The sequence below is a fragment of the Bauldia litoralis genome, from assembly GCF_900104485.1.
Classification (GTDB): domain Bacteria; phylum Pseudomonadota; class Alphaproteobacteria; order Rhizobiales; family Kaistiaceae; genus Bauldia; species Bauldia litoralis.
Map to the genome: position 1 here is coordinate 223,800 of NZ_FMXQ01000007.1, position 107,937 is coordinate 331,736.

At 65.7% G+C, this 107,937-nt stretch carries 107 protein-coding genes, 1 tRNA gene and 1 pseudogene (1 of these 109 cut by a window edge); 62 read left to right on the top strand and 47 right to left on the bottom strand.

The genetic code is table 11. From position 1 onward, the window contains the following. From BLT60_RS17295 to BLT60_RS17320, 6 genes are all read left to right on the top strand, one after another. Positions 1 to 390, top strand: partial view of a vWA domain-containing protein gene (locus BLT60_RS17295; protein WP_090878270.1) — the end only. Its footprint begins 801 nt before the window's first position; 390 of the gene's 1,191 nt are visible here — the last part of the coding sequence; its start codon lies beyond the left edge, outside the window; the stop codon is at positions 388 to 390. A 67-nt stretch (positions 391 to 457) separates the two neighbouring features. Further along, positions 458 to 796 carry an XdhC family protein gene (locus BLT60_RS17300; protein ID WP_280138933.1) on the top strand — a complete coding sequence of 113 codons (339 nt, stop codon included), beginning with the start codon at positions 458 to 460 and terminating at the stop codon, positions 794 to 796. A 10-nt stretch (positions 797 to 806) separates the two neighbouring features. Next, positions 807 to 1,514: an XdhC family protein gene (locus tag BLT60_RS17305; protein ID WP_090878273.1), complete on the top strand. Its 708-nt coding sequence runs from the start codon at positions 807 to 809 to the stop codon at positions 1,512 to 1,514. Continuing rightward, positions 1,511 to 3,127 (top strand): NTP transferase domain-containing protein, encoded by a 1,617-nt coding sequence (locus BLT60_RS17310; protein WP_090878275.1) that lies wholly within the window; start codon positions 1,511 to 1,513, stop codon positions 3,125 to 3,127. Before BLT60_RS17305 ends, BLT60_RS17310 begins: the two co-directional genes overlap by 4 nt. A 151-nt stretch (positions 3,128 to 3,278) precedes the next feature. Next, on the top strand, positions 3,279 to 3,548 hold the full coding sequence (locus BLT60_RS17315) for an usg protein (RefSeq protein ID WP_090878277.1): 270 nt from the start codon (positions 3,279 to 3,281) through the stop codon (positions 3,546 to 3,548). Positions 3,549 to 3,612: 64 nt separating this feature from the next. Beyond that, positions 3,613 to 3,984: a cyclophilin-like fold protein gene (locus tag BLT60_RS17320; protein ID WP_090878279.1), complete on the top strand. Its 372-nt coding sequence runs from the start codon at positions 3,613 to 3,615 to the stop codon at positions 3,982 to 3,984. Positions 3,985 to 3,990: 6 nt separating this feature from the next. Here BLT60_RS17320 and BLT60_RS17325 read toward each other — a convergent pair whose 3' ends face one another. Then, entirely contained in the window at positions 3,991 to 4,752 is a 762-nt protein-coding gene (locus tag BLT60_RS17325; RefSeq protein ID WP_090878281.1) for a proteasome-type protease, read from the bottom strand. 188 nt (positions 4,753 to 4,940) lie between these two features. On the opposite strand from BLT60_RS17325, the gene BLT60_RS17330 reads away from it, so the two are divergent. Continuing rightward, positions 4,941 to 5,447 (top strand): GNAT family N-acetyltransferase, encoded by a 507-nt coding sequence (locus tag BLT60_RS17330; RefSeq protein ID WP_090878283.1) that lies wholly within the window; start codon positions 4,941 to 4,943, stop codon positions 5,445 to 5,447. A 206-nt stretch (positions 5,448 to 5,653) separates the two neighbouring features. On the opposite strand, the gene BLT60_RS17335 is transcribed toward BLT60_RS17330, so the two are convergent. Continuing rightward, the gene (locus BLT60_RS17335; RefSeq protein ID WP_425285027.1) at positions 5,654 to 7,093 is read right to left on the bottom strand and encodes a DUF1254 domain-containing protein; all 1,440 of its coding nucleotides are present in this window, start codon (positions 7,091 to 7,093) and stop codon (positions 5,654 to 5,656) included. Positions 7,094 to 7,298: 205 nt separating this feature from the next. Between BLT60_RS17335 and BLT60_RS17340 the strand changes: the two genes are divergently transcribed. After that, on the top strand, positions 7,299 to 7,490 hold the full coding sequence (locus BLT60_RS17340) for a TetR/AcrR family transcriptional regulator (protein ID WP_280138934.1): 192 nt from the start codon (positions 7,299 to 7,301) through the stop codon (positions 7,488 to 7,490). 13 nt (positions 7,491 to 7,503) lie between these two features. On the opposite strand, the gene BLT60_RS17345 is transcribed toward BLT60_RS17340, so the two are convergent. Beyond that, on the bottom strand, positions 7,504 to 8,445 hold the full coding sequence (locus tag BLT60_RS17345; protein WP_090878287.1) for an SDR family oxidoreductase: 942 nt from the start codon (positions 8,443 to 8,445) through the stop codon (positions 7,504 to 7,506). Positions 8,446 to 8,522: 77 nt separating this feature from the next. Between BLT60_RS17345 and BLT60_RS17350 the strand changes: the two genes are divergently transcribed. The 3 genes from BLT60_RS17350 to BLT60_RS17355 all read left to right on the top strand — a co-directional run bounded on the left by BLT60_RS17350 (position 8,523) and on the right by BLT60_RS17355 (position 10,995). Continuing rightward, the gene (locus BLT60_RS17350; protein WP_090878471.1) at positions 8,523 to 9,083 is read left to right on the top strand and encodes a TetR/AcrR family transcriptional regulator; all 561 of its coding nucleotides are present in this window, start codon (positions 8,523 to 8,525) and stop codon (positions 9,081 to 9,083) included. A gap of 267 nt (positions 9,084 to 9,350) precedes the next feature. Further along, a complete protein-coding gene (locus BLT60_RS24420; protein ID WP_175478500.1) occupies positions 9,351 to 9,500 on the top strand; it encodes a hypothetical protein in 150 nt (49 codons plus the stop codon). 124 nt (positions 9,501 to 9,624) lie between these two features. Further along, entirely contained in the window at positions 9,625 to 10,995 is a 1,371-nt protein-coding gene (locus BLT60_RS17355; protein ID WP_244521317.1) for a DUF1254 domain-containing protein, read from the top strand. Positions 10,996 to 11,092: 97 nt separating this feature from the next. Here BLT60_RS17355 and BLT60_RS17360 read toward each other — a convergent pair whose 3' ends face one another. From BLT60_RS17360 to sfsA, 8 genes are all read right to left on the bottom strand, one after another. Further along, positions 11,093 to 11,914, bottom strand: coding sequence for a transglutaminase family protein (locus tag BLT60_RS17360; RefSeq protein WP_090878291.1), 822 nt, complete (start codon positions 11,912 to 11,914; stop codon positions 11,093 to 11,095). 11 nt (positions 11,915 to 11,925) lie between these two features. After that, positions 11,926 to 12,870 (bottom strand): alpha-E domain-containing protein, encoded by a 945-nt coding sequence (locus BLT60_RS17365; RefSeq protein WP_090878293.1) that lies wholly within the window; start codon positions 12,868 to 12,870, stop codon positions 11,926 to 11,928. Between the two features lie 19 nt (positions 12,871 to 12,889). After that, positions 12,890 to 14,308 carry a circularly permuted type 2 ATP-grasp protein gene (locus BLT60_RS17370; RefSeq protein ID WP_090878295.1) on the bottom strand — a complete coding sequence of 473 codons (1,419 nt, stop codon included), beginning with the start codon at positions 14,306 to 14,308 and terminating at the stop codon, positions 12,890 to 12,892. Positions 14,309 to 14,599: 291 nt separating this feature from the next. Continuing rightward, on the bottom strand, positions 14,600 to 16,462 hold the full coding sequence (locus BLT60_RS17375) for a glycoside hydrolase family 15 protein (protein ID WP_244521310.1): 1,863 nt from the start codon (positions 16,460 to 16,462) through the stop codon (positions 14,600 to 14,602). Continuing rightward, positions 16,452 to 17,234, bottom strand: a complete 783-nt coding sequence (locus BLT60_RS17380; protein ID WP_090878296.1) for a glucose 1-dehydrogenase — start codon at positions 17,232 to 17,234, stop codon at positions 16,452 to 16,454. The genes BLT60_RS17375 and BLT60_RS17380 overlap by 11 nt, the downstream gene beginning before the upstream one ends. A gap of 124 nt (positions 17,235 to 17,358) precedes the next feature. After that, entirely contained in the window at positions 17,359 to 18,060 is a 702-nt protein-coding gene (gene radC / locus BLT60_RS17385) for a RadC family protein (RefSeq protein WP_090878297.1), read from the bottom strand. After that, complete coding sequence (gene map, locus BLT60_RS17390; protein WP_090878474.1) at positions 18,057 to 18,884, bottom strand: type I methionyl aminopeptidase; 828 nt, start codon at positions 18,882 to 18,884, stop codon at positions 18,057 to 18,059. The genes radC and map overlap by 4 nt, the downstream gene beginning before the upstream one ends. A 78-nt stretch (positions 18,885 to 18,962) precedes the next feature. Beyond that, positions 18,963 to 19,670 (bottom strand): DNA/RNA nuclease SfsA, encoded by a 708-nt coding sequence (sfsA, locus tag BLT60_RS17395; protein ID WP_090878299.1) that lies wholly within the window; start codon positions 19,668 to 19,670, stop codon positions 18,963 to 18,965. An 82-nt stretch (positions 19,671 to 19,752) separates the two neighbouring features. Between sfsA and BLT60_RS17400 the strand changes: the two genes are divergently transcribed. The 6 genes from BLT60_RS17400 (at position 19,753) to BLT60_RS17425 (ending at position 24,262) form a co-directional block, all read left to right on the top strand. Further along, positions 19,753 to 20,517 carry a competence/damage-inducible protein A gene (locus BLT60_RS17400; RefSeq protein ID WP_090878301.1) on the top strand — a complete coding sequence of 255 codons (765 nt, stop codon included), beginning with the start codon at positions 19,753 to 19,755 and terminating at the stop codon, positions 20,515 to 20,517. 90 nt (positions 20,518 to 20,607) lie between these two features. Beyond that, the gene (gene gpt, locus BLT60_RS17405) at positions 20,608 to 21,114 is read left to right on the top strand and encodes a xanthine phosphoribosyltransferase (RefSeq protein WP_090878476.1); all 507 of its coding nucleotides are present in this window, start codon (positions 20,608 to 20,610) and stop codon (positions 21,112 to 21,114) included. Positions 21,115 to 21,129: 15 nt separating this feature from the next. Then, positions 21,130 to 21,555 (top strand): GlcG/HbpS family heme-binding protein, encoded by a 426-nt coding sequence (locus BLT60_RS17410; RefSeq protein WP_090878302.1) that lies wholly within the window; start codon positions 21,130 to 21,132, stop codon positions 21,553 to 21,555. 88 nt (positions 21,556 to 21,643) lie between these two features. Continuing rightward, on the top strand, positions 21,644 to 22,147 hold the full coding sequence (locus BLT60_RS17415; RefSeq protein ID WP_244521311.1) for an MgtC/SapB family protein: 504 nt from the start codon (positions 21,644 to 21,646) through the stop codon (positions 22,145 to 22,147). A gap of 81 nt (positions 22,148 to 22,228) precedes the next feature. Beyond that, the gene (locus BLT60_RS17420) at positions 22,229 to 23,353 is read left to right on the top strand and encodes an iron-containing alcohol dehydrogenase (RefSeq protein WP_090878304.1); all 1,125 of its coding nucleotides are present in this window, start codon (positions 22,229 to 22,231) and stop codon (positions 23,351 to 23,353) included. Positions 23,354 to 23,410: 57 nt separating this feature from the next. Continuing rightward, positions 23,411 to 24,262 (top strand): SDR family NAD(P)-dependent oxidoreductase, encoded by an 852-nt coding sequence (locus BLT60_RS17425; protein WP_090878306.1) that lies wholly within the window; start codon positions 23,411 to 23,413, stop codon positions 24,260 to 24,262. Positions 24,263 to 24,275: 13 nt separating this feature from the next. Here the strand turns inward: BLT60_RS17425 and BLT60_RS17430 are convergent, their stop codons facing one another. The 3 genes from BLT60_RS17430 to BLT60_RS17440 all read right to left on the bottom strand — a co-directional run bounded on the left by BLT60_RS17430 (position 24,276) and on the right by BLT60_RS17440 (position 26,382). Continuing rightward, positions 24,276 to 24,518, bottom strand: coding sequence for a hypothetical protein (locus tag BLT60_RS17430; protein ID WP_090878308.1), 243 nt, complete (start codon positions 24,516 to 24,518; stop codon positions 24,276 to 24,278). 108 nt (positions 24,519 to 24,626) lie between these two features. Further along, complete coding sequence (locus BLT60_RS17435; RefSeq protein WP_090878310.1) at positions 24,627 to 25,577, bottom strand: homocysteine S-methyltransferase family protein; 951 nt, start codon at positions 25,575 to 25,577, stop codon at positions 24,627 to 24,629. 166 nt (positions 25,578 to 25,743) lie between these two features. Continuing rightward, a complete protein-coding gene (locus tag BLT60_RS17440; protein ID WP_090878312.1) occupies positions 25,744 to 26,382 on the bottom strand; it encodes a PadR family transcriptional regulator in 639 nt (212 codons plus the stop codon). A gap of 173 nt (positions 26,383 to 26,555) precedes the next feature. Here BLT60_RS17440 and BLT60_RS17445 point away from each other — a divergent pair. From BLT60_RS17445 to BLT60_RS17460, 4 genes are all read left to right on the top strand, one after another. Further along, a tRNA-Leu gene (locus BLT60_RS17445) sits at positions 26,556 to 26,642 on the top strand. 135 nt (positions 26,643 to 26,777) lie between these two features. Beyond that, a complete protein-coding gene (locus tag BLT60_RS17450) occupies positions 26,778 to 27,587 on the top strand; it encodes an amidohydrolase family protein (protein WP_090878315.1) in 810 nt (269 codons plus the stop codon). Then, a complete protein-coding gene (locus tag BLT60_RS17455) occupies positions 27,584 to 27,973 on the top strand; it encodes a FixH family protein (RefSeq protein WP_090878317.1) in 390 nt (129 codons plus the stop codon). Before BLT60_RS17450 ends, BLT60_RS17455 begins: the two co-directional genes overlap by 4 nt. A gap of 41 nt (positions 27,974 to 28,014) precedes the next feature. Beyond that, the gene (locus BLT60_RS17460) at positions 28,015 to 29,112 is read left to right on the top strand and encodes a cytochrome-c peroxidase (RefSeq protein WP_090878319.1); all 1,098 of its coding nucleotides are present in this window, start codon (positions 28,015 to 28,017) and stop codon (positions 29,110 to 29,112) included. A 135-nt stretch (positions 29,113 to 29,247) separates the two neighbouring features. Here BLT60_RS17460 and BLT60_RS17465 read toward each other — a convergent pair whose 3' ends face one another. From BLT60_RS17465 to BLT60_RS24105, 6 genes are all read right to left on the bottom strand, one after another. Continuing rightward, positions 29,248 to 29,799: a L,D-transpeptidase gene (locus tag BLT60_RS17465; RefSeq protein ID WP_090878321.1), complete on the bottom strand. Its 552-nt coding sequence runs from the start codon at positions 29,797 to 29,799 to the stop codon at positions 29,248 to 29,250. A gap of 57 nt (positions 29,800 to 29,856) precedes the next feature. After that, a complete protein-coding gene (locus BLT60_RS17470) occupies positions 29,857 to 30,192 on the bottom strand; it encodes a hypothetical protein (RefSeq protein ID WP_139167876.1) in 336 nt (111 codons plus the stop codon). Positions 30,193 to 30,283: 91 nt separating this feature from the next. Next, positions 30,284 to 31,519: a multicopper oxidase family protein gene (locus BLT60_RS17475; RefSeq protein WP_244521312.1), complete on the bottom strand. Its 1,236-nt coding sequence runs from the start codon at positions 31,517 to 31,519 to the stop codon at positions 30,284 to 30,286. Between the two features lie 246 nt (positions 31,520 to 31,765). Next, complete coding sequence (locus tag BLT60_RS17480; RefSeq protein ID WP_090878327.1) at positions 31,766 to 32,653, bottom strand: c-type cytochrome; 888 nt, start codon at positions 32,651 to 32,653, stop codon at positions 31,766 to 31,768. Beyond that, positions 32,653 to 33,300, bottom strand: coding sequence for a c-type cytochrome (locus tag BLT60_RS17485; protein WP_090878329.1), 648 nt, complete (start codon positions 33,298 to 33,300; stop codon positions 32,653 to 32,655). Before BLT60_RS17485 ends, BLT60_RS17480 begins: the two co-directional genes overlap by 1 nt. A 36-nt stretch (positions 33,301 to 33,336) precedes the next feature. Further along, positions 33,337 to 33,672 carry a hypothetical protein gene (locus tag BLT60_RS24105; protein WP_139167877.1) on the bottom strand — a complete coding sequence of 112 codons (336 nt, stop codon included), beginning with the start codon at positions 33,670 to 33,672 and terminating at the stop codon, positions 33,337 to 33,339. Positions 33,673 to 33,899: 227 nt separating this feature from the next. On the opposite strand from BLT60_RS24105, the gene BLT60_RS17490 reads away from it, so the two are divergent. After that, on the top strand, positions 33,900 to 34,736 hold the full coding sequence (locus BLT60_RS17490; protein ID WP_244521313.1) for a DUF305 domain-containing protein: 837 nt from the start codon (positions 33,900 to 33,902) through the stop codon (positions 34,734 to 34,736). A gap of 108 nt (positions 34,737 to 34,844) precedes the next feature. Here BLT60_RS17490 and BLT60_RS17495 read toward each other — a convergent pair whose 3' ends face one another. The 5 genes from BLT60_RS17495 to BLT60_RS17515 form a co-directional block, all read right to left on the bottom strand. After that, complete coding sequence (locus BLT60_RS17495) at positions 34,845 to 35,129, bottom strand: copper-binding protein (RefSeq protein ID WP_090878332.1); 285 nt, start codon at positions 35,127 to 35,129, stop codon at positions 34,845 to 34,847. Positions 35,130 to 35,172: 43 nt separating this feature from the next. Beyond that, the gene (locus BLT60_RS17500; RefSeq protein WP_090878334.1) at positions 35,173 to 35,664 is read right to left on the bottom strand and encodes a cupredoxin domain-containing protein; all 492 of its coding nucleotides are present in this window, start codon (positions 35,662 to 35,664) and stop codon (positions 35,173 to 35,175) included. A gap of 52 nt (positions 35,665 to 35,716) precedes the next feature. Then, positions 35,717 to 37,078, bottom strand: a complete 1,362-nt coding sequence (locus BLT60_RS17505; protein ID WP_090878480.1) for a multicopper oxidase family protein — start codon at positions 37,076 to 37,078, stop codon at positions 35,717 to 35,719. Between the two features lie 13 nt (positions 37,079 to 37,091). After that, a complete protein-coding gene (locus BLT60_RS17510; protein ID WP_425285029.1) occupies positions 37,092 to 38,564 on the bottom strand; it encodes a TolC family protein in 1,473 nt (490 codons plus the stop codon). A gap of 322 nt (positions 38,565 to 38,886) precedes the next feature. Beyond that, on the bottom strand, positions 38,887 to 39,333 hold the full coding sequence (locus BLT60_RS17515) for a hypothetical protein (protein WP_139167878.1): 447 nt from the start codon (positions 39,331 to 39,333) through the stop codon (positions 38,887 to 38,889). 230 nt (positions 39,334 to 39,563) lie between these two features. Between BLT60_RS17515 and BLT60_RS17520 the strand changes: the two genes are divergently transcribed. From BLT60_RS17520 to BLT60_RS17535, 4 genes are read left to right on the top strand one after another with little or no spacing between them, the layout of a single operon-like run. Next, the gene (locus BLT60_RS17520) at positions 39,564 to 40,430 is read left to right on the top strand and encodes an FAD binding domain-containing protein (RefSeq protein ID WP_090878338.1); all 867 of its coding nucleotides are present in this window, start codon (positions 39,564 to 39,566) and stop codon (positions 40,428 to 40,430) included. Then, positions 40,427 to 42,745 (top strand): xanthine dehydrogenase family protein molybdopterin-binding subunit, encoded by a 2,319-nt coding sequence (locus BLT60_RS17525; RefSeq protein ID WP_090878340.1) that lies wholly within the window; start codon positions 40,427 to 40,429, stop codon positions 42,743 to 42,745. The genes BLT60_RS17520 and BLT60_RS17525 overlap by 4 nt, the downstream gene beginning before the upstream one ends. 1 nt (position 42,746) lies before the next feature. Continuing rightward, a complete protein-coding gene (locus BLT60_RS17530) occupies positions 42,747 to 43,238 on the top strand; it encodes a (2Fe-2S)-binding protein (RefSeq protein WP_090878341.1) in 492 nt (163 codons plus the stop codon). Beyond that, positions 43,235 to 45,502, top strand: coding sequence for a xanthine dehydrogenase family protein molybdopterin-binding subunit (locus tag BLT60_RS17535; protein ID WP_090878343.1), 2,268 nt, complete (start codon positions 43,235 to 43,237; stop codon positions 45,500 to 45,502). The genes BLT60_RS17530 and BLT60_RS17535 overlap by 4 nt, the downstream gene beginning before the upstream one ends. 13 nt (positions 45,503 to 45,515) lie before the next feature. Here BLT60_RS17535 and BLT60_RS17540 read toward each other — a convergent pair whose 3' ends face one another. After that, entirely contained in the window at positions 45,516 to 46,118 is a 603-nt protein-coding gene (locus tag BLT60_RS17540; RefSeq protein ID WP_280138935.1) for a cupin domain-containing protein, read from the bottom strand. A gap of 106 nt (positions 46,119 to 46,224) precedes the next feature. Between BLT60_RS17540 and BLT60_RS17545 the strand changes: the two genes are divergently transcribed. From BLT60_RS17545 to BLT60_RS17640, 20 genes are all read left to right on the top strand, one after another. Next, positions 46,225 to 46,647 carry a hypothetical protein gene (locus tag BLT60_RS17545; RefSeq protein WP_175478502.1) on the top strand — a complete coding sequence of 141 codons (423 nt, stop codon included), beginning with the start codon at positions 46,225 to 46,227 and terminating at the stop codon, positions 46,645 to 46,647. Beyond that, positions 46,644 to 47,066 carry a cupin domain-containing protein gene (locus tag BLT60_RS17550; protein ID WP_090878349.1) on the top strand — a complete coding sequence of 141 codons (423 nt, stop codon included), beginning with the start codon at positions 46,644 to 46,646 and terminating at the stop codon, positions 47,064 to 47,066. Before BLT60_RS17545 ends, BLT60_RS17550 begins: the two co-directional genes overlap by 4 nt. Beyond that, on the top strand, positions 47,063 to 47,917 hold the full coding sequence (locus BLT60_RS17555; protein WP_090878350.1) for a nitrilase-related carbon-nitrogen hydrolase: 855 nt from the start codon (positions 47,063 to 47,065) through the stop codon (positions 47,915 to 47,917). The genes BLT60_RS17550 and BLT60_RS17555 overlap by 4 nt, the downstream gene beginning before the upstream one ends. 39 nt (positions 47,918 to 47,956) lie before the next feature. After that, positions 47,957 to 48,556 (top strand): SRPBCC family protein, encoded by a 600-nt coding sequence (locus BLT60_RS17560; protein WP_090878352.1) that lies wholly within the window; start codon positions 47,957 to 47,959, stop codon positions 48,554 to 48,556. Between the two features lie 173 nt (positions 48,557 to 48,729). Then, positions 48,730 to 49,599 (top strand): branched-chain amino acid ABC transporter permease, encoded by an 870-nt coding sequence (locus tag BLT60_RS17565; protein ID WP_175478503.1) that lies wholly within the window; start codon positions 48,730 to 48,732, stop codon positions 49,597 to 49,599. Positions 49,600 to 49,611: 12 nt separating this feature from the next. Continuing rightward, entirely contained in the window at positions 49,612 to 50,577 is a 966-nt protein-coding gene (locus BLT60_RS17570) for a branched-chain amino acid ABC transporter permease (protein ID WP_090878356.1), read from the top strand. Further along, positions 50,570 to 51,343, top strand: a complete 774-nt coding sequence (locus tag BLT60_RS17575) for an ABC transporter ATP-binding protein (protein ID WP_090878358.1) — start codon at positions 50,570 to 50,572, stop codon at positions 51,341 to 51,343. The genes BLT60_RS17570 and BLT60_RS17575 overlap by 8 nt, the downstream gene beginning before the upstream one ends. Positions 51,344 to 51,372: 29 nt before the next feature. Continuing rightward, complete coding sequence (locus BLT60_RS17580) at positions 51,373 to 52,632, top strand: ABC transporter substrate-binding protein (RefSeq protein ID WP_175478504.1); 1,260 nt, start codon at positions 51,373 to 51,375, stop codon at positions 52,630 to 52,632. Between the two features lie 56 nt (positions 52,633 to 52,688). After that, positions 52,689 to 53,402: an ABC transporter ATP-binding protein gene (locus BLT60_RS17585; RefSeq protein ID WP_090878361.1), complete on the top strand. Its 714-nt coding sequence runs from the start codon at positions 52,689 to 52,691 to the stop codon at positions 53,400 to 53,402. 48 nt (positions 53,403 to 53,450) lie between these two features. Further along, entirely contained in the window at positions 53,451 to 54,443 is a 993-nt protein-coding gene (locus BLT60_RS17590; protein WP_090878363.1) for an aromatic ring-hydroxylating oxygenase subunit alpha, read from the top strand. A gap of 16 nt (positions 54,444 to 54,459) precedes the next feature. After that, a complete protein-coding gene (locus BLT60_RS17595; protein WP_090878365.1) occupies positions 54,460 to 55,416 on the top strand; it encodes a PDR/VanB family oxidoreductase in 957 nt (318 codons plus the stop codon). A gap of 93 nt (positions 55,417 to 55,509) precedes the next feature. Further along, positions 55,510 to 56,358: a cyclase family protein gene (locus BLT60_RS17600; RefSeq protein ID WP_175478505.1), complete on the top strand. Its 849-nt coding sequence runs from the start codon at positions 55,510 to 55,512 to the stop codon at positions 56,356 to 56,358. An 89-nt stretch (positions 56,359 to 56,447) separates the two neighbouring features. Continuing rightward, positions 56,448 to 56,984 (top strand): carboxymuconolactone decarboxylase family protein, encoded by a 537-nt coding sequence (locus tag BLT60_RS17605; protein ID WP_090878369.1) that lies wholly within the window; start codon positions 56,448 to 56,450, stop codon positions 56,982 to 56,984. A gap of 54 nt (positions 56,985 to 57,038) precedes the next feature. Beyond that, the gene (locus BLT60_RS17610; protein WP_090878371.1) at positions 57,039 to 58,229 is read left to right on the top strand and encodes an oxidoreductase; all 1,191 of its coding nucleotides are present in this window, start codon (positions 57,039 to 57,041) and stop codon (positions 58,227 to 58,229) included. A 120-nt stretch (positions 58,230 to 58,349) separates the two neighbouring features. Further along, positions 58,350 to 59,429, top strand: coding sequence for a BMP family ABC transporter substrate-binding protein (locus tag BLT60_RS17615; protein WP_175478506.1), 1,080 nt, complete (start codon positions 58,350 to 58,352; stop codon positions 59,427 to 59,429). Beyond that, complete coding sequence (locus BLT60_RS17620) at positions 59,426 to 60,931, top strand: ABC transporter ATP-binding protein (RefSeq protein WP_090878375.1); 1,506 nt, start codon at positions 59,426 to 59,428, stop codon at positions 60,929 to 60,931. The genes BLT60_RS17615 and BLT60_RS17620 overlap by 4 nt, the downstream gene beginning before the upstream one ends. Then, positions 60,928 to 62,013, top strand: coding sequence for an ABC transporter permease (locus BLT60_RS17625; protein ID WP_090878377.1), 1,086 nt, complete (start codon positions 60,928 to 60,930; stop codon positions 62,011 to 62,013). The genes BLT60_RS17620 and BLT60_RS17625 overlap by 4 nt, the downstream gene beginning before the upstream one ends. Further along, a complete protein-coding gene (locus tag BLT60_RS17630; RefSeq protein ID WP_090878379.1) occupies positions 62,010 to 62,936 on the top strand; it encodes an ABC transporter permease in 927 nt (308 codons plus the stop codon). Before BLT60_RS17625 ends, BLT60_RS17630 begins: the two co-directional genes overlap by 4 nt. A gap of 16 nt (positions 62,937 to 62,952) precedes the next feature. Further along, entirely contained in the window at positions 62,953 to 63,636 is a 684-nt protein-coding gene (locus BLT60_RS17635; protein WP_090878381.1) for a cysteine hydrolase family protein, read from the top strand. Between the two features lie 173 nt (positions 63,637 to 63,809). Further along, a complete protein-coding gene (locus BLT60_RS17640) occupies positions 63,810 to 65,387 on the top strand; it encodes an alkaline phosphatase D family protein (RefSeq protein ID WP_090878383.1) in 1,578 nt (525 codons plus the stop codon). A 67-nt stretch (positions 65,388 to 65,454) separates the two neighbouring features. On the opposite strand, the gene BLT60_RS17645 is transcribed toward BLT60_RS17640, so the two are convergent. Further along, positions 65,455 to 66,801: a DUF2235 domain-containing protein gene (locus BLT60_RS17645; RefSeq protein ID WP_175478507.1), complete on the bottom strand. Its 1,347-nt coding sequence runs from the start codon at positions 66,799 to 66,801 to the stop codon at positions 65,455 to 65,457. Here BLT60_RS17645 and BLT60_RS17650 point away from each other — a divergent pair. After that, entirely contained in the window at positions 66,769 to 68,883 is a 2,115-nt protein-coding gene (locus BLT60_RS17650) for a molybdopterin-containing oxidoreductase family protein (RefSeq protein ID WP_090878387.1), read from the top strand. The two genes, BLT60_RS17645 and BLT60_RS17650, sit on opposite strands and share 33 nt — an antisense overlap. 2 nt (positions 68,884 to 68,885) lie before the next feature. On the opposite strand, the gene purN is transcribed toward BLT60_RS17650, so the two are convergent. Both purN and purM read right to left on the bottom strand, forming a co-directional pair. After that, a complete protein-coding gene (gene purN / locus BLT60_RS17655) occupies positions 68,886 to 69,539 on the bottom strand; it encodes a phosphoribosylglycinamide formyltransferase (RefSeq protein WP_090878388.1) in 654 nt (217 codons plus the stop codon). Further along, a complete protein-coding gene (purM, locus tag BLT60_RS17660; protein WP_090878390.1) occupies positions 69,539 to 70,618 on the bottom strand; it encodes a phosphoribosylformylglycinamidine cyclo-ligase in 1,080 nt (359 codons plus the stop codon). Before purM ends, purN begins: the two co-directional genes overlap by 1 nt. 182 nt (positions 70,619 to 70,800) lie before the next feature. Between purM and BLT60_RS17665 the strand changes: the two genes are divergently transcribed. The 5 genes from BLT60_RS17665 to ppx all read left to right on the top strand — a co-directional run bounded on the left by BLT60_RS17665 (position 70,801) and on the right by ppx (position 76,977). Beyond that, positions 70,801 to 71,382 carry a CDP-alcohol phosphatidyltransferase family protein gene (locus tag BLT60_RS17665; protein ID WP_090878392.1) on the top strand — a complete coding sequence of 194 codons (582 nt, stop codon included), beginning with the start codon at positions 70,801 to 70,803 and terminating at the stop codon, positions 71,380 to 71,382. Beyond that, positions 71,379 to 72,464 (top strand): AI-2E family transporter, encoded by a 1,086-nt coding sequence (locus tag BLT60_RS17670; protein WP_090878394.1) that lies wholly within the window; start codon positions 71,379 to 71,381, stop codon positions 72,462 to 72,464. The genes BLT60_RS17665 and BLT60_RS17670 overlap by 4 nt, the downstream gene beginning before the upstream one ends. Continuing rightward, entirely contained in the window at positions 72,461 to 73,180 is a 720-nt protein-coding gene (locus BLT60_RS17675; RefSeq protein WP_090878396.1) for a P-loop NTPase family protein, read from the top strand. The genes BLT60_RS17670 and BLT60_RS17675 overlap by 4 nt, the downstream gene beginning before the upstream one ends. A gap of 79 nt (positions 73,181 to 73,259) precedes the next feature. After that, positions 73,260 to 75,464, top strand: coding sequence for an RNA degradosome polyphosphate kinase (locus tag BLT60_RS17680; RefSeq protein WP_090878484.1), 2,205 nt, complete (start codon positions 73,260 to 73,262; stop codon positions 75,462 to 75,464). A 52-nt stretch (positions 75,465 to 75,516) separates the two neighbouring features. After that, positions 75,517 to 76,977 (top strand): exopolyphosphatase, encoded by a 1,461-nt coding sequence (gene ppx, locus BLT60_RS17685; RefSeq protein WP_090878398.1) that lies wholly within the window; start codon positions 75,517 to 75,519, stop codon positions 76,975 to 76,977. 38 nt (positions 76,978 to 77,015) lie between these two features. On the opposite strand, the gene BLT60_RS17690 is transcribed toward ppx, so the two are convergent. From BLT60_RS17690 to BLT60_RS17720, 7 genes are all read right to left on the bottom strand, one after another. Then, positions 77,016 to 78,044 (bottom strand): ABC transporter permease, encoded by a 1,029-nt coding sequence (locus BLT60_RS17690; RefSeq protein ID WP_090878400.1) that lies wholly within the window; start codon positions 78,042 to 78,044, stop codon positions 77,016 to 77,018. A gap of 11 nt (positions 78,045 to 78,055) precedes the next feature. Then, positions 78,056 to 79,558, bottom strand: a complete 1,503-nt coding sequence (locus BLT60_RS17695; RefSeq protein ID WP_090878402.1) for a sugar ABC transporter ATP-binding protein — start codon at positions 79,556 to 79,558, stop codon at positions 78,056 to 78,058. A gap of 9 nt (positions 79,559 to 79,567) precedes the next feature. Beyond that, complete coding sequence (locus BLT60_RS17700) at positions 79,568 to 80,593, bottom strand: sugar ABC transporter substrate-binding protein (RefSeq protein WP_090878404.1); 1,026 nt, start codon at positions 80,591 to 80,593, stop codon at positions 79,568 to 79,570. 152 nt (positions 80,594 to 80,745) lie between these two features. Then, positions 80,746 to 81,741 (bottom strand): TIGR00341 family protein, encoded by a 996-nt coding sequence (locus BLT60_RS17705; protein WP_090878406.1) that lies wholly within the window; start codon positions 81,739 to 81,741, stop codon positions 80,746 to 80,748. Between the two features lie 15 nt (positions 81,742 to 81,756). Next, positions 81,757 to 82,932: a ribonuclease D gene (rnd, locus tag BLT60_RS17710; protein WP_090878408.1), complete on the bottom strand. Its 1,176-nt coding sequence runs from the start codon at positions 82,930 to 82,932 to the stop codon at positions 81,757 to 81,759. 225 nt (positions 82,933 to 83,157) lie between these two features. Further along, positions 83,158 to 84,411: a calcium-binding protein gene (locus BLT60_RS17715; RefSeq protein ID WP_090878410.1), complete on the bottom strand. Its 1,254-nt coding sequence runs from the start codon at positions 84,409 to 84,411 to the stop codon at positions 83,158 to 83,160. A gap of 59 nt (positions 84,412 to 84,470) precedes the next feature. Continuing rightward, positions 84,471 to 84,974, bottom strand: a complete 504-nt coding sequence (locus tag BLT60_RS17720) for a toxin-activating lysine-acyltransferase (RefSeq protein ID WP_139167879.1) — start codon at positions 84,972 to 84,974, stop codon at positions 84,471 to 84,473. 231 nt (positions 84,975 to 85,205) lie between these two features. Here BLT60_RS17720 and aspS point away from each other — a divergent pair, with 231 nt between their 5' ends. Beyond that, on the top strand, positions 85,206 to 86,996 hold the full coding sequence (aspS, locus tag BLT60_RS17725) for an aspartate--tRNA ligase (RefSeq protein ID WP_090878414.1): 1,791 nt from the start codon (positions 85,206 to 85,208) through the stop codon (positions 86,994 to 86,996). Positions 86,997 to 87,027: 31 nt separating this feature from the next. On the opposite strand, the gene BLT60_RS17730 is transcribed toward aspS, so the two are convergent. From BLT60_RS17730 to BLT60_RS24110, 5 genes are all read right to left on the bottom strand, one after another. Beyond that, entirely contained in the window at positions 87,028 to 89,220 is a 2,193-nt protein-coding gene (locus tag BLT60_RS17730; protein WP_090878416.1) for a hypothetical protein, read from the bottom strand. Positions 89,221 to 89,302: 82 nt separating this feature from the next. Continuing rightward, positions 89,303 to 90,442, bottom strand: coding sequence for a hypothetical protein (locus BLT60_RS17735; protein ID WP_139167880.1), 1,140 nt, complete (start codon positions 90,440 to 90,442; stop codon positions 89,303 to 89,305). Positions 90,443 to 90,733: 291 nt separating this feature from the next. Further along, on the bottom strand, positions 90,734 to 91,183 hold the full coding sequence (locus tag BLT60_RS17740) for a hypothetical protein (RefSeq protein WP_090878420.1): 450 nt from the start codon (positions 91,181 to 91,183) through the stop codon (positions 90,734 to 90,736). 74 nt (positions 91,184 to 91,257) lie between these two features. After that, positions 91,258 to 91,719, bottom strand: coding sequence for an SH3 domain-containing protein (locus BLT60_RS17745; RefSeq protein ID WP_090878422.1), 462 nt, complete (start codon positions 91,717 to 91,719; stop codon positions 91,258 to 91,260). A 143-nt stretch (positions 91,720 to 91,862) separates the two neighbouring features. Further along, a complete protein-coding gene (locus BLT60_RS24110; RefSeq protein ID WP_139167881.1) occupies positions 91,863 to 92,060 on the bottom strand; it encodes a hypothetical protein in 198 nt (65 codons plus the stop codon). 336 nt (positions 92,061 to 92,396) lie between these two features. On the opposite strand from BLT60_RS24110, the gene rpsU reads away from it, so the two are divergent. The 3 genes from rpsU to BLT60_RS17765 all read left to right on the top strand — a co-directional run bounded on the left by rpsU (position 92,397) and on the right by BLT60_RS17765 (position 93,423). After that, complete coding sequence (rpsU, locus tag BLT60_RS17755; protein WP_090878486.1) at positions 92,397 to 92,648, top strand: 30S ribosomal protein S21; 252 nt, start codon at positions 92,397 to 92,399, stop codon at positions 92,646 to 92,648. 166 nt (positions 92,649 to 92,814) lie between these two features. Then, positions 92,815 to 93,093 (top strand): hypothetical protein, encoded by a 279-nt coding sequence (locus BLT60_RS17760; RefSeq protein ID WP_090878424.1) that lies wholly within the window; start codon positions 92,815 to 92,817, stop codon positions 93,091 to 93,093. 72 nt (positions 93,094 to 93,165) lie between these two features. Then, positions 93,166 to 93,423, top strand: a complete 258-nt coding sequence (locus BLT60_RS17765; RefSeq protein ID WP_090878426.1) for a GlsB/YeaQ/YmgE family stress response membrane protein — start codon at positions 93,166 to 93,168, stop codon at positions 93,421 to 93,423. Positions 93,424 to 93,452: 29 nt separating this feature from the next. Here BLT60_RS17765 and BLT60_RS17770 read toward each other — a convergent pair whose 3' ends face one another. Then, positions 93,453 to 93,701 (bottom strand): hypothetical protein, encoded by a 249-nt coding sequence (locus BLT60_RS17770; protein ID WP_090878488.1) that lies wholly within the window; start codon positions 93,699 to 93,701, stop codon positions 93,453 to 93,455. Positions 93,702 to 93,801: 100 nt separating this feature from the next. Here BLT60_RS17770 and BLT60_RS17775 point away from each other — a divergent pair, with 100 nt between their 5' ends. The 3 genes from BLT60_RS17775 (at position 93,802) to BLT60_RS24115 (ending at position 96,019) form a co-directional block, all read left to right on the top strand. Further along, on the top strand, positions 93,802 to 94,107 hold the full coding sequence (locus BLT60_RS17775) for a hypothetical protein (protein WP_090878427.1): 306 nt from the start codon (positions 93,802 to 93,804) through the stop codon (positions 94,105 to 94,107). A 926-nt stretch (positions 94,108 to 95,033) separates the two neighbouring features. Continuing rightward, on the top strand, positions 95,034 to 95,318 hold the full coding sequence (locus tag BLT60_RS17780) for a GIY-YIG nuclease family protein (RefSeq protein WP_090878429.1): 285 nt from the start codon (positions 95,034 to 95,036) through the stop codon (positions 95,316 to 95,318). 494 nt (positions 95,319 to 95,812) lie between these two features. Beyond that, positions 95,813 to 96,019, top strand: coding sequence for a hypothetical protein (locus BLT60_RS24115; RefSeq protein ID WP_139167882.1), 207 nt, complete (start codon positions 95,813 to 95,815; stop codon positions 96,017 to 96,019). Here the strand turns inward: BLT60_RS24115 and BLT60_RS17785 are convergent, their stop codons facing one another. The 3 genes and pseudogenes from BLT60_RS17785 to BLT60_RS17795 form a co-directional block, all read right to left on the bottom strand. After that, positions 96,020 to 99,856: a vitamin B12-dependent ribonucleotide reductase gene (locus BLT60_RS17785; RefSeq protein WP_090878431.1), complete on the bottom strand. Its 3,837-nt coding sequence runs from the start codon at positions 99,854 to 99,856 to the stop codon at positions 96,020 to 96,022. An 820-nt stretch (positions 99,857 to 100,676) separates the two neighbouring features. Beyond that, positions 100,677 to 101,033 (bottom strand): annotated as a pseudogene (locus BLT60_RS25055) (septal ring lytic transglycosylase RlpA family protein); the annotation flags it as partial. A 142-nt stretch (positions 101,034 to 101,175) separates the two neighbouring features. Next, entirely contained in the window at positions 101,176 to 101,880 is a 705-nt protein-coding gene (locus BLT60_RS17795; RefSeq protein ID WP_090878433.1) for a winged helix-turn-helix transcriptional regulator, read from the bottom strand. Between the two features lie 170 nt (positions 101,881 to 102,050). Here BLT60_RS17795 and BLT60_RS17800 point away from each other — a divergent pair, with 170 nt between their 5' ends. Then, positions 102,051 to 102,641, top strand: a complete 591-nt coding sequence (locus BLT60_RS17800) for a carboxymuconolactone decarboxylase family protein (RefSeq protein WP_175478510.1) — start codon at positions 102,051 to 102,053, stop codon at positions 102,639 to 102,641. Positions 102,642 to 102,920: 279 nt separating this feature from the next. After that, complete coding sequence (locus tag BLT60_RS17805) at positions 102,921 to 104,306, top strand: FAD-binding oxidoreductase (protein ID WP_090878437.1); 1,386 nt, start codon at positions 102,921 to 102,923, stop codon at positions 104,304 to 104,306. A 216-nt stretch (positions 104,307 to 104,522) separates the two neighbouring features. Here the strand turns inward: BLT60_RS17805 and BLT60_RS17810 are convergent, their stop codons facing one another. Beyond that, positions 104,523 to 104,942: a secondary thiamine-phosphate synthase enzyme YjbQ gene (locus BLT60_RS17810; RefSeq protein WP_090878439.1), complete on the bottom strand. Its 420-nt coding sequence runs from the start codon at positions 104,940 to 104,942 to the stop codon at positions 104,523 to 104,525. A gap of 3 nt (positions 104,943 to 104,945) precedes the next feature. After that, complete coding sequence (locus tag BLT60_RS17815; RefSeq protein ID WP_090878441.1) at positions 104,946 to 106,022, bottom strand: cupin domain-containing protein; 1,077 nt, start codon at positions 106,020 to 106,022, stop codon at positions 104,946 to 104,948. 542 nt (positions 106,023 to 106,564) lie between these two features. Between BLT60_RS17815 and BLT60_RS17820 the strand changes: the two genes are divergently transcribed. Continuing rightward, positions 106,565 to 107,937, top strand: a 1,373-nt coding sequence (locus BLT60_RS17820; protein WP_483073129.1) for a calcium-binding protein, incomplete at its 3' end; no start/stop codon positions are given.

Here is a 107,937-nt window from a genome sequence, read left to right on the forward strand (position 1 = left end):
GCCGCCTGTTCGGGCACCGTTGCCGACTGGTCGGGCGGCACGCGGATCGCCTCGGCGCTGGAGGACTTCAACCGCCACTGGTCGCGCCGGGTACTGGGGCAGGGAGCGATCGTCCTGCTGGTCACCGACGGGCTGGAGCGCGACGGCATCGACGACCTTGCCCGCGAGATGGACAGGCTTCACCGCTCCTGCCGGCGGCTGATCTGGCTCAATCCGCTGCTCGGTTTCGAGGGCTTCGAGGCCAAAGCCCGCGGTATCCGGGCGATGCTGCCGCATGTCGACGAGTTGCGGTCGGTCCACTCGCTCGAGGCAGTGACCGATATCTGCCGCGCCCTGTCCGGCGACGCATCGGCAGTGATCGATCCGCGCACCTGGCTGCGGGCTGCCTGATCGGCCTTGGCGTTTTACCAAGGGTCGTTATATTCAGATGGAAATATCGCTATCGATGGAGGCTGGATTGGAAGCCGAGACAGGGTCTGAGACGTATCTTGACGTCCTCGCGACCGCCGAAGCCTGGCGCACGGGCGGCAGGGACGTGGCGATCGCGACGGTGATGGAAACCTGGGGCTCGGCGCCGCGCCCGGTCGGCAGCCACCTTGTCGTCGATGCCGACGGCAACTTCGAAGGCTCGGTCTCCGGCGGCTGCGTCGAGGGCGCGGTTGTCGCCGAGGCGGTCGACGTCATCGGCGACGGCAAGGCGCGGATGCTCGAATTCGGCGTCGCCGACGAGACCGCGTGGCGCGTCGGCCTGTCCTGCGGCGGGCGCATCCGGGTCTATGTCGAGAAGCTGGACTAGCGAAGAAACCATGGACCTCGACACGCTGAAACGACTGAACGCCGCCCGGCAGGCGCGTGAAGCCGCGATCCTGATCACCAACACGGCGACCGGCGACGAACGACTGGTGCTTGAAAAGGACGGCTACGACGGCGACCTGCAACAGGACGAGATCGCCGCGCGGTTCCGCTCCGGCAAGTCGGGGATGGTCAAGGTCGAGGAGGGCGGCGACCTCTTCTTCACCGTCAGCGTGCCGCCGCCGCGCCTCGTCGTCATCGGCGCGGTCCATATCAGCCAGGCGCTGGCGCCGATGGCGCGGATCGCCGGTTTCCACGTGACAATCATCGACCCGCGTACCGCCTTCGCCTCCGAGGATCGCTTTCCCGACGTGCCGCTCTTCGCCGAATGGCCGGACGAGGTGCTCCCCCGGATCGGGCTCGACCGCTTCACGGCGCTGGCCGCGCTGACCCACGATCCGAAGATCGACGACGGTGCCATCGCCGCAGCACTGGACGCCGGTTGCTTCTATGTCGGCGCGCTGGGCAGCCGGAAGACCCACGCCAAGCGTGTCGAGCGGCTGGCTGCCGCCGGTGTCGGCGGCGCCGCGCTGGGGGCCATTCACGCTCCGATCGGTGTCGACATAGCCGCCCAGTCGCCGGCGGAGATCGCGGTCGCGGTCCTGGCCCAGGTCATCGCGGCGCTGCGGCGCCGGGGCATGAGCGACGAGGCGGCGGCGTGAAGTTCGGGCCCGTACCGGTCTCCGGGGCGGTCGGGGCGATCCTCGCCCATTCGGTCCGGCACGACGATGGCGTGCTGCGCAAGGGAACCGTCCTGACGGAGGAGGCGATACGGGCACTCGTCGAGTCCGGCATTGCTGATGTCGTCGTTGCGACGTTGGAAGCGACCGATGTTCATGAGAACCCGGCGGCGGAAGCCCTGGCGAAAGCGATTGCCGGCGACGGGCTGCGGGTCGAGCCGCCGTTTACCGGGCGCTCCAACCTCTATGCGGAGACCGCCGGCGTGCTGGTGGTCGATCGCGCGGCAATCGACCGGTTGAACCGCGTCGATCCGGCGATCACCGTCGCGACCCGGGACGCCTACGGCGTCGTCGAACCCGGCCGCATGGTAGCGACTGTCAAGATCATCCCCTTCGCCGTGCCGAAGGCGCGGCTGGACGAGGCCTTGCGCATTGCCTCCGGCGCCGTGCGCGTCGCGCCGTTCCGCCCGTTGAAGGTCGGGCTGGTGGCGACGATGTTGCCGTCGCTCAAGCCGACGGTGATGGACAAGACCCGCCGCCTTCTCGAAGAGCGCCTGACAACGGCCGGCGCAACGCTGATGGACGAGAAGCGTGTCGACCACGAATCCGGCGCGGTCGCGGCGGCGCTCGATGCGCTGGCCGGGGAGGGCGCCGAGCTGATGGTGGTCTTCGGCGCATCGGCGACGGTCGACGAACTCGACGAGGTGCCGGCGGGGATCGTTGCCGCCGGTGGGCGGGTGCTGCATTTCGGGATGCCCGTCGATCCCGGCAACCTGCTGGTGCTTGGCGAGATTGGCGAGCGGCCGGTGATCGGCGCGCCGGGCTGTGCGCGCAGCCCCAAGGAAAACGGTTTCGACTGGATTCTCAATCGCTTGCTGGCCGGGCTGAAGGTGACGCCCGACGACATTACCGGCCTTGGCGTCGGCGGCCTGCTGATGGAGATCGTCTCCCGTCCGCAGCCCCGCGAGGGCGGCGAGGCCCGGCCGGAAACCGAAGGCGCGCCTAGGGTTGCGGCGGTTATTCTTGCTGCGGGGCGGTCGCGGCGGATGGGGGGGCCGAACAAGCTGGTTGCGACAGTCGGCGGACGGCCGCTGGTCCGGATCGCGGCTGAGGCGGCGCTGGCGAGCCGGGCGGAATCGGTGGTGGTCGTGACGGGACACCGGCCGGGCGAGGTCGAGACGGCGCTGGGTGGTCTCGAAACGCGACTGGTCCACAATCCGGACTATGCCGAGGGTCTTTCGACCTCTCTCAAGGCCGGGATCGCAGCACTTCCCGAGGACGTCGACGGGGCGGTGGTGATGCTTGCCGACATGCCCGGCGTCGATGCGCAAACCATTGACCAGCTTATCGAATCCTTCGATCCCGACAGCGGCGCGCTGGTCGTGTTGCCGACCTTCCAGGGCAAGCGCGGCAACCCGGTCCTGTGGTCGAAACGACTGTTCCCGGACCTCCTGACAGTCGAAGGCGACACCGGCGGGAGACACCTGTTGGGCACCCACCGGGACGCCGTGGTCGAGGTCGAGACGGGGCGGGCGGTTGCGGTTGACGTTGATACGCCCGAGGCGCTGGCGGCGGTCGGCGGCAAGCCGGCATAGCTGTCAGCACTCGCTCGGACTGGCTGCTAATCGTCTGATTCGATAAAGCTTTTTCCGGTACGACAATTGCATTTTCCAAAACTGCGGGGGAACCTGTTGGCTGGCGAGACAGTTTGAATCGCCGCCAGGACACCATGGAAGGAGCAATGCGATGGCCGGGGAAGTGCTGAGTCACAGGTGGGACGAGTACGGGATGATCACCGCCCAGATTCTGTATCACATGCCGGACCACCCCTCGGTCCTCCAGACCTTCATCTGGCAGACCTTCGATCTGGCGCCGGAGTTTCCCGAACTGCATCGCTTCCTCGATTTCTGGCAGCGGGAACTCGACGGCCCGCTGCATTCGGTGACGGTGGCGCACAAGAAGCTGGTCCGCGCCGGGCAGTTCGAGCCGGTGACGACGCAGATCACCCTGCATTGATTGAACCCGTCGCAGTTTGCCCCTAAACCGGGAGCGGGGTTTCCGGCTGCCGGGGAGGGGCGACATGCGACGGATGACACTGGATTTCGACGGTCTGCGGATCACGCTCGACCTTCGCGACACGCCGACGGCGGACGCGATCTGGGCGGCGCTGCCGTTCAGCGGTTCAGCGCTGACCTGGGGCGAGGAGGTTTATTTCGGCACCGACGTGTCGGTGCCGCGCGAAGCGGATGCGCGGGCGGTGGTCGAAGCCGGCGAGATCGCCTTCTGGACCGACGGCGACGCCATCGCGATCGGCTACGGGCCGACGCCGGCCAGTCGCGGCGACGAGATCCGGCTGGCCAGTCCCGCAAACATCTTCGCGACCACCGAAGACGACGTCCGGACGCTGGCGCGGGTCAAGGCCGGGACGAGGGTCGAGGCAACGCGGGCCTGAGCAGCGTCAGTCGGACGCGTCGGTTTCCCGCGGGTAGGGCGGTGTCGGCAGCGACAGGTGCGCTTCGCGCAGCGCGGCCGACCAGTGTTCGCGCAAATCGTGGAAATAGGGCTCGGCCTCGTCGATGCGGTAGGTGAGCTCCGGCCTGATCGCGTCGCGCCTGAGGACCAGCAGGTCGATCGGCAGGCCGACCGAAAGGTTGGAGCGGATGGTCGAATCCATCGAGATCAGGCCGATCTTCAGCGCGTCGTAGAGTTCGGTTTCCTCGGTGACCGCGCGATCGAGGATCGGCTTGCCGTATTTGTGCTCGCCGATCTGGAGATAGGGGGTGTCCGCGGTCGCCTCGATGAAGTTGCCGGCCGAATAGACCATGAACAGCCGCAGCCGGCCGCCGCGAACCTGGCCGCCGAGCAGGACGGTGACGTCGAAGGTCCCGGACTGGGCCATTTCCTGGGAAATGCCGTCGACCCGGTGAACCTCGCGGATCGCCCGACCGACCATCTGCGCGGCCTTGAACATGCTCTGCGCCTCGACCAGGGTCTCGGACTCGCCGGTATCGGGGTTGTGGAACCCCTCCGAGAGCAGGGTCAGCACCGACTGGCTGACGGCGAGGTTGCCGGCGGTGGCCAGCGCGAAGACATACTCCTCCGGCTTCTGGAACAGGTGGAGCTTGCGGAAGACCGAGATGTTGTCGACCCCGGCATTGGTGCGCGTGTCGGCGATCATCACCAACCCGTCATGCACCATGATCCCAACGCAATATGTCATCGGCGGTTCAACGCGATTCCCATTCCGGCCGGGAGTCTCATCGGAAGCCGCGCCGCTGGCAACAGGAATCCTTCATCAGGCGTCGGCACAGGCAGATTTGCCGCAAGGGTGGTACCGTCGGGCGGCCTGCGACAAGGGGCGGTGGCAGGCGCGCGGCGGCGTTTCACGCGGCGACCGGGAGTGCTCGAATGACGGAGATGGCCCGCTATCGCTTCAGGGCTGCGACGATGGCCGACCTCGGCCTCCTTGCCGGTTGGCTGAAGGCGCCGCATGTCAGCCGCTGGTGGAACAGCGACGCGCCCTTTGACGAAGAGAAACTGGCCGATTCCCGGGTGTCGCGCTGGATCGTCCTGCTTGGCGAAAGACCCTTTGCCTATATGCAGGATTATGCCGTGCACGGATGGCCACAGCATCATTTCGACTATCTCCCCGCCGGATCCCGGGGGATCGACCAGTATATCGGCGAAGCCGACATGATCGGAAAAGGCCACGGTACGGGGTTTATCGGCCAGCGGATGCGGGACCTGTTCGGACAGGGGATTCCGGCCCTGGCAACCGACCCGCACCCGGAAAACAAGAGGGCGATCGCGGTCTACGAGAGGCTGGGATTCCGGATCGTTGGGCAAGCACAGGAAACGCAATGGGGCACCATCCTGCCGATGGAGATATGGGCGGCGTCCCGGGCGCGTGACTGAGTCCGGGCCCTAGCGAGCTTTCGAGCGTTGACGATCGAACGCCGCCGATCCGCTTTCCCACAGGTCGTCGTCCCGGGGCGACCGCAGCACGAGCTCGGTCGGCGCATCGGCGCCGTCCGAGCCCGAGATCATTAGCAAGCCGGCCCGCTTCGCGCGGGCTGGCGGCGGCGGCGCCAACGTGCGCCGCCACTTCGAGTGGCCAGGTATCACTTCGCCACAACGACTCCCGGCGGCTTCCAGGTGCCCTTGCCGATCGGCAGGATCGACGGCGCTTCGGTCTTCGGCCAGTAGAGGCGCATGACCATGTAGATCGGACCATCGGGCGCCGGCAGCCAGTTGGTTTCCTTGTCCTTGCCGGGCGATTTGCTCTGGACGTAGATCGTCAGGGAACCGTCGGCATTCTTCTTCAATTCGGGCAGCATCGGCGAGTTGATCAGGTAGCGGTTGATCGGATTCTCGATCAGGAGCTGGGTCTTGCCGTCATACATGGTCACCGACCAGAAGGCGTTGACCGGCGGATAGTCGCCCTTGGCGAAGGTCAGCGTGTAGTCGTGCTTGCTGCCATCGAGCAGATTGCCCTCCAAGTCATGCCGACCGAAGGGATAGGCGGCCTCGATCGAGTCGTTGCCGTAGATGCCGGCCACTGCGCCGGCGGCCCGCTTGGTCCAGTCGCCATCGAAGAACCCGCTGTCGCCGAAGAGGCTGCTGATCAGCCAGCCGTTGACCGGCGTCTGTTGAGTGGCAAGGTACTTCTTGATCGCGGCATCGCCATCCTTCATCCCGAGGCCGACCTCGATCCGATGGGCGAGCGGAAGCTCATGGAAATCGAACGGCGCGCCGGGGCCGACGCCGATCTTGGCAAGCTTGGAACGGATGTCCGCCTCATTCGGCTCGGCCGGCGCGAATTGCAGGGCGAAATCGAGGTATTCGAAGAAATTCGCCTTGATCAACTCGCTGTCGGCTTTGGGGAAATCAATCTCGGGCGCAGCCGGAGGCGTCGCGGTGCCGAGATAGGCCGAAAGCGGCTGGACCTTGTAGCCGGCCTGGATCTTTTCGACATTGGGCATGTCGTCGGGGCCGAGCAATTGGGTGCGGTAGCCGGCCAGCGCGAATTGCGTCGAAGAGCGGAACATCTTCTTGATGCCCTTCGGCGCCTCGCCCTGCCAGTCGGGTCCGACCACCATGAAATCGCCGCCGTCATTGCCGGTCGCGCGGGAACCGATGTAGCCGAAATTGTAGGTGTTGCCGTCCTCGATCTGGACCGCGAAGTAGCGGCCCTTCTCAACCGCCGGCACGGAAAGGACGATCGGCTCTGCCCGCAGGTCGAGCCAGGCGAAAGAGTATGGCGTGTCGCTGTTCGGGGTGACGATCGCCGTGTCCTTGTAGGTGAAGACACGGGATTCGTTCTTGATCTCGTTGAACGGCGCCTTGAACTGGCCAGAATCCTTGTCGACCGCGTAGGCGTACATCACCGCGTAGTTCATCACGATCGGCAGGCCGTAGACGAAGCCTTCCTGCGCGATCTGCTTGGCCTCGCGGATATCCGGCCAGTCCTCGGCTTGGGCTGACGGACCAGAGGTCGCGAGAAATAGGAACGACAGGCCAATGAAAAGGGGCCTGGAAAGGTAATCCCTAAACGTAAGCAATGAAAAACTCCGATTCTTAAAATGAGGACAAATTCTGCGAACCGCAAATACTACGACACAACGCAGTCATCAATGAGGCGGTTTTTGGGGGCGGAAGGATTTCGCGCGCCAGGCAATATGTAATGGGAGCACCGGCAACATTAAGGGGCACCTGCAATGGCCGCTTCGGGTGAAGAGCCGTCGTTCCCATCCTGCCGACGCCGCCGTGCGGATGTTCTCCCGCTACGGTGTCCAGCGGACGAGCATGGGGGACCTGGCGAAAGAAGCCGGCGTCGGCCGTCAAACGCTCTACAACGTTTTCAGGAACAAGGATGACGTGCTGGGGGCGCTGATCCGCGCCTACACCGAAGGGCACCATCCTGCCGATGGAGGCATGGGCGGCGTCCCAGGCGCATAACTGAGACCGGGCCCTAGGGAGTCCAGCTCAGCGACGTCTTCTGCTCGGAGACCGTCCAGAGCCTGGCTGCCATGTCCCGGTCGAGGGCGCAGGCATCCAGCGGGCATGCGTCGACGGGGCCGACCGTGTCCGCTCGCCGGGTCGGGCCATAGAGCGTTCCGGACTCGACCTCCTTCTCCGTCGCGCACAGGACCTCGGGCCAGGACCCTTTCTCGGCGGACTGTGCGATGATTGGCGAGATCAGGGACCAGACGATCTTGTTGAAGGTGTTGGCCGTGTCGTTCAGCAGATTGGTGCGCGACGCGCCCGGATGACAGACCTGGACGGTGACGGTCCTGCCCGCCGCTTCGACACGGCGCTGGAGTTCGTAGGCGAACATCATCTGCGCGAGCTTGCTCTGGGCGTAGGAATTCCAGGCTGTGTAGTTCGTGTCGAAGTTGAGGTCGTCGAACTGGATTGTCTTCAGGCCCATCTTGTAGGCGTTGCTGCCGACGACCACGATGCGCCCCTGCGACGCCTCGATCCGGTCGAAGAGCAATCCGGCCAGCAGGAAATGCCCGAGGTGGTTCACGCCGAGCTGGCTTTCGAAGCCATCCACGGTGATCACCTGCCGCGCGACCTGTGCGATGGCGGCGTTGCAGACCAGCGCGTCGATCCGGGGGGCCTTGTCGAGGAGCTCCGCCGCGGCGTCTTGCACCGACGCCAGCACCGCCAGGTCCATGCGCACGAAGGTGACGTCGGCGTCAGCGCCGAACTCTTGCTTCAGGGTGGCGATGGCGGCGTTCGACTTCTCGGCGCTGCGGTTCATCATCACCACGCCTGCGCCCTTGGACAGGAGCACGCGCGTCGCCTCGAACCCCGCGCCACCGTTGGCCCCGGTGATGACATAGGTTCTGCCGGCGAGGGAGCCGAGTCGTTCCGGCGTCCAGCCCTTCGGTCCGAATTTCCTGTTCATTTCATGCTCCTGTCATTGGACATTTCTCGTTCGTTTGTCTAATTGACAATTTCGATCCAAATGTCAATATGTCGAACATGACCAAGACCGAAAAAAACATCCTCGACGCCGCCGTGCGGCTTTTTTCCCGCTACGGCGTCAAGCGGACGAGCATGGGAGACCTGGCGCAGGAGGCCGGCGTCAGCCGTCAAACCCTCTACAACGCCTTCAAGAACAAGGATGACGTGCTGCGCGCACTGATCCGCGCCTACACCGAAGAGGCGTTGGCCGAGATCGAGGCCGGATTCGACGGGGTCCAGGCCCTCGGCGATCAGCTCGACATCGTCTTCGACAAGATGGTTGTCGCCGGATTCGACCTCGTCGCGACGATGCCGAACGCGCAGGATCTCATCGACGGCTTCAACTCGGCTGGCAAGGAGGAGATGGGCGCCTCGGCGGAGAAATTCCGCGTTGTGATCGAGCGCGTGCTGTCACCCCATCAGGCGGCCCTGGCGAAGGCCGGTCTCACGCCTGCGGACCTGTCGGACTTCGTCCAGCGAAGCGCCAAGGCGGCCGGCGGCGCCGCTCGCGACAAGGATCAACTCGTCGCGCATCTGCGGACCCTCAAGCACCTCTGCCTGGCGGCATCCGGCCAATAGGGAGGTGTGGGGAAAAGGTCAGTACAGCTCCTGCCGGGGGCAGGGTCCACCATCGACCGGGCAATGACGGCCGCAACACAAGCCCGGTCGGCGCATGGCGTGATCCCCATAGCGACTCAAAGACACTGGCCTGGGGATCGATATGACAGTAGTAACGGTAACGGGATGCCATCGCGAAGCGATCTGACGGGGCGGCACGCGTGACGACTCGCTTGGCCAGTACCTCAGATCATCGAAGTGGACGAGATCAGAATCAGAAATCCATGCGTGGCAGCCTTCGGGACGCTGGCGATCCTTGAAACTCAGGGCCTGGCGCAGGCCGAACCAGAATTCTCGGCGGATGTTTCGGCCAGGATCACAACGCCTGACAGCACCGACACTCGCATCGGCACACTGAATTTCGAACGCCAGACGTAACTGGCGGTGATCGTCGTCACAAAGAAACCGAGATGTCGTCGGCCTCACAGGCGCGATCATTCCAAAAAAACCGAACAGGACATCTTCAATGACATTGTCAAAACTCAAGCTCGCCGCCGTCGCGATGGCTGCGGTCCTCCTTGCGCCTGCGGCTAACGGCGCAGACGTCACGCCGGAGGAAGCACGGGCGATCGCCAAGGAGGCCTACATCTACGGCTTCCCGATCGTCGACAATTACCGCGTTTCGTACGCCTATTTCGTCGACAAGGCCGATCCAGGCTTCAAGGCGCCCTGGAACCAGATCGCCAACATCGCGCGGGTCTTCACGCCGGCCGATACGGCCGTGCAGACGGCCAACTCGGATACGCCCTATTCGTGGCTGGGCATGGACCTGCGTGCCGAACCGATCGTGCTGACATTGCCGGCGATCGAGAAGGATCGGTACTTCAGCGTTCAATTGATCGACGCCTATACGCAGAACTTCGACTACATGGGCAGCCGGACCACCGGCAACGATGGCGGCGTGTTCGTCGTCGCCGGACCGAACTGGAAGGGCGAGACCCCTGAAGGGGTGACGAAGGTCTTCCACTCCGAAACAGACCTGGGGATCGCGGTCTACCGGACGCAGCTCTTCAACCCGGGCGACATCGACAACGTCAAGAAGATCCAGGCGGGCTACAAGGTCGAGACGCTTTCGTCGTTTCTCGGGCAGCCGGCGCCCGCCGCGCTGCCGGCCATCGATTTCCTCAAGCCGCTGACGCCGGAGGAAGAGAAGAACTCGCCGGCATTCTTCGACATCCTGAATTTCGCCCTGGGCTATGCACCGACCGTCCCGTCCGAAGTCGAACTGATGGAGCGGTTTGCCAAGATCGGCGTAGGCCCCGGCAAGACATTCGATCGGGCGTCGCTGTCGCCCGATATGAAGTCCGCGATCGAGGGGGGCATGGCCGACGCCTGGGCTGAATTCGACACGTTCCAAAAGGACAAGATCGACACAGGCAAAGTGACCTCCGGCGATCTTTTCGGAACCCGCGCCTTCCTCAAGAACAACTATCTGTATCGCATGGCCGGCGCCGTTCTCGGCATCTACGGCAACTCGAAGCTGGAAGCGATCTATCCGGTCCTCGCGTTGGATTCCAAGGGCCAGAAACTTGATGGCGCGAACCGCTATGTGGTGCATTTCCCGGCGGGCCAGCTTCCGCCGGTGAACGCGTTCTGGTCGCTGACGATGTACGAACTCCCGGCCAGTCTGCTGGTCGCCAATCCGATCGATCGGTACCTGCTGAATTCGACGATGCTGTCGCAATTCGTCAAGGATGCCGATGGCGGCGTGACGTTCTACTTCCAGAACGAGTCGCCCGGGAAAGACAAGGAAGCCAACTGGTTGCCAGCGCCCAAGGGTCCCTTCTGGATCATCAACCGGCTTTACTGGCCGAAGGAAGCCGCGCTGGATGGCAAGTGGAAGGCACCGACTGCCGAGCGCGTGACCGACTAACTGAACCGTCCGGCGGCATGGCTCGGAGACCCGAGCCTAATGCCGGGCGGTCGGCCCCCAAAGCGGCCCTTGGCAGACCGGATGCCAACCCCCGCAATCAGCCCGCGCGGGCGGTCTCGTTGACCATTATCTTGACTTCCATGGTCTCGTCGGCGCCGCCGTAGCGGGTGCCGCGGATCGGGGCGGCGCCGAGATAGTCGAGACCGACGGCGACCCGGACATAGGAGTCGGTCGCCGCGATGCCGTTGGCCGGGTCGAAGGCGACCCAGCCGAGGTCGTCGACAAGCACCTCGGCCCAGGCGTGGCCGGCGGCCTGGCCGTCGAGCATCTCGGTGTGGAAGAGGTAGCCGCTGACATAGCGGGCCGGCAGGCCGATGTGTCGGGCGGCGGCGATGAAGATGTGCGAGAAATCCTGGCAGACACCGTGGCCATGCGAGAAGGCGTCGATCGCGGTGGTGCCGGAATCGGTGACATTGACGATGAAGTCGAGGCGGTCGCGGATGCCGTTCATGATCGCATAGAGGATCGGCAGCGTGTCGGGCCCGGCCGCCGCCGAGGCCTGTTCGGCCAGCGCCCGGATGCCGGGGCTGGCGCGGGTCAGCGGCGTGTCGCGGAGATAGACCGGAAGCGGCAGGCGCTCGGCCTGGCCGTGGACGATACCGCTGTTGTCCTGGGTCTCGACGACGCCCTCGGCGACGATGGTCAGGCCGTCGAGCGGGCCTTCGACGGTGAAGGACTGGACGGCATTGCCGAACGGATCGCGCGACGCGTCGAGACGGCAGTCCTGGTCGACGTCGATCCGCCAGTTGACGACGAACTGGCTGTCATGGCCACGCGGCGTCAGCCGTAGAATCTGGATCGCCCGGGTCGCGGGCGTCCCGTAGACATAGGATGTTTCGTGGCGGATCTTGAGACGCATTCGGGACAGACTCAGGTCAGGTATTGCTTGGAGATGGTCTCACCGAGACGGGCATTCTCGTCGATGAACTCGGTCAGGAATTCGTGCAATCCCTTGTTCTGGAAGATCTCGGAAATCTGGGCATTCTGCAGCCGGGTCATCGTCGACCGGGCCTGGCGCTGGGCCGGCCCCTGGCGGCCATAGGCCAGCGACAGGTGATCGAGGAAGGTCGCGAGATTCTCGTAACAGGAGGCGAGCGAGCGCGGCATCTTGGCGTTGAGGACGAGGAGATCGGCGATCAGCCACGGCTTCAGGCTCTCGTGATAGACCCAGCGATAGGCGGTCAGCGCCGAGACCGAACGCAGGATCGACGTCCACTGGAAATAGTCGAGGCCGCCACCGACCTGGGCGTCCTCGGGCAGGAGGACGTGATACTTGACGTCGAGGATGCGGGCGGTGGAATCGGCGCGCTCGAGATAGAAGCCGAGGCGGAGGAACCAGTAGGCGTCGTGGCGCAGCATCGTCCGGTAGGCCGAGCCGTCGAAGCGCAGGCAGGCTTCCTTGACCCGGCTGAGGAAGGTGTTGAGCGTCTGGCGGTCCATCCTGGCGCCGTCGTAGCGCTTGAGTTCCTGCCACGCCTCGTTGATCGCCTCCCACATTTCCGCGGTCAGCGCGGTGCGCACGGCGCGGGCATTGTTGCGGGCGGTGCCGAGGCAGTTCTTGATGCTCGAAAAGTTGTCCGGCGAGAAGGCGAGGTAGTCGATGGCCGGGTCGCGATCGACTTCGTCGTGGTGCTCGGTGTAGCCCGAGAGCACGCCGGCGGCGGCCAGCGCCGGCTCCCATTCGCTGGTTTCGCCGGCGAGCGAGTCGGGCACCGTCGCCAGCCGGTTGGCGGCGTCGATGATCCGCGCCGTGTTGTCGGCGCGCTCGACATAACGGCCGAGCCAGAAGAGCGTGTCGGCGGTGCGGCTCAGCATGAGGGAATGGTCCGTGAGATCATGCGTCGAGCACCCAGGTGTCCTTGGTGCCGCCGCCCTGGCTGGAATTGACCACCAGCGACCCCTCCTTGAGGGCGACGCGGGTGAGGCCGCCCGGGACGATGCGGACCTTGTCGGCGCCGTAGAGGACGAAGGGGCGGAGGTCGACATGGCGCGGGGCGATGCCGGCATCGACCACCGTCGGGCAGGTGGACAGCGCCAGGGTCGGCTGGGCGATGAAGTTGTCGGGATCCGCCTTGATCTTCTCGGCGAAGATGTCCCGGGTCGCCTTGTCGGCGGCCGGGCCGATCAGCATCCCGTAGCCGCCGGAGCCCGCGACCTCCTTGACGACGAGGTCGTGGAGATTGTCGAGGACATGGGCGCAGGCGTCCTTCTCGCGGCAGCGCCAGGTCGGGACATTCTTGAGGATCGGCTCCGCCCCGAGATAGAAGCGGACGATCTCCGGCATGTAGGAATAGACCGCCTTGTCGTCGGCAACGCCGGTGCCGACGGCGTTGGCCAGCGTGATGTTGCCGGCCCGGTAGGCATTCATCAGGCCGGGAACGCCGAGCACCGAGGTCGGCAGGAAGGTGAGGGGATCGAGGAAATCGTCGTCGAGCCGGCGGTAGAGGACGTCGACGCGCTTGAGGCCCTCGGTGGTGCGCATGAAGACGACGTTGTCGCGGACCAGCAGGTCGCTGCCCTCGACAAGGTCGATGCCGAGCTTGTCGGCAAGGAAGGAGTGCTCGTAATAGGCGCTGTTGAGCGGCCCCGGCGTCAACAGGGCGACGGCCGGTTCGCCGGGCGCCGAGTTCGGCGCGACGGAGGTCAGCGTTGCCAGCAATTCCTCGGGATAGGTCTCGACCGGATCGATCCGGTATTCGGCGAAGAGGTCGGGGAAGACCCGCATCATCACTTCGCGATTCTCCAGCATGTAGGAGACGCCGGAGGGCGTGCGGGCGTTGTCCTCGAGGACGTAGAAGTCCTCGGCGTCGGTGCGCACCAGGTCGATGCCGGCGATCTGGACATAGATATCATGGGGCAGCTTGAGCCCCATCATCTCCGGCCGGAAATAGGGATTGCGATAGACCAGGTCCGACGGAATGATCCCCGCCTTGAGGATTTCGCCGGTGCCGTAGATATCGGCGAGGAACATGTTGAGCGCGGTGACGCGTTGTTCGAGGCCGGTGGCGAGCTTGCGCCATTCGGTCTTGGTCAGGACGCGCGGGACGATGTCGAAGGGGATGATCCGCTCTTCGGCCTCCTCGTCGCCATAAACGGCGAAGGTGATGCCGATGCGGCGAAAGAGAAGTTCGGCCTCAAGCCTGCGATGCCCAAGCGACTCCGGCGTTTCGGAGTCGAGCCAGCGTTTGATCAGTTCATAGCCGGGCCGGCTGTTGCCGTCGGCACTGCTCATTTCGTCAAAAGGCGCTGGCATGATCCCTTTACTGTTCATTCGCGGCGCGACCGCCGCTGGCCATGGGGGCATCCTAACCCGAATTGCCGTGCCCCATGCAAGCTGATGCAAAAACAACGCCAGCGCGGCGGCTGTGCGGACAGGCCCGAGGCTGTGAGGGAAGGCGTCCCGCGGACTAGGCTGTATGCGCCAAAGAGTCGGCCAACCATGCCCGAAAATCCGGCACGTCCTGCCAGCGAGAGCCTTAACGCACGGACGTCGGCTCGGGTTCCCGCGACGAAGTGCCGGTCCGGCGATGCTGCCGGCGCCGGGTCACTTGTCGTGGTCGGGAACCTCCTCCTGGCCGGCGCGCTGGGCCGCCGGGTGGCGCGGACTGGCCAGGTTATGGGCGGTATTGATCAGGCCGAGATGGGAGAGCGCCTGCGGGAAATTGCCGACCAGCCGCTTGCGGATCGGATCGTATTCCTCGGCGAGCAGGCCGAGGTGGTTGCGCAGCGACAGGAGCCGCTCGAACAGGTCGACGGCGTCGTCGTGGCGCCCCGTCAGCACATAGGCGTCGGCCAGCCAGAAGCTGCAGGCGAGGAAGGCGCCTTCCTCGCCGCCGACCCCGTCATCGACGTGATCGGTGGCGTAGCGCATGACGAAACCGTCGCTGAGCAGGTCTTCCTCGATCGCCTTGATGGTGCCGGCAATGCGGGGATCGTCGAGCGGCAGGAAGCCGACCTGGGGGAGCAGCAGCAGGCTCGCGTCGAGTGTCTTGCCGCCATAATACTGGGTGAAGGTGTTGCGCTCGGCGTCGAAGCCGTTGGTGCAGACATCGGCATGGATCTCGTCGCGCACCTTCTTCCAGTGATCGAGCGGGGCGCGGATGCCGAACTTCTCGGCGATCTTGATCGCCCGGTCGAAGGCGACCCAGCACATCATCCGCGAATGGGTGAAGGCGCGCGGCGGGCCGCGCATCTCCCAGATGCCGTGATCGGTCGATTGCCAGATCGACTCGAGATATTCGAGCACCAGCGTCTGGAACTCGTAGTGCTTGTCCATCGGGCCGAGGCCGGCCTGGCGGGTGATGTAGAGCGTTTCGGCGATCTCGCCATAGATGTCGAGCTGGACCTGGTCGGCGGCCGCGTTGCCGACGCGGACAGGGGCGCTGTCCTCGTAGCCGGGCAGCCACGGCACCTCCATCTCGGGCAGCCAGCGCTCGCCGGAAATGCCGTACATGATCTGGAGCTGTTTCGGATGGCCGGCGGTGGCGCGGCGGACCCACTGGCGCCATGCCTCGGCCTCGGCGCGGTAACCGGAATTGACCAGCGCATAAAGGGTGAGGGCGGAATCGCGCAGCCAGCAGAAGCGGTAGTCCCAGTTTCGCGAGCCGCCGATCGCCTCGGGCAGCGAAGTCGTCGGCGCGGCGACGATGCCGCCCGTCGGCTGGAAGGTCAGCAGCTTGAGGGTGATCAGCGAGCGCGTCACCGCCTCGTGCCAGCGCGGCCGGCGCGTCGAGAAGGTGCATCGGCCGACCCATTCGCTCCACCAGTTCACCGTCTGCTGGAGGCTCTCATGCCGGTCGGGGACGAAGTGGGGTTGCTTGTGCGAGGGGTGGTAGGAGAGCGTGAAGGGCATGGTCTCGCCCTCGCGCAGTGTGAAATCCGCGAAGGTCTTGAGATTGCGGCCCTCAAGCCTGGCCGGCGTATGAAGCTCGACCGCGTCGGGCCCGGCGACGGCGCTGAGGCCGTAGTCGCGGCGCGTCACCCAGGGCAGCACCTCGCCGTAGTTGAAGCGCAGCACCAACTCCATCGACATGGCGACTTCGCCGTGGTCGCCGCGAACGATACGGACGACGTCGACCTGCTCCTCGTTGTCGGAGAGCGGCATGAAGTCGGTGATGGTGACCGCGCCGGTTTCCGTCTCCAGCCGGGTCTCGAGGACCGCCGTCCCCGGCACGTAGCGCTGGCTCGCCTTGACGACTTTCTCGCGCGGCGAGATCAGCCATCGGCCGTGTTCGGGAGCGCCAAGGATGGCCGCGAAGCAGGCCGGTGAATCGAAGCGCGGCAGGCATAGCCAGTCGATCGATCCGTCGGTGCCGACAAGGGCCGCCGACATCATGTTGCCGATCAGGCCGTAGTCCTCGATCGGCTTCGACAGCGCCTTCGCCGGTTTGGTTTTCTCAGCCACCATGCATGAACTCCGGAAAATCTGTCATTCCGCCATCGACGAAAACGGTGGTCGCCGTGACATAGCCGGCGACGTCGGATGCCAGCACCACCGCCATGCCGGCGATGTCCTCCGGCTTGCCGATGCGGCCGATCGGTATCTTGGTGAGAAGGTCCTTGAGACCGGCCGGGTCCTTCCAGACATTGGCATTGATCGGCGTCGCGATGGCGCCGGGCGCGATGCACAGCACCCGCACGCCATAGGGGCCGGCCTCCTGGGCCAGGGTCTTCGACATCATCGACACGCCGGCCTTGCTGGCGGCGTAGTCGCTGTAGCCGCTCCAGGCGATGACCTCGTGGACGCTGGATATGTTGATGATCACCCCGGCCTTGCGCGCGGTCATGCCCTTCAGCGCCTCGCGAGCGCACAGGAAGGCGCCGCCGAGGTTGATCTCGACCACCTTGCGCCAGGCGTCGACATCGGCCTCCCAGGACAGCGCCCGCTTGCCGTCGATGCCGGCGTTGTTGACCAGCACGTCGAGGCCGCCCCAGGCCTTGTCGACGGTGGCGAACATCGTCTCCACCGCCTGCGGGTCGCTGATATCGGCCTCGACGGCGATCGCTTCGCCGCCGGCCTTGACGATGTCGTCGACGATGGCCTGCGCCGCCTCGGGATGGGTGACGTAGTTGATGGCGACGCGGGCGCCTTCGGCGGCGAAGGCCCGGACGATGGCCTCGCCCAGTCCGGAATTGCCGCCGGTCACCAGGACGCGCTTGCCGCTGAGATCGATCTGCATTCGCCGTTGCCTCTCCGTTCGGTCGGGTGCCCAGGTGGCCGGGCCGGCGGTCGGGTGAATCAGCAGCGGCGACTATAGACGATGATTCCCGCCGGTGCGCGGGCGGGGCGGGCCAAAGCTGCGATCAGAACAGCTTGAGGGAGCGAAAGCTGACATGCTCGTTCTTGCCGACGATGATGTGATCGTGGACGGCGATGCCGAGCGGCTTGGCGATGTCGACCAGCGTCTTGGTCATGCTGATATCGGCGCGCGACGGGGTCGGGTCGCCGGAGGGGTGGTTGTGGACGAGGATGATCGCGGTCGCCGAGAGCTCCAGCGCCCGCTTGACCACCTCGCGCGGGTAGACGGGCGTGTGGTCGACGGTGCCACTCTGCTGGACCTCGTCGGCGATCAGCACGTTGCGCTTGTCGAGGAAGAGGACGCGAAACTGCTCGACCGGCTCGAAGCCCATCGCCGCCCGGCAATGGTCGACGACCGCCGACCATGAGCCGAGCTCGACGCCTTTCCGGACCTTGTCCTTCGCGAAGCGCTGGCTGGCGGCGTAGGTGACCTTGAGGTGGTGGGCGGCGCGTTCGCCGACCCCCTTGACCTCGACCAGCCGGGCCGGTGGCGCCGACAGCACCTCGGTGAAACTGCCGAAGCGGGCGAGAAGGGCCTTGGCGATCGGCTTGGTGTCGACCCGGGGGATCGCCTGGAAGAGGATCAGCTCGAGCAGTTCGTAGTCGCGGAGGCTCTCGCCGCCGATTTCGTTGAAGCGCTCACGCACGCGTTCGCGATGGTCGAGATAGTGGGGAAGGTCCCCGCCTTTCTCGCCAAAGCCGGTCATCTCTCGCTGCGCGGCGGCAACAGTCCCTTGGGCGACGGGGTGAAGATCTCGCAGCCGGTCTCGGTGACGCCGACCGAATGCTCGAACTGGGCCGAGAGCGAGCGATCGCGGGTCACGGCCGTCCAGCCGTCGGAGAGGACCTTCACCTGCGGCCGGCCGAGATTGATCATCGGCTCGACGGTGAAGATCATGCCGGGCTTCAGCGGGATGCCCTCGCCGGGGCTGCCATAGTGGAGGATGTTGGGCGCGTCGTGGAAGAGCTGGCCGAGGCCGTGGCCGCAGAAGTCGCGGACGACCGAGCAGCGCTCGCCCTCGGCATATTCCTGGATCGCGTGGCCGATGTCGCCGGTGGTGCTGCCGGGACGGATCGCCTCGATGCCGCGCATCATCGCCTCGTAGGTAACGTCGACCAGCCGCTCGGCGGCGCGCTTGACGTTGCCGACCATGTACATCCGGCTCGAGTCGCCGTGCCAGCCATCGACGATCAGGGTGACGTCGATGTTGACGATGTCGCCGTCGCGCAGCGGCTTCTCGCCGGGGATGCCGTGGCAGACGACGTGATTGACCGAGATGCAGGACGACTTGGTGTAGCCCTTGTAGCCGAGGGTGGCGGGCAGGGCGCTGTTGTCGACGGCGAACTGGTAGACGAAGTCGTCGATGACCTGGGTGGGGACGCCCGGCTTGACCAGGTCGGTCAGCTCGTCGAGGCATTCGGCGACCAGTCGGCCGGCCCGCCGCATGCCCTCGAAGGCCTCGGCGCCATGCAGCTTGATCGTCCCGTCATTCCTCAGCGGGACCACCGCCGCCTCGACATAGTTCACCATCATCGTCTCACACGCATTCAGCAGGATTTTCCGAGGCTCAGGATATGACGATTCTGGCCGCGCGATACAAGGGCGATGTCAGGAGCGGCCGACAACCGGAAGGAGGCCGTCGACGACGATTTCCTCGGCCGACAGGGCGCAACGGCAGGCCAGCATCTCGACGCCGGCGGCCCGCGCGAGGTCGAAGGCGGCGGCATAGGCAGGGTCCATGTCGCCGGCAATCGCCATGCGGTCGGCGTCGCCGCGCTGGACCATGTAGACCATCACGGCGCGATGGCCGGCGGCGACCGCGTCCGACAATTCGGCCAGGTGCTTGGCGCCGCGCGCCGTCACCGAGTCCGGAAATTCGGCCAGCCCCGTCTGGCGAAGGAAGTGGACATTCTTGACCTCGACATAGGTGTCGGGCCGTCCGGGCCCGGTGAGCAGGATGTCGATCCGCGAGTTGCGGCCGTAGCGCACCTCCCGCTTCATCGTGGCATAGCCGGCGAGGCCCGGGATCGCGCCGGCCAGTATGGCCTCCTCGGCGAGCCGGTTGGGGAGCGCGGTGTTGATGCCGACCAGGCCGGTCTCCGTCTCGATCATCTCCCAGGACAGCGGCAGCTTGCGCTTCAGATTGGTGGAGCGGGAGAGGAGGACGCGGGCGCCCGGCGATGTCAGACCGGCCATCGCGCCGGGATTGGCGCAGTGGACGGTGACGATCTCGCCGCCGGCAAGTTCGACATCGGCGAGGAAGCGCTTGTAGCGGCGGATCAGCCGCGCTTCGATCAGCGGGGAGGGGAAACGCATGGGGCCGCTCCTAGCCGCAGGTTGTCGGGCATGCAAGCCGGGTGTATTGGCTGCCAACCCTCGCGAGCCCAAGGAGACCGCCATGGCGGAACAAGCGGACCAACCCATCGTCACCGCGGCCATTCTGGTGATTGGCGACGAAATCCTCTCCGGGCGGACGAAGGACAAGAATATCGGCTACATTGCCGAATACCTGACCGCGATCGGCATTGATGTCCGCGAGGTCCGGATCGTCTCGGATGTCGAGGACGACATCGTCGCGGCGGTCAACGCGCTGCGCGAGCGCTACACCCATGTCTTCACCACCGGCGGCATCGGGCCGACCCATGACGACATCACCGCCGACTCCGTCGCCAAGGCGCTCGGCGTGCCGATCGACATCGACCCGCGGGCCAAGGCGCTGCTGCTTGAACGGATCCCGGCCGACCAGCTCAACGAGGCGCGGCTGCGCATGGCGCGGATCCCGGAAGGCGCGGCGCTGATCGCCAACAGCGTGTCGAAGGCGCCGGGCTTCTCGATCAAGAATGTCCATGTCATGGCCGGCGTGCCGACGATCATGCAGGCGATGCTCGATGCGCTGGCGCCGACGCTGGCGACCGGCACGAAGATGCTGTCGCGCTCGATCCCCGCCGGGTTGAAGGAGGGCGACGTCGCCGCGCCGCTGGGCCAGTTGCAGAAGGACTTCCCGGACGTGTCGATGGGCAGCTATCCGGGGTTCCAGGAAGGCGTCGGCTTCACCACGACGCTGGTGCTGCGCTCGCGCGACGAGGCCCGGCTCGACCAGGCGACGGCCGCAGTCGAGGCGATGCTAACCGCCGCAAGGGCCGGAACCCGCGTCGACCCCTGATTTTCCTGTGGACCGCCGGCCGGCTGGCTTGGCATGGTTTCCCGGCGGGCCGATGGTCCGCCACCATCAATGAACGAAAAGGGGCGGGGCATGGCCGATCCGAGGGCCGACAAGGCATTTCCGGTTTCATGGGACCAGTTTCACCGCGACGCGCGGGCGCTGGCCTGGAGACTTTCCGACAAGGGGTCGTGGCAGGCGATTGTCTGCGTCACCCGTGGCGGGCTGGTGCCGGCGGCGGTCATCGCCCGTGAACTCGGCATCCGGCTGATCGAGACGGTCTGCGTCGCCTCCTATCACGACTACAAGGAGCAGGGCGGCCTCGAGGTCCTCAAGCCGGTCGGGCAGTCCTTCATCGACCTCGGCGGCGGCGATGGCGCCGGCATCCTGGTGGTCGACGACCTGGTCGATACCGGGGCGACCGCCAAGGTGGTGCGGGCGATGGTGCCGAAGTGCCATTACGCCACCATGTATGCCAAGCCGGCCGGCCAGCCGCTGGTCGACACCTTCATCACCGAGGTCAGCCAGGACACCTGGATCTATTTCCCCTGGGACATGGGCTACAGCTTCCAGCCGCCGATCGCCCAGGGCGAGAAATAACAGAAGAAAGATTTCATGATGGCTCTCTCCCTTTCGACCGCCCAGACCATTGTCGCGGCCGCGCTCGCCCATGCCCGGAAAGCCAACTTCAATCCGCTGAGCATCGTCGTGCTCGACGCGCGGTCGGCGGTGGTCGCCGCGGCCAGCGAGGACGGCACCAGCCTGCGCCGCTTCGAGGTCGCCCAGGGCAAGGCAGCCGGCGCGCTGGCCTTTGGCATCGGCTCGCGAAAGCTGGGCGAGATGGCGGTCGAGCGGCCGCATTTCCTGGCCGGCGCCGCGCATGTGGTCGGGGCGCTGGTGCCGGTCGCCGGCGGCGTGCTGGTCAAGGACAAGGACGGCGCGGTGATCGGCGCCGTCGGCGTGTCGGGCGACGTGTCAGACAACGACGAGGCGGCCGCGACCGCCGGGATCGAGGCGGCCGGACTGACCGCCGAAGGCTGACCCGGGCGGTCGGGCCGGGAACCACGGCCGGGCAAGCGGGTTATCCCGGAATAGCCCGGATTCCTCCGGGCGCGATCCCGGGTGAACCGTGCCGTCCGACCTGTCCTTCCAGTCCCTGCTCGACACCGATCTCGGCATCGGGGTCATGGTCTTCCGGCTGGGGCTGGCCTGCCTGCTCTGCGCCGTCATCGGCCTCGACCGGGAGTGGCGGGCGCGACCGGCCGGGCTGCGCACGCATATCCTCGTCGGGCTTGCGGCGGCGACCTTCTCGGTGATCACGCTTGAACTGATGGGCCGGGCCGAGGGCCCTGGCGACCGCACCGATCCGATCCGCGTCGTCGAGGCGGTGACGGCCGGCGTCGCCTTCCTCGCCGCCGGCACGATCATCCAGGCGCGCGGCGGCGTGCATGGCCTGACGACGGGCGCCGGCCTGTGGCTGGCGGGGGCGATCGGCACGGCGGTCGGCATCGGCGTCTATGCGGTCGCCTTTCTGGCGACGATCCTCGGCTTCGCCGTGCTTTTCCTGCTCCGCCATGTCGAGGAGACCCTGCCGAAGAAGAAAGACGCGGAGCCCGGGCCGGACAAAGTCTGAGAGCGCACCGCCGCGCCGGTTTATCTCCCGGCGGTTTGGCGCTAGGTGTGCTTCCGCATGACCCAAGGGCGGAGGGCGACAGTGGCCATCATCAACTATCTCACCACGATCGAATTCGGCGCCGGCGCACTGACGACGCTGCCGGACCAACTGACCGCGCTCGACATCACCCGTCCGCTGATCGTCAGCGACCGCGGGCTGGAACAGACCGGTCTGGTCGCGAGGATCGCCGCCCTTTGCCCCGACGCGTCGCCGGTCTTCCTCGACGTGCCGACCAACCCGACCGAGGCGGCGGCAAAGGCGGCGCTGGCGGTCTACAAGGACAAAGCCTGCGACGGGCTGGTGGCGGCCGGCGGCGGCTCGCCGATCGACCTTGCCAAGGGCGTCGCGCTGATGGCCACTCACGCCGGCCCGCTGGAGGAGTATGCCGCGATCTATGGCGGCGTGGCGCGGGTCGGGCCGGTGGCGCCGCTGGTCGCGATTCCGACCACCGCCGGCACCGGCTCCGAGGTCGGCCGCGCGGCGCTGATCACCCTCGACGACGGCCGCAAGCTCGGCTTCATCAGCGCCCATCTCATTCCCGCCCGGGCGGTCTGCGACCCGGAACTGACGCTCGGCCTGCCGCCGTGGCTGACCGCCGCGACCGGGCTCGACGGCTTCAGCCACTGCGTCGAGACGCTGCTGTCGCCGCGCTTCAACCCGCCGGCCGAGGCGATCGCCCTCGACGGCGCCGGCCGCATCTGGCGGAACATCGAAAGCGCCGTGTCGAACGGCGGCGACCTCGACGTGCGCACCGAGATGATGATGGGCGCGCTCGAAGGCGGCATGACCTTCCAGAAGGGGCTCGGCGCCATTCACGCGCTGTCGCATGCGCTGGGCGGGCTCAAGGAGCCGAACCTCCATCACGGCACGCTGAACGCCATCCTGCTGCCGCCGGTGATCCGCTTCAACGCGCCCGTCTCCGGCGACAAGCTCGCCCGCCTCAACGCCGCGATCGGCCTGCCCGAGACCGCCGACCTTGCCGCCGAATGCGAGGCGCTGAACGCCCGGATCGGCATTCCGGCCGGGCTGAAGACGCTGGGGCTTGCCGAGGACGTGCTGCCCTGGGTGGTCGTCCGGGCGCTGGCCGATCACAGCCACGCCACCAACCCGCGCGAGGCAAGCGCCGAGGATTACCGCGCGATGCTCGACGAGGTGATGGTCTAGAAGCCCGCACTCGCCAGCCGAACCCGACAAGACAGAAGAGAACGAGGAGAATTTCCCATGGCCAATCATCCCGCCCTCCAGGCCGGCCGCGCCGCCGTCATCACCGGTGGCGCCTCCGGCATCGGGCTGGCCGCGGCCAAGCGGTTCGCCGGCCTCGGCATGAAGATCGCCATCGCCGATCTCGACCCGTCGGCGCTCGACGCGGCGGCCGCCGTGATCGATGAGGCGACGCCCGGTGGCGATGTCCAGGTCATCACCGTGCCGTGCGACGTCAGTCGGATGGAGGAGGTCCAGGCTTTGCGGGAGCGCGCCTACGACGCCTTTGGCGATGTCGCCGTGCTGATGAACAACGCCGGGACAGCGCCGGGTGGCGGCCCGTTCGATCACTATGACCGCTGGCAGCGGGTGATCGGCGTCAACCTGTGGGGCGTGATCAACGGCGTCCATGCCTTCACCCCGGCGATGATCGGCCAGGGCACCGATGCGATGATCGTCAACACCGGCTCGAAGCAGGGGATCACCTGCCCGCCCGGCGACACCGCCTACAACGTCTCCAAGGCGGGGGTGAAGGTGCTGACCGAGGGGCTCCAGCACGAATTGCGCAACACCGAGGGCTGCCGGGTCAGCGCCCATCTGCTGGTGCCGGGCTGGACCCATACGGCGATGACCGCCGGCGGTGCGACCGAGAAGCCGGATGGCGCCTGGTGGCCGGACCAGGTCATCGACCTGCTGCTGGAGGCGTCGGGGAAGGGCGACTTCTACATCATCTGCCCGGACAATGACGTGACCCGGGAGGTCGACGCCAAGCGGATCGTCTGGGCGGCCGGCGACATCGCCGAGAACCGGGTACCGTTGTCGCGCTGGCACCCGGACTACAAGGAAGCCTTCGCCGACTACCTCAAGCGCTGAGGCGCGCTGCCCGTCATTCGCGGCCGCGCGACGCCTTCGGCCGCGGGCGCGGATAGCGCATCGTGCGGCCGACGACGGCGGGTTCGAGGCTGAGCGGCGGGGCAATGCGACGCGTCATGGGTCTATCCGGAAAAGTCGTCGCGCCGTCGGCGAGCAGCGCGTCCACCGTGACGCCGATCATCGGGCGAAGCGAGCCGCCGGCGGCGGCGAGCACCTGCAGGGTGGCGGCGATCGAGCGGAGTCGGGTCCTGTCCATGGCGAGGCTCCCACATGCATCGGGCATCGTGGGTGCAGTTTCGCGCCGCCGGTTTGAACCGCCGCTGAGCCGGGCGTTCATCGACGGTTCACGGGCAAGGGCAGGGCGTCAGGCAACCGCCATGCAGGCGAGGCAGATTTCCCGGACGTGGCGGTGGTCCGTGCCGCAACAGCCGCCCATCACCGTCAATTGCGGCTGCTTGCGCCGGAGCTCGGCGTAGCGTTGGCCTAGGTCCCGGGGATCGCCGTCGTCGAGTTCGGTGGCGTTGTCGAGTTCGGCATGGCTCATCGTCGAGGCGTTGGCGCGCAGGCCCTGGATGCGCTGGATCCAGGTCGCGTCGCCATCGAAGATGTCATCGAAGTGGGTCGGGTGGGCGCAGTTGATCATGTAGTAGGTGGGCGCCGATCCGGTCGCGAGGTCGACGGTCGAGATCGCGTCCTTCAGCGTCTGGCCGGTCGGCAGCCGCCCGTCGGTCTCGACGGTGAAGGAGATGACCACCGGCATGTCGGCCTTCGCCGCGGCGCGGGCGATGCCGATCGCCTCGTTGACGTAGTTCATCGTCACCGCCGTCACCATGTCGGCATCGGCGCGGCGAAAGGCGTGGATCTGGGGCGCGTGGTAGTGCTCGGCCTGTTCGGCGGTCATCGCGTTGTCGGCGACATAGCCATCGCCGCGCGGGCCGACGCAGCCGCTGATCACCATCGGCGTGCGCGGCGTCTCGAAGTCGCGCCGCAACTCCTGCATCAGCGCGATCGCCTCGTGATTCATCGCGACCGTGGCGCGGTCGCTGTAGCCGAGCCTGGCACCCCAGTCGGGACTGGCGCGCCAGGTCGGCGATTCGAGGACGTAGCCGAGGCCGCTGTCGACCGCCATCTCGGCGAAGGGGCGGTAATAGGCCCGCAGCATGTCGCGACCGGCATCGTTCTTCATCAGGTCGAAGGCGGCGAAGTAGGGGAGGTCAATATTTTCCTGGAAGATCAGGAAGGTCTCAAGGCCGCCATCGGTGAGGAAAATCTCGTCGCCTGAGATTTGCGGCAGGTGAGCGCGGTACTTCGCCATTCTCGTCAGTCTCCGTCATGAAAATATCCGCGGGCGGCGTGAGGCCGCGCGGACGCGTTCCGTCCGATATCCCCATTACACAGGCAAAAGCCGGCCGGCTGTGATGACGGTCACAGCCGGCCGGCTTCAGGTCAGGTCACGCATGATGACCGGAAATGCGGACGATTCAGGAGGGCTCGCCGCGGATCGCGGCGGCGGCGTCGCGCAAAATTTCCGCCAGTCGCCGCTGCTCGTCTTCGCCGGCGTCGAGCTTGCCGGCAATCGCCGCCTTCAGCGTTCGCCGCGCCTCGTTGACCTCGGCGATGACGCCGGGAATGTCGGTGTCGCCGCCGCCCTCGCGCTGCTCGTACCAGGCGCGGGCCCTGGCGACCTTCTCGCCGACCGCCGCCATCTCGGCGAGGATGCCGAGGGCGACGTCGCGGTTCTCCTCGAGATGCGCGCGTCCGGCATCGGTGATCGTGTAGACCTTCTTGTTGCCCTCGGCGCTGGCATCGGCATAGCCCGCTTCCTCGAGGTAGGTGAGGGTCGGGTAGATGACGCCGGGGCTCGGGCTGTAGGCACCGTGCGACCGCTCCTCGAGGGCCTTGATGACGTCATAGCCGTGGCGCGGCTGCTCGGCGAGCAGGGCGAGAACCACCAGCCTGAGATCGCCGTCGGCGAACATCTTGCCGCCGCGGAACGGGTCCGGCGGCCCGCGGAAGCGGCCGCCAAAGGGCCCGCCGCGATGGCCGAAGCCGCGCGGACCGTGGCGTCCGGCGCCGTGCCAGACACCGTGGTGGGGGTGGTGAGAGTGACAACCGTGCATTATTCGACCTCCGTTCGTTATATCGAGCGATATAGCTAGGGAAGGCGCCGTCGATCGTCAAGATATATCTTGCGATAGATCGTGGAATGGGATGTGAGAAGCCGCGACCGGGCAAAGGCAAGGCGTTGCCTCCCTTGCCATCCCGGCAGGCTCGGCTTACCCAGAAGCCGGCAGCGGACGTGGCGGAATTGGTAGACGCAAGGGACTTAAAATCCCTCGGAGGCAACTCCATGTGGGTTCGATTCCCACCGTCCGCACCAGTCGGTCGCGCGAGCCGCGCAACCGGCGCGCCCCGGGTCGACCGAGATCCCTTGTTACCTGCCGATCGATCCTTCCGTCGCGGAGCAGGGTGGTGAATAGTGGTGGCAAGCCGAAGGTCGAGATAGGAAGAGCCGATGATCCGCAGCCTTGCCGCAGCAGCCCTGCTCTGCGCCTGCACCGCCGCCGCCGACGCGCAGGACCTGCCCATCTTCGATGCCCACATCCATTACAGCCATGACGCGGTCCTGCAGGTGCCGCCCGACCAGGTGGCGAAGATCCTGCGCGAGGCGGGCATCAAGAAGGCGCTCGTTTCCAGTTCCGACGACGACGGTACCCAGAAGCTCAAGGCCGCGGCGCCCGAAATTGTCGTGCCAGCCCTTCGGCCCTACCGGAAGCGCGGCGAGATCAGCACGTGGATGCATGATCCGACCGTGATCGACTATCTCGAAGACCGCCTGTCGGCCTTCGATTACGAAGCGATCGGCGAGTTCCACGCCTATGGCGACGACATCGGCACCGATGTGATCCAGCGCATGATCGCACTGGCGCGGGAGCGTGACCTGCTGTTGCATCACCATGGCGACCGTGAAGCGCTGGACCTGATCTTCGCAAGCTGGCCGGAAGCCCGGGTGCTCTGGGCGCATTCCGGCTTCGCGCGCCCGGACGAGGTCACCGAGGCGCTTTCGGCCCATCCCGGGCTCTGGTCCGACCTGGCCTATCGTTCCGACATGCTGGGCAGCGACGGGCTCGATCCCGAATGGGCGGCGGCCTTCACCGCATTCCCCGACCGCTTCATGGTGGGAACGGATACCTTCGCGCCGGAGCGCTGGTACTATGTCGCATCCCATGCGGACTATTCGCGGGAATGGCTGGCGCTGCTGCCGCAGGACATCGCGCGCAAGATCGCCTTCGAGAATGCCGAAGCCATGCTGGCGGCCGAATGAGAGTCCTGGCCTTCTTGGCAGGCCTGTCGGCGGCGCCGGCACTGGCCTGCGCTCCCGATCCGGACGCGCTTGCGTTGACGCCCGAGGCGACGGCGTCGCTTGTCGCCTATGCCACACTGGCGCCCGGCCGCTTGTCGCAGCCCTTCGAGATGCAGTTGGTCTTTTGCGGCGAGGATGCCCCGGCGATCCAGCGGGTCGAGGTCTCGGCGATCATGCCCGCCCATCAGCACGGGATGAACTATGAGCCCGTCGTGACGGCCCTGGATGACGGGCGGTTCTCGGTCTCGGGGATGGTGTTCCATATGCCGGGAAGCTGGCAGGTGCAGGTCGCGGCTTTCGGCGATGGCGAGCCGGTATTCTACACCCTGGAGGTCGAGGCCCGGTGATCAGGCGCACTCTTGGTCGTCTGTGTCTGCTGGTTGGCCTCATGCTGGTTTCAGCGGCGCAGGCCGAGGTCCTCCTGAGCGAGGATGAGATCGCCCGGGCGCTCTCCCATGGGCCGTGGCCCCCGGCGTTCGAGCCCGACCCCAGCAACCGTGTCTCCGGGCTGCCCGCGGCCATTGCCCTGGGGGAGGGCCTGTTCTCCGATCCGGTACTGTCACGCGACGGAACGATGGCCTGCGCCAGCTGCCACGACCCCGCCCACGGCTTCGCCGAACCCCGCGCCCGCGCGAATGGCAAGGTGCTTCTGGACCGCAATGCGCTGGCGCTGGTCAACCTGCCGGCACATCGCTGGTTTGGCTGGTCGGGCGACACCGACAATCTCTGGGCGCAAAGCCTGACGCCCATCGTCAACGCCGATGAGATGGACCAGGACGCGGCGGGCCTCAAGCAGGCGCTGGTGACGAGCCGCTGGGCGGATGACTATGCCGCGGTCTTCGGTCCGCCCGCGGGGCAGGACGCGGACGATGTCCTGGTCAATATCGCGAAAGCTCTGGCCGCCTTTCAGGAGACACTGGTCACGGGCCCGACCTCATTCGACAGGTTCCGCGACGCGCTGGAGGCGGGCGACCTGGCTACGGCAGCGCTCTATCCGGAAGCCGCGCAACGCGGTCTGAAGATCTTCCTCGGGCGCGGCAACTGCGCGCTCTGTCATACCGGCCCGGCCTTCACCAATGGAGAATTCCACGACGCAGGCGTGCCCTATTTCATCACCGAGACGCGGGTCGACACGGGACGCCATGGCGGTCTCGAGGCGTTGAAGGCCAGCCCCTACACCCTGGCGGGCCCGTATTCCGACGATCCCGAGCAGCAGGGCGCATGGGCGGTGAGACAGGTTCGACCGTTGCATTCCGACTTCGGCACCTTCCGCGTGCCGGGGCTTCGCGGGGCCGCGCGGACGGCGCCCTACATGCATGACGGAAGCCTTGCCGATCTCCGGGCCGTCGTGCGCCACTACAATACGATCGACATGGAGCGCCTGCACGCGGATGGCGAAGCCATCCTGGCGCCTCTCGGACTGTCGGCCACGGAAGCGGATGACCTGGTGCAGTTCCTGCGCAGCCTGAGCGACGACCAGCCCTGACGGCTGCTCACCGCCGAATCAGCTCTGCGATCTGCATGTGTGCCGGGCGGCCTGTCGCGGCGGGACAGGTCATGCGTGATCGACAGCCGGATCGGGCAAGCACCGTGGGAGGCTGCTTGCCCGATCTGGTGCGACCTAGAGGATGACGACCCTGGCGCCGACCGGGACCCGCTCGTACAGCTGCTCCACATGGGCATTGATCATGCGGATGCACCCGTTGGAAACGGCGCGGCCGATCGAGCTGGGCTGTGTCGTCCCATGGATGCGGTACATCGTGTCGGTCCCGCCACGATAGAGGTAGAGCGCGCGGGAGCCGAGCGGGTTGCCAGGGCCGCCCGGGACGCCATTGGCGTAGCGGGCATACTGTTTCGGCGACCGCTTGATCATCGCCTTGGTCGGCGTCCAAGACGGCCACTTGGCCTTGCGGCCGACCGTTGCGCTACCTTTGAGGCTGAGGCCGGCGCGACCGACACCGACGCCATATCGGGTCGCATATCCGCCGCGCTCGACGAAGTAGAGAAAACGGTTCCGGGGATCGACGACCAGCGTTCCGGGTGCGTAGCCACGGTACTTCACGCGTTGGGGTTGATACTTCGGATCAAGCTTGAAGGTGCTATGGGCAACGGCGGAAGCCGGTGCGACCATCGTCGCGCCCAAGCCAAGAATAAACAGTCTGCGGTCCAGCATCGTGGAATGTCTCCTGTGTCTGATGAGGGCGCCACCCTGGAAAGGCGGCGGTGCGTATCACGACGCAGGAATGGGCGGACGCAGGTCGGGACCGAACGGGATCCGGGACAGTTTCGCGCCCGTGGTCAGCCAACTCACGGACGCCAGCCGGGTGCGCGGGTGGAGCGGTGCCGGATGAGGGGTAACAGCCTCGAACGAGCAACTGCCGGTGCCGCTGCCGCAGCCGACCCGGCTGATCACCACCGGATCGGTCGTGTCGGAGGCCTGATCGTAGACGATATCCGCGCCGGCCGCGGCCTTCTTCAGGGCCGAGAGCGGCGCGTGTCCGCTGAGGGCCAGGGTGAAGACGGCAATGAAGGCGAGTGCGAAAATGCGCCGGATCATGGCTGACACGCTAACATCCCTGCCGTCGCAGGAAAATTAACGCATCCGCACAAAATCGTGACTTCGATCGAGGAAATCCACATGACGCTCTCGCGTCAGCTCAGGTGACTTCGAACCACGTCTTCATTCCGGCGGCCTGGTGCTCCAGCATGTGACAATGGAAGAGCCATTTACCGGGGTTGTCGGCGACAAACGCAATCCTGGTCGTTTGTGTCGGGCCAATCAGGAAGGTGTCTCGCCACGGCCTGTGGTCGATCTCGCTGTCGCTGCGCGCCACGATCCGGAAGTGGTGACCATGGACATGCATCGCGTGCGGGAAGGCGGTGTCGTTGGTCACGTTGAGGATGACCGACGTGCCGCGTTCCACACCAAAGAAGGGCTCTGGCGACAGGCCCGCCACGCCATTGAAGGCCCAAACCTGTCTGGATGCGAACAGCTCTTCGCCTTCCAGGTATCGTCCGTCGACGATCGCGCCTGTCATTCGCCCCATCATTCCGCCGGCCATGTCGAGGTCGAATTCGACGGCATTGGCAAGGTCCGGCTCGGGGAGGAGGTTGGGAAGCAGCGCCGGCGCCTCTGCCTCCTGATCATCCGCCGGCGTGACCACGAACTGGCCGAAAGCGAACGGGTCCCCGGACATTTCGATCAGCGCGAGCGTGCCCGGCGCTCCTGGCGTCACCAGCAGGTCCATCCGTTGGCCGGGCCCAAGCAGGAAGGGATTATAGGCAAGCGCCTCCGGCGCGGCGAGCGGCTGGCCGTCATAGGCGACGACCGTCGCACCCAGCGACTCCAGGTCCAGTTCCAGGATCCGGGCGTTCGCCGCATTGATGAGCCGGACCCGGGAGGTCCTCCCCGCAGCCAGGGGGATGTCCGGACGCGTTGCGCCATTGATCGTCAGCCAGTTGCCGAGACGCCCGCCGTGGGACCAGTCGCCCATATCGCCGAAGCCTTCATCGATCCGGCCGGATGGACTCACCCGCCAGTCATCGAGAACCAGCGTGACGTCCTGCGCCGGGGCGAATGCCGGTTCGGCTTCGTCGACGATAAGGGCGCCGTAGAGACCGCGCTCCACCTGTTCCCAGCTTCGATTGTGGGCGTGATACCAGTAGGTGCCGGCATCGGGTACGGTGAAAACGTAGTCGAAGGTATCTCCTGGCTCCACTGCCGGCTGGGTCAATCCCGCAACTCCGTCCATGCTGTTCTCGATCCGGATACCGTGCCAATGGATCGAGGTCGGCTGGTCCAGTTCGTTGCGAAACCGGACGCGAATGGTGCCGCCCTTCCGCCCCCGGATGATCGGGCCGGGAACGGCGCCATCATATCCCCATATCGGCACCTCCGGGCTTCCTTCGCCTAGCAAGGGAGCCGTGCCCGGACGCGCGGTCAACTCCAGGAAATCACCTGTGCCGGCGAGCGACATGCGGGGGAGGAACGGGCTGGCGGCCACGACACCGGCCGCCTGCATGAATCGTCTTCGTGAAATCAAGTGATGACCTCTTTGGTTTGGCATGACCGCTCTTGATTGGACCCGTGCTGGCCGCGACGCCGATACCGGCGCGCTGCTTGTCCTGCGGCAGGCGTCTCAATCCTCGTCCAGAAGGAAGGTCGCGAGATCTTCCAGGTGCAGGGGCAGGAGGTAGGATGTCCCGTCGCTGACGACTTCCTTCATCGACCCGCCCAGGACATCGCCGTCGGGTGCGATTCCTGTCCGCAACGCTGTGATCAGGGCCTCGCGCGTCCACCCGTTGGCCCGCAGCGTGGCCGCGTCGATCGGCGGCGACGATCCGCCGTCGAGCATTGCCGGATCGCCGGTGTAGGCTCTCTCCAGCATGGGCGCACCGGCCAGGTTGCGGGGCGTGTGACAGGCGCCGCAATGGGCAAGTCCGTCGGCAATGAACCTGCCCCGGTTCCAGGCCGCGCTCCGCGCGGGGTCGGTCTCGACGACCGGCGGGGCGGCGAATACGGCGCGCCAGACCCGTAGCCCCGAGCGCAGGCTGAACGGAAAGCCGACATCGTGGTCTCGCGACGGCGTGGCGTCCGCCGGAACCGTGCGAAGCGCGGCCCATAGGTCGGATACGTCCCGGTCGTTCAACGAGGCATAGAAGGCATAGGGAAATGCCGGGTAGTAGGGTGTGCCTCCCGGCGAGATTCCATGTCGCAATGCCCGCGCAAAATCCTCAAGCGACCAGTCACCGATGCCGGATTGGGCATCCTGCGTGATGTTCGGCGAGTAGAAGGTTCCGAACTTGCTCTCGAGGGCAACGCCGCCGGCGAATGGCGCGCCGCCGCCGGAAGCATCGGTGTGGCAGGCCACGCACCCGGCGACGCGGGCCAGATAGGCGCCGCGTTTCACATTGGGCGCGGTCGCCTCGATCTGGATGGGATCAAGACCAGCGGGCATCGTAATGAAGGCACCCAGCGAAATGGTTGCCAGAACGACTATGGCGAGCGCGGCGAGGGCGATCTTCATCAGTTCGCTTCCCGGAACGCCGCGTGGCAACTGGCGCAGGCATCGGTAATCTCGGCAAACAGGGCCTGGGGCGACGGTCCGATCTCCGCCGGTGCCTCAGTTGCGCGCGTCGATACCCTGGGTTGCGGCTTGAGGCCGAGCAAGGCTCGCTCGTCGAGCGACGCCCACATGTCGCCCGGAGCCTCCGGCCCGGATACGACCGGCGCGGGCACGGGTGGTGACCCGTCCCGGTCGGCAGCCGCGACGAGTTCGGCGGCCAACTGCCTCAGCCTGATGGCGAGCCGCGAGAACTCCGTCCAGTTTGTCCAGATCTCCGGTGTGGCCACCGATGGGGAATCGAGGCTTCCCTCTGGAAAAAGCTGCAGCATGGTCTCCCCGGCGTGACCCTCGATGACTCGGGCGGCCTGCCTGACGACAGCCGGATCAAACGCGCCGCCCGCGAATGACTGGGAGAGCGTTTTGACCGATTGCGCCATGTCCATCATGCCGTTCATCCGGTCACCGACGATGCCCGTCGCACCGCCATGGGCGAACACGCCCCCGACGGCGCCAGCAATTGCGACAACCGCCGCGATCGAAATCGAAGCAAATCTCATTTCGTCTGTCCTGGCCTTCAGAATGTCAGGAACCGGACCATGCGCAGACATGCCGCATGATCCGATAATGCCGTAAATCCGAAAGGGTCAGACGCGGGGAGGGGGATGCCGTGGAGATGGGGCCGTGCCACAGAGCGAGGCATTCGCCAAGTCGCGTGGCGGCAACGACGCATCGCAAGGGTGGTCGATCGCCGTCATGGCGGAAAACAGGATCGCTCCACCGCAATGCAACGGTGAGTCCTCCTGCCCGGACGTGTGGGAATGACGTTCGTCGTCGATCGCATGGGATCCATCCCCGGCGTGGGGATGCGGGTCCGTCGCCTCGACGACCGTGACGGCATCGCCGACCAATGTGTCGGCATGGGCATAGGACGCCAAGCCTGCCAGCAGCGAAATGATGACGATGAGTCGGGCAACCACCATTCTGTCAGCCTAGGTCTCAGACGCGTCCTTATTGTGGCAGATCACTGGCCTGCGGCAATGCCCGAGGACGTCAATGGATGCCGAGCACTGCCGTCGGTCTTTGGTCCGGGCCGCCAGGGACTCTGGAACAATTCGGCCGCCGCCGCGTTGTGTATATACCCTTCGGGGGTATGCGCGATGACGAAACGGAGGCTTATCCACCAATGTCCTATCTTCGATTCGGGGCGATGATCGCCACCTCAACGATCGTCATGTTCATCCTGATGTACTTCAATACCTATGTATTCGAGCATGTATACTTCAGTGAAACCCGCACTTACATGGCGATCGTCATGGGGGCGATCATGGCCGTCATCATGCTCGGTTTCATGTGGGGGATGTACAAGAACACCGCGGCGAACTGGATCATCATGGCCGCTGCGTTTGTCGTATTCGGCGCGGCGCTCTGGCTGGTCCGCAGCCAGGTCACGGTGGGTGACCTCAGCTACATGCGGGCGATGATTCCCCACCATTCCATCGCCATCATGACCTCCAAGCGCGCCGGACTCTCGGACCCTCGCGTCCGCAAGCTCGCCGACGAAATCGTCGCTGCGCAGAACAAGGAAATCGCCGAGATGCGATACCTTATTCACGATATCGAGGCGAACGGAGACGCCGGAGACGCGTGGCCTCTGGGCACTCGGCCGGCTGAGCCGGCAACGTTGGACGAAGCGCTGGCATCGGCCGAGGTTGCGGTGCTCGACCTTGAAGGCCTGACTGACGAAGAGATTTCGGGAACCATCGGTGGTGCGGCGTCCTGTTCATTCGAGCGGGCCGTCCGGAGTCCGCCCGTCCTCGTTGTCGCGAAGGACGGCGCCACCGGTGTCATGAAACTCAGCGGTCGGCTGGTCAGGCTCGTCGGGAGCGAGGAAGCGGACGCGACAGACGCCGCCGTTGCATTCGAGACCGACGGGGCGCGACTTGTCGTGATGCCAACTGCGGACAACGATCAGGCCGACCTGCTGTTTGAACTCGATCGCGGGTTGCGGGTCGGGTATGCGGGCTATTGGCGCTGCGCGGCCTGACCGAACGCCCGTCGGGACCGCCCATCATGGACGACGCCGACCGGTCGATCGCCGGTCGGCGCCAGTCAGTGCCAGGCAGCCGTTGACCGCTGCCGGGCAGGATTTCGATCACTTGATCTCGACGACCGTCAGCTTGCCGTCGACACGATCGGCGACGAACTCGATGGTTTCGCCCTCCGCCAACTGCTCGAGCATCGCGTCATCCGCCGTGCGGAAGACCATGGTCATTGCCGGCATATCAAGGTTCGTCAGTTCCTCATGGATGATGGTCACTTTCTTTGCCGTGACATCGACCTTCTTGACGACGCCTTTCGTGTACTCAGCCGCGAATGCAGCGGGGCTGACGATCGAGGCAAGGGCAGCGGCAAGCGTCAGCTTCGTGAACCAGTTCATTGGTCAGTCCTTTTCAGAATGCCTGATGACAGGCGGGGTTGAGTCAGTTGCGCGCCATCGTCTCGACGACGTTCAAGTCGCCCCTCATCCCGGACTCGTAGTGTCCCGGGATCAGGCAGGCGAATTCGAAATCGCCGTCATTGACGAAGCTCCAGAGGATTTCGCCGCTTGCGCCCGGCGCGAGGCGAATGGCGTTTGGATCGTCGTGTTCCATTTCAGGAAATTTCGCCATCAGGGCCTTGTGCTCCTGATTGCGTTCGCGGTCATCGACAACGAATTCATGGTCGAGTTCCCCGGAATTGATGACGATGAACCGGATGGTTTCGCCACGCTCAACGTCGATGACCGAGGGCTTGAAGATCATCTCCCCATCGTCGGTTTCGGCCATCTTCACCTTGATGGTGCGGGAGATCTCCGAGGCATTTCCGGGTACGCCAACCATCATCTGGTCGTGACCTCCGGCATGGGTGCCTTCGGCGAAAGCGGCCGTCGTAGTGAGAAGTGCCAACGCAGACAGGATCAGTGTTTTGGTCATTCGTCTTTCCTTGATGAGTCCAGATCCGGATTTTTAGGTTCGTTCGTCGGTTTCAGCTCTTCGTGCGCGTCCTCCCCGGCGTGATGGTCGTTCTGGCGTTTTCGGCCCTGGCGAGATCAGGGAGTTCTCCCGTCCATTCGTAGGCCTGCGTCCCGGGAGGGTTCTCGAACCACCCGGGGTCGGAATAGTCGTCCGAGGCCAACCCCTCGCGGACCTTCACGACCGAAAACATGCCGCCCATTTCGATGGCGCCGTAGGGACCCCAGCCCGACATCATCGGTACCGTGTTGTCCGGCAACGGCATCTCCATCTCGCCCATGTCGGCCATGCCCGCCGTGCCCATCGGCATATATTCGGGCTGAAGCCCGCGGATCTTTCGCGTCAGGTCCGATTTGTTGACGCCGATGAAGGTGGGGATGTCATGGCCCATCGCGTTCATCGTGTGGTGCGACTTGTGACAATGGATGGCCCAATCGCCTTCGTACTTCGCGTCGAACTCGTAAGCCCGCATCGCCCCCACCGGAATGTCGATGGAGACCTCCGGCCACCGGGCTTCCGGCCGCACCCAGCCGCCGTCCGTGCAGGTCACCTCGAAATCGTAGCCGTGCATGTGGATGGGGTGGTTGGTCATGGTCAGGTTGCCGACCCGGACCCGGACGCGATCGTGCTTGTTCACCACCAATGGATCGATGTCGGGAAACAGGCGGCTGTTCCAGCACCAGAGATTGAAATCGACCATCGTCATGACCTTCGGCACATATGAGCCGGGGTCGATGTCGAAGGCGTTGAGCATGATCAGGAAGTCGCGATCGACCGGCATGAAGGCCGGGTCCCTGGGGTGGACGATGAACATGCCCATCATCCCCATCGCCATCTGGACCATCTCGTCGGCGTGCGGGTGGTACATGAACGTCCCGCTCTTCACGAGATCGAACTCGTAGACGAAGGTCTTGCCGGGCGGGATGCCTGGATGGGAGAGGCCGACCACACCGTCCATGCCCGAAGGCAGGATCATCCCGTGCCAATGCACCGAGGTGTGTTCCGGAAGCTTGTTGGTGACGAAGATCCGGACGCGGTCGCCCTCGACGGCCTCGATCGTCGGCCCGGTCGACTGGCCATTGTAGCCCCAGAGATAGGCGGTCATGCCCTCTGCCATCTCCCGCTCCACCGGCTCGGCGACGAGATGGAGTTCCTTCACACCATTGTTCATCCTGTGCGGAAGGGTCCAGCCGTTGAGCGTCACCACCGGCTGGTAGTCGGGGCCGGTGGAGGGATGGAGCGGCGGCTGGGTGGCCGCCGTTTCCATCAACGCGGCCTCCGGCAGTCCCATGTTGGTGGTCTTCGTCCAGGCATTTGTCGAGACGAGAGCGGCGCTTGCCGCGCCGACCCCCAGGATCTGGCGTCTGTTAAGCATCGTGTTCATCCTTTCAGTGAGCTCCACCGCCGCCGTCGGGAACGGCCGTCGCCTGCCCACCCGCGCCGGCAGCGCCCGAGCCGCCGCCGTAGATCGCAGACGAGAGTTCCTGATCGGCCAGCCAGAATTCGCGTTTGGCGTTGGTGGAAAGGAGGATTGCGTTGATCCTCGCGCGCGTGTCGGCGAGCAACTCGAATGTGTTGGTGATCATGCCGTTGTAGGTGAGGAGGGATTCCTCCTCGATCGCGACGCGCAAGGGGAGGACGTTGTTCCGATAGTGGCGCGCAATGTCGTAGGTCGAGCGATAGGCCAGATAGGCGGATCGCGCCTCGGACCGGACATTGACCGCTTTCTCGGCAAGCAGGTTCGCCGCGCGCATATGGGCCAGTTCGGCCTTGCGAAGCCGCGCCTTGCCGCTGTCGAAGATCGGGATGACGAATTCGAACTCTACCTGCGGCGTGACCACCGTCCTGGTATCGCCGTCCTCGACTTCGCGTTCCGCTTCGATCCCTGCGATCACCTCCAGATCGGTGACGTATCGCGTGGCTTCGGTGAGACCGTAAGAGCGGGCGACCGCCTCCAGTTCCAACCGGGCGATCTGGAGATCGATCCGTCGGCGCAGCGCCTCGGCTTCGATCGCATTCTTCTCCTTGACGGACTTGGGGAGCGGTGGGAGTTCGTCCGGCACGAAGAAGTCCACGTCCTCGCCCCACAGCCCCATCAGGCGGGCAAGTTGCTCCTTTGCCAATCTTGCGGCGAGCCGCGCCTCTGCCTTCTGTCCAGTGAGTTCGGCATAGAAGACGTGCTCGCGCGCCTGTCCCGCCTTGGGCAGTGCGCCGCTTTCGCCCAATCGCTGGGCGAGCTCCGACGCCGCATCGGCGGCCGCTTGTGCCTGGTTCAGATAGGCAACCGTTTCGAAGGCGGCCACGGTATCGATCCAGGCCCGCCGCGTCGCCGCTGCAAGGCTGAGGGTTTCGAGGACGGCCGTCAGTTGCGCCTGCCTGAAGCGCGTATCGGCGATCTCGACGCGACTCCTAAGTGTGAGCATGGCCAGGATGTTGTTGGCGATCACGGCTTCGATGGCCCGAAATGCGCCGAGCGCAGGCGCCGCGATCCCAAGAGCGCCAACCGAGACGGTCGGGTTCTGCGGCAGGGCCTGCTGCCATACCTCGGCGGCTGAAATGCCGACCTCCGCATAGGCTGCCTGAAGGCCCTTGTTGTTGATCAGGGCGACTTGCACGGCCGTGTCGGCGCTGATGGTCTGCCCGTAGACGCGTTCGTGAACCTGCTGCGCGATCGCGGTAGCCTGTTCCCGGGACTGGACCCAAACGGTCTGTTTGCCGGAAGCCTCCGATGATTTCATTGCGACGGTGGCAAAGCCCGCGTCATCGGCGGAATACTGGACAACTTCGGCCGCTGTCACGCATCCCCCGAGGATGAGTGGCACGGCGATGACGGCGAGCCGCGAAGCCGACACGCCCTTCACGATCCACCTCCGCCGTCGGGGCCCTGGTCGTCATTCAACTGACGCCAGTTCCGCGGGGGCAGGGGTTGCCGGTTGTTGTACTCGCCTACAGTGCCGCCTTCGGCGGTGCTGCGGATACCGACGTCAATATCGGAGGGCGATCGAAATGGCAGCGGATCTGACAGAGGCGCGGACACGCACCCGCCAAGCAGTGCCGGAATGAGCCCGGCAAGCAGGAATGGTTTCATCAATGAACAGCCTGAACACGAGTAGTGTCGTGTCCTTGAGGACGCACGATCCCAAGGACGCCAGCGCTCTCACAGGAGAGCAGGACCGCGTTCGACTATTGGGGAGGCCGGATGGGGAGCAGGCACGCGCCGAGAAGGGCCGCCGGGTCGGCGGGCGTGGCATACTGCTCAGGGAGCAGGCTCGAACACTCCGCAGCGGCGACAAGGACCGCCATGCTCGGGGCGCAGGAATCGGCGCAACAACCGTCGTTGTCGAGGCTGAACGGGCCGTCCATTCCGGAATGGCTGTCCGCCGCCGTCTGGCAATCACCTCGCACACCCGCGATATGACCGGTGTGGCCGCTCGCCGCCGAACCGGCGTCGGTAACCTCGACCATACCAAACGCCTGAGCGGCGCCGTGCGTCGTCGATGCGAAAAAAGCCGGATAGGCCGCCAGGACAAGCGCAATCGCCAGACCGACGACGACGCGTATCCTTCTCCAGCGAATCTTTTCGGCGCTCACCATGGCGAGATATTTCGCTGCAGTTTTCGCAATCGTCAATTCAGATAATGTTGACAGCAGTCACATGATCGTCATCGAAACGATCAGGCTGCTATCGGGTGCGATGCCGCCGGGACACCTTGTCGATGCGGCCAGTGCGGGCCGACCTGTGAACCCTTGAGGTTCGGCGGCCAAAGCCCCGGTCGTTCCATATCCGGACCCTAATTTTGGTTGGACAGCGCAAGAGGGGAATGATAGTAAAAATCAACGAATTTTGATGTGGTTAAAATATGAAACCCGCCGCCTTTTCCTATGAGTCACCTTCGACACTGGCGGAAGCCATGAAGCTGATCAAGGCGAACGCGGCGGATGGCCGGGTGATCGCCGGCGGCCAGAGCCTCGTGGCGGCGATGAATTTTCGTCTCGCGCGCCCTGACGTCCTGATCGACCTGAACGGTGTGAAGGAACTCGACTTCATCGAGGAAACGCCCGGCGAACTGGTGATCGGCGCGATGACGCGCCATGCCGCGTTTCACAAGCCGGTTTGCGACGGTCCGCTTGGCCGGTTGCTGTCGAAGGTCGTGCCGAATATTGCCCACTATCCGATCCGCAACCGGGGGACCTTTGGCGGATCCCTGTGCCATGCCGATCCAGCCTCGGAATGGTGCGTGGTCGCCGCGACGCTCGACGCGACGATGAAGATCGGCAGCGCCGAGGGTGATCGCGAGGTGCCGGCCGCCGACTTCTTCCGCGGCAGCTTCACCACCGCCGTCGAACCCGGCGAGATCCTGGTCGCGATACGGTTGCCGAAGCTGGACGCGGGATGGGGCACGGGCTTTTACGAATATTCACGGCGCAAGGGCGACTTCGCGCTGGCCATGGCGCTTACGGCGCTGCGCGTCGAGGGCGGCGCGATCAGCGCAGCCCGGGTCGGGCTTGGCGGCGTGGCCGATCACGGCAAGCGGATGGCCGACCTCGAGGCCGCGCTGGTCGGCAAGCCGGCGACGGCGGAGACCTTCGCCGAGGTGGGCAAGCTGGCCAGCACGCTGGTCAGTCCCTATGGCGATATCCACGGGTCGGCGGAATACCGCCGCGACCTGACCGCGACGGTCGTGGCGCGCGCCCTCGCCGAAGCGGCGGACGAGGCGACGGCATGAACTGGGTCGGACGCCGCCTGCCGCGGCTCGAGGATCCGACATTGCTGATGGGGTTGGGACATTTCGTTTCCGACCTCAAGCAGGGCGCGCTGGCCGTCAAGTTTGTGCGCAGTCCCGTTGCCGCGGGCGTGATCACCGAGATCGAGCGCCCCGATCCGGCCGAGATGGCCGGCGACGTCTTCACCGCCGCCGATCTTTCCGACGTCGGCAACATCCAGGCGGTCCTCAATCGCCCGGATTACCGGCGGGTGCCGCATCCGGTGCTGGCCAAGGAGCGCGTCTCCTTTACCGGTCAGCCGGTCGCGATGGTCATCGCCGCGACAGAGGCGCTGGCGGAGGATCTCGCCGAAAGCGTCTTCGTCGATATCGACGCGGAAGATGCGATCACGACCTTTGACGAGGCGCTGGCGGAGGGCGCGCGGGCGGTTCATCCGGAAGCCCCTGGCAACGTCATGGTCGAGGGCAGGATGCGCACCGAAGGCGTCGACGCGGCGTTCGCCTCGGCCGCCGCGGTTGTCTCCTTCGATCTCAAGTCGGGGCGCCAGTCGGCGATGCCGCTCGAGCCGCGCGGCGGGGTAGCCGACTACGATCGGGCGAGCGGTCGCGTCACCCTCCATGCATCGGTTCAGATGCCGCACATGCTGCGGACCGGGATCGCCGACGTCCTGGGAATTCCCGAGTCCGACCTGCGGGTGGTTGCCCCGGAAGTCGGCGGCGGCTTCGGCCAGAAGATGTCGCTGTTTCCAGAATATATCGCGCTGGTCTGGGCGGCGCGGCGGCTGAAGCGCAAGGTCGCCTGGATCGAGGACCGGCGGGAGAATTTTCTCGCCTCGGCGCATAGCCGCGACCAGCGGTTCACCATCAGCGGCGCCTTTGATGGCGAGGGGCGCCTGCTGGCGATCGATGCCGACCTCCTGTCGAATGTCGGGGCATTCTCCTGCTACCCGGTTTCGTGCGGGGTCGAGCCGCTGATGGCCTTCGCGGAACTGCCGGGTCCCTATGTCGTGCCGGAATACGGCGTCCGGTCGCGCGGCGTGACGACGAATACCTGCATGATGGCGCCGTATCGCGGCGTGGCGCGGCCGATGCTCACCTTCACCATGGAGCAACTGATGGATCGCGCCGCGATCCAGCTGGGTATCGACCCGGTGGAGATCCGGCGGCGCAATCTCATCGCGGCGTTCCCGTATCGCTCGCCGACCGGGTTGGTCTATGACGAGGGTTCCTACCTCGAAGCCATGGAAGCGGCGGTTCGCATTGCCGACATTCCGGCCTTCCGCGTCCGCCAGCAACAGGCGCGCGAGCAGGGACGCTATCTCGGGATCGGGCTTTCGGTCTTCGCCGAAAGGACGGGCTACGGCACATCCGCCTACGCCGCGCGGAAGATGGAGATCGTTCCAGGCTACGAGACCGTCGATTGCGAGATGGACCCGTCCGGCCGGGTGACCCTGCGGATCGGTTCCTCGCCCCACGGGCAAGGGCTGAAGACCGCGCTTGCCCAACTCGTCGCCGACCGGATCGGACTGGCGCCGGAGGATGTGCGGGTGATTTCCGGGGACACCGACACAACGCCATATGGCTGGGGAACCTTCGCCAGCCGCTCGATGGTGATCGCCGGCGGCGCAAGCCATCTCGCGGCGGACAAGATCGCGACCAAGCTCCGCAGCGCCGCGGCCCAGTTGCTCGAGGTCGAGAGCGATACGATCGAACTGAAGGACGGGATTGCCACCGCGAGCGGCACCAACCGTTCGCTGCGCATCGGCGAACTGGCCCGCGCCATGCACCACGGCAGCCATCAATTTGGCGACCTCGGCGGCGGGCTGAAGGAGCACGGCTTCTACGATCCCGACGGCACCTTTTCCAATGCCTGTCATATCGCGGTGGTCGAGGTCGACCCCGACACGGGCGGCGTCCGTATCGAGCGTTTCATCGTGGTCGAGGATGCCGGCAAGCTCATCAATCCGCTGATCGTCGACGGCCAGATCACCGGCGGCGTCGCCCAGGGCATCGCCAACGCCCTGTTCGAGGAACTCGTCTATGACGAGCACGGGACGCTGCTGACCACTTCGCTGGCCGACTACCTGCCACCCACGGCAATGGAAATCCCGACCATCGAGATCCACCACATGGAAACGATCTCCCCGGAATCGGTGACGCAGGCGAAGGGCGTCGGCGAAGGCGGGGCGATCGGCGCGCCGGCCGCCGTCATCAGCGCGATCACCGACGCGCTTTCGCCCTTCGGCATCGCGATCGATGCGATGCCGGCGACGCCGGACAGGATCCGGCACGTACTTCGCGACGCCCGAGGCAACTGAGATGACCGAGACACGAGACATCACGCTTGACGTGAACGGAAAGCGCCACGCCCTGTCGGTCGAGCCGCGCAAGAACCTGGCCGATGCGCTGCGGGACGATTGCGGCCTGACCGGAACCCATGTCGGATGCGAGCACGGTGTCTGCGGGGCCTGCACGGTGCTGGTCGACGGCCGCGCCGTACGGTCCTGCTTGATGTTCGCGGTCCAGGCCGAGGGCACGGCCATCGAAACCGTGGAGGGGCTCGCGTCGGAGGATGGCGAACTTCACCCGTTGCAGCAGGCATTCTGGGACAAGCACGGGCTTCAATGCGGCTTCTGCACGCCGGGCTTCCTGATGCTGGCCGTCGGGGCGCTTCGGGAGAATCCCGAGATGACCGATGTCGAGATCCGCGAGCTGGTCTCGTCGAACCTGTGCCGTTGCACCGGCTACCAGAACATCCTGACCGCGGTGCGCGCCGCGGCCGATGTCATGCGGGCCGGCACCAACGGATGAGCGCCATCGGTCGGAGCATCCGGCGCATCGAGGACCGGGCGCTGCTGACCGGCAACGGACGGTTTGCCGCCGACCTCAATCGCGAGCACCAGCTCCACATGCGGGTTGTCCGTTCGCCGGTCGCCTTCGGGCGCCTGGTCGAAGTCGACGCGTCCGACGCGGCGGATGTGCCCGGCGTCGAGGCGATCTGGACGGCGGCGGACATCGCCGAGCTTCCGCAGATCGACTTCCGGATGACGAAAATCACCGGGATGGAGCCGTATCGCCAGTGGTGCCTGGCGAAGGACTATGTGCGCTATGTCGGCGAGCCGGTGGCGGTGGTTTTCGCCAATAGCCCGTATGCCGCCGAGGACGCGGCGGAACTGGTCTTCTGCGACATCGACGAGGTTGACGCCCATCTCGAAGCGACCGCGGAGCCGGTCGCCTTCATGCCGGAGACGATGCCCGGTCTGCTGACGGAACCGGCGGTCCTGCACAAGTCCTGCGGCGATCTGGACGCGGCCTTCGCCGAGGCGGCCGAGGTCGTCGAACTCGAACTCAAGGTTGGCCGCCATACCGGTGTTCCCCTCGAAACCCGTGGGGCCCTGGCGGTCCATGACGCGGCCACGGACACCGTCACCATGTACGGCGCGGCCAAAGTGCCGCACTACAATCGCGGCGCCATAGCGGCGATGCTCGGCCTGGCCATCGACAGGGTGCACCTGTCCGAGGGGCATGTCGGCGGCGGGTTCGGGATCCGTGGCGAGCTTTATCCCGAGGACGTTCTGACCTGTCATGCGGCGAGGCGGCTCGGCCGCCCAGTCAAGTGGATCGAGGATCGCAAGGAACACCTGATGGCGGCTAATCACAGCCGCGATCAAGTGTATCGCATGCGGGCCGCGATCGCCCCGGACGGTTTCCTGCTGGGGCTCGACGTCACCTTCATCACCGACCAGGGCGCCTATGTGCGGACCCATGGCGCGACCGTCTCCGATCTTTCTGCCGCCCTCCTGCCAGGCCCCTATGTCATCCCCGCCTATCGCGTCGCGGGCCATATCCGGCTGACCAACAAGACGCCTGCCGGCACCTACCGGGCGCCGGGCCGGTACGAGAGCACCTTCGCGCGCGAGCGCTTGATGGACGCGATCGCCGCGCGTGTCGGGATCGATCGGCTCGAGGTCCGCCGGCGCAATCTCATTCCCGAGTCGCGCATCCCCTTTGATCGCGGCATGGACACGTTGGGCACCGGCGTCGTCTACGACTCCGGTCGCTACCACGACCTGCTGGCCCGGCTGGAAGCGCATGTCGGCTGGGAGGAACTGGCGGCATCGATCGCAGAACGCCGTGCGGCCGGCGAGATGGTCGGCCTCGGCCTCGGCTATTTCATCGAGAAGAGCGGACTCGGCCCCGAGGACATGGTGCGCATGCGGGTAGCGCCGGACGGTGGAATCCGGATCATCACCGGCGCCGCGTCGGTCGGCCAGGGCATCGAGACGGCCATGGCGCAGATCTGCGCCGACAGTCTGGGCGTTGATACGGCTCGCATCGCGATCGTCCATGGCCAGACCTCCCTGATCGAAAAGGGGATGGGGGCATTCGCCAGCCGGGTGACCGTGATGACGGGATCAGCGATCAAGATCGCTTCGGAAGCGCTGATCGAGGCGGCCCTCGATATCGGCGCCAAGCTGTTCCAGGTCGATCGCGCGAGCGTCGCCTATAAGGCGGGCGAGGTACGGGTGGCCAGCAGCGACCGGGCCATGAGCCTCGCACAACTCGCCTCGGCCTGGGCCGAGCAGGGCGGCCTGGCGGCCGAGGGGACCTTCCGGTCCGATCACATGACCTATCCCTACGGCATCCACCTCGCGCAGGTTCGCATCGATCCGGGGACCTGCGACGTGCTGGTGGAGCGCTACACGGTCGCCTATGACATTGGCCGGGTGATCAACCCGATGCTGGTCGAAGGACAGATTGTCGGCGCCGTGGCGCAGGGTCTGGGCGGCGCGCTCTACGAAAACTTCGAATATGACGAGGCTGGCCAACCGCTGGCGACAAGCTTTGCCGACTACCTCATGCCGACCGCACTGGAGGTGCCCGAGGTCTTCACCCTGGTCCGGGAGGACGCGCCGAGCCCGATCAATCCGCTCGGCGTCAAGGGTGCGGGCGAGGGCGGCATAACCGCGGTGGGCGCGGCCATCGCCTCGGCGGTGGACGACGCGGCGGGGCGACCGGGCATGGTGACGCGATTGCCGATCACGCCAGACAGGCTGCACGCCTGGCTGGCCTGAGCCGGCGCGCGGGCTACTCGCGCGTGGTGTTGAACCAGACGGTGCGGGCGACGCGGTCGCCGTGGTTCCAGATCCGGTGGCTGCGCCTCGACGAGTAGGAAATCAGGTCGCCCTCGTTGAGGATGTGGCTCACGCCGTCGACCTGGACGGTCAACTGACCGTCGAGAACCAGCCCGTATTCGTAGCCCTCGTGCTGCAGCGGATCCTCGTTGCTGCCGGTCTTGGGCGCGTATTCGTTGATTGCTATTGAAATTCCGCGATAGCGATCTTCCTTGAGCATCCGGCGGACGACATGATGGGCCGTCTCGACGATGATCGCGTCGGCGGCCCTCGTGACGATCCTGTCCGACTGCTCGTCATTGGCGCTCAGGAAGTCCGACATCGTGGTTCCGAGCGCTTCGCCGACCACGACGAGGGAGCCGATCGACGGCGAGGCGAGGCCGCGCTCGACGAGGCTCAGCATGGAAGAACTCAGGCCGCACGCCTCGGCGAGCGCATGCAGGGTCATGCCCCGGCTCTTCCGAATTTCCCGAATCCGACGGCCAATGGCCTCCAGCGCTCTCGCCGGGCTGTCGCTCGTTTCCGCGGTTTGTCGTGCGGTCGCTTCCTTACCCACGTGGGATCTTCCTTCTTTGCCGCCAGCAGCCCGGACAGGCTACATCGATTCCATCAAACGTTTATTGACGGTAGTTCAAATTTCAATAGAATAAAAAAATGTCAGCATGATCAAAAAAAGGCGCCCAATGTCTTCCGATTCAGAGCCACAGGTGCAGGTCATTGATTCAGGTGTAAATCACAAAAAGCTCGCGCTCATCAAGGGCAAGGGGACGGCCTTCGCAGTGCTGTGGCCGGGAAACGGGGCGCGGTTCCGCACCATGCAAATCCTCCAGATGGAGGCCGGCGACGAGACCATCGACCTCCGTCATCCCCATGATTGCGTTTATTATGTTTCAAATGGCGCCGGTCAGGTGCGGGACCTTTCGTCCGGCGCGGCGCAGGACCTGATCGAGGGCTCGATCGTCCATATCGACGCACGGGACGGCTATCGGATCGAAGCGGGCGCGGACGGGATGCGCATGGTCGGCGGGCCTGTGCCGGCGGACCCCGAACTCTATGCCTCCCTCACCGCGGAGTTCGCACAATGAGCATTCGAGTCTTTCACCGCGACGAGCCGACCCTTCGCCTGCCACTCATCTCCAAGGATGCGCGTTTCGTGGTGTGGCCCGGAACCGACGCCTGGAACGCCAACATGAATTATGTCGTGCTGGAACCGGGCGAGGCCAACGTTCCTCACATCCATGAAAAGTCCGAGGACTCGATCTTCATCCTCGAGGGCGAGGGGCTGGCCGTCGACTACACGAACGACGTGAGCCTGCCGTTCCACGCCGGTTGCGTCGTGCATGTCCCGGCCGGGATCAAGCACGCGATCATCGCCGGCAGCGAGTCCCGCGTGGTCAGCGTCGGCGGGCCGGCCCCGGCCGATGTGCCGCTGCTGCGCAAGATCGGTGCGATTCCCCAAGACGCCGAGCTGCCCGATCACTACTGCGTGGATCTGTCAAAATGACAGATGCCTTCCCCGTTGCGGCGGTTCAGTTCGGAGCACGGCTTTACGCTCCCGACGAGAACCGGGCGCGCGCCGAGACCGCGATCCGGTCGGCGGCGGGGAAGGGGGCGAGGCTGGTGGTCCTGCCGGAACTGGCGATCTCGGGTTACGGCCTGGATCCCGAAGGCCTGGCGCGGTCGGCCGAGCCGGGCGACGGGCCGACGGTCACCGGCTGGCAGGCGCTCGCCGCGGAACTCGACGTTGTCATCAGCGGCGGCTTCTGCGAGACCGCGGGCGGGAACCTGCATAATTCCGCGGCGCTGGTGACGCCCGAAGGCAGCGCCACGCTATACCGGAAGCTCCACCTGTTCGACGGTGAGAAGAACGTCTTCTCTCCCGGCGACCGCGGGCTGCCGGTGGTGGAAACCGCTCTGGGCCGGATCGGTCTGTGCGTCTGCTACGACCTCCGTTTTGTCGAAGTGGCTCGCGCCCTGGCGCTGATGGGCGCCGATGTGATCGCCGTGCCGACCGCCTGGGTCGGGGGCTTTGATCGCAATGCCCGCGACGCGATGGGCTTCATCGGGCAGGCGCGGGGGGCAATGGTTCAGGCGAACCTCAACCAGGTCGCCATGGTCTGCGCTTCCCAGTCGGGCGGCGATCAGGGCATCCGGTTTCTCGGCTCCTCCCTGATCGTCGATTCCTTCGGCGAGTGCCTCGCCGGTCCGTCGGAACAGGACGCGGACGAAACGTTGATCGCCTCCCTCGACATCGCCGCGATCCGGGCCTCACGGGTCCGCTCGGCGCTGGTGCGGCCGCGCGAGGACCGACGGGTGGACGTGTACGGGCTGACGGTATCCGGGACGACCTATTGAACCTTGAACGAAACCTCGGGACACGGATGAAATGACGACATGAAGCTCCAACAGACCTTCGTCGTGGCTCGTCCCGAAGACGACGTCTGGGCCTTCTTCCACGATATCCCCGCCGTAACGGCGTGCCTGCCCGGCGCGGAATATCTCGGCGACAAGGGCGAGGGGATCTACGCCGGCAAGATGTCGATGAAGGTCGGCCCGTTCCAGGCGAGCTTCGACGGCGAGGCCAATGTCGACTACGACGACGCCGCTCGCACGGTCACCATGCAGGGCAAGGGCGTCGACAAGAAAGGCGCCAGCCGGGGCAAGATGTCCATGGTCTGCAACCTCACCAATGCCGAGGGCGGGACCGGCGTGGCGATCGATGCCGATGTGCAGTTGTCCGGCGCGATCGCCCAGTTCGGCCGAACCGGGATTATCCACGAAATCGCGAATGTCCTGATCGCGGACTTCGTCCGCAACGTCGAGGCGCGGCTGCCGGCCGGTGGCGAGGCGGCACCCGGCGACGGCGTCGAAGCCGATGGCAACAAGGGTCAGGGCGCCGTTCCACCTCCGGCGCCGCGGCCGGTTGGTGGGCTGAAGCTCCTGATGCTGTCGTTGCTCGGCCTGGTTCGCGGGCTGTTTGGGCGAAAAGGGTGAACATGCCTCATTGGAAGGCATCTTTTGTGACGGCGAGCCATTCTTTAGTCATGCCTCATAATTGAGTTTGGATAAAAAGAATTTCATAATGTTGAAATTAAGCTAGCCTGCCCTGGTTCGATTGGTTGGAGTTCCGGCCAGAGTGAATGCGGTGTTGTGAGGAAAAGGCGCGAATGGACATCATCACTTTCGGCCTGATCTCGGCGAGTGTGATCCTGCTGTCGTCCGTCGGCTTCGCGCTGATCGTTCAGGTCGAGGGTTTCCTCAACATCGCCCACGGGCAGATGCTGCTTCTCGGAGCCTATTCCGGGCTGTTCCTGTCCAACCTCGGCCTCCATATCATTCCCGCCAGCATCGGCGCCGCGATCTTCTGCGGCCTGGTCGGCGCGCTGTTCTACGGATTGCTGTTCCGGCCGGTGAAGGCCAAGGGCGTCCTCGTGCTGCTGTTCACCTCTGTCGGCGCCGCCTACGTCATCTACGGGGTGGTTGGTGCGATCGCCGGCAAGCGCATGCTGGCTTTCGACCTGCCGCTGGTCCGGGCGATGAAGCTGTTCGGCCAGCCCTTCATGACGATCTACGAACTGGCGATCGTCATCGTCGCGATCGCCGTCGCGCTCTGCCTGCATCTCTTCCTCGCCTACACCCCGGCCGGAAAATCCATCCGGGCGGTGGCCGACAACGAGGACCTGGCGCGGGCGCGCGGCATCGACCCGCTTCGGACATCCTACCTGGTCTGGTTCGTCGCCTCGGCCCTTGGCGGCCTCGCCGGCGTGTTCCTCGGCATCATGGGATCCCTGCACCTTTCGATGGGGTGGCAGCAGATCATCATCATTCTCGCGACGACCGTCCTCGGCGGCATCGGCAGCCTCTACGGCGTCATGCTGGCCGCCTTCGTCATCGCCTTCGGGATCGAGATCGGTCTGATCTTCGTCCCGGCCAGCTATCGCTCGGGGCTCGCCTTCCTGATCATCGTCGTCGTTCTTCTCGTCAAGCCGCAGGGGCTGCAAGCCCTGTGGGGCGGCGGGCGCGACAGAACGCACTGAGGGGAGGGCACCATGGAAGGTCTCATCCTCTTCGCTGTGAGCATCTCCACGCTGGGCGCGATCTACGCGATGCTGTGCCTGTCGCTGAATCTCGAATCCGGCAATGGCCCACTCTGGGACCTCGGGATCGTCTCTTTCTTCGGGATTGGCGCCTACACCTACACGCTGCTCACCGCCGATCCGGCCCTCGAGCAACAGTCGTTCTTGCTCGGCCTGGGCCTGCCCATGTGGATCGGGGCGATCGGCGCGGCCGCCGGCGGTGGAATCGCGGCCTGGCTGATTGGCCTGCCGACGCTGCGTCTCAAGCGCGAGTATTTCCTGATCGCGACGCTGGCCTTTGCCGAGATCATCCGCCAGGTCTTCGCCAACGAGAACTGGCTGACCAACGGCGTCGCCGGAATCTACGGCCTCCGGCAACCGTTCAAGAGCTACTTCGACGCCGCCGACTACAGCTACGTGCTGCTGGCGCTGACGCTGTGCGGCCTGGCCTTCACCTGGTACGTGACCCGGCGGATCATTGCCTCGCCCTTCGGACGGGCCTGCAAGGCGTTGCGGGAAAACGAACCGCTGGCGATTACCGCCGGCATCGATCCCCAGAAGACGTCGATACGGCTCTTCATGATCTCGGGCGCGCTGTCCGGCTTCGCGGGCATGTTCTACGTCTGGTATAACACGCTGATCATTCCCGGCCAGTTCGTCGCCGACCTGACCTTCTTTATCTGGGCCGCCCTGATCATCGGCGGCATCGGCAACCAACGCGGTGCGCTTGTCGGCGGCTTCATCTTCATCTTCCTCCACGACTCGCTCCGCTTCCTCCAGGTGTCGGGCGAGATGGCCGTGGCGTTCACGTCGTTGCGTACCGCGCTCATTGGCCTCGCGTTGATCCTCATCCTGCGGTTCCGTCCCGAAGGCATCTTCGCCGAACGGCCCGTGCGGTTCGACCTGCCGGCCCTGAAGCGGGAGGCGCGCGATGCTTGAGGTCAGCAATGTCACGCTTTCCTACGGCGGCGTGCGGGCGATCGACGATGTTTCGCTGACCGTCGCCAAGGGGCGGATCGTCGGCCTGATCGGCACCAACGGAGCCGGCAAGACATCCCTGTTCAACGTCATCAGCGGGTTCACCCGCGGCGACAAGGGCAGCATTCGCTTCAATGGCGCTGCGATCGAAAACGTGCGCCCCAGCGAGATCGCCCAGCTCGGGCTCGTCCGCACCTTCCAGACGCCCCTGGGCTTTCCCCGGATGACGGTGCTCGAGAACATGCTGGTCTTCTCTCGGGCCGACGCTGCTTCGCGCGGCCGCATCTTCGGGCGATCGAAGCCGGATGGAGCGATCCTCGAGCAGGCGATGGCGACGCTCGATGAATTCGGCCTGGCGTCGCGCGGCAATGACCTGGTGCAGGACCTGGCCGCGCCGGAACTGAAGATGCTGGAATTCGCCCGCGCCATGATGGGCGACATCAAGCTGCTGATGCTCGACGAGCCCGCCGCCGGTGTGAACCCGGCGCTTCTCGAAAACCTCACCAGCCACATCCGCTCCCTGCGTGACCGGGGCGTGACCTTTCTCGTCGTCGACCACAACCTCAAGTTCATCAGTTCGGTCTGCGAGGAAATCTACGCGATGGCGGACGGACGCGTGATCGCCCACGGCGACAGTGCGGACGTCATCGCAAATCCGGATGTCATCCGTCTCTACGTCGGGACGGGCGGCGCCGACAACAGCCTCTCGAAGGAGGCGGAAGCATGATCCTCGACAACCAAACAGGAGATGCACCTATGACTGCCATTTTGAAGACCAACCGGCGGCGCTGCCTTGCGCTGATCGGTGCTGTTGGACTGGCCCTGGCCGCCCCGTCTGTCGCTCTCGCGCAGGATGGGGAGCCGGTGAAGATGGGCCTGCTCGTCGGCCTCAGCGGCGACATGGGCCCCTGGGCGCCCGCCCTCAACAACGCGGCGATCCTCGCCGTCGAGGAGATCAATGCCGACGGCGGGATTCTCGGCCGGCCGGTGACGCTGATCGCCGAGGACAACAACTCGACCGTTGACGGCGCGATGCGCGGCGCGACCAAACTGGTCAGCGTCGATGGTGTCAGCGTCATCATCGGGCCGGAGAGCGATCCGATCGTCGCGCTCCGTGGCTATGCCAAGGACAACAAGATCCCGGTCATCTCGACGTCGGGCGGTACCGAAGCCCTCGACGACGCCGGCGGCACCGGGACCTACATCTATCGCACCAACGCCTCGGACAGCTTCCTCGGCGTGGTCCATGCCAAGATGCTCCTCGACGAGATCAAGCAGGACGAGGTGGTTCTGGTCGTCGAGAATCTCGAAGGCACCAAGAGCGGGGCCGAGACCTTCAAGCGGGCCTACGAGCGCCTCGGTGGCACGATCACCAAGGAAATCACCCTGGCGCCAGGGCAGACCAGCTACCTGTCCGAACTGGCCGACGTCGCGTCCGCCGAGCCCGAGATGGTCTTCCTTGCCGTTGGCCAGACTGCCGGCGTGAACTTCGTCAAGCAGGCTTACCAGCGCGGCTATGAGTGGGACTACTGGGTCACGGCCGAGCTGCAGTCGCCGGACTTCGTCAACGCGGTCGGGGCCGAGGTCGCCGCCGGTGCGATGAACCCGGTTTCGAGCCAGGTCGAAGGCGCCAAGAGCTGGGAGCGCTTCTCCGACGCCTACGAGGCACGTTTCGGCGAGAAGCCGGAGCCGGGCTTCTACCAGGCCGAGACCTACGACGCCTTCATCGCGGTCGCGCTCGCCATGGAAGCGGCCGGCGAGACCACGGGCGAGGCGGTTGACGCCAACCTGATCAAGGTTTCGGGCCCTGGCGGCAAGTCAGTCATCTCCTTCGCGGACGGCGTCGCGGCGCTGAAGGCGGGCGAGGAGATCGACTACGAGGGTGCCTCGGGCAAGCTCGATTTCGACGAGCATGGCAACGTCACCATCCCCGCCACGCGTTTGCTGAAGGTCAGCGAAGACGGTGAGTGGGAGACGGTGACGATCGTCGACTCCAGCGCCTTCCCGGCGAACTGATCCAGAGCCAGGGCGCATATCCTGCGCCCTGGCTTACCCCCCATGCGAGGACCGGCATGACTGCGCTTCTGACGATCGACAATCTTGTCGCCGGATACGGCAAGCTACCGGTTCTGCATGGAATTTCGCTCCAGGTGAACGAGGGGCGGATGGTCGCGATCATCGGCCCGAATGGTGCGGGGAAGACGACCCTGACCCGATCGGTGATGAATCTCGTCAATGTCATGTCCGGGCGGGTGTCCTTCGCCGGGCAGGAGATTACCGGTCTTCCCACCCAGGAAATCGCCCGTTGCGGCATCGGCTTCGTGCCGCAGACCCGGAATGTATTTGGCAGTCTCAGTGTCCAGGAAAACCTGGAGATGAGCTGCACCCCTTTGCCCCGCGCGCGCCATCGCAGCGCGATCGACGCCGTCTACGACCGGTTCCCGCGCCTCGTCGCGCGGCGCAGCCAGGCCGGCCGGTCCCTGTCGGGCGGGGAGCGGCAGATGCTGGCCATCGGGTCGGCGCTGCTGGCCGAACCCCGCATGCTGATCCTTGACGAGCCGGTCACCGGTCTGTCGCCGCACCTGACCGACGAAGTGTCCCGCGGCATCGCGGCAATCAAGGAAACCGGCGTGACCGTCATCTGGGTGGTGGAGGAGAATCCGCAACAGGTGATCGCGCTGTCCGACGAGGTCGCCGTGATGCAGACCGGGACCATCGCGCTGCAAAAGCCGTCGGCCGAGATCCTCGCGGCCGATAATTTCCGCGAACTGTTTCTCGGCGTCTGAGAGGCGCGCGGACGCTCGCTCGGCCCCAGTGCAGCAGGAGAGAATAAAATGCTCGATATGTTGCGCCCCTATTGGCATCCGATCTCCCGCGACAGCGATGTCGGCATGGAGCCGACACGCTACACATTGTTGGGCGAACACCTGGTCGTCTGGCGTCCTTCGCCCGAAGGCGATGTGGTCGTGATGAAGGACCTGTGCATCCATCGTGGCGCCGCGCTGTCGGCGGGCGCGGTCGTCGATGGCACCATCAAGTGCGCCTATCACGGCTGGCGCTACCGGGCCGACGGAGGCTGCGCCCACATCCCGTCACTTCCCGAGGGGGCGCCGATCCCCGCCAAGGCGCGGGCGATCGCCTACGCGAGCCGGTCGGCCTACGGGCTGATCTGGGTCTGTCTCGGCGAAACGCCGGCGCCCTTTCCGGGGTTTCTCGAAACGGTGTGGGACAACCCGGACTACCGGTCGGTCTATGTCGCTCGCTACGACTGGAACGCGTCCGCGGCGCGGGTCGCTGAGAACGCGATGGACTTCTCGCATTTCAACTTCGTCCACAAGGGCTACACGGAACTTGCCGACGGACCGGTGATCAAGCCTTTCGAGGTCGCCCGGCAGGACCAGGGCTTTGCCTACGCCTATGACGACGGCCACCTGCTGCGCGAATATGTCATCGAGTTCCCCTTCCTCGTCCATGATCGCAAGGGGGTGTTGAATCCCGAGGGCGGTGCGACGTGGTCGGACTCGGACAATGCGCGGGCAGGGGATGTGACGCTGCTCAGCTTCCTGGCGACGCCGGTGGACGAGACTCTCACCCACATCCACGTGCTGGTCACCCGCAACCACGCCCTCGACCGCGACGATGCCGAATTCACCGGCGGGTTCGACACGGTGATGGAACAGGACCGTGTCATCGTCGAGGGACAGCGGCCGGAACAGATCCCGGTCGACATCAAGGAAGAACTTCACCTGCGTCTGCCCGACGCCGCTTCCATCCTCTATCGGCGGATGCTTCGCGAACTGAACCTGCCCGCAAGCTACATGCCGTGATCCGGATGGGTTCGTGATGTCCGGGTTCCTCGACCTTCGCGTCGTCGGTGTACGCGATCTGACGGAACACGTCCGCCTTTTCGAACTGGTGTCCGCCGACCCGACGCGGGCGTTGCCGCCCTTCACCGCCGGCGCGCATGTCATCGTCGCCTTGCCGTCCGGACTTGAACGGCAATATTCGCTCTGCAACGACCCGGTCGATGCCGGGCGTTATGTGATCGCGGTCAAGCGGGAGGATGCGGGGCGAGGTGGCTCACGGGAGATGCATCGGGTGCTTGCCGCAGGCACCCAGGTGCGGATTCGAGCCCCGGCGAACCAGTTTCCCCTGGACGATGGCGCGTCGGAGGCGCTTCTGCTTGCCGGTGGGATCGGCATCACGCCCATTCTCTCGATGCGGCGCGTCCTGGCGCGGCTGGGGCGGCCCTATCGGCTGATCTATCTCGTCCGCAACCGCGACGAGGCGGCATTCGTTGACGAACTCGCCGACGACCTCGCCTCCGGCATGGCGCAGCTCCACGTTGACGATGAAGCGGGCGGTTTTTTCCCGGTCGCCGATGTCCTGGCCGCGGTGAAGGACGGGACGCACGTCTATTGCTGCGGTCCGACTCCGCTGATGCGCGAGGTCGAACGGACCGGCGGCTGTGCCGGCATCCCGCCAGCCGCGCTTCATTTCGAATGGTTCACCAACGCCGAACAACCGACGGCGCAGGACCGGCCTTTCCAGGTGACCCTGGCCCAGAGTGGCCTCAGCCTCGAAATACCGGTTGGACGGAGCATTCTCGACGTGGTGCTCGAAGCGGGCATTGACGCCGACTACAGCTGCGGCGAAGGCACCTGCGGCACCTGTGTCGTCCGCCTCCTTGAGGGCAAGGCGGACCACCGCGACACGGTGCTGACCGCCGGGGAACGGGAAACCCACGTGGCAATCTGCCGGTCCCGGGCGCGCGGCGCCGGGCTGACGATTGACCTCTGAGAATTTAGCATTGATAATCTAATTTTAACACGGTTAATGTCGCTGCGACCGACGCTGTTCGCGCATTCGACCCGCAATCTGGAGAGAGTTTCGATGAAAATCACCGACATGACCCACATGATGAATATCCATACGCCGGGCTGGGTCGGCTATGCGGGCAACAAGATGTACTACGCGCAGAATCTGCAGACCAAGCAGATCGTGGCGCAGCGGATCGACATGGCGCTGCACAGCGGCACCCACATCGACGGCGCGATGCACGGCGCGGACGGCATGGGGGACATGGCGTCCTACTCCATGGACTTCCTCGTCTCGCCGGGTGCGGTGGTCGATATCTCCGAGCACATGGACGACTGGGCGGTCATCACGCCCGAGATGATCGAGAGCGCGCCGGTCGAGGTGAAGGAGGGCGACATTCTCATCCTCCACACCGGCTGGCATCGCTACTGGGAAGGGCAGCCGCAGCAGGATCTCATCCGCTATTTCTGCATGCATCCCGGCGGCAAGATGGAACTGCTGCAGTGGATGCTCGACAAGAAGATCAAGTGGTTCGGCGTCGACTGCGGCTCGGGCGATCATGCGATGAATACCTCGATCCGCCACATGCGTCCCGATCTCGCCAAGCGCTTCGAGAAGAAGGTCGGCATGACCTGCGACGAGTTCTTCGGCGAATACACCTACACCCACAACAGGTCGGGCCGTGAGGTCACGGAGAACATCTTCCCCTTCCACAGCTACGCTCTCCAGGAAGGGCTGATCCACGCCGAGAATGTCGGTGGCGACATCGAGCTCTGCCTCAACAAGCGCGGGATCATTGGCGCATATCCGTGGCGCTACGACGGGCTGGAGGCCAGCCCCTGCCGCATTCTCCTGATGGAGGATGTCGAGGAGAAGGTCGAAGCCATCGGCGATGTCGCCAACGCGATCTTCGATCGGCGCTGACGTCAGGCAACAAAGGTCCGGGTCGACCGGCTCGGACCGGCAAGCATGCCGGGCGCGCGACAGCGCCCGGTCGCGGTTCGGAGGGGCGGATGCTGATCGGCGCGCGCGACATCGATGAAATGACGGCGGAGCAGCGCGCAACGCACGACCGCATTGCGTCCGGACCGCGTGGCGGCGTGCCGCATCCCTTCCTGGCGATGCTCGATGCACCGCACTTCGCCGAGGCGATCCAGTCGGTTGGCGAGGCCATCCGGTTTCACGGCGTTCTCGACCAGCGCCACCGCGAGATCGCCATCCTGGCGGCGGCCGCCGCCTTCGGCTCGGGCTACGAATGGACCTACCACGAGGCGATTGCCCGCGAGCTCGGCCTGAGCGACGCGGAACTAGCCGCCGTTCGCGATGGTTCGGGCACCGGGCTTCCGGACGTTGAGCAGGCGATCGTCGGCTTCGTCTTCAAGGCGGTGCGCGACCGGCAGTCGGACCAGGATGTGCTGGCGCGGCTGTCCGCTGAACTTGGACGCGCGGCGGCGACGGAGATCGTGACGATCGCCGGCTATTATCCGCTTCTGGCCCTTTTCCTGTCGGCGGGCGAGCTCGACCAGCCAATGCCGACGGATACGCCGTAGCCTACGAACGACAGCGCGATCCCGGCGTCCCGGGGTGTGAAAACGGAGAGCCTGATGGTTGCGACGGTTCTTCAGGAAGGCAGGATCGGGACGCTTGTCCTGAAGAACAGGATCGTTCGCGCCGCGACGTCCGAGACGATGGCAAGCGCCGAGGGACTGGTCTCGGATCGGCTTGTCGCCTTCTACGAAGACCTCGCCCGTGGCGGCGCCGGCCTGATCATCACCGGTCACATCTACGTCGACCGGCGCGGGCAATACACACCGTTCCAGACCGGTATCCACGATGACGCCTGCATCGCGGGGCTGCGGCGGCTCGTCGATGCCGTGCACGCCCAAGGGGGAACGATCTTCGCCGAACTCGCCCATGCCGGCAGCCAGGGGACGGTCCCCGGCGTCACGCCGGTCGCCCCGTCGGTCGTTGCCAATGCGATTTTCGGAACGGAGCCGGACGAACTGACCGCCGACGATATCGAGCAACTGGTCATGGCTTTTCGCCAGGGGGCGCGGCGTGCGATCGCGGCGGGTTTTGACGGCATTCACCTTCACGGCGGCAATGGCTACCTGATTTCGCAATTTCGCTCGCCCCTGACCAATCTGAGAAACGACGCCTGGGGCGGCAGCGCCGAGAACCGAAACAGGTTCTTCATCCGGGTCTACGAGGCGGTTCGCGACGAAGTCGGCGACGACGTCCCGGTCACGGCGCGGATCGGCATGGCGGATGTCGATCCCGCGGGACTGCCGGTCGAGGAAAGCGTCGCACTGGTTCGCGAACTCGAGCGGCGCGGCCTCGACGCGGTGGAGGTCACCTACAACGTGATGAACACCTACCGCGACAACATACGGCCCTATGTCGGCGTGCGCTTCGGTCGGGCGCTGCGCCACCTGGCTTTCGGGGCAGTCGGCCGGCCCTATGTCGAGGAGGCCTACTATCGCCCCTTCGCGCAGGCGGTCAAAGCAGGCGGCGCGTCGCTGCCGGTCATTCTCGTCGGTGGGGTGCGGTCGACGGCGATGATGGACGAGTTGATCGGTTCGGGGGATACGGACTTCGTCGCGATGGCCCGGCCGTTCATCCGCGAGCCCGACATTGCGCGCCAGATCGTCGAGGGCCGGGTCGGGCCGGTGGACTGCGTCTCCTGCAACCTGTGCCTGATGCACGAGGGCCGTCAGAGCCTGCGATGCTGGCGAAGGACGTGGCCGGACCTGCTCCGTCACGTCCGCCTGCACTATGGGCCGGGTCGCGGGTAAGGCGTTGCGCGCCCCGCCTGCAACTTGATTATGTTCAAATACATTTTGACATAAGGAAAAAATATGTCCTTAATTTCCGATTGCCGCAGTTCCCGCGGCAATGGGAGGAGAGGAACCACCATGCTGAATTCCCGCGTTACGATAGGGTCTGTCCTTGTCGCCAGCGCCGCAGCGCTTTGCGTGCCAGGTGCCGCGTCGGCCGAGGATCCCCAGGCGGCTTTCATTTATGTCGGACCGGTCGGAGACGCCGGCTGGACCTACCGCCATGATGTTGCGCGCCAGTGCATCGAAGCTGAAGGCACGAAGACCGCGTTCGTCGAGACGGTGCCGGAGACGCCGGACGTGCTGAACGTCGAGAACGACTTCCTGTCGCAGGGCTACAACATGATCTTCGCGACGGCGTTCGGCTACCAGCCCTTCACGCAGCAGGTTGCTGTCGCCAATCCCGACAAATATTTCTTCGGCATCACCCCGACGATTGCGCCGGCCGACAACATCCTGAATTTCTACGGCAAGCTCTGGGACGGTCGCTATCTCACCGGGATGGTCGCCGGGAGCATGACCGAGACGAACAAGATCGGGTTCGTCGCCGCCCAACCGATCCCGACCGTGATCGCCGGCCTCAACGCGTTCACCCTGGGGGCACGCTCGGTCAATCCCGATGTCACAGTCGAAGTCGTCTGGACGCTGTCCTGGTACGATCCGTCGGCCGAGAAGCAGGCCGCCGTTGCGCTGGTCGAAAACGGCGCCGACGTCATCGCCCAGCATCAGGATACGCCGTCGGCAGTGCAGGGCGCGGCCGAAAGCGGCGCATGGGCCATCGGCTCGGAATCCGACATGACCTCCTTCGCGCCCGAAAAGGTCCTGACCGGGACGGTGTGGGACTGGTGCCCCTTCTACAAGAGCGCCGTCGACATGGTGAAGAACGGGACGTTCGAGCCGGGCGAGTTCTATGGCGGGCTGGATGACGGAACGGTTTCGATCGCGCCGATCAACGCCGCCGTATCCGATGAGATCAAGGCCAAGGTCGCGGAGACCGAGGCGGCTCTGGCGTCCGGCAGCTTCGACTACTGGGCGGGGCCGATCAAGGACAACGAAGGCGCCACGGTCGTCGCCGAAGGCGCGACACTGGGCATCGCCGATATCAACGGCATGGGTTGGCTGGTTGAAGGTGTGTCGGGCAGTCTCCCGACGAAATGAGCGCCTTCAAAACGGAGCGCGCCACACCGGTGCATCCGCTGGTCAGGCTTCGAGGCGTGTCAAAGCGCTTCGGTGACGTGCTTGCGAATGACGGTGTGTCGTTCGACGTGCCTCGCGGTTCCGTTCTCGCCCTTGTCGGCGAGAACGGAGCCGGCAAGTCGACCACGATGAACATTCTCTCCGGTCTCTATCTGCCCGACGCCGGGCAGATAGAAGTCGATGGGCAGGCCCTGGCGCTCGGTTCGCCGAAGGCGTCGCTGGCGGCGGGCATCGGCATGGTCCACCAGCAGTTTCGCCTCGTCGAAACGCTGACGGGCTTCGAGAACATCTCGCTGGCCATCGACCGCGGCCGCTTTCTTCAGCGGCGGAGCGCAGACGATGCGCTGCGCCAGCAAATGCACGACCTGGGTTTCGACCTCGATCTGACGGTGCCGGTCTGGCAGTTGTCGCTGGCCAGACGCCAGCAACTCGAGATCCTCCGGGTGCTCTCGGCCGGTGCGCGCGTCCTGGCGCTGGACGAACCGACATCCGTTCTCTCGCCGATCGAGACGCAGGGCCTTTTCGCGATCATCGAGAAGATTGCAGCGTCCGGACGCTCGGTCGTGCTGATCAGCCACAAGCTTTCCGAGATTCTCGGTGTCGCGCGCGACATCGTGGTGATGCGCGGGGGCAGGGTGGTGCATGTCGGCCTGGCAAAAGACAGCGATCCCGACAGCCTGGCGCGGCACATCGTCGGGGACCGGCGGTTCACCACAGAGGCGCGACCGGCAACCCGGCGGGGGGACGTCGTCCTGACCGTCGACAAGCTCAGCGTCGCCGACCATCGCGGCGCGCGCGTCGTTCGGGACGTCGCCTTCAAGGCCCATCGGGGTGAAGTGGTGGCCATGATCGGCGTTACCGGCAACGGACAGACCGAACTCATGGAGACGATCGGTGGCCTGCGGAAACCACTGTCGGGGAGGATCGAGTCCCCGCAGCTGAACGGCAGGCGACATTTCGCCTATATCCCGGCTCAACATCTGGGCACCGGTCTCGCCCCGGGTCTGACCGTCCGGGAGAATGCGCTGCTCGGGCGTCAATTCCTGCCGGCATTCGGTCCCTGGCTCCGTCGCCGGGCCGTCGATGCCAATGCGCGGGAGGTCATCGCCCGCTTTGGCGTGAAGATCGCGGACAACGCGCCGGTCCGTCGCCTGTCCGGCGGCAACCTGCAGCGGATCGTGCTCGGCCGCGAGTTGCAGGACGATCCGAAACTGATCATTGCCGACTATCCGACCCGTGGGCTCGACGTCGCTTCGGCCGCGCAGATTCGGTCGGCACTGATCGCCGCCGCCGCTGCAGGCGCTGCCGTCCTGATGTCGAGCGAGGAACTGGAAGAGTCGCTGTCCATGGCGACCCGCGTGCTGGTCATGCATTCCGGCGCGATCGTCGCCGACCTTCCTGCCGAGGAAGCCGATCTGGAGACCATTGGCCGGCTGATGATCGGGGGACGGGAAGCCGCATGAATCTCACCATGCCGTTTCGGCTGGAGCCAGTGCTCGATGAACCACGGCGGGGGCAGGCGGCCATTCGTCTGGCGGTTGGCGCCTGCGTCGCGTTGCTGGTGGGTGCCGCCCTGCTGCTGGCGTCCGGGTATGACCCGGTCGTTGCCTACTCGGCACTGGCGCGCGGCGCCTTCGGTTCGATGAATGCAATTTCGGGGACCATCAACAAGGCGGTTCCGATCGGGCTTTGCGCCATCGGCATTGCCTTCGCCTACCGCGCCCGGCTCTGGAATATCGGCGCGGAGGGACAGCTTTATTTCGGCGCTTTCGGCGCCGCGGGCGTCGGGTTGTTCCTGCCACCGTCCACGCCGCCGGTCGTCGCGCTGCCGCTGGTTCTCCTGGCCGGGATGCTCGGGGGCGGGCTCTGGGCTTTCATCGCCGCTGCCCTCAAGGCCTACCGCGGCGTCAATGAAATCCTCACCACGCTGATGCTCAACTACGTCGCGATCCTCTGGGTCGCCTATCTGGTCACCGGGCCGTGGTCCGATCCCCTGGCCTACTCGTTTCCCTACTCCGCGCCGATCATCGCGAACGCCCAACCCGGTCGCGTGTTTGCCGGTATTCATCCCGGGATCATCGTGCTGGTCGCCGCCAGTCTCGGGTTGTGGTGGCTCGATCGGTCGTCGCGGCTTGGCTTCAACCTTCGCGTCGCTGGCGACGCCCCCCGCGCGGCCCTTTATGGCGGCGTGAACCACCGGACGGTCACCCTGGTGGCGCTGACCGGCGCCGGGGCACTCGCCGGGCTGGCCGGAGCGATCGAGATTGCCGGATCGACGACGCGTCTTCAGTCCGGGCTGTCTCCCGGTTACGGATTCATCGCGATCCTGGTGGCCTGGCTGGCGCAGGGGCGTCCGCTGGCGATCGTCTTCGCCGCGCTGATCTATTCAGGTCTTCTCAACGGTGGCTTTGCGCTTCAGGTGTCGAGCATTCCGCCAGCCACGGGCACGATTCTCCAGGCAGTCCTGCTTCTCTGCTTTCTTGCGGCGGCGACATTCGGGAAATATCGCATCCGACGGGTGCCAGCGTCTCAGGGCAGTCCATGAATCCCGAATTGCTTCTTGCCGCTGCGATCATCGCCGGCACGCCGATCCTCTTCGCCGCGCTCGGCGAGTTGCTGAGCGAGCGGGCGGGGGTGATCAATCTTGGCCTGGAGGGGACCATGCTGGTCGGCGCGGTCGCCGGCTTCGCCGCGACGACGCAGACCGGCTCAGCCTGGTTCGGAACCGCCTTTGCCGCCTTCGCCGCCGGTCTCTTCGGCCTGCTCTTCGCCTTCCTGGTCATCACCCTGCGGATGAACCAGATCGTCACCGGCCTGGCCTTCACCATTCTGGGCGGGGGGCTGTCGGCCTATCTGGGAAAGCCCTTCATCGGCAAGCCGGTGGCGGATGTGATGGCCAAGCCGGACTTCGGTGCTCTCGCCGATCTGCCCTTCGTCGGGCCGGCCTTCTTCCGGCACGATGCCTTGGTCTATCTCGCCGTCATTCTTGCCATCGCTGTATCCTTCTACATCTGGCGGACGCGCTACGGACTGATCCTCCGCTCGCTCGGCGAAAGCCCCGATGTCGTGGATACGCTTGGCATGAACGTCACGCTTCTGCGCTACGTCTACGTGGTGGTCGGGACGGCATTTGCCGGGCTCGGCGGGGCGTATCTGTCACTCGTCTACACGCCCTCCTGGATCGAGAACATGACCGCCGGGCGGGGCTGGATAGCGCTCGCCCTGGTGATTTTCGCCAGCTGGCGGCCGATGTGGCTGCTGGCGGGGGCCTATCTGTTCGGCCTTGTGGACGCGTTGAGATTTCGAATGCAGATCGGCGGGGACGCGCTCATCTCCCCGTACTTCCTCAACATGCTGCCTTACGTGGCGACGATCGTCGTGCTGGTCCTGATGAGCAGCAACAGGTCACGCCTGAAGTTCGGCGCACCGGCCGCCCTCGGCACCGCCTACGATCGTGAAAGACGCTGAAACGGAGAATGCTTCGATGGAGTCCTATGTCTACGGCGTTCGTCGCGCCCTGCCGCCCGAGTTTCAGGAGTTCAACGACCTGAAGCACACCGCGATCCTCTCGATCGACATGCACCAGGGCCATCTGGCCGACACGCCGGATTGCCCCTGTCCGGCGCCGCGTGGCCGGGAGATCATCGCACCGGTCGATGAATTCCATGCCTCGGCCCGGAAAACCGGCGTACCGGTCATCCATATCCGCAGCGTCCTTCGCAAGAATGGCGTCGACGACATCAAGGGTGTCAAGTCGGCCTGGCGGATGACGTTTCCGCTGCATGTCGGCGACATCCCCAATGCCGACGAGCATGCGATCGAGGGTAGCCGGTGGACCGAATTCGTCACGGAAGTCGGCCCGGACGATCTGGTTGTGAGCGGCAAGAAACGGCTGTCGCCGTTCTTCGCGACCGATCTCGACTTCCTGCTGCGCCAGATGGGAACGAAGGTTGTTGTCATCGATGGCGGCATGACCGATTGCTGCATCCTCAATGCGGCGTTTGATGCCAGCAACCTTGGCTATCGCGTCATCGTCGCACGCGATCTGGTGCGCGGCACGGACGAGCACCTCGAGGATGCCGCGCTGGCGATGGTTTCGCTTCATCTCGGCCTCGTCATGGACGCGGCGGATATCGATGCGATGTGGCGGGACGGCGTCGCCGGCTAGCGGTTTGCTGTCGTGTCGGAGGGGGGGCGAGGGCGGCGCGCGCTGCTGGACACGACCAGTCGCGGTCCTTCTCTGGAATTCATCAAAACGTCGCCTCGGGGATACGTCCTTGTTACGCTCGTCCGGCATGTCCCGGTTCGCGTGAAATGCACGTGACCCCTGAGGAGCTTTCCATGACGAAACTGGTTGCAGTGAGCCGCCGCGGATTCCTGGCGTCGGCCGGCGCCGCGGGCCTTGTTGCCGCGTCCGGCATCGCGATGCCGTTCTACTCCCGGGCCGCCGCCCGGCCGAGCTTCACCCATGGCGTCCAGTCCGGCGACGTCGATGTCGAATCCGGCATGGTCTGGACCCGCGCCGACCGGCCGTCGCGCGTGATGTTCGAGGTCTCGACCCGCGAGGACTTCGCCAACGCGGTGAAGCTTCCCTCGCTCGACGCGCTTCCGGAGAGCGACTTTGCCGTCAAGCGGCTCCTCACCGGGCTTTTCGCCGACCAGGACATCTTCTACCGGCTGACGCTGGCCGACCTCGCCGACATCAACGTCACCTCCGAGCCGATCGTCGGTCACTTCAAGACCGCGCCGGCCTCCCGCCGCAACGTCAGGTTCGTCTGGTCGGGCGATACCGTCGGCCAGGGCTGGGGCATCGACACCGACCGCGGCGGCATGAAGACCTACGCGACGATGACCAGGCACGCGCCCGATTTCTTCCTGCATTCCGGCGACACGATCTATGCCGACGGCCCGCTCAAGGAGACGGTGGAACTGGCGGACGGCACGGTGTGGAAGAACATCGTCACGCCGGAGAAGTCGAAGGTCGCCGAGACCCTCGACGAGTATCGCGGCCAGTGGAAATACAACATGCTCGACGAGCATGTGCTGGCGATGAACGCGCAGATTCCGACCTTCTTCCAGTGGGACGACCACGAGGTGGTCAACAACTGGTCGAGCGCCAAGGACCTCACCGGCGACGACCGCTACGCCGAGAAGAACATCCACCTGCTGGCGGCGCGCGCCGGCCGCGCCTTCCACGAGATGACGCCGATCCGCTACCAGCCGGCCGAGCCCGGCCGGGTCTATCGCAAGATCGGCTATGGCCCGCTGCTCGACGTTTTTTTCCTCGACCTGCGCAGCTATCGCGGCGGCAATGGCCCGTCGATGGAAGAGACGCTGACGCCCGAGGCGCGGATCCTCGGCGCCGAGCAGGTCAAGTGGCTGAAACGCGAGCTGGCCAACTCGCAGGCGACCTGGAAGGTCATCGCCTGCGACATGCCGCTCGGCCTTGTCGTCTGGGACAACTGGGCCGACAGCGCCGGCGCGGAAGCCGTCGCCAATGGCGACGACGGTCCGGCGAAGGGTCGCGAGCTGGAGATCGCCGATCTCCTCCGCTTCATCAAGAACGCCGGCATCACCAACACCGTCTGGATGACCGCCGACGTGCATTACACCTCGGCGCATTACTACGATCCGTCAAAGGCGCAGTTCCAGGACTTCGAGCCGTTCTGGGAATTCGTCTCTGGCCCGCTGCATGCCGGCACCTTCGGACCGAACGGCCTCGACATGACCTTCGGACCCGAGGTCAAGTATGTGAAGGCGCCGACGGAAGAGCAGGGCGCCAACCTGCCGCCGTCGATGGGGCTGCAGTTCTTCGGCATCGTCGACATCGACGGCCAGAGCGAGCAGTTGACCGTCCGCCTCATGGATGCCGACGACACCGAGCTCTACAAGGTGACTCTGGATCCGAAGCGCGGCTGACGAACGGCCACGGGTCTTTCGGAACAAGAAAGGATGGCGGGGTGACCCGCCATCCACGCACCGTTTCTCAATCCAGAACGTCCGCCACCGCCGACAGGGATTGTGGACGGTAGAGTTCCTTTTCGGGAAGCGCGTTCGCGGGTTCCTTCCACCGCTTTCGGGCGCTTTCGGAGACGTCGGCGACAATCCTCGGTCCGGCGCGCGGTCGCCGCGACATGAAATTCGTGATGCTGAAGCGCTTGGGCTTGCCGGTCAGGGCTGCCCGGTGATTGGCTGCGCTGCGGGCCGCGTCGAGCGCCTCCGCCCGGAACGCCAGGCCACTTTCCGCCGCGCCTTCGATCAGCCAGAGCAAGGCATCGCTCGACAGTCCGACCTCCTTCCAGCCGCCGCCGATGGAACTGTGATCGCCGGGAAACCATGTCTGCCGGAAGCGGACGCCGCGTCCATCGGCGAGGGCGGCGTGGTTCAGGTGATCGAGGTTCTTCCAGAGCCCGGGCTCGAATGCGCGCCGGTATTCGTCTAGAGCCAGTGCGTGGCGGGCGGCCCGCACTGTGCTGCTGAGGGCGGCATCGTGAAACCGGTACCGGCCGTTGAACAGTCCGGAGATCCAGTAATGGTTCGGCAGCCCAAGGGCGCCGACCGTGTCCCAGACTCCGAGATACTCGATTTGAAGGGGCTGCGTGCTCGTCACGTCGAAGCCGGGAACATTCTTCTCGCGCCACGTCAGATCGGCGTTGCTTAGGTAGATGCCGGGGCAGACGTCATTGCGGAGAGCGCAGGATTGCGCGGCGTCCGGGTGCGAATCCGCATCGCGTCCGCGGTAGAGCGCAATGGCTTCCCGAATCCGCCGGGCTCGCGATCGCTCGACGATGCCGCAGTTCCTGATCAGGCCGGCCAGCGACCGGGCGGTGTAGGCTCCCCGGGAAAAGCCGAGGATGTAGATCTGGTCGCCGGGATCATAGTTGAACATGAGGAAGCGATAGGCCTGTTCGACCTTGGTCATCAGGCCGGCGCCGAACGCACCGCCGAGCCAGCGGTCGAGGTTGCGGCCAACGGTCGTATTTCCCGATCCGACGCCTTCGTCGTACCAGACGATTTGCCGCGTGCCGTCTTCGGCGGTCGATGTCACGGACTCTGCGAACTTGACGACGTTTGTCGGCTCCGCCGCGTCGAGACGGTTCCAAGTCCCATCGCAGCAAATGACAAGGCGCTTAAAAGAAGCGCGGCGCATGGGTTGCTCCCGACAAACAAAAACAATCATAACGCGAGTCGCAGAGGAAACAACAGCGGCTTGTTGAGGTCCCACTGGTTGTCGTACTGCATCGTTTGACCCGGCCCCGGCGAGGTGCCATGGCAGAGGGGTCAGAGATCGAGGCTGCCGATGAACCGCCCGTTGCCGACCCCCATCGGTCATTCCGCGTGTCCCCATGACTGTCCGTCGACCTGCGCGCTGGAGGTCGACCTGATCGATGGCGGCATCGGCAGGGTTCGCGGGTCGAAGGATCTCGACTACACGGCCGGGGTGATCTGCGCCAAGGTGGCGCGCTACGCCGAGCGGATTCACAATCCGAACCGATTGCTCCATCCCCTTCGGCGCAAAGGGGAAAAGGGCAACCCCGACTGGCGCGATGCCAGCGCATGGGAGCGGATCGGCTGGGACGAGGCGCTCGATATCGTCGCCCAGGCCTTCCTCGATGCAGAGGCGAAGGACGGGGCCGAGGCGGTGTGGCCCTATCACTATGCCGGCACGATGGGGCTGGTGCAGCGGGACGGCATCCACCGGCTCCGCCACGCGAAGCGCTACTCCCGGCAGTTCGACACCATCTGCACCAACCCGGCCTGGGCCGGCTATGCGGCCGGCACCGGGCGACTGGCCGGTCCCGATCCGCGCGAGATGGCCAGGTCCGACCTCGTCGTCATCTGGGGCACCAACGCGGTCGCCACCCAGATCAACGTGATGACCCATGCGATCAAGGCCCGGAAGGAGCGCGGGGCGCGGATCGCGGTGATCGACGTCTACCGCAACGAGACGATGAAGCAGGCCGACATCGCGCTTTGCCTGCGGCCCGGGACCGACGCGGCGCTGGCTTGTGCGGTAATGCATGTCTGCTTCCGCGACGGCCATGCGGATCGCGACTACCTGGCGCGCTATACGGACTGCCCGGAGGAGCTGGAGGCACACCTGGCGACCCGGACGCCGGAATGGGCGGCGGAGATCACCGGGCTTGGCGTCGACGAGATCGAGGCTTTTGCCCTGGCGGTCGGCACGACGAAGCGGACCTATTTCCGGCTCGGCTACGGCTTCACCCGGTCGCGCAACGGCGCGGTGTCGATGCATGCCGCGTCGTCCATCGCCGCGGTCACCGGCGCCTGGCAGCACGAGGGCGGCGGGGCCTTCCACACCAACGGCGCGATCTTCAACCTCGACAAGAGCCTGATCGAGGGCCACGACCGTCTCGACCCGTCGGTTCGGCGGCTGGACCAGTCGCGCATCGGCGCGATCCTTTGCGGCGAGCCGGAGGTGCTGTTCGGCGGTCCGCCGGTGACGGCGATGCTGATCCAGAACACCAACCCGATGTCGGTGGCGCCGGAGCAGGACAAGGTGCGCGCCGGCTTCGCCCGCGACGACCTGTTCGTCTGCGTCCACGAGCAGGTCATGACCGAGACGGCGGCGATGGCCGATATCGTGTTGCCGGCAACGATGTTCCTCGAACACGACGACATCTACCGGGGCGGCGGCCACCAGCACATCCTGCTCGGGCCGAAGCTGGTCGAGCCGCCGGGCGAATGCCGCACCAACCACGCGGTCTTCGCCGGCCTTGCCGACCGTCTCGGCGTCGACCATCCGGGCTTCGGGATGAGCGAGCGCGAGCATATCGACTGGATGCTGCAAAAATCGGGGCGGGGGACGCTGGCCGATCTCGAGACAGCGAAGTGGATCGACTGCCAGCCGGACTTCCGCACGTCGCATTTCCTCGACGGTTTCGGCCATGCCGACGGCAAATTTCATTTCAGGCCGGACTGGCCGCGTGTCGATGCGCCGAACAATGGCCCGATGGGACCGTGGCAGGGACTGCCAGAGCTGCCGGATCACTGCACGGTGATCGAGGAGGCCGACGGCGCCCATCCGTTCCGGCTGGCGACCTCGCCGGCGCGCTCCTTCCTCAATTCGAGCTTCAACGAGACGCCGTCGTCGCGGGCCAAGGAGGGCGGCCGGCCGGAGGTGATGATCCATCCGGAGGATGCCGCCGGGCACGGCATCGCCGATGGCGGGCTGGTGCGGCTCGGCAACCGCCGGGGTGCGGTGACGCTGCATGCGCGGCTGTTCGACGGCGTGCGGCGCGGCGTGCTGGTGTCGGAAGGCGTGTGGCCGAATGCAGCTTTCGCCGACGGCAAGGGGATCAACACGCTGACCGGCGCCGACCCCGTGGCGCCGTTTGGCGGCGCGGCCTTCCACGACAACCGGGTGTGGATCGAGGCGGTCGCGCCGGCCTGAATTCAGTCGCCGAGCGACATCAGCATGCCGGGCGGTTCGCTCGGCGCCTCAGAAAACCTGACCAGCTCGTCGACGACGCGAACCTCCTCGCGGGCGACCAGCGCCAGCGCCCTGGGATAAAGCTGGTGCTCGGCGGCAAGGACTCGTTCGCCCAACGCATCGGCCGTGTCGCCCGGCAGCACCGGCACGGCCGCCTGGGCGATGATCGGGCCATTATCCATCGCGGCGCGGACATAGTGGACCGTGCAGCCGTGCAGCTTGACCCCGGCATCGAGGGCGCGGGCGTGGGTGTTGAGGCCGGTGAAAGCGGGCAGCAGCGACGGGTGGATGTTGATCAGCCGGTCATGCCAGCGATCGACGAACTCCTCCGACACCAGCCGCATGAAGCCGGCGAGGCAGATGAGGTCCGTGCCGGCGGCTTCCAGTCGCGCGGTCAGCGCCGCCTCGAAGTCGGGCTTGGTGTCGAACGCCTTGTGATCGACGACGTCGGTGGCAAGACCCATGTCGCTCGCCCGCTTGAGGCCGGGGGCCTCGGGCCGGTTGGACAGGACCAGCGAGATCTCGGCCGGGTAGTCGGGCTCCATCGAGGCCGCGATCAGCGCCGTCATGTTGGTGCCGCGGCCCGAAATCAGGATCGCGGTCCGCCGACGAGCCATCAGTCGGATCCGAGCGCGAGCTTGCCGTCGAAGATCACCGGGGCATCGGTGCGCGTCTCGACCGTTCCGAGGCGGAAGACCGTCTCGCCGGCATCGGCCAGCGCGGATTCGAGGGCCTCGGCGCGCTCGGGCTCGGCGATCACCACCATGCCGACGCCGCAGTTGAAGGTCCGCAGCATCTCCGGCTCCTCCAGAGGGCCGGTCTCGGCAAGCCACTTGAACACCGGCGGCACCTCGATCCGGCCAAGGTCGATCCGCGCGGCGAGGGTGTCGGGGAGGGCGCGGGGAACATTCTCGAGCAGTCCGCCGCCGGTGATATGGGCCAGCGCCTTGACGCCGCCGGGATTGCGGATCGCGGCGATCAGCGGCTTGACGTAGATCCGGGTCGGGGTGAGCAGCGACCGACCGAGGGTCGAGGAGCCGAAGGGCGAGGGGAAGTCGTAGGGCATTTCCGACCGGGCGACGATCATCCGCACCAGCGACAGGCCATTGGAGTGGACGCCGGAGGAGGCGAGGCCGAGGATCACGTCACCGGCCGCGATATCGTTGCGCGGCAGGATCGCGTCGCGCTCGACCGCGCCGACGGCGAAACCGGCGAGATCGAAGTCCTTTTGCGCGTACATCCCCGGCATTTCCGCCGTTTCGCCGCCAATCAGCGCGGCGCCGGCGATTCGACAGCCCCGGGCGATGCCGGCAATGACATCCATCGCTATCTCGGTCTCTATCTTTCCTGCGGCGAAATAGTCGAGGAAAAACAGCGGCTCGGCGCCCTGTGCCACCAGGTCGTTGACGCACATGGCAACGAGATCGACGCCGACGCCATCGAGGACGCCGAGGTCGATCGCGATCCTGAGCTTGGTGCCGACGCCATCAGTCGCAGCGACCAGCACCGGATCGGCATATCCGGTCGCCGCGAGGTCGAAAAGTCCGCCAAATCCGCCGATTTCGCCGTCGGCGCCCGGCCGCCGGGTGGTGCGGACGACCGGCTTGATCGCTTCGACAAGTTCGTTGCCGACATCGATATTGACGCCGGATTCGGCATAGGTCGCCGGAGTGGAGCGGCGATTGGGGATCGTCATGGACACGCCTTTCAGTGGCCCGGCGGATGCGGGGCGCATCCAACCACAAGACCCGCCGAATGCAAGCGGGCGCTCGGTTGTCCACCGATTGCCGACTTGGCTTTGAAGGGCGACAATGCCATTCCTAGCCGCGATTTCCGGCCGTCCGCACAGCGCGGCGCGGCAAAAAGGTCCGGACGAAGGTGACGATTCCGAATTTCATCAGTATCGGCAGGCTTTTCCTGGTGCCGCTGGCGATCTGGCTGATCGTCTCGGACGAGCCGATGACCGCGTTCTGGATCTTCGTGCTGGCCGGGGTGAGCGACGCGGTGGACGGGTTCCTCGCCCGCCAGTTCAACATGCGCTCGGTTGTCGGCACCTATCTCGACCCGCTGGCCGACAAGGCGCTGCTGGTCTCGATCTACGTGACCTTCGCCGTGCTCAACGAGATTCCGGTCTGGGTGACCATCCTCGTCGTCAGCCGCGACGTGCTGATCATCGGCGCCGTGGTGCTGGCCGGCATGCTCGGCCGGCCGATCGCGATGCGGCCGTCGATCGTCTCGAAGCTCAATACGGTGGCGCAGATTGTCCTCGCCGCGCTGGTGCTCGGCGACCTGGCTTTCGCCGTCGACCTGTCGATGCTGCGCACCGTCATGGTGGTGGCCGTCGGCATCCTCACCGTCGCCTCGGCGCTGCTCTATGCGCTCGACTGGGTTCGCCACATGGGAACCGACAAGTCGCTCCAGGGGGGAAAGTCGGTTCTCGACGAGAGGCTGCCGGAATGAAGATCGACCGGCAGATCGCCTTCTGGATCATCGCGGCGGCGGTGCTGCTGGCCTTCCTGTTCATTTTCCGGGCGATCCTGCTGCCTTTCGTCGGCGGCATGGCGATGGCCTATCTGCTCGATCCGCTGGCCGACTGGTTCGAGCGGCGGGGGATGAACAGGCTGATGGCGACGATGACGATCATCGTCCTCGCCCTGGTCGTTCTCGCCGCGCTGCTGGTTCTGGTCCTGCCGATCCTCGTCAACCAGATCGGCCTGTTGATCGCCAACCTGCCCGAATACCTGACTCGCCTCGACAGCGTGATCGAGTCGGTGCTGCGCTCAAGCTGGGCCGCGAGCATCGGCGTCAATCCCGACGCGGTCCGCTCGTCGCTCGGCGCCTTCGTCAGCCAGGGCACGACCTGGGCGACGACGCTGGTCACCTCCGTGTGGTCCGGCGGCCTCGCCTTCATCAACATCCTCGCGCTGCTGGTCGTCGCGCCGGTGGTCGCCTTCTACCTGCTCTACGACTGGGACCGGATGATCGGGCTTGTCGATAGCTGGCTGCCGCGCGACCATGTCGAGACCATTCGCCGGCTGGCGCGAGAGATGGACAGCGTCATCGCCGGCTTCGTGCGCGGCCAGGCGCTGGTCAGCATGACGCTGGGTGTCTTCTATGCGGCTGGCCTGGTCATCCTCGGCATCAATTTCGGCTTCCTGATCGGGCTCGGCGCCGGGCTGATCAGCTTCGTTCCCTATCTCGGTTCGACGCTCGGCTTCGTCGCCTCGGTCGGCATTGCGCTCCTCCAGTTCTGGCCGGACTGGGTGATGCCGGTCGCAGCCGCCGCCCTGTTCATTGTCGGCCAGTTGCTCGAGGGCTACGTGCTCCAGCCCTTCTTCATCGGCAACAATGTCGGCCTCCATCCGGTCTGGCTGATGTTCGCGCTGTTCGCCTTCGGCCTGCTGTTCGGCTTTGTCGGCCTGCTTGTCGCAATTCCCGCCGCCGCGGCGGTCGGGGTTCTGGTGCGCTATGCGCTCTCCCGCTACCTGGCGAGCCCGATCTACCGGGGCAGCGCCGGAGAACCGACGCCGCCCAGCGAATGACCGGCGACAAGCGGCCACCGTCGCGCCAACTGGCGTTCAGCCTACCGCACGATTCCGCGTTCGGCCGGGAGGACTTTGTCGTCAGCCCGGTCAACGCCGAGGCGATCGCGATCATTGACGGCTGGCCGGCCTGGCCGGAGCGCGGCCTGCTGCTGGTCGGCCCGGCAGGCTCGGGCAAGTCGCACCTGACGGCGATCTGGGCGGACGCCACCGGCGCGGCGCGCGTTGCCGCCCGCCGGCTTGGCCGCGACGATGCCCCGGCGCTGGTCGCCGCGGGCGCCGTGGCGGTGGAAGACCTGCACGACGGTCCGGTCGACGAGCCGGCGCTCTTCCACCTCGTCAATACGGCGGCGGAGCAGGGGGCGCGGCTGCTCCTGACCGGCCGCGGCGGCCTGGCGACGCTTCCCCTCAAGCTGCCGGACCTGGTGTCGCGCCTGCGCGCCGCGCGGTCGATCACCCTCGGCGAGCCGGATGACGACCTCCTCCGGCGGGTGCTCACCAAGCTCTTCGCCGATCGCCAGCTCGTCGTCGACGCCGCGGTGATCGATTTCATCCTGCTTCGGATGGAGCGGTCGCTGGAAGCCGCCAGCCTGGTCGTCGACCGGCTCGACCGCGACGCGCTGGCCGAGAATCGCTCGATTACCAAGCGTTTGGCGGGCGAGGCGCTGTCGCGGATGGCCGAAACGCAGGGATTGCTGTGGGACGGCGAGGATTAGCGGCGGAAATAGCCCTTTTGGCGAAATCGTCATATTTGCCGGCTAGGTTGTCGCGACGGTATAATCCTCGGAAAGCATGATGGATCAGAAGACACCCGACGCTGCCCTTGTGGGCGAAGCCGAAGCATCCGGACCCGAGCGGGCCGAGGGGCTGCGGCTGCGCACCCTGCCGGAACGGTTTATTAACCGTGAACTATCCTGGCTCCACTTCAACCGGCGGGTGCTTGAGGAGTCCAACAACCTGCACCATCCGCTGCTTGAGCGGCTGCGTTTCCTGTCGATCTCGGCCAACAACCTCGACGAATTCTTCATGGTCCGCGTCGCCGGCCTGATCGGCCAGCAGCGTCGCGGCATCTCGATGATCAGCGACGACGGCCAGTCGCTGAGCGAGCAGCTTGTCCATATCGGCGAGGCGGTGTCGAAACTGGCGAACGACCAGCAGGCGATCTGGGCGGACCTGCGGCGCGAGCTTGCCGACGAGGGGATCGTGCTGGTCGAGGCGTCGCAGATCACCGCGGAAGAGCATGACTGGCTGGAGGAGCATTTCCTCGAGTCGGTCTTCCCGACCCTGACGCCACTGGCGATCGACCCGGCCCACCCGTTCCCCTTCATCCCCAACCTCGGCCTGACTGTCGCGCTGCAACTCAGCCGCAAGGCCGGCGGGCGGCTGATGACGGCGCTGATCCGCATGCCGCAGACGCTGGGCCGCTTCGTCCGGCTGCCCCCGGCCGACGAAGACAAGGACCGCTTCATCAGCATCGAACAGGCGGTCGCGTTGTTCGTGACGCGGCTTTTCCCGGGCTATGCGGTCGAGGGGCAGGGCGCCTTTCGGGTCATTCGCGACTCCGATATCGAGGTCGAGGAAGAAGCCGAGGACCTGGTCCGCTTCTTCGAGAGCGCGCTGAAGCGGCGCCGCCGCGGCTCGGTCATCCGGCTGGAAATCGACGCCGCGATGCCCGAGGACCTGCGTACGATGGTCGCCAAGGCGCTGGCCGTCACCGGCGACGAGATCTTCATGGTCGACGGCGTGCTGGCCCTCAACGACCTGTCGCAACTGGTCGATGTCGACCGGCCGAAGCTGAAGTTCAAGCCCTATACGCCGCGCTTCCCCGAGCGGATTCGCGAAAAGGGCGGCGACTGTTTCGCCGCGATCCGCCAGAAGGACCTGGTCGTCCACCACCCGTATGAGTCCTTCGACGTCGTGCTGCAATTCCTGCGGCAGGCCGCCGACGACCCCAACGTGGTCGCGATCAAGCAGACGCTCTACCGGACCTCCAATGACTCGCCCATCGTCCAGGCGCTGGCCGAGGCGGCGGAAGCCGGCAAGTCGGTGACCGCGCTGGTCGAACTGAAGGCGCGGTTCGACGAAGAGGCCAATATCCGCTGGGCGCGCGATCTCGAGCGCGCCGGCGTCCAGGTCGTCTACGGCTTCATCGACCTCAAGACCCATGCCAAGCTGTCGCTGGTGGTCCGACGCGAGGCCGGTGCGCTGGCGAGCTACGTCCATATCGGCACCGGCAACTATCACCCGGTGACGGCGCGGATCTACACCGACCTGTCCTTCTTCACCGCCGATCCGGTGATCGCGCACGATGTCGCCCGCATCTTCAACTACATCACCGGCTATGCCGAGCCCGATGTGCTGGAGCGGATCGCGATCTCGCCGACCATGCTGCGCCGGCGGATCCTGACCCTGATCGCCGGCGAGATCGAGAATGCCAAGGCGGGCAAGCCGGGTGCGATCTGGATGAAGATGAACTCGCTGGTCGACCCGACGATCATCGACGCCCTCTACGATGCGAGCGCCGCCGGCGTACAGGTCGACCTTGTGGTTCGCGGCATCTGCTGCCTGCGGCCGGGCATACCCGGCCTGTCGGAGAATATCCGGGTCAAGTCGATCGTCGGCCGCTTCCTCGAACACAGCCGCATCTTCTGTTTCGGCAACGGCCACACCCTGCCGTCGCCTCAGGCGCAGGTCTATATCGGCTCTGCCGACCTCATGCCGCGCAATCTCGACCGCCGGGTGGAATCGCTGGCCCCGATCCTCAACCCGACTGTGCATGAACAGGTTCTCGGCCAGATCATGGTTGCCAATCTTGCCGACAACCAGCAGAGTTGGACTGTCTTGTCCGACGGTAGCTCGGAACGCATCATGGCGAAGAAGGGTGAGTCGCCCTTCAACGTGCATCAGTTCTTCATGACCAATCCGAGCCTGTCAGGCCGTGGAAAATCCCTCAAAACCGACCCCCCCAGGCCCCTCCGGAAACGGACGAAGCGGCGCTGAACCCAAGTCCGAGGACGCCCCTGGGCGCCTGACCGGCTCGGGCCCGATCGCGGTGGTCGATATCGGGTCCAACTCGGTCCGGCTCGTCGTCTACGAGCGGTTGTCACGGTCCGCGACGCCGATTTTCAACGAAAAAGAGCTCTGCGGGCTGGCCCGCGGCCTCGAGGCGACCAAGCGGCTCGACCCGGCGGCGATCGCCTCGGCGCTGGCCGCGCTGCGCCGCTATCGCGCCCTTGCCGACCAGATCGGCGTGTCGCAGATCCACGTCCTGGCCACCGCCGCGCCGCGCGAAGCCGAGAACGGGCCTGAATTCGTCGCCGCCGTCGAGGCGATTACCGGCGTCCCCATCCACATGCTCAGCGGCAAGGAAGAGGCGGAACTGACGGCCTATGGCGTCATTTCCGGCATTCACGACGCGCACGGCATTGCCGGCGATCTGGGCGGCGGCAGCCTCGAGGTCGTCGATGTCCATGGCGATACGGTCGGATCCGGCGAGACCTTTCCGCTCGGCGGCCTGCGATTGGCGGAGACCGCGCAAGGCTCGGTGAAGAAGGCCGAGAAAATCATCGCCGACGCGCTTGAGAAGTCGGAAGTCCTGAAGGAAGGGAGCAAGCGCGACTTCTACGCGATCGGCGGCACGTGGCGCTCGCTCGCCCGCCTCCAGATGCGGCAGAAGGGCTATCCGCTCCACGTCACCCACCAGTATGCCATCGAGGCCGGCGAGGCGGCGGAATTCTGCAAGATGGTGGCGCGGCGCGACGTGGATTCGCTCGATTCCATCGAGGTCGTCTCGCGCAATCGCCGCCCGCTGCTGCCTTACGGCGCGGCGGTGCTGGAGCAAGTGATCAAGACGATGAAGCCGTCGCGGATCGTCATGTCGGCGCTCGGCGTGCGCGAGGGACACCTCTACGACCTGCTGTCGGCCGAGGAAAAGGCGCTCGATCCGCTGATCGTCGCCTGCGAGGAACTGGCGCTGCTTCGCTCGCGCTCGCCGCGCCACGCGGCGGAACTGAGCCCGTGGGCCGGGCAGGCCTTCGAGGCGATCGGTCTTGACGAGACCGAGGAGGAACAGCGGCTGCGCCATGCGGCCTGCCTGCTTGCCGATATCGGCTGGCGCGTCCATCCCGAGTATCGCGGCGAGCAGAGCCTGAACCTGATCGCCCATGCCGCCTTCATCGGGGTCGACCACCCGGGCCGCGCCTACCTGGCGCTGACCAATTTCTATCGCCACGAGGGTCTGATCGACGAGGCCCTGAGTCCGCGTATCCGGGAACTCGCGCCAACCCGCTACATGGAGCGGGCGCGGGCGCTGGGCGCCGTGCTACGGGTCGCCAACATGATCTCCGGCGCGATGCCGGGCGTCATGCCGCGCACGCGGCTGGAACGCGACGGCAAGAAGCTGGTGCTCGTCCTGCCGCACGATCTGGCGCCGCTTGGCGGTGCGCGGGTCGAACGGCGCCTGGCGACGCTCGCCAAGACCGCCGGCCTCGAAGCCATCATCGGAATAGAGTAGGGCCGCCGCCGCCGGCCGGAGCCGGCAGCGGCTGGCGATCAGTCGCCGCGGGCTTCGGCGCGCGAGCGCAATTGCTGGGCGTAGACGTTGATGACCAGCGCCGCCAGCAGGATCAGGCCGCGGATCAGGGTCTTCAGGAACGGATCGATCTGCACGTGGTCGAGGCCGTTATTGAGGACGCCAAGCACCAGCAGGCCGACGATCGTGTTGCCGATGCCGCCACTGCCGCCGAACAGGCTGGTGCCGCCGACCACGACGGCGGCGATCGCATCAAGCAGGTAGGTGGTGAACTCGTTCTGCTGGGCGCTGCCGAAATAGGCGACGCCGAGCATGCCGGCAACGCCGGAGCAGACGCCGCCGATGACCAGCACCGCGCCGACGATGAACTTGACGTTGACGCCGGAATATTCGGCCGCCTCGCGGTTGCCGCCGACCATGTAAACGTAGCGGCCGAAGCGGGTGTAGGTGAGAACGAGGTGGGCGACGAGCAGGAAGACGCCCGCCACCATCACGATCACCGGAATCCCGCCGAGGGTGCTCGATCCGAGGAAGGTCACCAGTTCCGGCACCGCATAGGCGATCTGGCCGCGGACGAAGAGGGCGGACATGCCGTCGGCGATCTGCATCATCGCCAGCGTCATGATGAAGGACGGTATGCCGATGAACACGACGCCAAGGGCGTTGAAGAGCCCGAGCGCGAAGCAGACGCCAAGCGCGACGACGACCGCCACAAGGCCGGGCAGCGGCACGTTGGCGATATTGACGTAGCCCTCCTGCATCGTGAAGAAGGCGACGGCGATGCCGGTGACATTGGCGATCGCCGCGACCGACAGATCGATTTCGGCTGTCAGGATGACGAAGGTCAGTCCGACGGCGATGATCGCCGTAATCGAGATCTGGTTGAGGATGTTGCCGACGTTGGTCAGCGTCGGGAAGGATTCACTGGCGATACTGAAAAAGCCGACGAGGAAGAGCAGGGTCAGGAAAGGCGCGATATTGCGCAACTGACTGCTGAACCACTTTCCGAATCCCCCACGCCGCTTCGCCGCAGTTCCAGTCTCCGCCATTCTTTCCCCCATCAGGCCGCTTCGAGCAGCCGGTCCTTGCTGACCGTATCTCCGGCAAATTCAGTGACGATCGCCCCGCGCTTCATGACGAGTATCCGGTCGGCGAGCGACAGGACCGTCTCCGGTTCGGTCGAGACGACGACGACGGCGATCCCCTGGTCGCGCAGGTCGCGCACGATCCGCACCACATCCTCCTTGGCGCCGACATCCATGCCCCGGGTCGGTTCGCTAAGGATCAGCACCTTCGGGGCGTGGGTCAGCCACTTGGCCAGGGCAACCTTCTGCTGGTTGCCGCCGGACAGGTTACCGAGGAGCTGGTCGGCGCCCGGGGTGCGAATGCGCAGGTTGTCGATATGCCCCCTGGCGATGCTGCGCTCGGCGCCCGGTTTCAGCAGGAGGCGCGAAATCCGCTCCAGAATGCTGATCGACATGTTCTTGTAGAGCGGCTCGTGGTGGAAGAGCATCGCGCGCCGGCTCTCGGGCACGTAGGCGATACCCAGTTCCTTGGCGACGGACGTTCGCGGCAGGCGGATCGGCTTGCCTTCGAGCATCAGGCCGCCCGACGCCTTGAGCTTGCCGAACAGGGCGCGGGCCAGCTCGATCTGGCCGCAGCCCATGAAGCCGTAGATGCCGAGGACCTCGCCGGCGCGGATCTTGATCGAGACGTCGTGAAAGGCGCGCTCGATCGACAGGTTCTCTGTCTCCAGCACCACCGGCGCGTCGAAGCGGGTGTTGAGCTTGATGTCGCCGGTATAGCTCTCCTCGAGCTCCCGGTGGCCGACGCCGATCATCTGTTCGATGACCTTGCGCTTGTCGATCTTCGAGACCGGGGAGGTCAGCACCTTCTCGCCGTTGCGGAAGATCGTCACCGAGTCCGAGATGCCGAGGATGTCGTCGAGGAAATGGGAAATGAAGATGATGCTGCGACCGCTCTCGCGCAGTTTGCGCAACGTCGCGAACAGGAGCTCGACCTCCGGCGGCGACAACGCCGACGTCGGTTCGTCGAGGATGATGATGCGGGCGCCCGAGAACAGGACGCGGGCGAGTTCGATGAGCTGCTGCAGGCCGATCGGCAGAAGGCCGATGGTCGTCGTCGGATCGACGTCGATGCCAAGTCCGGCGAGATGCTCGCGCGCCTCGCGCACCATCCGCTTCCAGTCGATGATGCCGAGTTTGGTGACCGGCTGCGAGCCGAGAAAGACATTCTCCGCGACCGTCAGTTCGGGGGCGATGCTGAGTTCCTGATGGACCATGCCGACGCCGGCATCGAGGGCATCGCGGGCCGAGCGAAAACGCACGGGCTTGCCGTCGAGGCGCATCGTGCCCTGGAAATCATGATGCACGCCGGCGATGATTTTCATCAACGTCGACTTGCCGGCGCCGTTCTCGCCAACGAGTCCGTGGATTTCCCCCGCCCGAAGTGAAAAATCGACACCCCGAAGCGCCTGGACACCGCCAAACGACTTCGAGATGTCGACCAGTTCGAGCAGCGGCGTTTCGCTGCCTTCAGTCATGTTCCGACTTTAGATCAGGTAGTGGCTTTCCATCCACAGCATGCCTTCGGCGTTCGCCTTGGTGACGACCGGTCCGTCGGTGATGATGTGCTTCGGAATGCCGTCACCGGTCTTCTCGCCGGCCACAGCCGCGACACCGGCAACGATCGCGCCGCCGTGGATACGGCAGGACGGGTTGCGCACGGTGCCGAGCATACGGCCTTCGATGACCGCCTCGATCGCCGGCGGCATCGCGTCGACACCACCGATCAGGGTCTCGCTGCGGTTGCGGCGCTTCATCACCTCGGCGGCGGCGAGCGCCATGTCATCGTTGTGGAAGAAGGCGCCGTTGATCACCGGATACTTGGTGAGCAGCGTGTCCCAGATGCGGGCAACCTTCGACACGTCCCAATCGGCGGGCTGGGTGTCGAGGACCTCGATGTCCGGGAAGTTCTTGACCACCGACTCGAAGCCGGCGGCGCGGCCCTGGGCGCCGGTATGGCCGAGCGCGCCCTGGGTCATGACCATCGTGCCCTTGCCGCCCATCGCGGTGACCAAAGCCTGGGTCATCGAGGCGCCCATGAACTCGTTGTCCGGAGCGAGGAAGGTGTGGACGTTGATCGAATCGAGCGGCGCGATCAGCGTGTCGAGATCGATGACCGGGATGCCCTTTTCGATCATCTTGTTGACCGGGGCGGTCAGGGTGCCGATGCCGAAGGCCTGGATGGCGACGAAGTCCCAATCCTGCGAGGCCATGTTGTCGATCGCGGCGCGCTGCTTGACCGAGTCGAGCTGGCCATCGAACCAGGTGACATCGACGTTGAACAGCTTGCCCCAGTATTCGGCGGCCTGCTTGCCCTGGGCGCACCAGGTGGCCTGAAGGCCGGCATTGGAGAAGGCGGCCTTCAGCGGCTTCTCGGACTTGCCGACGGCCATGGCCTCGGCCATTGCCGGGGTGATGCCGATGCCGCCAAGCGCGGCGAGGGCAGCGGCCGATCCGCCGACCTTCTTGAAGAAATCACGCCGCGACTGCGGGCCGAATTCAGACTCTGACATTTTGGGTTTCCTCCGGTTTCAAGCTTTTTTCGGAACAGTCTGACGTCAGGCGACGCGCGTTCCGTTTGGGTTGAGCAATTTGTCGTATGATTGCGGGGCTTGCAAGCCCCAAGTCGCAGAGGACACCGCGACAGGTGCCTATTTGTGCGGCATTATTCGAAGAAGTGCGCCCAGACGGTGATGACCGCGATCTGGAGGACGACCAGCAGGCCGAGGACGATGAGATTGGTGCGGATCGCGTCCTTCGCGGCGCGGCGTTCGAGCCACCGGCGCGGCCGGACGCCCTTCCAGATGAAGACGAGCTGGCTGGTCAGGTTGAGGCAGACGACGTTGGTGATCAGCAGGATCAGAGCACCGAAGGCTCCGGCGAAATTGCCCCCGCCGGCGAGGAAGCCGGCGGCGACCGCCGGCGGCATCAGCGCCACGGCGACCATCACCCCGACCAGCGTGCTCGGCAGCCGCGAGGTGATCGACAGGGACGCGGCGACCCCGGAGGCAAGCGCCAGCACTGCGTCGCCATACCAGACATGGGTGCGGCGCAGGAGTTCGACGCTGTCGAGGTTTGCCGGCAGGACGAGGCCGATCAGCAGGGCAAGCACCAGCGTCATGCCGAGTCCGGCGGCGGAGACGATGGCGGCCTTGCGCATCAGGACGAGGTCGCCGAGGGCGACGCCGAGCGAGAAGGCGAGATTGGGACCGAGCAGCGGCGCAATGACCATCGCGCCGATGATCACCGCGACATTGTCCTCGTTGAGCCCGATGGTGGCGACGATGGCCGATGTCAGGGTGAGGACGACGAAATTGATGTCGAGTTGGGCGCCGTTGGCGACGTCCTCATAAAGCTCCTCGCGGGCCGTCGTCTTGCGGTTCGACTCCTGCCGCTTGATCTCATCCTCGGAGACCCGGGGCAGGGTGGCTTCGATCGGCAGGACGTTGATCCGCCAGCCATCCTCGCCCTCAAGCGCGGTCTGCAGGGCATCAAGAACGTTCTGCGAATAATCGGCGGAGACGACGATTTCGGCCGTGCGCAGGCCTTCCTCGCCGTCTTCCTCGATCTTGAGATCAATCGGGTCGCAGGCCGCCGCCGCCGACCTGATCCGCTCCGAGAGACGCTCCGGGAAGATGGCGAGGATCAGGCGGAGCGACACCGGCTCACCAGACGCCTAGTGCGGCGCTCCTGGATCGCGGCCCGCCTCGTCGATGGTCACGACCTGGTTGCGGCGGACGGCCAGCGCCATGTCCCCGCGCTTGAGCTTGAGCGCCGCGTCGCCGAACAACTCGCGCCGCCAGCCATGAAGCGCCGGCACGTCGGCCTCGTCGTCCGAGGCAATCGCCTCAAGATCGTCGACCGTGGCGATGACTTTCGCAGCGACGCCATGGCTTTCGCTGGTCATCTTGAGAAGAACCTTCAGGAGATCGACGGCGGCGCCGGTGCCGTTGCCGGTCTGGCGGGCTTTCGGCACCTTCGGCAGGGCATCCTTAGGCAAGGCCATGGCGCGCTCGACCGCGGCGAGGATGTCCTCGGCGGCGCGCGAGCGCTCGAAGCCCTTGGGGATGGTGCGGAGCTGGCCGAGGGCCTGCGCCGTCGTCGGCTGCTGCTGGGCGATCTCGTAGATCGCGTCGTCCTTGACCACCCGGCCGCGCGGCACGTCGCGCGATTGCGCCTCGCGCTCGCGCCACGCCGCGACTTCCTGCAGGACAGCGAGTTCGATCGGCTTGCGGACCCGCAGCTTGAGGCGCTTCCAGGCGGAATCGGGCTCCATCTGGTAGGTCTTGGGCGAGGTCAGGATCTCCATTTCCTCGCTCACCCACTCGGTCCGGCCCTGCTGGTCTAGACGGGTGGAGAGCGACAGGAAGACATCGCGCAGGTGGGTGACGTCGGCGAGCGCGTATTCCTGCTGGCGCGGCGTCAGCGGGCGCCGGCTCCAGTCGGTGAAACGCGAGGATTTGTCGAGCTTTGCGCCGGTCAGCCGCTGGACGAGCTGGTCGTAGCTGACGGAATCGCCAAAGCCGCAGACCATCGCCGCCACCTGGGTATCGAAGACCGGATGGGGCACGAGTCCGCCGAGATGGAAGACAATCTCGATGTCCTGGCGCGCCGCATGAAAGACCTTGATGACCTGTTCGTCAGCCATCAACTTGAAGAATGGCTCAAGGTCGAGATCCGGCGCGAGGGCGTCGATGATGACCGCCTCGTCGGGGCTGGCCAACTGGATGACGCACAGTTTCGGCCAATACGTCGTCTCCCGCATGAATTCGGTGTCGACGGTGACGTAGGGGAATCGGGCCAGGCGGAGACAGACTGCCGCCAGATCGGCGGTTTTGGTGATGATCGACATGCCCTCCTATAGCCCAGCCGTCCGGAATTGTCGCCAAATCTGGTGCCACGTATCAAGATTTTGGCAGGCTGGGTAACCGGCGGGTCGGGAGGGGCCGGAATCCCGGAGAATTGCGTCGCAAATGGCGCCGGCTGGGAACAACGAACGTCTGATGGAAAGGGCAAATGCACCACGGCGGCCCCGTCAGAGGCCGCCGTGGGTTGCGATACGCGCTGGAAGGCGGGCCTAGGCGGCCATCTCGAAATCGAGATAGGACAACGCGAGGCCTTTGCCGATCTTGGCGATTTCAACCGCCGCGGCGCCGCCGACACCATCCTTGTCGTAGGACAGGATACCGTTCTGATCGTTGTAGATCAGGCGGTGTGAGGCCAGGAGGGCTGCGCTGCCGGTCGCGAACTCCGCCGAGTCGACCGTCGCACCGAGTTCGGGGAACCAGGCGGCGCTCAGATAGATGATGTCCTTGCCGACCTCGAAGTCGCGAATGACATCTGTCTGATCGAGGGCATAGTCTTCCTTGAAGTAGAAGCCATCCGCGCCCTTGCCGCCCGTCATGATGTCGCGGCCGAGGCCGCCGGAGATCAGGTCCCCGCCCTTGTTGCCGTCGATCCTGTCGTCGCCGGCGCCGCCTTCGATCAGGTCGCCACCCTTGCCGCCGTCGATCGTGTCCTTGCCGTCATCGCCATAGATGTCGTCGTCGCCTTTGCCGCCGTCGATGGAATCATTTCCCTTGCCGCCGTAAAGGTCGTCATCGCCCTTGCTGCCGATCAGCGTGTCCTTGCCGGTGCCGCCGTCCAGTTCGACCTGAAGATAGTTCTTGGGCAGGCCGGAGGCGTCCAGGGTGTCCTTGCCGCCGAGCCCTTTGAGGGCGACTGCATCCATGCCCTTGTCGATATGCTTGACCTTCACGTCGACGTCGAGACCGAGCACCTTGAAGCCATTTGCCGTGGCGAGCACGGAGATGTCGTCACGGCCCCCGCTGCCGCGCGCGGCAATCACGTCGGTCTCCCCGTCAGGCGCCTTGCCGGGGGTGCGGGACAGATCGATGATCACCTTGGTGACGCTGGTGCCGGAAAGGTCGTCGACAAAGGCCAAGTCCTCCCCTTCGCGCAGGTCGATTTTGACCTTCTCGATACTTTTGAGTTCGGTACCAACCGGATTGAACGGGTGATCGAAAAAACTGAGCTTGCCATCGAACTGGTCGATGAACGCATAATCATCGCCCATCGAGCCGTTGAACTTGAACGTGTCGTTGCCTCCCTGGCCGTTGACGACATCGTCGCCGTCACCAAGGTTCCAGGTGAAAGTATCGTTGCCGCCGCCGAGGCGCACATCGTCGTTGCCAGGGCCGGCCGAAACCTTGTCGTTTCCGCCTTTCGCCCGGATCAGGTCTATTCCCGCGCCGGGCATGCCCAGGACGGTTGGTGAAACGAAGCCGGTATTGATCTTTTCATTGGCGTTGGTGCCAGTGACATTCACCATTACAGAGTATCTCCCGAGGGTTGGTCGAACCGGGCGTGTGCTGACCCTGATCCGTCGTGCTAGGTGCCGCCGCGCCTAGCCTGGGCGGCTTCGATGTGTGCGCCTATGAAGGCGTTCACACCGAGCCTGAGCGGCCGGATACGGCCATTCTCGTACCGCCGCTTGGCGTAGACGGTCTGCGAATCCCTGCCGATGATGCGGATCTGGTCGCGCAGCAACTGGTGAGCCTCGGGCAAATCGACCGCCCAGCAGTTGATGATCAGGCAGGGGCCTGCGTCACCGCCGGCCGACGCGCCGGGGTCCTCCGTCAGCCAGGCCTCCGCTTCCTCGACGCTGGCGAAGGCCCAGCCGGCAAAGCCCACCACGGTCTCGCCGCGACAGGCAAAAACATAGTGATTGCGATTGATCTGGCCGGCGATGGTCTGCGCCCAGTGGCCGAAGGGCAGGCCCTGAAACGCCGGCTTGCCCATCAGGTAGCTGATCGCCAGCCCGAAAGCCGAGACCTGATCCGCGAACCGGTTGAGACGCAACCCCGCCTCGGCGTCGGGGGGAGGTGTGGTCATGCTGTCTCGTCCGCCTGCCTGCTGTCGCCAGAGGAAGGGTAACCGAGCGAATGGCGCCATGCCACCGGCGGCAAGTAGAAATCCGGCCGACGTCCGGTCGACGAGCAGGCCGGACAAGCGGCGGCGGGTCGCGCATCCGGTCCTTGACAAATGCGGGGTGCCCGTGCGTTCTCCCGCCGTTCGGCTCGCGCCGGACCGTCACCGGCAACTCAACAAAACCAACGGATTCCCATGCACCGCTATCGGACCCACACTTGTGGCGATCTCCGCCCCGACAATGTCGGCGAAACCGTCCGCGTGTCCGGCTGGGTGCATCGCGTGCGCGACCACGGCGGATTGCTGTTCATCGACCTTCGCGACCACTACGGCCTGACCCAATGTGTCGCCGACCCCGACTCGCCGGCCTTCAAGCTGGTCGAGACGGTGCGCGCCGAGTGGGTGGTGCGCATCGACGGGGAAGTGAAGGCGCGGACGCCCGAGACCGTCAATGCCAACCTGCCGACCGGCGCGGTCGAGGTCTTCATCCGTGAGATCGAGGTGCTCTCGACGGCGGCCGAACTGCCGTTGCCGGTCTTTGGCGACCAGGAATATCCGGAGGAGACGCGGCTCAAGTATCGCTTCCTCGACCTGCGCCGCGAGAAGCTCCACAACAACATCATGAAGCGGTCGGAGATCATCTCCTCGATCCGCCGGCGGATGACCGACTCCGGCTTCTTCGAGTTCCAGACACCGATCCTCACCGCGTCCTCGCCGGAGGGCGCCCGCGACTTCCTGGTGCCGTCGCGGCTGCATCCGGGCAAGTTCTACGCCCTTCCGCAGGCGCCGCAGCAGTTCAAGCAGCTGATCATGGTCGCCGGCTTCGACCGCTACTTCCAGATCGCCCCGTGTTTCCGCGACGAGGATGCCCGCGCCGACCGCTCGCCGGGGGAGTTCTACCAGCTCGATATCGAGATGAGCTTCGTCGAGCAGGACGACGTCTTCAACGCCGTCGAGCCGGTGATCCGCGGCCTTTTCGAGGAATTCGCCGATGGCCGCACCGTCTCGCCGGACTTCGTCCGCATTCCCTATGCCGAGTCGATCCAGAAATACGGCTCCGACAAGCCCGACCTGCGCAATCCGATCGTGATGAGCGACGTCACCGAGCAGTTCCGCGATTCCGGCTTCAAGGTCTTCGCCGGCCAGATCGCCGCCGATCCGACGGTCGAGGTCTGGGCGATCCCGGCGCCGACCGGCGGCAGCCGCGCTTTCTGCGATCGGATGAACTCCTGGGCGCAAGGGGAAGGGCAGCCGGGTCTCGGCTACATCTTCTTCCGCGACGACGGCCAGGGCGCCGGCCCGGTCGCCAAGAATATCGGGCCCGAGCGCACCGAGGCGATCCGCGAGAAGCTGGGGCTTGGCGACAACGATGCCGTCTTCTTCGTCTGCGGCCATCCGGCCAAGCATCACGTCTTCGCCGGCACGGCGCGCCAGAAGATCGGCCGCGACCTCAACCTGATCGACGAGAACGCGTTCGCTTTCTGCTGGATCGTCGACTTCCCGATGTATGAGTGGAACGAGGACACCAAGCAGATCGAGTTCTCGCACAACCCGTTCTCGATGCCGAACTACGATCACGAGGCTTTCCTGGCGCTCGATCCCTCGGACAGCGCGACGATCCTAGACATCAAGGCGATCCAGTACGATCTGGTCTGCAACGGCATCGAGCTGTCGTCGGGTGCGATCCGGAACCACAAGGTCGAGATCATGCGCAAGGCCTTCGCCATCGCTGGTCATGGCGAGGAGGTGCTGACCGAGAAGTTCGGCGGCATGCTGAATGCGCTGACCTATGGCGCGCCGCCGCATGGTGGCATCGCACCAGGCATCGACCGCATCGTCATGCTGCTCTGCGGCGAGGAGAATCTCCGCGAGGTGACGCTCTTCCCGATGAACCAGCGGGCCGAGGACCTGATGATGGGCGCGCCATCGGAAGTCGGCGCCCGCCAGCTCGGCGAATTGCACATCCGCCTGAACCTGCCGGACTAGGAGGAGCCGGGCGGCAGCGCCGCCCGGACGCTCAGTTCGGTGACTGGGTCGCGCCCGGTGCTTCGGCCGGCTGATCGGCCGGAGCATCCTCGACCGGGATATCCTCGACAGGGATCTGGACGATCGGCTTGCGCTCGTCCGGGTTCTCCGCGGCGGGGGCTTCCTCGGCCGGCGCCACTTCGGCCGGCGCTTCCTCAACCGGTGCAATTTCGGCCGGGGCTTCCTCGACCGGCTCCGGAGCCACTTCGCCGGGTGTGCCAGTGATGGTCAGCCCGAGCAGGTCGACGAGCGTCGCCGGCGCATTCTCCACCGCATCCGTCAACGCCACCAGGCCGACCGGCTTGAGCGGCTGGGCCGACAGGGTGATCGACGAGCCCGGCACGGCGACAAAGTCGCGGATGACCGGCACCAGCTTGGGCAGCAGGCCCGAGCGCTGGATCAGCGCCATCAGCTGCGGGTCGTTGACGGTCGCCATCGACAGGAAGAAGGGGATCGCGTCGGCGAATTGCTTGCGGAAGGTCTCCGGCGGCGCGTTCATCTGCTCGGCCAGCATGTCGAGGCCGTTGCCGACGATCGACTCGTCCTCGAACGTGACTTCGGCGTCGAGCAACGTCATGCGCGGATAAGCCAGCATCATCAGCGCCTCGTCATGCGCCGCGCCGAGGGGAAATCCGCCGATCGCGAACTTCATCGCGAAGCCGCCCATGTCCTTGAGGCCAAACCGCAGGTCCTTGACGGTGAGAACTTCGCCGGCCGCCTGCCAGGCGGTGTCGAGGAAGAAGCTGAAATCGACCTTCTCGTAGCCGAAGCGCTCCAGCAACGCGCGGGCCTGGCGGTCGGTGATCGCGTCGGTCGGGATCACAAGGCCGGAGACCTCGAGCGAGGCGGATGTCGGGAAGAGGCCGATATAGTCGCGGGTGTCGAGCCGGACTCGGGCGAGGCCGAGGCGTTCGATATCGGGGGTCTGGACGTTCAGGTCGACGAGCTCGAGGAAACCGAGCCCCGGGGCGAGCGATTCCGGATCGATGTCCTTGCCGCTGTCGATGGCGGCGACGAGGTCGGTCAGTCCGTCGATGCCGCCGAGCGGGATATCGCCGATCGCGAAGCGGCCAAGCCGCATGGCGAACTGGCCCCTCACGGCGGACTCGAGGCCCTCGATCGCGATTTCGCGGATACCGTCGACGGAGATGTCCGTCATGTCGAAACCGCTGAAGGCCATGCGGTCGATCCCGGCGACGTCGATGGCGAAGCCGGTGACGCCGACGCGGCCAAACGACCACGAGCCGAGAAGCCCCGGCAGATGGCGCAGCGACAGGCGCTGCATCAGTTCGGGCGGCATGTTGGGGTCGAGCATCACCGCATCGAGGAAGGACGCGAAGGGGATTGGTGGCTGGCGGACGCGGGTATTCTCGACGGCAATTCCGTCGATGCTGAAGCGTCCGCCCGGGACCTCCATCTGGATGTCGTGATAGGCGACGAGGTCGATTCCGTCCTGCCAGGCCATGTCGCCGACGCCGTTCTGGTAGGCGTCGGGATCGTAGACCCGGACGAAGGCGGCGAGATCGAGGCCGCTGCCTTCGACGCTGCCGATGGTGGTGGTGACCAGGCCTTGGGGCGACGGCGATTCGAGGCGCAGCGGCCCCGCCCGCATCGACGTCAGCCTGCCGTTGGCGAAGTCGTCGAGGCGCAGGTGCTCGTAGACGATGCGGCTCTCGATGTCCTCAATCGTCTGGACGACGACGACGGAACCGACGCGGGCGCGGGCGAAGCTCGTCTTCACCGCCTCGGCATAGCCCTTGATCATCGAGGTGAAGGGCTGGTTCGGGGAGAAGACGACATCGCCCATTCGCGGGACGGCGAGGTCCTCGATGCCCAGGTCGCCGATTTCGATCGTCGCCAGGCCGAGCGTGATGACGCCGCCATCGGCGACGATCGATTTCGCCCGGAAACTGCCGTCGAGCGAGCCGGCGTAGCCGGTGACCGAAAGCCTGGCGATCGCCACCTCGCTTCCCAGCCGGTCGGCCCGGGCGACGAAATCGGTCACGGTCGCGGTGTCGGTCACGGAGTCGTAGCGGAGGCCGCCATAGCTCGCCGACCAGTCGGGCGAGGCGTCGATCGCGGCTACCCGTTCGCGGATCGCGGCTTCGACCGGCTCCTCCGCGATGGCGATCTGGGGGAGGACCATCAGGACGCCGGCGACGGCGAGGCAGGTGCGCGACTTCATGGAATCACTCTCAGCGGGTTGGCGACACCGCCATCAATCAGATGCCCCGGCTTCCGGCAAATCCGGAAGCCGGGGCACAAGATCAGTTGTTCGCGGTCACGTCGACCGAGAGAACGTCCGGGAGCGTCTGGGGCGCCTGGTTGGCGATGCCCATGATTTCCTCGAACTTCTTCGGCTGGTCCGGGTTGACGGCGATGGTGATCGACTGCGGATCGTTGAGGAACGCCGCGCCGGCCTTGGCCAGCTTGTCCTGGAAGGGCGGGTTGCCGATGAAGTTGAGCATGAAGGGCAGGGCCCCGCCGAACTGCGCGACGACGGCGGCGCGATCGACGCCCATCATCTTGGCCTGCATGTCGAGGACCCGCTCGACAACGCCGGCATTGTCGAATCGGATGGTCAGGGCCTCAAGCGCGCCGTTCTTGCCGGCATCGCCCGGCTCGGCGCCCTGGGCCATGTCGCCAAGGGATATGCCGTTGAACTTGCCGGTGACGGCGAGCTTGCCGACATCGGCCGCGTCGAGGGTGAAGGTGCGCAGCGTCACCTCGTCGCCTTCGCTCTCATAGGCGCCGGCGATATCGAGATTGACCATGAAGCCGCTGGTGTAGCCGAGTTCGTCGAGGATCGCCTTCTGCTGGGGATCCTGGGCGAAGACGGCCGGCGGAATGTTGATCGACGCAACCTTCAGGTCGAAGTCGCGCGGGTTGCCTTCCGCGTCCACGTCGAGGGCCACGCCGATCGAGGCAATATCGAGCGGTGCGGGCAGGTCGCCGCCAGCGATCGACAGGCCGCTGACCGTCACCTGGGTGAAGGGGAGGATATGGGCCTTCGCCTTGATCTCGGCCGGCGAGGGGACGGTCGCATCCTTGAGGGAGCCCATCTGCCAGGCGACGTTGGTGTCCTCGTCGACGACGGTGCCGTTGTCGAAGGTCATGGCGCTGGCGGTGAAGCCGCCGGCGTCGCGCGGCTGGGCGTTGGCGATGGTGATGGTCGGGATGGAGATGACACCACCCTTCGGGTTGGTCGCCGAGAAGCCGGTGATCGTCACGTCGTCGCCGATCGCGGTGGCGCCGTCATACTTGGCGGTCGACTTGTCGTTGGACTGCATGGCGGCGACCAGCGCATCGGCGATCGCGTTCGCGTCGGCGGCAAGGGCCTGGCCAGCGCCAAAGGCAAAACAGAGTGCGGCGCTGCCAAGAGCAATGGAATGCAGTTTCAGGGACATGGACATCTCCTAGGGGTGAAGGGCGAGGCGCCAGTCCGATTGCCATTAAGGCGCCGATCGGGCGGCATATTCGCCGGAGTTAATGGCAAGGGCAAGGCTGGAAAACGGCTTGAGGCTCCTAACTGTGTCCTACGTCACACAGGCAAACCGGGAGGAATTGAAGGCTACCAGAGGCGGTTGATTCACCGGCTGCCGCGCCGCCGGGGGACGGTGCCTTGCCGGCTAAATGTCTCGCGCCGGGTGTCGCGGGGGCGAACGCTGCGGCTCGCCGTTGCACGCCGATGCGCCGAATCAATCCGCGGCTCCCGCCCGCGGATCGATGGTTTCGTCGAGCGGCATTTCCTTGCCGTCATAGTCGATCAGCAAGGCCAAGTCGCAACTGGTGAACTCGGGCGCGGATTGGCAGATCGCCTTCAGGGCCGCCCGCGCGGCTTCCTCGCCCGGCATGCCGCAGACGACATGGGTCGAGTGGAATTCGGGCAGCCAGACCACCATGAGGCCCGACCAGCCGGCCGGATAGCACCAGCGGGTGGGGAAGCACTCCTGGCCGCCGGACTCATCGCTGCATTTCTGGCGGGCGCATTCGAGGGCCGCGGCCGCATCGCCGCCGCGGCACCACCATGTCCCTTCCTCGGCCTGCGCGAAGCCGATTCCCTCGGGGCCGTCGGCGTGAACCGGCGAGGCGAGGCAGGCGGTGGCCGCAATGAGAATGGCAAGCCGCCTGATCGATGCGGCGTTCAAGGCCCGGGACCTCAGCGACCGTAGACTGAGAATGGCAAGCCGCCTGATCGATGCGGCGTTCAAGGCCCGGGACCTCAGCGACCGTAGACGAAGAAGACGTCCGGACGGTCGAGGTAGCGGCCGTTGAAATAGAAGGCCCGGCCTGCGTACCAGTCGCGTTGCTCCGCGCTTTCCGAACGGATCGGCGCCGAGGCGAGGTAGGCGGTCTGCGGCGGAACGTAGACCGGCTTTAGCTTGGTGCCGTGGCGGGTGCGGACCGGCGAGACGTTCAGGGTCTGGGTCAGCGGGGCATAGCCGCCGATATACTTGCCATACGCCCAGCCGCGACGGCCCTCGTAATAGACCTCGCACCAACCGGCACAGCGATAGACCTCGACGGTTTCCCCTGCGGGGACAACGGTCAGGCGGCCGTAGTTGGTGCCGGGGCCATTGCGGATGACCACATTGGCGGTCGTGTTGCTCGACCACGCCAGTGCGGCGTCGGTGCCGGCGACGAGCAGCAGCGCGGCGACGGCGAAAAGGGAACGCAAGACCATTTGCCCTTCCTCCAGTTCGGGAACTTTGGCCGGAGGCTAGTCCCAGGAAGTTGCCAAGCGGCGAACGTCCGGCCTTTTCAAGGCGTTGACTTGGTTCACGGTTAACCGGCGCTTACCGGAAACCCGTCGTTACGACGCGCCGATCAGTAGTTGGCGGGCGGATCGCTGGCCGGGAAGGATTCGTCCGATTCCTCGTCCACCTCGTCCCAGTTCTTCGGCGGATCGCGCATCGATTCCGGGCCGGCAGGGCGCACCGGCCGGGTCGGCGGGGTGTCATCTTCCTTGTGGTCGTCCTTGCGGACGTCGTCGTTGCCGGGCTTTCCGTCGTCTTCGGTGGTCATGGTCGGTGGTCCTTCGCTAGACCGGAGACAACGCGACCGACGTCGATGCGTTCCGTCGTCCGGTCGGTGGCTTTTCTCGACATGGGATGGGAGCGGACGGGTCTCAAGCGGCGAAAGCCGCTGCCGAAGAGGGTTTTTCGCCACTTTTTCTTCCACCGGTACTGGCAAAATCGGTTTGACCCGGTTACATACTGCGCCAGAAAAATGGTGCCCGAAGCGGGGATGGTGGGACTTTGCCCTCTCCGCCGCGGTTTTTCGTATCCGCGGCACACGGGACATCACGAAGCCAAAACCGATACAGGCCGCCGTGTCGCGGCCGACCGAAAGGAACGTCTGTTGCAGATATTCGTCCGCGATAACAACGTCGACCAGGCGATGAAGGTCCTCAAGAAGAAGATGCAGCGCGAGGGCGTTTTTCGCGAGCTGAAGCGGAAGCGATTCTACGAGAAGCCGTCCGAGAAGCGGGCGCGCGAGAAGGGCGAGGCGATTCGCCGGGCCCGCAAGCTGGTCCGCAAGCAGGCGCAGCGCGAGGGTCTCCTCCCGGCGCCGAAGAAGCGCGTCATGGGCGCCGGCCCCGGTCGCCGCTAGGCCTTAATCGGCTTCTGCCAGTTTCGACATATCCGGGCGGCCTGCCGATGACGCGGGCCGCTGATTTTCGATTTTTCCGATGACCCCTGCGCCCGCCTGACGGGCTGCGCCCCGCGACGCTTTGGCGCTCTACCGGTCGACCCGGGCGAGTGATACCTCCCGCCTCGTGAGCGACATCTCCACCGACAAGTACCGCGACGAGTTCAGAGACCTCGGGGTTTCCCGGGTCCGCAACGAACTCGTCCTGCGGCGATGGCACAAGGACAAGCTGTCGGCGGCCCGCCTGTGGGTCGAGCGGCAGGATGTCGGCGACTGGGTCGCCAGCCACCGCGACAGCAAGCCGAAGCCGCCGCGCAGCCAGTCGAAGAAGAAGATCCTTGGCTATGTCATCTTCGCCTTCGGCCTGATCCTGGCGGCGGAGCGACTGCTGACGATGCTTCGCTAGGAGCCGGGAACGGAACCGGGCTTGCGTCGTTGTCGTGCGGGCGGGCTATCCGCCTCTCAGGAGGCAAATCACGTGGGAATTCTCTGGACCATCGTCATCGGCTTCGTCGCCGGTGTCATCGCCAAGTTCATCATGCCCGGCAAGAACGAGCCGAGCGGCTTCATCCTCACCACAATTCTCGGCATCGTCGGCGCCGTGCTGGCGACTTGGCTCGGCCAGGCAGTCGGCTGGTATAATGCCGACGAAGGCGCCGGATTCATCGGCGCGATCGTCGGCGCCATCATCGTGCTGGCGATCTGGGGCTTCATCGCCCGACGCCGGGCGACCTGATGCAACCGACATCAGGGACGATGGCCGGGTCAGGCCTCGTCCCTGATGTTGTTGTAGATGCGCTTGACCGGGTCGTTGCCGACGCCACCGCGCCAGGCAAGGTAGGAGCCGGCGATGAGCGCCAGTCCGCTGAGCACCGGGTTCGGTCGCGGGCGTGCCGCGGTTGCCGCCAGCCCGAGGCCGAGCGTGACGTAGATGGCGCGCTCGACAAACGACAGGTCTCCGGCGTCTTCCACCGCAGGGTCAACCGCGCGCGGCGGCCGTTCAACAATGTTCATGCCCATGCCCTTTCAGATATCTGACAGACGTCAACGCCGGGACACGGCCGCCGGTTCCCTCGGGGGCCGGTCAATGCTCCCGCCCTTACCGAGGTTTCCCATGATCCTTGCCCGATCGACCCTTGCCGCTCTCGCCCTCATGGCGCTCGGCGCCACCGCCCTGGCGTCCTCCGACGACGCCTGGAAGGCGTTCCGCGCCGATGTCGAGACGCAGTGCCTCGCCGCGGCCGAGCCGATGTTCGAGACGGCGACGGCCACCGTCGATCCCTTCGGGTCGGAGTCCTACGGCCTGGCGCTGGTGCGTGGAACGGCGCGTGGCGCCGACGCCGAGATCATGGCGATCTGCGTCTACGACAAGCAGGCGAAGACGGTCGAGATCGGCGGCGAACTGCCGGCCGCGGAATAGCCCAAGCGCCATCGCTGCCGCGCGCCGAATCCGGGCCGGAGGATTGGGCTTCTCCTCGTCGTTTCCCCCTCGCCGACGAGGGGATGGCGGGCGCCCTTTGACCGGACGCCGTGGCCGAAAAGTGGTGTGTCGAAACGCCCGATCGAGCGCCCGCCGCGATGGTTTTGGGCCTTCGGATCCACGCCGGGGGCACGCGGGGGAATCACCCCGCGGGAAGGCCGGCGACCCCGACCTTCGTGAGCAGGCGGCGCCGTTGCCGGTCACTCGCCGTCCTTCGCGGCTCCGTCTTGGGTCCCCTCCATTGGCTTCGGGGACTTGCATCCGCCAATCACCGCCCCGGGTCTGGCGGGACAGGATTCAGCGGAGGCACCACGCTCACGCACCCGTTGCCGCGCCCTTCGCGGGCGTGCGGCGCCGGCTTTCACCGGCGGGTGGATATCCGGACCTCCAGGCGGCCGCGTGCGAGGCGACCGCCAGGACACCGCACCCCGCTCCGCCAAACGAACGCCTCCGGACGACGCCCCTCGTGTGAGCGGGGATGGGACGGAGTATGCGGGCGGATGCGGCGGCGGGGATTGGTTTTTTGTTGTGCCCGGTGGGGGGGAAGGGGGGATGATGGCGGGTTTTGGGTTTCGGCGGGGATAATGTGGCGGAGTTGGAAAGGCGGGTGAGCGACATTCGCCCCCCGCGCCCGTCATCCTCGGGCTTGACCCGAGGATCGGGGTCCGTTTGCGCGACGACGGGTGTTGGTCGTTTCCTTTGCCGTCAGCGTTCCTGTTGGGGATGGCTCGGGGCCCCAGCCGATCCTCGGGTCAAGCCCGAGGATGACGGTGGAGGGGATGGCGAGGGCGACGGGGCGGCAATGAGGAAGACGAGCCAATGGGCGCAGGGCTTGACCGAGGCGTCGTGTCCGTCTTCGCTGGCGCATGGCGTTCTTCGTCTACATCGTCACCAACCGGCCGAAGGGGACGCTCTACATCGGCGTCACGAACAATCTTGCCCGCCGGGTTGGTGAACATAAGAGCAGCCATCACGAAGGCTTCACCAAACGATACAAGCTCGGGCTGCTGGTCTGGTTCGCCGCGCATGACCGTGTGGTCAACGCGATCGCACACGAGAAGCGGCTAAAGCGCTGGAACCGCGCCTGGAAGATCGATCTGATCGAGGCGTCCAATCCGGGCTGGGAGGATCTGACGCCACCGTTTCAATGAGGGTGACGGGCATGGTCCGGAGAGGGACAGCGGCGCGCCGGCGTCCTCCCCACACGCCGTCATCCTCGGGCTTGACCCGAGGATCGTGTGCCAATTGCACAATGACGAGGGTGTTGGCGCCCTGCCATCCCGGACGCGCTTTATCTGGATGCGTCCCGGACGGCCCCGGCCGATCCTCGGGTCAAGCCCGAGGATGACGGTGGAGGGGTCGGGGCGGTGTGATCGCACCGCCTGGTCGGGTTCAGAGCCACGTGGGCATGGCGCGTTCCGCGCCTTTGCCCACCCTACGTCTACGTACTGAAAAGGGACAGCGGCCGTCCGGCGTTCTCCGCCGAACGCCGTCATTCCCGGGCTTGACCCGAGGATCGTGTGCCGTTTGCGCGACGAAGGGCTGTTGGTCGTGGCCTTTGCCGTCGGCGTTCCTGCGGGAGATGGCCCGGACGGCCCCGACCGATCCTCGGGTCAAGCCCGAGGATGACGTTGGAGAGGGGGGCATGGTCGAAGCGATATTCCTGCCGTTCGGCGAGGTGGCCTACAAAGCGGGGTGGACCTTGCCGCTATCAGATGGCGAGGATTGTTGCCGAATCGAAACTGCGGGGCAGAACGCGTTCCGCGTCTTTGTGCGCCCACCGGCTCGAAACAGAGAAGGCCCGGCAAATATTGCCGGGCCTTCTTCATTCACCACATCGACGCGAAAGTGACTAGCTGCACCCCGTCGTCGAGCCACACGTGTCGCACTTCAGGCAGGTGCCGTTCCGGACCAGCGTGAAGTTTCCACATTCGCCGCAGGCGTCGCCGAGGTAGCCGCGCAGGCGCGCGGCGGCTGAGCGTTCGGCTTCCAGCGCCTTGGCGTCGGCCTGGGGGGCGACCCTGGCGTGGGGCGAGGGGGCGAGGCCGGAGGCGGTCGCCGGTTGCTCGTCGGCGAGCGCGCGGACGGCGCTGGCGACCCGGGCCATCGATCCGCCCGAGGGAGCCGAGCCGACGGCGCGGATGGTGCCGCCGGCCGTGGCCGTGGTGCGCGTCGCCGGCGCGGCGGTCGCCGGAGCCGGATCGCCACTGACGCGGGGCGCCGCGGCCGTGGTGGCGGCGGAACCCGAACCGCCGCTGGCGCGGGGCTGAGGCGCGGGGCCGGCAGCGGCCGTCTCGGCCGGCTTGTCGACCAGGGCGAAATTGCGCCGGCCACGGACGAGGCCGTGCGACACCGCCGACTCGGGCGACGGGGGACGGCCCTGGCCGACGCCTTCGCCGAGCGTCGTCGCGCCGAGGTCGTCCGGGTTGATATGGGCGAGGTCGTGGCGACCGAGGTAGGAGATCGCCAGCTCACGGAACACGTAGTCGAGGATCGACGTCGCGTTCTTGATCGTGTCGTTGCCCTGGACGAAGCCGGCCGGCTCGAAGCGGGTGAAGGTGAAGGCCTCGACATATTCCTCGAGCGGCACGCCGTATTGCAGGCCGAGCGAGATGGCGATGGCGAAGTTGTTCATCATTGCCCGGAAGGCGGCGCCTTCCTTGTGCATATCGATGAAGATCTCGCCGAGGCGGCCATCGGCATATTCGCCGGTGTGGAGATAGACCTTGTGGCCGCCGACGATCGCCTTCTGGGTGTAGCCGGTGCGGCGATTCGGGATCTTCTCGCGCTCGCGCACCGCCTTCTCGATGATCCGCTCGACGATCCGCTCGGTCACCTGCTCGGTGCGGGCGGCGGCGGGCTTGGCGATCAGCTGCTCGACCGCCTCATCCGCCTCGTCTTCCTCGTCCTCGAGGATCTGGGCGTTGAGCGGCTGGGAGAGCTTCGAGCCGTCGCGGTAGAGGGCGTTGGCCTTCAGCGCCAGGCGCCAGGACAGCATATAGGCGCTCTTGGCGTCCTCGACCGTGGCGTCATTCGGCATGTTGATGGTCTTGGAGATCGCGCCGGAGATGAAGGGCTGCGCAGCCGCCATCATCCGGATGTGGCTCTCCGCCGAGAGGTAGCGCTTGCCGATGCGGCCGCAGGGATTGGCGCAGTCGAAGACCGGCAGGTGCTCGTCCTTGAGGCCCGGCGCGCCTTCCAGCGTCATCGATCCGCAGCAGAAGACATTGGCGAGGTCGATGTCCTTCTTCGAGAAGCCCATCCACTGCAGGAGATCGAAGTCGGTATCCGCCATCTCCTCGTCGGTGACGCCGAGGTCGGTGAGGAATTCGGCGCCGAGCGACCACTTGTTGAAGGTGAACTTGATGTCGAAGGCGGTGGCGAGGCCTTCCTCGATCGCCGCGATCTTCTCCTCGGGGAAGCCCTTGGCCTTCAGCGTGTCGTGGTTGACGCCGGGCGCGCCCTTCAGCGTGCCGCGACCGACCGCGTAGTCGATGATGGCGCTGACCTGCTTGTCGTCATAGCCGAGCAGGCCGAGGGCCTCGGGCACCGCGCGGTTGATGATCTTGAAGTAGCCGCCGCCGGCCAGCTTCTTGAACTTGACCAGCGCGAAGTCCGGCTCGATGCCGGTGGTGTCGCAATCCATGATCAGGCCGATCGTGCCGGTCGGTGCGATGACGGTCGACTGGGCGTTGCGGTAGCCGTGGACCTCGCCGAGGGAAACGGCGCGGTTCCAGGCCGTGCGGGCGCGTTCGACGATGCGCAGGTCCGGGCAGGAGGCGCCGTCGAGCGGCACCGGCGGGATGTTGACGCCGTCATAGCCATCGGCGACGCCCTGGGCGGCGCGACGGTGGTTGCGCATCACCCGCAGCATGTGGGCGCGGTTCTTGGCATAGCCGGGGAAGGGGCCGAGCTCGCCGGCCATCTCGGCCGAGGTGGCATAGGAGACGCCGGTCATCAGCGCGGTGATCGCACCGCAGATGGCGCGGCCCTCGGTCGAATCGTACGGCGTGCCCGAGGTCATCAGCAGGCCGCCGATATTGGCGTAGCCGAGGCCGAGCGTCCGGTACTCGTAGGAGAGCTCGGCGATCCGCCGCGACGGGAACTGCGCCATCAGCACCGAAACCTCGAGGACGACGGTCCACAGGCGCACGGCATGTTCGAAGGACTCGGTGTCGAAGCGCTTGGCCTCGTCGCGGAACTGGAGAAGGTTCAGCGAGGCGAGGTTGCAGGCCGTGTCGTCGAGGAACATGTATTCCGAGCACGGGTTCGAGGCGCGGATCGGCCCCGACGCCGGGCAGGTGTGCCAGTCGTTGACGGTGGTGTGGAACTGGATGCCGGGATCGGCCGAGGCCCAGGCGGCGTCGCCGACCTTCTCCCATAATTCGCGGGCCGGCAGCGTCTTGACCGGCTGGCCGGTGATGCGGGCGTTGAGCGTCCACTCGTCGTCATTCTCGACCGCGTTGAGGAACTCGTCGGTGACCCGCACCGAGTTGTTCGAATTCTGGCCGGAAACGGTGAGATAGGCCTCGGAGTCCCAATCGGTGTTGTAGATCGGGAATTCGAGGTCGGTGTAGCCCTGGCGGGCGAACTGGATGACCCGGCGGATGTAGTTTTCCGGGACCTGGCCCTTCTTGGCGGCGCGGACCTCGCGCTTGAGGGCGGGGTTCTTGGCCGGGTCGAAGCAGGCATCGCCGTCGCCGTCGCAGTTGACACAGGCCTTCATGATCGCCTTGAGGTGATGCGAGATCACCTTGGAGCCGGTGACCAGCGCGGCGACCTTCTGCTCTTCCTTCACCTTCCAGTCGATGAACTGCTCGATATCCGGATGGTCGATGTCGACCACCACCATCTTGGCAGCGCGGCGGGTGGTGCCGCCCGACTTGATGGCGCCGGCGGCGCGATCGCCGATCTTGAGGAAGGACATCAGGCCGGAGGACTTGCCGCCGCCCGACAGGCGCTCGCCTTCGCCGCGCAGCGCCGAGAAGTTGGAGCCGGTGCCGGAGCCGTATTTGAACAGGCGCGCCTCGCGCACCCACAGGTCCATGATGCCGCCCTCGTTGACGAGGTCATCGGCGATGCCCTGGATGAAGCAGGCATGCGGCTGGGGATGCTCGTAGGCGGTCTCCGAGGCGCGGACCTCGCCGGTCTTGTAGTCGACATAGAAGTGGCCCTGGCTCGGGCCGTCGATGCCATAGGCCCAGTGCAGGCCGGTGTTGAACCACTGCGGGGAATTCGGCGCCGCCTTCTGGGTCGCCAGCATGAAGCGCAGTTCGTCGAAGAAGGCCTCGGCGTCCTCGTCGGTGTCGAAGTAGCCGCCCTTCCAGCCCCAATAGGCCCAGGTGCCGGCGAGACGATCGAAGACCTGGCGCGAATCGCGCTCCGAGCCCGAGCGCTCCTCGGCGGGGAGCGTCGCCAGCGCATCTTCGTCGGCGACCGAGCGCCAGAGGAAGGACGGGACGTCATTCTCCTCGACCTTCTTCAGCCGGGCCGGGACGCCGGCCTTGCGGAAATACTTCTGGGCAAGGATGTCGCTCGCCACCTGGCTCCAGGTCGACGGGACGTTGATATCGTCGAGCTTGAAGACGATCGAACCGTCCGGATTCCGAATCTCGCTCTTTGTCGTCCGGAAGTCGATTCCCTGGTAGGCGTCTTCGCCCTTGGTCGTGTAGTGCCGCTCGATCCGCATCTTTGCCCCATTTCGTTGCGCGTCACGCGCATGTCATCCAATTGCGCGTATCCTGAAGGTCCCAGGATCCGGCGCACCCGCCGCAGTTCTGTCAGACGCCCCGCCGGGGTTTGATTCCCCGGATGTTGTGTCCAAGCTTTACGCGAAACACTAAATATAGTGTTACTCAGGTCGGTTTGTCACCTGTTTTCCGGTGCAAGATCGCCTGCTTTTTCACCACCCATGGCACACAAAACCACCACCTCTCGCTAACAGGCATCGAGTGCCCGCGACGAGCCGATTTTACGCAAACCTGGTTGGAAAAACCCGGGGACCCGAGCCCCACGGCACGTCGAGAACGCCGACGCCTGAGTGACGCTAAGCCGAGTCGCGGGGAAGGGTCAACGCACGTGCCTGGGGAAAATGGGGGTAGTCAGCGTTTCCGCCATTTCAACCTGTGGGGCTACTCGGGAACCTGCTGCAGGTAGTCCCAATCCTCACGCGGCGCGACCCCGTGATGGGGATCGATCGGCGGCGCGAGGGGAGTCGATTCGGCCTTTTCGAGAAGCGGCGCGACCAGCGTCAGTTCCGCCTTCTGGGGGGCGAAGGCGTCGGCGAAGCGGTCGGGCAGGGCGTCGATGGATTCCGGCGTCAGGACGACAAGGGCATCGTCGTCGACGAGGGCGGCAGGCGCCTCGTCCGGCGTCACCGCGGCGATCTCGCTTTCGGGCCGCACGCGCGGCTCGGGCAGGTCGACCTCGAGCGACGCCTGACGTATCTCGGGCGCCGCCGGCGCGTCTGGCCCGCACGTTCCCGACAGCGAGACGTTCTGCCGTCCCTCGACCACCGTCACCCGGACCCGGGCGGTGCCGGAGCGGATCATGTCGAGCTTCGCCGCCGCCGCCTTGCTGACGTCGATGACCCGCCCCTTGGTATAGGGCCCGCGATCATTGACCCGGACGATCACCGATTTGCCGTTGGCAAGATTCTCGACCCTGACCCTGGTCTGGAAGGGAAGGTCGCGGTGGGCGGCGGTCATCGCGCTGGAATCCGCCCGCTCGCCGCTGGCGGTGATGCCGTCGAGGTCGAACCACGCGGCCTTGCCGCATTGGGCAGCCACGGCTTCATCGCCGCCGATCAGACCGGCAACGGCAAAGCCGAGCGCCAATGCGCACCCTCTGACCCCAATCGACTCCACGCCACGCAACTCCCCGTCACACCGGATGACCAGTGTGGATTCCCAGCCAACAGGCAGGGAAGAGTGGCCAAGTTTCGCCGGAAATGGGGCCGGAATGCGGCTGCGGAGATCGGCGGGGCAGCGCCGCCCGCCGGATCCGCGATCAAAGCATTGGCTGGACGCCGAGGATGGCCCGGGCGGCTGGCAGGTCGGCAAATATGCAGTTCCTCATCCAGCTTTCGACATTGCGGGTCAGGACACGCGGACCGGTCACGGTGATATCGCCGGCGTTGACGGCGTCCTTGTAACTCCGCTCCGCCATCCAGACGTCGGTCATCGCCCGGACCGTGGTGTTGAAGTAGACGTCGACGTCCTTACCGGGATCCGTCGTGCAGACATCGACATGATCGTCCGAGACGACGATCCACCAGTCGGAGATGTCCTGGATGTCGGCGAAGCGAAAGCGGATGACCGCCTGGTTCCCGGGAAGCTTGTCCGGAACGATGCTGCGCTCGAGATAGAGCATCAGCAGCTCGACGTCATAGTCGGACTCCGTCAGGTTCGTGCGCGCCCATCGCATGCCCCAACCGCCGAGCGACAGGAGAATGGGCAGGAGTTCCCGGCAGGACTCGGTCGCGTGATACTCGTAGCCGCGCTGCCCGGGAATCCGCTTGCGGTGAACCAGGCCACGCTCGGTCAGCATCGAAAGCCGCTTGGTCAGGATGGTCGGCGAGATCACGCCGAGCCCGCGTTGGAGTTCGTTGAACCGCGTGCTGCCCATCAGCAATTCGCGGACGATCAGGATTGTCCATTTCTCGCCGAGGATCTCCGATGCCTTGGCGATCGGGCAGAACTGACCGTATTTCATACCGCCCCGGGCCTCCGCGACTCCAGAATGTGTAGTTGGTCACTCCGCAATCTATAGCGCATCGCTACGGCTCGCAAAGTATCGGGCGAATGGCCCCGGACCTATCAGAGGCTCGTATCCCGGAGCGCCGATGCACCGGGAACGAAGCCACCGGAGATAGGAAAACCGCCATGAAGCATTTCGAGATCTACACCCCCGAGACCGCGCCGTCGCCGGCCGCGGAGACCCTGCAGGCGCTGAAGGAGAAGCTTGGATTCGCGCCGAATGTCTTCGCGGTGATGGGCGGCACGCCGGGGGGCTTGAGCGCCTTTGTCTCGCTCAACCAGAATTTCGGCGAGACGTCGCTGTCCGCCACCGAACGAGAGATCGTGCAGATTGCCGTCAGCGTCGAGAATGGCGGGGCCTATTGCGTTGCCGGCCACACCTCCTTTGCTCGCAAGCAAGGGGTCGCGGACGAGATTGTCGAGGCGGTCCGGACGCGCGGGCGCATTGCCGATCCAAAGCTCGCCGCGCTGCATGAATTCGTTCGCCGCGTCACGGTCAAGCGCGGCAAGCTGGCCGAGGGCGAACTGGAGGCGTTTCTCGCCGCCGGCTACTCCGATGCGCAGGTGCAGGAAGTCATCCTCGGGATCTGCGTGAAGATGTTCAGCAACCTGGCCGACAACCTGCTGGGCTTCCCGCTCGACGATGCCTTTGTTCCCTACAGGTGGGACCCGTCCGAAGCACAGCCACGCGCCGACGCGGACGCGATCGCGGCATAGCGGCCGAGGCGACACGACCGGCCGCCCCGATCATCCGGGAAGGATGGCCCGGAGGCGGTCGGCGGGTCGCACGGTGTGTGTGACGTCACAGACGCGGCGGGGTTTCGCCTCTAGAGACCCCCGCCACACCCCACGGCAGGCCACAGCCCCCGCCGGACGTTCCGCGCTCCCGTCGGCCGAATTGGACCGATCCTGGCAGCAATGCCACCGCCAGCGACTGGCCGATTGTCGTCGACCGCAGCGCGAGCGTTCCCCGTCATCCAGACAAGGACAACTGACATGAACGAAGAAACCATTGCGGCCTTCCGGTCCGCCTTGCGCGGCGCGCTGATCGAGCGCGGCGACGCCGACTATAACGAAGCCCGCAAGCTCTATAACGGCATGATCGACAAGCGACCGCTGATGATCGCACGCTGCGCCGACGTTGCCGACGTCATCGCCGCCGTCAATTTCGGTCGCGACAACGACCTGCTGATCGCCATTCGTGGCGGCGGCCATAACGGGCCGGGCCTGGGCAGTTGCGACGACGGGCTGGTCATCGACCTTGCGCCGATGAAGGACGTCCGGGTCGACCCGACCACGCGAACCGTGCGGGTCGGTCCCGGCTGTCGCGGCGCCGACGTCGACCACGCCACCCATGCCTTCGGGCTGGCGGTGCCGACCGGCATCGTCGCCTCGACCGGCATCGCCGGACTGACGCTGGGCGGCGGCATCGGCTACCTGACCCGGAAATACGGGCTGACCATCGACAACCTGATCGAGGCCGACGTGGTGCTGGCTGACGGGAGCTTTGTCACCGCCAGCAAGGACCGGAACGCGGACCTGTTCTGGGCACTGCGCGGCGGCGGCGGCAACTTCGGCGTCGTCACCAGCTTCCTGTTCCAGGCCCAGCCGGTCGACATGGTCTTCGCCGGCCCGGTCTTCTGGGACCTCGCCGACGCGAAGCAGGTCATGCAGGCCTACCGGGATTTCCTGCCGAACGCGCCCGAAGAGCTCGGCGCCTTCGTCGGACTGAAGACGATGCCGCCCTGCGCACCGTTTCCCGAGGAGCATTGGGGCAAGAAGATCTGCGGCGTGATCTCCAGCTACAACGGCCCGGAGGAGGAGGGGCGGCGCGCCATGCAGCCGCTGCTCGACAAACTGCCGCCGCCGATCCTCGACTGGCGGGGGGCGATGCCCTTTCCGGCGATGCAGTCGCTGTTCGATCCGCTGATGCCGGCCGGACTCCAGTGGTACTGGAAGGGCGACTATGTCTCGGACCTGCCGGACGCAGCGATCGACACCCACATCGCGCAGATCGCCAAGGCGCCGAGCGACCTGTCGCTGATGCACCTCTATCCGATCGACGGGGCGGTGCGCCGGGTCGGCGGGGCCGACACCGCATGGGGCGCGCGCAACGCCACCTGGTCGATGGTCATTGCCGGCATCGACGCCGATCCCGGGAAGGCGGGAGACCTCGCCCGCTGGGGCCGCGCCTACTGGGATGCGGTGCATCCGTTCAACCACGACGGCGCCTACGTCAATTTCATGATGGACGACGAGGACGCCGGCCGGGTCAAGGCGGCCTATGGCGAGAACTACGACCGGCTGGCGGCGGTGAAGCAGCAATACGATCCGGCCAACGTCTTCCGGGTCAACCAGAACATCAGGCCGCTGGCGGCGTGATGCGACGAGGCTCGCTGGTGTGTTCCAGTGGTGCGTGCTTCGAGGCGCGTGTTTCGCGCGCGCCTCAGCATGGCGGGGTGGGAGGCGTCCTGAGGGATGGGACGTCTGTTGCCAACGTCGCCATCCTGAGGTGCTCCGCGCAGCGGAGCCTCGAAGGACGCACGGTCGCCGGCGTCGCCGGCGGGCCCATGCCCGACCGACAGGAGCCGGGCGTATCTATTCGCCGATGAGATGCAGCACGACCTCGCGGCGATGCGGCCTGGCGCGATGCTCGAAGAGATAGATGCCCTGCCAGGTGCCGAGCGCCATGCGGCCGTCGATCACCGGGATCGACAGCGACGATGATGTCAGCGCGGTGCGGATATGGGCCGGCATGTCGTCCGGGCCCTCCATGCCATGGACATAGCGGCCGGGATCCTCCGGCGCGATCATCTCGAAATAGGCCTCGAGGTCGATGCGCACGTCGGGATCGGCGTTCTCCTGGATGATCAGCGACGCCGAGGTATGGCGGCAGAAGACGGTGAGGAGGCCGGTCTCGATGCCGACATCGCCGAGCCAGTCGGCGACGGCCGCCGTGATCTCGTTGAGGCCCTTGCCGCGGGTTGCGACGGAGAGGCTGTTGGTTGCCTGGCGCACCCCTCAGCCCGGGATCAGGTCGGAGCCATCGGGGAAGGCAGCGAAGGTGTCGGCCGGCACCTTGAAATTGGTGGCGAGAAGCTCGGGCGTGTTGTGGGCCATCCAGGCCGCCAGCGAGATCGATTCATAGGTGGCGTTGTTGAAGACGATCAGCAACTGCAGGTCCTCCTCGCCGGTATTCTCGATGTAGTGGCCATAGCCCTGCGGCACGTAGCCGACATCGCCTGCGACGAAGTCGTCGGTGCGGGCGCGCCCGTGCGAGCCGAACACGGTCATCCGCGCCTTGCCGGCCAGATAGTACTGCCACTCGACCGCGTTGGGATGCCAGTGCATCTCGCGGATGCCGCCCGGCTTGATCTCGATGATGCCGCCGGTGACCGTCGTCGAGATCGGGAATTCCTGCTCGGAGACGACGCGAAGTGTGCCGCCGGGGAAGGCCCGCGGCTTCTGGGCGAGGAAGCGGTAGCGGTGGGTCAGCGGCGCGCCGTCGAGCGAACCGGGCGCCGGATCGTCGGAAAGCGGCGCCGGCACCGGACCGGTCGCCATATAGACCTCGCCCTTCGGGAAGGCGGCGAAGGCCGACTGCGGCAGGCCGAAATTGCGAGCCAGCACCTCCGGCGGCGTTGTCGCCATCCAGTCGCTGATCGAGAAGGTGCCGAACTCGGAAAAGTAGCCGTTGTCGAAGACCAGAAGGAACAGGCAGGGCCTGTCGCCGATGCCCTGGATCGAATGGCCATAGCCGCGCGGGAAATACCAGACGTCGCCCGGGCCGAAATCGGCGGCCTGGGAGCGGCTTGACGGGTCGACGATGGTCGTCCGGCAATGGCCGTCGATGACATAGCCCCACTCGGCCGCGTTGGCGTGCCAGTGGAGTTCGCGCAGCGCGCCAGGATCGAGCTGCATCAGGACGCCGGCGACCTGCTCGGATACGGCGAACTGATCGGCATTCGCCTGCTTCGACCAGCCGCCGTCGAAGGGCTGTCGCGGCTGGTCGCCGAGCGGATAGCGGAAAGAAGGCAGATCCTTGCCGGCGAGCGCCGGCGGGGCGGGGCCGAACGGCGGCTGCATTGTCTCCGCCATCAGCGGCGATCCCGAAGACGAAGGCTGTCGGTCATGGCTGGTCCCCAATCCGGCCGCTGCGGCGCGTCTCGATCCTAATCCCGGCGGCGTTGACCGTCATCAGCGAAGAGCGCGGCGGCGTCAGAAACGCGCTGTCGTTCACGGCGGGCGCCGGTCGCAATCGACCCGCCAGGGCCAGACGACCGCGCCACAGCTAACAGTGCAACGTTATGTCCAACCTAAGATAAGTCAGACATATTAACTACACTTTTTACTAGATATATGGATTGTGTTCGTTAAGATGCGATTAAGGGAGCGTATTCATCCGGGAGAGGGGTGATGTCCACGCTCCTTTCGGCGCAAGCGTTAGTAGATTGGAGTATGTCGAAAGTGCGATCAGCACAAATCAGCTAAAAACAAGCGTTTTACAGGCAAGAGAGCCGGCATAACGACGTCTTTTGACGATCGAAACAAATAGTTTCGAGCGAACGGTAGAACTTTGTCTGAGATTCAACAATTGACCTTGCTAGGGGTCGGTAAAAGCTCGACGTGGGAGAGAAAAAATGGCTGACATCGCGGTTACTACGACAATCCAGGATGCCATCGACGCGGCTTCGGCCGGCGACACCATCCTCATCGGGGCGGGGGTTTATGTCGAGAACCTGACGGTCGACAAGGCGCTGAGCTTTGTCGCGACCGGGGTTGTGTCGATCGAGCCGGCGTCGGGCACGGCGATCCTGATCGCGCCCGGGATTGCCGGCGATGTCTCCTTCGACGGGATCGCGCTTGACGGCAACGGCGCGGCCGGCATCGGCATCGATGTCGAGGCCGGCGCCAACGTCGGCACGCTGACCTTCATCAACGGCTCGATCTCGGGCTTCACCAACCGCGGCATCTTCGCCTCCGACGAGGCCGATCCGCTGACCAAGTCGCCGATGGACGCGCTGGTCATCGACACCGTCGCCTTCTCGGCCAACGGCACCGGCGGCGGCAACACCGCCGACGTCAAGCTGTTCGGCTATTCGGGCAGCGCCAGCTTCACCGACGTGACCTTCACCGGCGCGTCGGGCGGGGCGGCGCAGAACGACCGGCCGGACTCGGCGATCGAGATCACCGGTTCGCTGTTCGACGCCAACAACGCCCATCCGGTCAGCGCGGACTCGCCGGACATCGACGTGACGATCGACAATGTCACCGTCTCCGGCGCCTATCACAAGAACCCGGTGGCCCTGTTCCACTTCAGCGAGATCGACGGCCTGTCGATCACCGGCCTCGACCTGTCGGGCGCCGAGAGCTCCTGGGGTCCGCTGTTCAACCTCGACGGCATCGAGGACGACGTCATCGACGCCTCGGGCTTCGGCATCACCTTCCCGGCGACCAATGTCATCCACACCGAACTGCAGGGCGAGGAAGACAACCAGGGCACGATCAACACGACGATCACCGGCACCTCGGGCAACGACTCGCTGCACGGCAAGGGCGGCAACGACACGCTGTCGGGCGGCGGCGGCAACGACATCCTGCACGGCGGCAACAAGGCCGGGCAGCCCTTCGACGACGGGGCGGGCGACGACACGCTCGACGGCGGCCTCGGCGATGACGAGCTCTATGGCGGCATCGGCAACGACACGCTGATCGCCACCCAGGGCAGCGACCTCGCCCATGGCGGCGCCGACACCGACGTCGCGGTGATCCACGACAATGGCGGGGCGCCGGTCGACATCGGCGACTTCAACTTCTCCGGCTTCGACGCGACCGACGGCATCGACGGCGACACGATCGTGGTCGACGGCCGCACGGTGACGCTGACCGAGATCGAGGTCCTGCAGGTCGCCAACACCGGCTCCTCGACCTTCATCGTCCGCGACGGCATGTCGATCCAGGATGCCATCGACGCGGCCTCGGCCGGCGACACCATCCTCATCGGGGCGGGGGT

Coding starts and splice junctions, on each gene's coding strand:
- BLT60_RS17330 (WP_090878283.1), top strand. CDS start 4,941: ATGACGGAGATGGCCCGCTATCGCTTCAGGGCTGCGACGATGGCCGAC.
- BLT60_RS17795 (WP_090878433.1), bottom strand. CDS start 101,880: ATGAAATACGGTCAGTTCTGCCCGATCGCCAAGGCATCGGAGATCCTC.
- BLT60_RS17545 (WP_175478502.1), top strand. CDS start 46,225: ATGATCAAAAAAAGGCGCCCAATGTCTTCCGATTCAGAGCCACAGGTG.
- BLT60_RS17555 (WP_090878350.1), top strand. CDS start 47,063: ATGACAGATGCCTTCCCCGTTGCGGCGGTTCAGTTCGGAGCACGGCTT.
- BLT60_RS17380 (WP_090878296.1), bottom strand. CDS start 17,234: ATGCAGATCGATCTCAGCGGCAAGCGCGTCCTGGTGACCGGCGGCAAT.
- BLT60_RS17345 (WP_090878287.1), bottom strand. CDS start 8,445: ATGAACAGGAAATTCGGACCGAAGGGCTGGACGCCGGAACGACTCGGC.
- BLT60_RS17370 (WP_090878295.1), bottom strand. CDS start 14,308: ATGCCAGCGCCTTTTGACGAAATGAGCAGTGCCGACGGCAACAGCCGG.
- BLT60_RS17435 (WP_090878310.1), bottom strand. CDS start 25,577: ATGGCGAAGTACCGCGCTCACCTGCCGCAAATCTCAGGCGACGAGATT.
- BLT60_RS17350 (WP_090878471.1), top strand. CDS start 8,523: ATGACCAAGACCGAAAAAAACATCCTCGACGCCGCCGTGCGGCTTTTT.
- BLT60_RS17735 (WP_139167880.1), bottom strand. CDS start 90,442: ATGTCCCTGAAACTGCATTCCATTGCTCTTGGCAGCGCCGCACTCTGT.
- BLT60_RS17305 (WP_090878273.1), top strand. CDS start 807: ATGGACCTCGACACGCTGAAACGACTGAACGCCGCCCGGCAGGCGCGT.
- BLT60_RS17430 (WP_090878308.1), bottom strand. CDS start 24,518: ATGGACAGGACCCGACTCCGCTCGATCGCCGCCACCCTGCAGGTGCTC.
- BLT60_RS17575 (WP_090878358.1), top strand. CDS start 50,570: ATGCTTGAGGTCAGCAATGTCACGCTTTCCTACGGCGGCGTGCGGGCG.
- BLT60_RS17805 (WP_090878437.1), top strand. CDS start 102,921: ATGAACGAAGAAACCATTGCGGCCTTCCGGTCCGCCTTGCGCGGCGCG.
- BLT60_RS17595 (WP_090878365.1), top strand. CDS start 54,460: ATGTCCGGGTTCCTCGACCTTCGCGTCGTCGGTGTACGCGATCTGACG.
- BLT60_RS17565 (WP_175478503.1), top strand. CDS start 48,730: ATGGACATCATCACTTTCGGCCTGATCTCGGCGAGTGTGATCCTGCTG.
- BLT60_RS17500 (WP_090878334.1), bottom strand. CDS start 35,664: ATGACCAAAACACTGATCCTGTCTGCGTTGGCACTTCTCACTACGACG.
- BLT60_RS17605 (WP_090878369.1), top strand. CDS start 56,448: ATGCTGATCGGCGCGCGCGACATCGATGAAATGACGGCGGAGCAGCGC.
- BLT60_RS17480 (WP_090878327.1), bottom strand. CDS start 32,653: ATGAAGATCGCCCTCGCCGCGCTCGCCATAGTCGTTCTGGCAACCATT.
- BLT60_RS17550 (WP_090878349.1), top strand. CDS start 46,644: ATGAGCATTCGAGTCTTTCACCGCGACGAGCCGACCCTTCGCCTGCCA.
- BLT60_RS17535 (WP_090878343.1), top strand. CDS start 43,235: ATGAGCGCCATCGGTCGGAGCATCCGGCGCATCGAGGACCGGGCGCTG.
- BLT60_RS17455 (WP_090878317.1), top strand. CDS start 27,584: ATGAGAGTCCTGGCCTTCTTGGCAGGCCTGTCGGCGGCGCCGGCACTG.
- BLT60_RS17775 (WP_090878427.1), top strand. CDS start 93,802: ATGATCCTTGCCCGATCGACCCTTGCCGCTCTCGCCCTCATGGCGCTC.
- BLT60_RS17745 (WP_090878422.1), bottom strand. CDS start 91,719: ATGGTCTTGCGTTCCCTTTTCGCCGTCGCCGCGCTGCTGCTCGTCGCC.
- BLT60_RS17560 (WP_090878352.1), top strand. CDS start 47,957: ATGAAGCTCCAACAGACCTTCGTCGTGGCTCGTCCCGAAGACGACGTC.
- BLT60_RS17520 (WP_090878338.1), top strand. CDS start 39,564: ATGAAACCCGCCGCCTTTTCCTATGAGTCACCTTCGACACTGGCGGAA.
- BLT60_RS17770 (WP_090878488.1), bottom strand. CDS start 93,701: ATGAACATTGTTGAACGGCCGCCGCGCGCGGTTGACCCTGCGGTGGAA.
- BLT60_RS17375 (WP_244521310.1), bottom strand. CDS start 16,462: ATGGTGGCTGAGAAAACCAAACCGGCGAAGGCGCTGTCGAAGCCGATC.
- BLT60_RS17625 (WP_090878377.1), top strand. CDS start 60,928: ATGAATCTCACCATGCCGTTTCGGCTGGAGCCAGTGCTCGATGAACCA.
- BLT60_RS17675 (WP_090878396.1), top strand. CDS start 72,461: ATGACCGGCGACAAGCGGCCACCGTCGCGCCAACTGGCGTTCAGCCTA.
- BLT60_RS17780 (WP_090878429.1), top strand. CDS start 95,034: ATGGCGTTCTTCGTCTACATCGTCACCAACCGGCCGAAGGGGACGCTC.
- BLT60_RS17460 (WP_090878319.1), top strand. CDS start 28,015: ATGCTGGTTTCAGCGGCGCAGGCCGAGGTCCTCCTGAGCGAGGATGAG.
- BLT60_RS24105 (WP_139167877.1), bottom strand. CDS start 33,672: ATGGTGGTTGCCCGACTCATCGTCATCATTTCGCTGCTGGCAGGCTTG.
- BLT60_RS24110 (WP_139167881.1), bottom strand. CDS start 92,060: ATGACCACCGAAGACGACGGAAAGCCCGGCAACGACGACGTCCGCAAG.
- BLT60_RS17720 (WP_139167879.1), bottom strand. CDS start 84,974: ATGACCACACCTCCCCCCGACGCCGAGGCGGGGTTGCGTCTCAACCGG.
- BLT60_RS17495 (WP_090878332.1), bottom strand. CDS start 35,129: ATGAACTGGTTCACGAAGCTGACGCTTGCCGCTGCCCTTGCCTCGATC.
- BLT60_RS17620 (WP_090878375.1), top strand. CDS start 59,426: ATGAGCGCCTTCAAAACGGAGCGCGCCACACCGGTGCATCCGCTGGTC.
- BLT60_RS17640 (WP_090878383.1), top strand. CDS start 63,810: ATGACGAAACTGGTTGCAGTGAGCCGCCGCGGATTCCTGGCGTCGGCC.
- BLT60_RS17485 (WP_090878329.1), bottom strand. CDS start 33,300: ATGTCTGCGCATGGTCCGGTTCCTGACATTCTGAAGGCCAGGACAGAC.
- BLT60_RS17695 (WP_090878402.1), bottom strand. CDS start 79,558: ATGACTGAAGGCAGCGAAACGCCGCTGCTCGAACTGGTCGACATCTCG.
- BLT60_RS17715 (WP_090878410.1), bottom strand. CDS start 84,411: ATGGTGAATGTCACTGGCACCAACGCCAATGAAAAGATCAATACCGGC.
- BLT60_RS17505 (WP_090878480.1), bottom strand. CDS start 37,078: ATGCTTAACAGACGCCAGATCCTGGGGGTCGGCGCGGCAAGCGCCGCT.
- BLT60_RS17615 (WP_175478506.1), top strand. CDS start 58,350: ATGCTGAATTCCCGCGTTACGATAGGGTCTGTCCTTGTCGCCAGCGCC.
- BLT60_RS17530 (WP_090878341.1), top strand. CDS start 42,747: ATGACCGAGACACGAGACATCACGCTTGACGTGAACGGAAAGCGCCAC.
- BLT60_RS17630 (WP_090878379.1), top strand. CDS start 62,010: ATGAATCCCGAATTGCTTCTTGCCGCTGCGATCATCGCCGGCACGCCG.
- BLT60_RS17585 (WP_090878361.1), top strand. CDS start 52,689: ATGACTGCGCTTCTGACGATCGACAATCTTGTCGCCGGATACGGCAAG.
- BLT60_RS17610 (WP_090878371.1), top strand. CDS start 57,039: ATGGTTGCGACGGTTCTTCAGGAAGGCAGGATCGGGACGCTTGTCCTG.
- BLT60_RS17815 (WP_090878441.1), bottom strand. CDS start 106,022: ATGGCGGAGACAATGCAGCCGCCGTTCGGCCCCGCCCCGCCGGCGCTC.
- BLT60_RS17670 (WP_090878394.1), top strand. CDS start 71,379: ATGAAGATCGACCGGCAGATCGCCTTCTGGATCATCGCGGCGGCGGTG.
- BLT60_RS17635 (WP_090878381.1), top strand. CDS start 62,953: ATGGAGTCCTATGTCTACGGCGTTCGTCGCGCCCTGCCGCCCGAGTTT.
- rnd (WP_090878408.1), bottom strand. CDS start 82,932: ATGTCGATCATCACCAAAACCGCCGATCTGGCGGCAGTCTGTCTCCGC.
- aspS (WP_090878414.1), top strand. CDS start 85,206: ATGCACCGCTATCGGACCCACACTTGTGGCGATCTCCGCCCCGACAAT.
- BLT60_RS17650 (WP_090878387.1), top strand. CDS start 66,769: ATGAACCGCCCGTTGCCGACCCCCATCGGTCATTCCGCGTGTCCCCAT.
- BLT60_RS17365 (WP_090878293.1), bottom strand. CDS start 12,870: ATGCTGAGCCGCACCGCCGACACGCTCTTCTGGCTCGGCCGTTATGTC.
- map (WP_090878474.1), bottom strand. CDS start 18,884: ATGGTGAACTATGTCGAGGCGGCGGTGGTCCCGCTGAGGAATGACGGG.
- BLT60_RS17325 (WP_090878281.1), bottom strand. CDS start 4,752: ATGACATATTGCGTTGGGATCATGGTGCATGACGGGTTGGTGATGATC.
- BLT60_RS17425 (WP_090878306.1), top strand. CDS start 23,411: ATGGCCAATCATCCCGCCCTCCAGGCCGGCCGCGCCGCCGTCATCACC.
- BLT60_RS17490 (WP_244521313.1), top strand. CDS start 33,900: ATGATCGCCACCTCAACGATCGTCATGTTCATCCTGATGTACTTCAAT.
- purM (WP_090878390.1), bottom strand. CDS start 70,618: ATGACGATCCCCAATCGCCGCTCCACTCCGGCGACCTATGCCGAATCC.
- BLT60_RS17730 (WP_090878416.1), bottom strand. CDS start 89,220: ATGAAGTCGCGCACCTGCCTCGCCGTCGCCGGCGTCCTGATGGTCCTC.
- BLT60_RS17690 (WP_090878400.1), bottom strand. CDS start 78,044: ATGGCGGAGACTGGAACTGCGGCGAAGCGGCGTGGGGGATTCGGAAAG.
- BLT60_RS17410 (WP_090878302.1), top strand. CDS start 21,130: ATGATGGCTCTCTCCCTTTCGACCGCCCAGACCATTGTCGCGGCCGCG.
- BLT60_RS17440 (WP_090878312.1), bottom strand. CDS start 26,382: ATGCACGGTTGTCACTCTCACCACCCCCACCACGGTGTCTGGCACGGC.
- sfsA (WP_090878299.1), bottom strand. CDS start 19,670: ATGCGTTTCCCCTCCCCGCTGATCGAAGCGCGGCTGATCCGCCGCTAC.
- BLT60_RS17400 (WP_090878301.1), top strand. CDS start 19,753: ATGGCGGAACAAGCGGACCAACCCATCGTCACCGCGGCCATTCTGGTG.
- BLT60_RS17590 (WP_090878363.1), top strand. CDS start 53,451: ATGCTCGATATGTTGCGCCCCTATTGGCATCCGATCTCCCGCGACAGC.
- BLT60_RS17800 (WP_175478510.1), top strand. CDS start 102,051: ATGAAGCATTTCGAGATCTACACCCCCGAGACCGCGCCGTCGCCGGCC.
- BLT60_RS17700 (WP_090878404.1), bottom strand. CDS start 80,593: ATGTCAGAGTCTGAATTCGGCCCGCAGTCGCGGCGTGATTTCTTCAAG.
- gpt (WP_090878476.1), top strand. CDS start 20,608: ATGGCCGATCCGAGGGCCGACAAGGCATTTCCGGTTTCATGGGACCAG.
- BLT60_RS17580 (WP_175478504.1), top strand. CDS start 51,373: ATGACTGCCATTTTGAAGACCAACCGGCGGCGCTGCCTTGCGCTGATC.
- BLT60_RS17570 (WP_090878356.1), top strand. CDS start 49,612: ATGGAAGGTCTCATCCTCTTCGCTGTGAGCATCTCCACGCTGGGCGCG.
- BLT60_RS17465 (WP_090878321.1), bottom strand. CDS start 29,799: ATGCTGGACCGCAGACTGTTTATTCTTGGCTTGGGCGCGACGATGGTC.
- BLT60_RS17320 (WP_090878279.1), top strand. CDS start 3,613: ATGCGACGGATGACACTGGATTTCGACGGTCTGCGGATCACGCTCGAC.
- BLT60_RS17360 (WP_090878291.1), bottom strand. CDS start 11,914: ATGCGTCTCAAGATCCGCCACGAAACATCCTATGTCTACGGGACGCCC.
- radC (WP_090878297.1), bottom strand. CDS start 18,060: ATGACCGGCTTTGGCGAGAAAGGCGGGGACCTTCCCCACTATCTCGAC.
- BLT60_RS17680 (WP_090878484.1), top strand. CDS start 73,260: ATGGATCAGAAGACACCCGACGCTGCCCTTGTGGGCGAAGCCGAAGCA.
- BLT60_RS17785 (WP_090878431.1), bottom strand. CDS start 99,856: ATGCGGATCGAGCGGCACTACACGACCAAGGGCGAAGACGCCTACCAG.
- BLT60_RS17525 (WP_090878340.1), top strand. CDS start 40,427: ATGAACTGGGTCGGACGCCGCCTGCCGCGGCTCGAGGATCCGACATTG.
- BLT60_RS17600 (WP_175478505.1), top strand. CDS start 55,510: ATGAAAATCACCGACATGACCCACATGATGAATATCCATACGCCGGGC.
- BLT60_RS17355 (WP_244521317.1), top strand. CDS start 9,625: ATGGCTGCGGTCCTCCTTGCGCCTGCGGCTAACGGCGCAGACGTCACG.
- BLT60_RS17645 (WP_175478507.1), bottom strand. CDS start 66,801: ATGACCGATGGGGGTCGGCAACGGGCGGTTCATCGGCAGCCTCGATCT.
- BLT60_RS24115 (WP_139167882.1), top strand. CDS start 95,813: ATGGTCGAAGCGATATTCCTGCCGTTCGGCGAGGTGGCCTACAAAGCG.
- BLT60_RS17450 (WP_090878315.1), top strand. CDS start 26,778: ATGATCCGCAGCCTTGCCGCAGCAGCCCTGCTCTGCGCCTGCACCGCC.
- purN (WP_090878388.1), bottom strand. CDS start 69,539: ATGGCTCGTCGGCGGACCGCGATCCTGATTTCGGGCCGCGGCACCAAC.
- BLT60_RS17315 (WP_090878277.1), top strand. CDS start 3,279: ATGGCCGGGGAAGTGCTGAGTCACAGGTGGGACGAGTACGGGATGATC.